Origin of the sequence: Actinomadura sp. NPDC047616, assembly GCF_040642915.1 — a bacterium.
Lineage (GTDB): Bacteria > Actinomycetota > Actinomycetes > Streptosporangiales > Streptosporangiaceae > Spirillospora > Spirillospora miaoliensis.
In genome coordinates this window covers 114,820-220,094 of sequence record NZ_JBEYTB010000015.1, presented here as the reverse complement: position 1 = coordinate 220,094, position 105,275 = coordinate 114,820, and the positions used below count along the sequence as shown (strand labels likewise).

Annotated in this window: 105 protein-coding genes and 1 pseudogene (1 of these 106 running past the window's edge); 74 read left to right on the top strand and 32 right to left on the bottom strand. The window is 72.6% G+C overall.

What is annotated here, in order from left to right; all coding sequences use genetic code 11:
* Both ABZ801_RS31355 and ABZ801_RS31350 read right to left on the bottom strand, forming a co-directional pair.
* A partial coding sequence (locus tag ABZ801_RS31355; RefSeq protein ID WP_360704693.1) for a DUF3618 domain-containing protein occupies window positions 1-901 on the bottom strand: 901 nt, incomplete at its 3' end.
* A complete protein-coding gene (locus ABZ801_RS31350; protein WP_360704690.1) occupies window positions 898-1,344 on the bottom strand; it encodes a phage holin family protein in 447 nt (148 codons plus the stop codon). The genes ABZ801_RS31355 and ABZ801_RS31350, both read right to left, overlap by 4 nt.
* Window positions 1,345-1,513: 169 nt before the next feature.
* On the opposite strand from ABZ801_RS31350, the gene ABZ801_RS31345 reads away from it, so the two are divergent.
* A complete protein-coding gene (locus ABZ801_RS31345; protein ID WP_360704687.1) occupies window positions 1,514-3,598 on the top strand; it encodes an RNA degradosome polyphosphate kinase in 2,085 nt (694 codons plus the stop codon).
* Window positions 3,591-4,640, top strand: a complete 1,050-nt coding sequence (locus ABZ801_RS31340) for an NUDIX hydrolase (RefSeq protein ID WP_360704684.1) — start codon at window positions 3,591-3,593, stop codon at window positions 4,638-4,640. The genes ABZ801_RS31345 and ABZ801_RS31340 overlap by 8 nt, the downstream gene beginning before the upstream one ends.
* Here the strand turns inward: ABZ801_RS31340 and ABZ801_RS31335 are convergent.
* The gene (locus ABZ801_RS31335; RefSeq protein ID WP_360704681.1) at window positions 4,637-6,112 is read right to left on the bottom strand and encodes a CYTH and CHAD domain-containing protein; all 1,476 of its coding nucleotides are present in this window, start codon (window positions 6,110-6,112) and stop codon (window positions 4,637-4,639) included. The genes ABZ801_RS31340 and ABZ801_RS31335 overlap by 4 nt on opposite strands.
* A gap of 163 nt (window positions 6,113-6,275) precedes the next feature.
* On the opposite strand from ABZ801_RS31335, the gene ABZ801_RS31330 reads away from it, so the two are divergent.
* The 9 genes from ABZ801_RS31330 (at window position 6,276) to ABZ801_RS31290 (ending at window position 19,260) form a co-directional block, all read left to right on the top strand.
* Window positions 6,276-7,364: an alpha/beta fold hydrolase gene (locus ABZ801_RS31330; RefSeq protein WP_360704678.1), complete on the top strand. Its 1,089-nt coding sequence runs from the start codon at window positions 6,276-6,278 to the stop codon at window positions 7,362-7,364.
* Between the two features lie 1,226 nt (window positions 7,365-8,590).
* Entirely contained in the window at window positions 8,591-9,271 is a 681-nt protein-coding gene (locus ABZ801_RS31325; RefSeq protein WP_360704676.1) for a carbonic anhydrase, read from the top strand.
* A gap of 490 nt (window positions 9,272-9,761) precedes the next feature.
* A complete protein-coding gene (locus ABZ801_RS31320) occupies window positions 9,762-13,208 on the top strand; it encodes a ThuA domain-containing protein (protein ID WP_360704673.1) in 3,447 nt (1,148 codons plus the stop codon).
* A 54-nt stretch (window positions 13,209-13,262) separates the two neighbouring features.
* Window positions 13,263-14,159, top strand: coding sequence for a sugar phosphate isomerase/epimerase (locus ABZ801_RS31315; protein ID WP_360704670.1), 897 nt, complete (start codon window positions 13,263-13,265; stop codon window positions 14,157-14,159).
* 398 nt (window positions 14,160-14,557) lie between these two features.
* Entirely contained in the window at window positions 14,558-14,857 is a 300-nt protein-coding gene (locus ABZ801_RS31310) for a hypothetical protein (protein ID WP_360704667.1), read from the top strand.
* A gap of 475 nt (window positions 14,858-15,332) precedes the next feature.
* Window positions 15,333-16,412, top strand: a complete 1,080-nt coding sequence (locus tag ABZ801_RS31305; RefSeq protein WP_360704664.1) for a hypothetical protein — start codon at window positions 15,333-15,335, stop codon at window positions 16,410-16,412.
* Window positions 16,413-16,877: 465 nt separating this feature from the next.
* Complete coding sequence (locus tag ABZ801_RS31300; RefSeq protein WP_360704661.1) at window positions 16,878-17,264, top strand: SSI family serine proteinase inhibitor; 387 nt, start codon at window positions 16,878-16,880, stop codon at window positions 17,262-17,264.
* A gap of 112 nt (window positions 17,265-17,376) precedes the next feature.
* Complete coding sequence (locus ABZ801_RS31295; RefSeq protein WP_360704658.1) at window positions 17,377-17,769, top strand: hypothetical protein; 393 nt, start codon at window positions 17,377-17,379, stop codon at window positions 17,767-17,769.
* Window positions 17,770-17,940: 171 nt separating this feature from the next.
* Window positions 17,941-19,260: a tetratricopeptide repeat protein gene (locus ABZ801_RS31290; RefSeq protein ID WP_360704655.1), complete on the top strand. Its 1,320-nt coding sequence runs from the start codon at window positions 17,941-17,943 to the stop codon at window positions 19,258-19,260.
* A gap of 96 nt (window positions 19,261-19,356) precedes the next feature.
* Here the strand turns inward: ABZ801_RS31290 and ABZ801_RS31285 are convergent, their stop codons facing one another.
* Window positions 19,357-19,521, bottom strand: coding sequence for a hypothetical protein (locus ABZ801_RS31285; protein ID WP_360704652.1), 165 nt, complete (start codon window positions 19,519-19,521; stop codon window positions 19,357-19,359).
* 385 nt (window positions 19,522-19,906) lie between these two features.
* On the opposite strand from ABZ801_RS31285, the gene ABZ801_RS31280 reads away from it, so the two are divergent.
* Complete coding sequence (locus tag ABZ801_RS31280; protein ID WP_344949624.1) at window positions 19,907-20,875, top strand: DJ-1/PfpI family protein; 969 nt, start codon at window positions 19,907-19,909, stop codon at window positions 20,873-20,875.
* Window positions 20,872-21,480 (top strand): DJ-1/PfpI family protein, encoded by a 609-nt coding sequence (locus tag ABZ801_RS31275; protein ID WP_344949621.1) that lies wholly within the window; start codon window positions 20,872-20,874, stop codon window positions 21,478-21,480. Before ABZ801_RS31280 ends, ABZ801_RS31275 begins: the two co-directional genes overlap by 4 nt.
* A gap of 25 nt (window positions 21,481-21,505) precedes the next feature.
* Here the strand turns inward: ABZ801_RS31275 and def are convergent, their stop codons facing one another.
* Window positions 21,506-22,024 carry a peptide deformylase gene (def, locus tag ABZ801_RS31270; RefSeq protein ID WP_344949618.1) on the bottom strand — a complete coding sequence of 173 codons (519 nt, stop codon included), beginning with the start codon at window positions 22,022-22,024 and terminating at the stop codon, window positions 21,506-21,508.
* Between the two features lie 139 nt (window positions 22,025-22,163).
* Here def and ABZ801_RS31265 point away from each other — a divergent pair, with 139 nt between their 5' ends.
* Entirely contained in the window at window positions 22,164-22,811 is a 648-nt protein-coding gene (locus ABZ801_RS31265; RefSeq protein ID WP_344949616.1) for a dienelactone hydrolase family protein, read from the top strand.
* Window positions 22,808-24,220 carry an RtcB family protein gene (locus tag ABZ801_RS31260; protein ID WP_344949613.1) on the top strand — a complete coding sequence of 471 codons (1,413 nt, stop codon included), beginning with the start codon at window positions 22,808-22,810 and terminating at the stop codon, window positions 24,218-24,220. Before ABZ801_RS31265 ends, ABZ801_RS31260 begins: the two co-directional genes overlap by 4 nt.
* A 22-nt stretch (window positions 24,221-24,242) precedes the next feature.
* On the opposite strand, the gene ABZ801_RS31255 is transcribed toward ABZ801_RS31260, so the two are convergent.
* On the bottom strand, window positions 24,243-24,677 hold the full coding sequence (locus ABZ801_RS31255) for an archease (RefSeq protein WP_344949610.1): 435 nt from the start codon (window positions 24,675-24,677) through the stop codon (window positions 24,243-24,245).
* Window positions 24,678-24,775: 98 nt separating this feature from the next.
* Here ABZ801_RS31255 and ABZ801_RS31250 point away from each other — a divergent pair, with 98 nt between their 5' ends.
* The 12 genes from ABZ801_RS31250 (at window position 24,776) to ABZ801_RS31195 (ending at window position 37,581) form a co-directional block, all read left to right on the top strand.
* Entirely contained in the window at window positions 24,776-24,964 is a 189-nt protein-coding gene (locus tag ABZ801_RS31250) for a hypothetical protein (protein ID WP_344949607.1), read from the top strand.
* Window positions 24,965-25,027: 63 nt separating this feature from the next.
* On the top strand, window positions 25,028-25,918 hold the full coding sequence (locus ABZ801_RS31245) for an ADP-ribosylglycohydrolase family protein (protein WP_360704645.1): 891 nt from the start codon (window positions 25,028-25,030) through the stop codon (window positions 25,916-25,918).
* A gap of 796 nt (window positions 25,919-26,714) precedes the next feature.
* Complete coding sequence (locus ABZ801_RS31240; protein ID WP_360704642.1) at window positions 26,715-27,383, top strand: hypothetical protein; 669 nt, start codon at window positions 26,715-26,717, stop codon at window positions 27,381-27,383.
* A gap of 684 nt (window positions 27,384-28,067) precedes the next feature.
* Complete coding sequence (locus ABZ801_RS31235; protein WP_344949598.1) at window positions 28,068-28,325, top strand: acyl carrier protein; 258 nt, start codon at window positions 28,068-28,070, stop codon at window positions 28,323-28,325.
* A 69-nt stretch (window positions 28,326-28,394) separates the two neighbouring features.
* A complete protein-coding gene (locus tag ABZ801_RS31230) occupies window positions 28,395-29,180 on the top strand; it encodes a 3-oxoacyl-ACP reductase (RefSeq protein WP_344949595.1) in 786 nt (261 codons plus the stop codon).
* Between the two features lie 86 nt (window positions 29,181-29,266).
* The gene (locus tag ABZ801_RS31225) at window positions 29,267-30,211 is read left to right on the top strand and encodes an aromatase/cyclase (RefSeq protein WP_344949592.1); all 945 of its coding nucleotides are present in this window, start codon (window positions 29,267-29,269) and stop codon (window positions 30,209-30,211) included.
* A gap of 89 nt (window positions 30,212-30,300) precedes the next feature.
* Window positions 30,301-31,704: an FAD-dependent monooxygenase gene (locus tag ABZ801_RS31220; RefSeq protein ID WP_360704637.1), complete on the top strand. Its 1,404-nt coding sequence runs from the start codon at window positions 30,301-30,303 to the stop codon at window positions 31,702-31,704.
* A complete protein-coding gene (locus ABZ801_RS31215) occupies window positions 31,701-33,317 on the top strand; it encodes an ABC transporter substrate-binding protein (protein WP_360704634.1) in 1,617 nt (538 codons plus the stop codon). The genes ABZ801_RS31220 and ABZ801_RS31215 overlap by 4 nt, the downstream gene beginning before the upstream one ends.
* On the top strand, window positions 33,299-34,279 hold the full coding sequence (locus ABZ801_RS31210; protein WP_344949582.1) for an ABC transporter permease: 981 nt from the start codon (window positions 33,299-33,301) through the stop codon (window positions 34,277-34,279). Before ABZ801_RS31215 ends, ABZ801_RS31210 begins: the two co-directional genes overlap by 19 nt.
* Window positions 34,276-35,124 carry an ABC transporter permease gene (locus tag ABZ801_RS31205; protein WP_344949579.1) on the top strand — a complete coding sequence of 283 codons (849 nt, stop codon included), beginning with the start codon at window positions 34,276-34,278 and terminating at the stop codon, window positions 35,122-35,124. The genes ABZ801_RS31210 and ABZ801_RS31205 overlap by 4 nt, the downstream gene beginning before the upstream one ends.
* The gene (locus ABZ801_RS31200; RefSeq protein ID WP_360704629.1) at window positions 35,121-36,752 is read left to right on the top strand and encodes an ABC transporter ATP-binding protein; all 1,632 of its coding nucleotides are present in this window, start codon (window positions 35,121-35,123) and stop codon (window positions 36,750-36,752) included. The genes ABZ801_RS31205 and ABZ801_RS31200 overlap by 4 nt, the downstream gene beginning before the upstream one ends.
* Window positions 36,703-37,581: an alpha/beta fold hydrolase gene (locus tag ABZ801_RS31195; RefSeq protein ID WP_360704626.1), complete on the top strand. Its 879-nt coding sequence runs from the start codon at window positions 36,703-36,705 to the stop codon at window positions 37,579-37,581. Before ABZ801_RS31200 ends, ABZ801_RS31195 begins: the two co-directional genes overlap by 50 nt.
* A 10-nt stretch (window positions 37,582-37,591) precedes the next feature.
* Here ABZ801_RS31195 and ABZ801_RS31190 read toward each other — a convergent pair whose 3' ends face one another.
* A complete protein-coding gene (locus tag ABZ801_RS31190) occupies window positions 37,592-38,458 on the bottom strand; it encodes an NAD(P)H-binding protein (protein WP_360704623.1) in 867 nt (288 codons plus the stop codon).
* A 40-nt stretch (window positions 38,459-38,498) separates the two neighbouring features.
* Window positions 38,499-39,242, bottom strand: a complete 744-nt coding sequence (locus ABZ801_RS31185) for a hypothetical protein (protein ID WP_360704620.1) — start codon at window positions 39,240-39,242, stop codon at window positions 38,499-38,501.
* 145 nt (window positions 39,243-39,387) lie between these two features.
* Here ABZ801_RS31185 and ABZ801_RS31180 point away from each other — a divergent pair, with 145 nt between their 5' ends.
* Window positions 39,388-39,789 (top strand): helix-turn-helix domain-containing protein, encoded by a 402-nt coding sequence (locus tag ABZ801_RS31180; protein ID WP_344949564.1) that lies wholly within the window; start codon window positions 39,388-39,390, stop codon window positions 39,787-39,789.
* A gap of 154 nt (window positions 39,790-39,943) precedes the next feature.
* Here ABZ801_RS31180 and ABZ801_RS31175 read toward each other — a convergent pair whose 3' ends face one another.
* Genes ABZ801_RS31175 through ABZ801_RS31165 form a run of 3 tightly spaced genes read right to left on the bottom strand, consistent with a single transcriptional unit; the run spans window position 39,944 to window position 42,226 of the window.
* A complete protein-coding gene (locus ABZ801_RS31175; protein ID WP_360704616.1) occupies window positions 39,944-40,804 on the bottom strand; it encodes an NAD(P)H-binding protein in 861 nt (286 codons plus the stop codon).
* 38 nt (window positions 40,805-40,842) lie between these two features.
* Entirely contained in the window at window positions 40,843-41,427 is a 585-nt protein-coding gene (locus ABZ801_RS31170) for an NAD(P)H-dependent oxidoreductase (protein WP_344949558.1), read from the bottom strand.
* 31 nt (window positions 41,428-41,458) lie between these two features.
* Entirely contained in the window at window positions 41,459-42,226 is a 768-nt protein-coding gene (locus ABZ801_RS31165; protein ID WP_360704613.1) for an SDR family oxidoreductase, read from the bottom strand.
* Between the two features lie 492 nt (window positions 42,227-42,718).
* Between ABZ801_RS31165 and ABZ801_RS31160 the strand changes: the two genes are divergently transcribed.
* The 9 genes from ABZ801_RS31160 (at window position 42,719) to ABZ801_RS31120 (ending at window position 53,117) form a co-directional block, all read left to right on the top strand.
* Entirely contained in the window at window positions 42,719-43,321 is a 603-nt protein-coding gene (locus ABZ801_RS31160; protein ID WP_360704610.1) for a DsbA family oxidoreductase, read from the top strand.
* A gap of 40 nt (window positions 43,322-43,361) precedes the next feature.
* Window positions 43,362-44,096 (top strand): EthD domain-containing protein, encoded by a 735-nt coding sequence (locus ABZ801_RS31155; RefSeq protein WP_360704607.1) that lies wholly within the window; start codon window positions 43,362-43,364, stop codon window positions 44,094-44,096.
* A 312-nt stretch (window positions 44,097-44,408) separates the two neighbouring features.
* Window positions 44,409-45,884, top strand: a complete 1,476-nt coding sequence (locus tag ABZ801_RS31150; RefSeq protein WP_360704604.1) for an FAD-dependent monooxygenase — start codon at window positions 44,409-44,411, stop codon at window positions 45,882-45,884.
* A 51-nt stretch (window positions 45,885-45,935) separates the two neighbouring features.
* Window positions 45,936-46,262 carry a TcmI family type II polyketide cyclase gene (locus ABZ801_RS31145; RefSeq protein ID WP_344949543.1) on the top strand — a complete coding sequence of 109 codons (327 nt, stop codon included), beginning with the start codon at window positions 45,936-45,938 and terminating at the stop codon, window positions 46,260-46,262.
* Window positions 46,259-47,527 (top strand): beta-ketoacyl-[acyl-carrier-protein] synthase family protein, encoded by a 1,269-nt coding sequence (locus ABZ801_RS31140; protein ID WP_344949540.1) that lies wholly within the window; start codon window positions 46,259-46,261, stop codon window positions 47,525-47,527. Before ABZ801_RS31145 ends, ABZ801_RS31140 begins: the two co-directional genes overlap by 4 nt.
* Entirely contained in the window at window positions 47,524-48,771 is a 1,248-nt protein-coding gene (locus tag ABZ801_RS31135) for a ketosynthase chain-length factor (RefSeq protein WP_360704600.1), read from the top strand. Before ABZ801_RS31140 ends, ABZ801_RS31135 begins: the two co-directional genes overlap by 4 nt.
* Before the next feature lie 146 nt (window positions 48,772-48,917).
* On the top strand, window positions 48,918-50,462 hold the full coding sequence (locus tag ABZ801_RS31130; protein WP_360704728.1) for an acyl-CoA carboxylase subunit beta: 1,545 nt from the start codon (window positions 48,918-48,920) through the stop codon (window positions 50,460-50,462).
* Window positions 50,459-50,653, top strand: a complete 195-nt coding sequence (locus ABZ801_RS31125) for an acyl-CoA carboxylase subunit epsilon (protein WP_360704597.1) — start codon at window positions 50,459-50,461, stop codon at window positions 50,651-50,653. Before ABZ801_RS31130 ends, ABZ801_RS31125 begins: the two co-directional genes overlap by 4 nt.
* A gap of 202 nt (window positions 50,654-50,855) precedes the next feature.
* Window positions 50,856-53,117, top strand: a complete 2,262-nt coding sequence (locus ABZ801_RS31120) for a terpene synthase family protein (RefSeq protein WP_360704594.1) — start codon at window positions 50,856-50,858, stop codon at window positions 53,115-53,117.
* 25 nt (window positions 53,118-53,142) lie between these two features.
* Here ABZ801_RS31120 and ABZ801_RS31115 read toward each other — a convergent pair whose 3' ends face one another.
* The 3 genes from ABZ801_RS31115 to ABZ801_RS31105 all read right to left on the bottom strand — a co-directional run bounded on the left by ABZ801_RS31115 (window position 53,143) and on the right by ABZ801_RS31105 (window position 55,304).
* The gene (locus ABZ801_RS31115; RefSeq protein WP_360704591.1) at window positions 53,143-53,796 is read right to left on the bottom strand and encodes a LysE family translocator; all 654 of its coding nucleotides are present in this window, start codon (window positions 53,794-53,796) and stop codon (window positions 53,143-53,145) included.
* A 111-nt stretch (window positions 53,797-53,907) separates the two neighbouring features.
* Window positions 53,908-54,363, bottom strand: a complete 456-nt coding sequence (locus ABZ801_RS31110; protein WP_360704588.1) for an Lrp/AsnC family transcriptional regulator — start codon at window positions 54,361-54,363, stop codon at window positions 53,908-53,910.
* A 362-nt stretch (window positions 54,364-54,725) separates the two neighbouring features.
* Window positions 54,726-55,304: a G5 domain-containing protein gene (locus ABZ801_RS31105; protein WP_360704585.1), complete on the bottom strand. Its 579-nt coding sequence runs from the start codon at window positions 55,302-55,304 to the stop codon at window positions 54,726-54,728.
* A 197-nt stretch (window positions 55,305-55,501) separates the two neighbouring features.
* Here ABZ801_RS31105 and ABZ801_RS31100 point away from each other — a divergent pair, with 197 nt between their 5' ends.
* The 4 genes from ABZ801_RS31100 (at window position 55,502) to ABZ801_RS31085 (ending at window position 58,682) form a co-directional block, all read left to right on the top strand.
* Entirely contained in the window at window positions 55,502-55,792 is a 291-nt protein-coding gene (locus ABZ801_RS31100) for a helix-turn-helix transcriptional regulator (protein WP_344949518.1), read from the top strand.
* Window positions 55,789-56,391, top strand: a complete 603-nt coding sequence (locus tag ABZ801_RS31095; protein ID WP_360704582.1) for a hypothetical protein — start codon at window positions 55,789-55,791, stop codon at window positions 56,389-56,391. Before ABZ801_RS31100 ends, ABZ801_RS31095 begins: the two co-directional genes overlap by 4 nt.
* 222 nt (window positions 56,392-56,613) lie before the next feature.
* Window positions 56,614-57,864, top strand: coding sequence for a hypothetical protein (locus tag ABZ801_RS31090; RefSeq protein ID WP_360704579.1), 1,251 nt, complete (start codon window positions 56,614-56,616; stop codon window positions 57,862-57,864).
* 242 nt (window positions 57,865-58,106) lie between these two features.
* Complete coding sequence (locus tag ABZ801_RS31085) at window positions 58,107-58,682, top strand: hypothetical protein (protein WP_360704576.1); 576 nt, start codon at window positions 58,107-58,109, stop codon at window positions 58,680-58,682.
* Between the two features lie 103 nt (window positions 58,683-58,785).
* Here the strand turns inward: ABZ801_RS31085 and ABZ801_RS31080 are convergent, their stop codons facing one another.
* Window positions 58,786-59,961 carry an acyl-CoA dehydrogenase family protein gene (locus tag ABZ801_RS31080; protein ID WP_360704573.1) on the bottom strand — a complete coding sequence of 392 codons (1,176 nt, stop codon included), beginning with the start codon at window positions 59,959-59,961 and terminating at the stop codon, window positions 58,786-58,788.
* Between the two features lie 162 nt (window positions 59,962-60,123).
* Here ABZ801_RS31080 and ABZ801_RS31075 point away from each other — a divergent pair, with 162 nt between their 5' ends.
* Both ABZ801_RS31075 and ABZ801_RS31070 read left to right on the top strand, forming a co-directional pair.
* A complete protein-coding gene (locus ABZ801_RS31075; protein ID WP_360704570.1) occupies window positions 60,124-61,239 on the top strand; it encodes a CoA transferase in 1,116 nt (371 codons plus the stop codon).
* Window positions 61,236-61,910 (top strand): GntR family transcriptional regulator, encoded by a 675-nt coding sequence (locus ABZ801_RS31070; protein WP_360704567.1) that lies wholly within the window; start codon window positions 61,236-61,238, stop codon window positions 61,908-61,910. The genes ABZ801_RS31075 and ABZ801_RS31070 overlap by 4 nt, the downstream gene beginning before the upstream one ends.
* A 1-nt stretch (window position 61,911) precedes the next feature.
* On the opposite strand, the gene ABZ801_RS31065 is transcribed toward ABZ801_RS31070, so the two are convergent.
* Window positions 61,912-62,286, bottom strand: coding sequence for a MerR family transcriptional regulator (locus tag ABZ801_RS31065; protein WP_344949490.1), 375 nt, complete (start codon window positions 62,284-62,286; stop codon window positions 61,912-61,914).
* Between the two features lie 113 nt (window positions 62,287-62,399).
* On the opposite strand from ABZ801_RS31065, the gene ABZ801_RS31060 reads away from it, so the two are divergent.
* From ABZ801_RS31060 to ABZ801_RS31030, 7 genes are all read left to right on the top strand, one after another.
* On the top strand, window positions 62,400-63,473 hold the full coding sequence (locus tag ABZ801_RS31060) for an alkene reductase (protein ID WP_344949488.1): 1,074 nt from the start codon (window positions 62,400-62,402) through the stop codon (window positions 63,471-63,473).
* Between the two features lie 519 nt (window positions 63,474-63,992).
* The gene (locus ABZ801_RS31055; protein ID WP_360704564.1) at window positions 63,993-65,570 is read left to right on the top strand and encodes an ABC transporter substrate-binding protein; all 1,578 of its coding nucleotides are present in this window, start codon (window positions 63,993-63,995) and stop codon (window positions 65,568-65,570) included.
* A 3-nt stretch (window positions 65,571-65,573) separates the two neighbouring features.
* A complete protein-coding gene (locus ABZ801_RS31050; RefSeq protein ID WP_360704561.1) occupies window positions 65,574-66,503 on the top strand; it encodes an ABC transporter permease in 930 nt (309 codons plus the stop codon).
* 3 nt (window positions 66,504-66,506) lie between these two features.
* The gene (locus ABZ801_RS31045; RefSeq protein WP_360704558.1) at window positions 66,507-67,439 is read left to right on the top strand and encodes an ABC transporter permease; all 933 of its coding nucleotides are present in this window, start codon (window positions 66,507-66,509) and stop codon (window positions 67,437-67,439) included.
* The gene (locus ABZ801_RS31040) at window positions 67,436-68,263 is read left to right on the top strand and encodes an ABC transporter ATP-binding protein (protein ID WP_344949476.1); all 828 of its coding nucleotides are present in this window, start codon (window positions 67,436-67,438) and stop codon (window positions 68,261-68,263) included. The genes ABZ801_RS31045 and ABZ801_RS31040 overlap by 4 nt, the downstream gene beginning before the upstream one ends.
* On the top strand, window positions 68,260-69,081 hold the full coding sequence (locus tag ABZ801_RS31035; protein ID WP_344949473.1) for an ATP-binding cassette domain-containing protein: 822 nt from the start codon (window positions 68,260-68,262) through the stop codon (window positions 69,079-69,081). Before ABZ801_RS31040 ends, ABZ801_RS31035 begins: the two co-directional genes overlap by 4 nt.
* Window positions 69,082-69,084: 3 nt before the next feature.
* A complete protein-coding gene (locus ABZ801_RS31030; RefSeq protein WP_360704553.1) occupies window positions 69,085-70,197 on the top strand; it encodes an exo-alpha-sialidase in 1,113 nt (370 codons plus the stop codon).
* 65 nt (window positions 70,198-70,262) lie between these two features.
* On the opposite strand, the gene ABZ801_RS31025 is transcribed toward ABZ801_RS31030, so the two are convergent.
* Entirely contained in the window at window positions 70,263-70,652 is a 390-nt protein-coding gene (locus ABZ801_RS31025) for a DUF6463 family protein (RefSeq protein ID WP_360704550.1), read from the bottom strand.
* A 75-nt stretch (window positions 70,653-70,727) separates the two neighbouring features.
* On the opposite strand from ABZ801_RS31025, the gene ABZ801_RS31020 reads away from it, so the two are divergent.
* Window positions 70,728-71,342, top strand: coding sequence for a TetR/AcrR family transcriptional regulator (locus tag ABZ801_RS31020; protein WP_360704547.1), 615 nt, complete (start codon window positions 70,728-70,730; stop codon window positions 71,340-71,342).
* Between the two features lie 43 nt (window positions 71,343-71,385).
* Here ABZ801_RS31020 and ABZ801_RS31015 read toward each other — a convergent pair whose 3' ends face one another.
* The 4 genes from ABZ801_RS31015 to ABZ801_RS31000 all read right to left on the bottom strand — a co-directional run bounded on the left by ABZ801_RS31015 (window position 71,386) and on the right by ABZ801_RS31000 (window position 75,289).
* Window positions 71,386-72,342, bottom strand: coding sequence for a nucleoside hydrolase (locus tag ABZ801_RS31015; RefSeq protein WP_360704544.1), 957 nt, complete (start codon window positions 72,340-72,342; stop codon window positions 71,386-71,388).
* Between the two features lie 166 nt (window positions 72,343-72,508).
* On the bottom strand, window positions 72,509-73,570 hold the full coding sequence (locus tag ABZ801_RS31010) for a LacI family DNA-binding transcriptional regulator (RefSeq protein ID WP_360704541.1): 1,062 nt from the start codon (window positions 73,568-73,570) through the stop codon (window positions 72,509-72,511).
* Window positions 73,567-74,595: an adenosine deaminase gene (gene add, locus ABZ801_RS31005; protein WP_360704538.1), complete on the bottom strand. Its 1,029-nt coding sequence runs from the start codon at window positions 74,593-74,595 to the stop codon at window positions 73,567-73,569. Before add ends, ABZ801_RS31010 begins: the two co-directional genes overlap by 4 nt.
* A 337-nt stretch (window positions 74,596-74,932) precedes the next feature.
* Window positions 74,933-75,289 (bottom strand): hypothetical protein, encoded by a 357-nt coding sequence (locus tag ABZ801_RS31000; RefSeq protein WP_360704535.1) that lies wholly within the window; start codon window positions 75,287-75,289, stop codon window positions 74,933-74,935.
* A gap of 54 nt (window positions 75,290-75,343) precedes the next feature.
* Here ABZ801_RS31000 and ABZ801_RS30995 point away from each other — a divergent pair, with 54 nt between their 5' ends.
* Window positions 75,344-75,847: a hypothetical protein gene (locus ABZ801_RS30995; RefSeq protein ID WP_360704532.1), complete on the top strand. Its 504-nt coding sequence runs from the start codon at window positions 75,344-75,346 to the stop codon at window positions 75,845-75,847.
* A gap of 37 nt (window positions 75,848-75,884) precedes the next feature.
* Complete coding sequence (locus ABZ801_RS30990; protein ID WP_360704529.1) at window positions 75,885-76,538, top strand: hypothetical protein; 654 nt, start codon at window positions 75,885-75,887, stop codon at window positions 76,536-76,538.
* 127 nt (window positions 76,539-76,665) lie between these two features.
* Here ABZ801_RS30990 and ABZ801_RS30985 read toward each other — a convergent pair whose 3' ends face one another.
* Window positions 76,666-77,040, bottom strand: coding sequence for a cellulose binding domain-containing protein (locus ABZ801_RS30985; RefSeq protein ID WP_360704526.1), 375 nt, complete (start codon window positions 77,038-77,040; stop codon window positions 76,666-76,668).
* A 209-nt stretch (window positions 77,041-77,249) separates the two neighbouring features.
* On the opposite strand from ABZ801_RS30985, the gene ABZ801_RS30980 reads away from it, so the two are divergent.
* The 3 genes from ABZ801_RS30980 to ABZ801_RS30970 all read left to right on the top strand — a co-directional run bounded on the left by ABZ801_RS30980 (window position 77,250) and on the right by ABZ801_RS30970 (window position 81,051).
* Window positions 77,250-77,879, top strand: a complete 630-nt coding sequence (locus tag ABZ801_RS30980; protein ID WP_360704523.1) for a LysE family transporter — start codon at window positions 77,250-77,252, stop codon at window positions 77,877-77,879.
* A 79-nt stretch (window positions 77,880-77,958) separates the two neighbouring features.
* Window positions 77,959-80,697 (top strand): AAA family ATPase, encoded by a 2,739-nt coding sequence (locus tag ABZ801_RS30975; RefSeq protein ID WP_360704520.1) that lies wholly within the window; start codon window positions 77,959-77,961, stop codon window positions 80,695-80,697.
* Between the two features lie 12 nt (window positions 80,698-80,709).
* Complete coding sequence (locus tag ABZ801_RS30970) at window positions 80,710-81,051, top strand: cupin domain-containing protein (protein WP_360704517.1); 342 nt, start codon at window positions 80,710-80,712, stop codon at window positions 81,049-81,051.
* Between the two features lie 31 nt (window positions 81,052-81,082).
* On the opposite strand, the gene ABZ801_RS30965 is transcribed toward ABZ801_RS30970, so the two are convergent.
* Entirely contained in the window at window positions 81,083-81,430 is a 348-nt protein-coding gene (locus ABZ801_RS30965; protein WP_360704514.1) for a DUF1330 domain-containing protein, read from the bottom strand.
* Window positions 81,431-81,556: 126 nt separating this feature from the next.
* A complete protein-coding gene (locus tag ABZ801_RS30960) occupies window positions 81,557-81,925 on the bottom strand; it encodes a nuclear transport factor 2 family protein (RefSeq protein WP_344949430.1) in 369 nt (122 codons plus the stop codon).
* A 241-nt stretch (window positions 81,926-82,166) separates the two neighbouring features.
* Between ABZ801_RS30960 and ABZ801_RS30955 the strand changes: the two genes are divergently transcribed.
* Window positions 82,167-82,655 (top strand): YcxB family protein, encoded by a 489-nt coding sequence (locus ABZ801_RS30955; RefSeq protein ID WP_360704511.1) that lies wholly within the window; start codon window positions 82,167-82,169, stop codon window positions 82,653-82,655.
* Between the two features lie 58 nt (window positions 82,656-82,713).
* On the opposite strand, the gene ABZ801_RS30950 is transcribed toward ABZ801_RS30955, so the two are convergent.
* Together ABZ801_RS30950 and ABZ801_RS30945 are read right to left on the bottom strand one after the other, a co-directional pair.
* On the bottom strand, window positions 82,714-83,166 hold the full coding sequence (locus ABZ801_RS30950) for a DUF1801 domain-containing protein (RefSeq protein ID WP_360704509.1): 453 nt from the start codon (window positions 83,164-83,166) through the stop codon (window positions 82,714-82,716).
* 122 nt (window positions 83,167-83,288) lie between these two features.
* A complete protein-coding gene (locus tag ABZ801_RS30945; RefSeq protein WP_360704506.1) occupies window positions 83,289-83,741 on the bottom strand; it encodes a pyridoxamine 5'-phosphate oxidase family protein in 453 nt (150 codons plus the stop codon).
* A 172-nt stretch (window positions 83,742-83,913) separates the two neighbouring features.
* Between ABZ801_RS30945 and ABZ801_RS30940 the strand changes: the two genes are divergently transcribed.
* The 11 genes and pseudogenes from ABZ801_RS30940 to ABZ801_RS30890 all read left to right on the top strand — a co-directional run bounded on the left by ABZ801_RS30940 (window position 83,914) and on the right by ABZ801_RS30890 (window position 93,521).
* Window positions 83,914-86,718, top strand: a complete 2,805-nt coding sequence (locus ABZ801_RS30940; RefSeq protein ID WP_360704503.1) for a LuxR C-terminal-related transcriptional regulator — start codon at window positions 83,914-83,916, stop codon at window positions 86,716-86,718.
* Complete coding sequence (locus ABZ801_RS30935; RefSeq protein WP_360704500.1) at window positions 86,715-87,683, top strand: D-glycerate dehydrogenase; 969 nt, start codon at window positions 86,715-86,717, stop codon at window positions 87,681-87,683. The genes ABZ801_RS30940 and ABZ801_RS30935 overlap by 4 nt, the downstream gene beginning before the upstream one ends.
* 82 nt (window positions 87,684-87,765) lie before the next feature.
* Complete coding sequence (locus tag ABZ801_RS30930) at window positions 87,766-88,458, top strand: GntR family transcriptional regulator (protein WP_344949417.1); 693 nt, start codon at window positions 87,766-87,768, stop codon at window positions 88,456-88,458.
* Window positions 88,455-88,898, top strand: coding sequence for a LamB/YcsF family protein (locus tag ABZ801_RS30925; protein ID WP_360704497.1), 444 nt, complete (start codon window positions 88,455-88,457; stop codon window positions 88,896-88,898). The genes ABZ801_RS30930 and ABZ801_RS30925 overlap by 4 nt, the downstream gene beginning before the upstream one ends.
* Window positions 88,895-89,533, top strand: a complete 639-nt coding sequence (locus ABZ801_RS30920; RefSeq protein ID WP_360704494.1) for an allophanate hydrolase subunit 1 — start codon at window positions 88,895-88,897, stop codon at window positions 89,531-89,533. Before ABZ801_RS30925 ends, ABZ801_RS30920 begins: the two co-directional genes overlap by 4 nt.
* Window positions 89,533-90,417: a biotin-dependent carboxyltransferase family protein gene (locus ABZ801_RS30915; protein ID WP_360704491.1), complete on the top strand. Its 885-nt coding sequence runs from the start codon at window positions 89,533-89,535 to the stop codon at window positions 90,415-90,417. The genes ABZ801_RS30920 and ABZ801_RS30915 overlap by 1 nt, the downstream gene beginning before the upstream one ends.
* 15 nt (window positions 90,418-90,432) lie before the next feature.
* On the top strand, window positions 90,433-90,876 hold the full coding sequence (locus ABZ801_RS30910) for a VOC family protein (RefSeq protein ID WP_360704488.1): 444 nt from the start codon (window positions 90,433-90,435) through the stop codon (window positions 90,874-90,876).
* Between the two features lie 279 nt (window positions 90,877-91,155).
* Window positions 91,156-92,007 (top strand): annotated as a pseudogene (locus tag ABZ801_RS30905) (MFS transporter); the annotation flags it as partial.
* Window positions 92,008-92,032: 25 nt separating this feature from the next.
* On the top strand, window positions 92,033-92,308 hold the full coding sequence (locus ABZ801_RS30900; RefSeq protein ID WP_360704485.1) for a DUF1445 domain-containing protein: 276 nt from the start codon (window positions 92,033-92,035) through the stop codon (window positions 92,306-92,308).
* 36 nt (window positions 92,309-92,344) lie between these two features.
* Window positions 92,345-92,767, top strand: coding sequence for an RNA-binding S4 domain-containing protein (locus tag ABZ801_RS30895; RefSeq protein WP_360704482.1), 423 nt, complete (start codon window positions 92,345-92,347; stop codon window positions 92,765-92,767).
* A 154-nt stretch (window positions 92,768-92,921) separates the two neighbouring features.
* Entirely contained in the window at window positions 92,922-93,521 is a 600-nt protein-coding gene (locus tag ABZ801_RS30890; RefSeq protein ID WP_360704479.1) for a hypothetical protein, read from the top strand.
* Between the two features lie 278 nt (window positions 93,522-93,799).
* Here the strand turns inward: ABZ801_RS30890 and ABZ801_RS30885 are convergent, their stop codons facing one another.
* The 3 genes from ABZ801_RS30885 to ABZ801_RS30875 form a co-directional block, all read right to left on the bottom strand.
* A complete protein-coding gene (locus tag ABZ801_RS30885; protein ID WP_360704476.1) occupies window positions 93,800-94,762 on the bottom strand; it encodes an amidohydrolase family protein in 963 nt (320 codons plus the stop codon).
* Window positions 94,763-94,846: 84 nt separating this feature from the next.
* On the bottom strand, window positions 94,847-95,209 hold the full coding sequence (locus ABZ801_RS30880) for an antibiotic biosynthesis monooxygenase family protein (RefSeq protein ID WP_360704473.1): 363 nt from the start codon (window positions 95,207-95,209) through the stop codon (window positions 94,847-94,849).
* Window positions 95,210-95,602: 393 nt separating this feature from the next.
* On the bottom strand, window positions 95,603-95,989 hold the full coding sequence (locus ABZ801_RS30875; protein ID WP_344949388.1) for a hypothetical protein: 387 nt from the start codon (window positions 95,987-95,989) through the stop codon (window positions 95,603-95,605).
* A gap of 140 nt (window positions 95,990-96,129) precedes the next feature.
* Between ABZ801_RS30875 and ABZ801_RS30870 the strand changes: the two genes are divergently transcribed.
* The 4 genes from ABZ801_RS30870 to ABZ801_RS30855 are packed head-to-tail and all read left to right on the top strand — an operon-like array spanning window position 96,130 to window position 99,701.
* Window positions 96,130-97,389 (top strand): hypothetical protein, encoded by a 1,260-nt coding sequence (locus tag ABZ801_RS30870; protein ID WP_360704469.1) that lies wholly within the window; start codon window positions 96,130-96,132, stop codon window positions 97,387-97,389.
* A 34-nt stretch (window positions 97,390-97,423) separates the two neighbouring features.
* On the top strand, window positions 97,424-97,864 hold the full coding sequence (locus tag ABZ801_RS30865) for a hypothetical protein (RefSeq protein WP_360704466.1): 441 nt from the start codon (window positions 97,424-97,426) through the stop codon (window positions 97,862-97,864).
* Complete coding sequence (locus ABZ801_RS30860) at window positions 97,858-98,589, top strand: response regulator transcription factor (protein ID WP_360704463.1); 732 nt, start codon at window positions 97,858-97,860, stop codon at window positions 98,587-98,589. The genes ABZ801_RS30865 and ABZ801_RS30860 overlap by 7 nt, the downstream gene beginning before the upstream one ends.
* Window positions 98,586-99,701: a HAMP domain-containing sensor histidine kinase gene (locus tag ABZ801_RS30855; protein ID WP_360704460.1), complete on the top strand. Its 1,116-nt coding sequence runs from the start codon at window positions 98,586-98,588 to the stop codon at window positions 99,699-99,701. Before ABZ801_RS30860 ends, ABZ801_RS30855 begins: the two co-directional genes overlap by 4 nt.
* A gap of 81 nt (window positions 99,702-99,782) precedes the next feature.
* On the opposite strand, the gene ABZ801_RS30850 is transcribed toward ABZ801_RS30855, so the two are convergent.
* The gene (locus tag ABZ801_RS30850; RefSeq protein ID WP_360704457.1) at window positions 99,783-100,961 is read right to left on the bottom strand and encodes a zinc-dependent alcohol dehydrogenase; all 1,179 of its coding nucleotides are present in this window, start codon (window positions 100,959-100,961) and stop codon (window positions 99,783-99,785) included.
* A complete protein-coding gene (locus ABZ801_RS30845; RefSeq protein WP_360704454.1) occupies window positions 100,958-101,407 on the bottom strand; it encodes a hypothetical protein in 450 nt (149 codons plus the stop codon). Before ABZ801_RS30845 ends, ABZ801_RS30850 begins: the two co-directional genes overlap by 4 nt.
* A gap of 463 nt (window positions 101,408-101,870) precedes the next feature.
* On the opposite strand from ABZ801_RS30845, the gene ABZ801_RS30840 reads away from it, so the two are divergent.
* Both ABZ801_RS30840 and ABZ801_RS30835 read left to right on the top strand, forming a co-directional pair.
* Entirely contained in the window at window positions 101,871-102,812 is a 942-nt protein-coding gene (locus ABZ801_RS30840; RefSeq protein ID WP_360704451.1) for a TIGR02996 domain-containing protein, read from the top strand.
* Window positions 102,809-104,680 carry a hypothetical protein gene (locus tag ABZ801_RS30835; protein ID WP_360704448.1) on the top strand — a complete coding sequence of 624 codons (1,872 nt, stop codon included), beginning with the start codon at window positions 102,809-102,811 and terminating at the stop codon, window positions 104,678-104,680. The genes ABZ801_RS30840 and ABZ801_RS30835 overlap by 4 nt, the downstream gene beginning before the upstream one ends.
* A 262-nt stretch (window positions 104,681-104,942) precedes the next feature.
* Here ABZ801_RS30835 and ABZ801_RS30830 read toward each other — a convergent pair whose 3' ends face one another.
* A protein-coding gene (locus ABZ801_RS30830) for an ATP-binding protein (protein ID WP_360704445.1) crosses the window boundary here: on the bottom strand, window positions 104,943-105,275 show its 3' portion. Its footprint extends 1,557 nt past the window's final position; the window shows 333 of its 1,890 coding nt (coding positions 1,558-1,890); the start codon falls outside the window, past its right edge; its stop codon occupies window positions 104,943-104,945.

The following is a 105,275-nucleotide window of genomic DNA, read 5'->3' as shown; positions in this document are numbered from 1 at the left end:
AGATGCGGCTTCCGAACGTGCTCCTGCTGGGGGTGATGCCGAGGGCGCGTTGGAGGGCGTTGCCGCGGCGCGGCGAGATGCGGCTTCCGAACGTGCCCCTGCTGGGGGTGATGCCGAGGGCGCGTTGGAGGGCGTTGCCGCGGCGCGGCGAGATGCGGCTTCCGAACGTGCTCCTGCTGGGGGTGATGCCGAGGGCGCGTTGCAGGGTGTTGCCTCGGTGTAGTGAGGTGCGGCGTGGAAGGGTGCCGCGTCGCATGGGTCCTGTGTAGCTGCCGCTCAGCAGTCCGCCCCCAGGGCTGATGCCCAGGGCGCGTTGCAGAGGGGTGCCCCGGCGTAGCGTGGTGCGTCCCCCGAACGTGCCCCTGCTAGGGGTGATGCCGAGCGCGCGTTGCAGAGTGTTGCCCCGGCGTTGCGAAAGGCGGCCTCCCAGTGGGCCGCTCGGGGTGATGCCGAGCGCGCGTTGGAGGGCGTTGCCCCGGCGCGCGGGGATGCGTCGCGGCAGCGTGCCGCCCCGGCCGAGCCCCCCGCCGCCGAGGACGCCGCGTCCCGCGGGCCCCCCGAAGATCCCGGGCGTACGCCGCCGCGTGATGGCGCCGCGTCCGCCGGGCCGCATGGTGCCGCCGCGGATGCCGCGGACCAGGGCGTACGCGGCCACGCCCGCGGCGGTGGCGCCGGCGGCGGTGGTCAGCGGGTGGCGCCGGGCGCCTTCGGCGGCGTGCACGGCCGCCTCCGGGGTCGCCTCGCGGGCCCTGGCCTTGAGCTGGCCGGCCTTCTGCTGGGCGCGGGCCCTGACGTCGGCGCGCGCGGCGAGGGCCTCCACGGTGGCGCCGAGCTCGGCGCGCGTCTCCTCGATGATGTGCTGTTGCTCCGCGACCTGCGGATCACGGTCGTAAGTGGTCATCGCCTGCCCCTGGTGCGTTGCTGGATCTCGTGGACGTCGGCCCGAACGCTGTCGGCGGTGCGGACCGGGGGCGTGGCGAGGCGCAGATGCCACCTGCCCTGGAGGGCCATCAGCCCGGCCACCACGAACAGGACGCCGCCTATGATCAACGCGGCCGCCCAGGCGGGCAGGACGAGGGCCAGGGCGAGCACCGCCGCCGCGACCAGGGCGCCGCCGCCGTACAGCGCGAACGCTCCGGCGCCGCCGAACATCCTGGCGGCCTTGGCGGCGCGGCCGCCCTTGTGCCGCAGCTCCAGCTGGGCCAGCCGCAGCTCCTCGCGCACCAGGCGGGCGCTCTGCTCGCTGAGGTGCCGGATCAGCTCGGCGGTCGAGGCTCCGGCCAGGTCTTCGACATGTCGCCCGGTCACGTCACCGACACGTCGCTCGGTCAGTTGTTCGGACATCGCAACGTCGCCTCCCTTGCACGGGAAGCTGTCGATACCCGCTCACCAGGGGACCTAACGGGGCGACAGCGAGTGATCAGGGGGAACAGCGGGGATCACCTGATTGTCGACAACAAGGTGAAACGCCAGCGTTTCACCAACGTTCACCTTGACCAGGGACCATTGACTCATGACGGTCGAACCAGGACACGCCCGACGGGGTGAGGAAGCGCTGCCCGAAGATCGCTATCTGGACCGCGAGGAGAGCTGGCTGCGGTTCAACCAGCGTGTCCTGGAGCTGGCCGAGGACCCCGGGCTGCCGCTGCTGGAGCGCGTGCGGTTCCTGTCGATCTTCGCCAGCAACCTCGACGAGTTCTTCATGGTGCGGGTCGCCGGGCTGGCCCGCCGGATGGCGACCGGCCTGGCGGTGCAGTCGGCCAGCGGCCGCCAGCCCCGCGAGGTGCTGGAGCGCATCTCCGCCGTCGCGCACGAGCTGATGCTGCGGCACGCGGTGGCCTTCCACGAGGAGATCTGCCCCGCGCTGGCCAAGGAGGGCATCGACATCCTGCGCTGGGACGAGCTGGCGCAGACCGAGCAGGAGCGGCTGCGCCGGCTGTTCCGCGACCGGATCTACCCGGTGCTGACCCCCCTGGTGGTCGACTCGGCGCACCCGTTCCCCTACATCTCCGGCCTGTCGCTCAACCTGGCCGTGATCGTCCGTGATCCGGAACGGGACGGCACGCTGTTCGCCCGGGTGAAGGTGCCGCCGCTGCTGCCGAGGTTCATCGAGGCGTCCCCCAACCGGTTCACCCCGCTGGAGGACGTGATCGCCGCCCATCTCGGGCAGCTGTTCGTCGGCATGGAGATCGTCGAGCACCACGCGTTCCGGGTGACCCGCAACCAGGACCTGGAGATCGACGAGGACATCAGCGAGGGCCTGCTGCAGGCGCTGGAACGCGAGCTGCTGCGCCGCCGTTTCGGCCCGGTGGTCCGGCTGGAGGTGGAGAGCTCGATCTCCCAGGAGGTGCTGGACTTCCTCACCACCGAGCTGGCCATCGACGACAACCAGATCTACCGGGTGGACGGCCCGCTGGACCTGGCCGGGATGGCGGCCATCGCCGACCTGGACCGCCCGGAGCTGAAGTATCCGCCGTTCGTGCCGTCCAAGGAGGCGATCGCGGCCGACGCCGGCATCTTCGCCGCCATCCGCGAACGCGACGTGCTCGTCCACCACCCCTACGACTCGTTCACCACCACCGTGCAGCGGCTGATCGAGGACGCCGCCGCCGACCCCCGCGTGCTGGCGATCAAGCAGACGCTCTACCGCACCAGCGGCGACTCGCCGATCGTGGACGCGCTCATCGAAGCGGCCGAGGAGGGTAAGCAGGTCGTCGTGGTGGTCGAGTTGAAGGCCCGGTTCGACGAGCGGGCCAACATCGCCTGGGCGCGCAAGCTGGAGCAGGCGGGCTGCCACGTGGTGTACGGGTTCGTCGGGCTGAAGACGCACTGCAAGCTGGCCATGGTGGTGCGCCAGGACGCCGACGGCACGCTGCGCCGCTACTGCCACATCGGCACCGGCAACTACCATCCCAAGACCGCGCGGCTGTACGAGGACTTCGGGCTGCTCACCGCCGACCGCGAGGTCGGCGAGGACGTCAGCGCACTGTTCAACCACCTGACCGGCTACTCGCGGCAGACCTCGTTCAAGCGGCTGCTGGTGGCCCCGCACAGCCTGCGGTCGGGGCTGGTGCTGCGCATCGAGCGCGAGATCGAGCACCACCGCGCCGGCCGGCCCGCCCGCATCCGCATCAAGTGCAACGCGCTGGTCGACGAGGTGATCATCGACGCGCTGTACCGGGCGTCGCAGGCGGGCGTGCCGGTCGACATCTGGGTGCGCGGCATCTGCGCGCTGCGCCCGGGTGTGCCGGGGCTGTCGGAGACGATCCGGGTGCGCAGCGTGCTGGGCCGGTTCCTGGAGCACTCCCGGGTGTTCGCCTTCGAGCACGGCGGCGACTCGGAGGTGTGGCTGGGCAGCGCCGACCTGATGCACCGCAACCTGGACCGGCGGGTCGAGGCCCTGGTCCGGGTGACCGATCGGTCGCACCGGGCCGACCTGGTCCGGCTGATCGATCTGGCCATGGACGACGACACCGCGACCTGGTGGCTTGACGGCGACGGCACGTGGACGCGCCGGTCCGCCATGGTGGACGGGGAGCTGCTGGACATCCAGACGCACCTGGTCCGCAGCCGCCGCTGGAGGACCGTCGATGGATGACCCCCGCCCCGACGCACCCGTACTCGGCACCCCCCACTCCCCCGGGGAGCCGAACCTCGCCGGCCCCCGCTCCCCCGGGGAACCGGGTCCCGGCGAACCCGGCCCGGCCGTGACGCGGCCGCCCATCCGCGCGGCGGGCGCCGTGCTGTGGCGCCCGGGTGACGGCCGTGGCCCCGACGGCGCGCCCGTCCCCGAGGTGGCGCTGATCCACCGTCCGCGGCACGACGACTGGTCGTTCCCCAAGGGCAAGCTGGAACGGGACGAGCACGCGCTGCGCGGCGCGGTCCGCGAGGTGGAGGAGGAGACCGGGGTCGTGGCGCGGCTGGGGCGCCGCCTGCCGACCCGCGTCTATCCCAAGGACGGCCGCACCAAGTACGTCGACTACTGGGCGGCGCGGGCCGTGTCGTCGGCGAGGTTCACCCCGAACGACGAGGTCGACGAGCTGGTCTGGCTGCCGGTGGCCGAGGCCGAGCGGCGGCTCACCTACCCGCTGGACGTCGACCTGCTGCGCGAGTTCGCCGCCGGGCCGCTGGTGACGCGTCCGCTGGTGATCCTGCGGCACGCCACGGCGGGCGAGAAGAGCGAGTGGAACGGTCCGGACGAGCTGCGGCACCTGGACGAGCCGGGCCTCGCCCAGGCCGGGACGCTGGCCGACCTGCTGTTCGCCTACGGCCCCGGGCGTCTGGTCAGCTCGGCGACGGCGCGCTGCGTGGAGACGCTGCTGCCGTACGCGCGCCGCACCGGTTCGGAGGTCGTCACCGACCGGGCGTTCACGGTCGGCGTCACCGACGCCGGGCGGGCGTGCGCGCGCCTGCTCGACCTGGCGGTCGCGACCGAGGGGGCGCCCGCGCCGGAGCCGCTGGTGGTGTGCACGCACGGCGAGATCGTGTCCGAGCTGATCACCTTCCTGTGCCGCGAGCTGGGCGAGAAGGAGCCCGACGACCCCGCGCTCGACAAGGGGGCGTTCTGGGCGGTGCACGTGTCGGCGTCAGGCGACGGCACGACGCCGACCCTGGCGGCGCTGGAACGCCACTCCTGCTAGAAGGCGGGCGCGCCGATCCGCTGCCAGGTCCGTTCCAGGCCGTCCAGCGACGTCTGCGCCTCGCAGCGCTCGACCCCGTACAGCACGCCGATGGTGAACGCCTCGGCCGGGGTGCGCACGCCCGCGGCGATCTCCCGCAGGTGCGCCATGGCGATCACGCCGTCCTGGTGGCCGCCGAACACCTCCTGCACGCTCCTGGCGTCCCGGGCGGCCCGCGTCGCGGTCTCCCCGAGCACCGGGACGGCCAGCTCCGCCGCGTAACGGGCCCGTTTGGCGGACTTGCGGGTCTCGTGCCGCGCCACGTCGGCGTCCTCGGCGGTGGTGATCGCGGCGTGCGCCCGTTCCATCCGCCGCCACGCCCGGGCCACCAGCACCGGCAGTTCCTTGGCGGCCCGGCGGGCGGCGCGGTCGGTCAGCGGCGGGTCGGCGACGAGACGCTCCAGCGCGTCCAGCAGGGCGAAGTAGCGCGGCTCCTTGAGCGCGGCGTTGAGCCGCCGGTACGCCGACCTCTCCTTGCGGGCGAGCTCGTCCAGCCACTCCCGTCCGGCGTCGCCGACGCCCAGCTCGTCCAGCCGCGCGGTGAACCGCATGCGCAGCACCTCGAGGTCGCGGACCTCGCCGAGCACCTCGGCCAGCCACTGCAGCTCGGGCCGCAGCGGATCGACGCGCTCGCGCGCCAGCAGCGGCCGGTAGCTGCGCAGGGCGCTGCGCACGCGGCGCACCGCGACCCGCATCCGGTGGACCGCGTCCTCCTCGGCCACCCGCGCCTTCGGGTCGTACCTCAGGATCGCCGCGACCTGGGCCGCCAGATACGCCCGGACGGCCGCGCCCGCCGACCCGTCGTCGGCCGGCTCCCGAGGGGCCCGCGGGACGGCGCCGTTCAGCAGCCGTCCCAGCTTGGACGACGACGCCGACCGCCGCGCCCCGGCCTTGCGCAGCCGCTTGCCCGCCGCCCTGAGCAGCCCGGGCTCCCCGGTGCCCAGCTCGACCTCGATCTCCCGCCAGGACGCGGCGGTGTCGTGGTCGTCCCGCAGGACGCGGCCGGTGACCGCGTCGTCGGCGACCTCGGCGAGCACCGCGCCGTCCTCGTCCAGCAGCGGCAGCACGGTCCGCTCGGTCTCCAGCGTGGCGACCGGCCGCAGCGCCGCGCCGCGCGTGTAGGCGGCCACCAGGTTCGCCAGCCGGGCCGGGACGACCCGCGCCCGCCCGAGCGGCGCGCGGGTCTCGATCTTGCTGTCCGGGCCGACCGGCATCTTCAGGTGCCAGCCCGCGTCATCGCCGCCGCGCCGCCGCCGCAGGGTGATGCCGTGCGCGGAAAGCCGCAGGTCGTCGGTGTCGAAGTAGGTGGCGTGCAGCCGGTGCGACCGCGCCCGCCCCACGGTGGCCACCCCGGGCAGGCCGGACAGTTCCGGCAGCCCGAAGCCGGCGTCCGCGTCGTACTTGCGCTCGACCTCCACATGCTGCGCGGCCACGGCATCACGTCCTTACGTCGCGGTGAATCTCATGTTGCCAGGATGGCACCGGAAAATGAACGGACATACCAGGCAAAACACCAGTAATTCCTTTTAGTCCGGCTTTCGCCGGGAGTTGCTGTCATGGCCGAGTTGATCTCCCCACCAGGAAGGCGGTGCTCCCTTGAGACGCCCGCTCGCGCTCGGCCTGGCGCTCCTGCTCACCGGAGGCCTGGCCCTCGCCGGCTCACCCCCCGCGCCCGCCACCACGTCCGCCGCGTCCACGTCCGCCCCGTCCACGGATGACGACGGTCTCCGCCGCCGCGACCTGCACGCCCGCGGCGGCATCTTCGTCCGCGAGGTGCTGCCGCGCCGCCACACCGGCAAGGTCCCGGTGCTGCTGGTGCACGGCGCCCGGCCCGGCGGCGTCGCCACCTTCGACCTGCCGGTGCCCGGCGGCTCACTGGCCGGCGACATCGCCCGCGCCGGACACCCCGTCTACGTCATGGACGTGCGCGGATACGGCCGCTCGGTCCACCCGCGCTCGTTCGGCCAGGAGCCGTCCGCCAACCCGCCCGCCGTGCGCTCCAACGAGGCCGTTCGGGACGTGGACGCGGCCGTCGACCTCGTCCGCTCGCGAGCCCGAGTCCCCGAGGTGGCGGTGTACGGCTGGGCGACCGGCGGACACTGGGCGGGCATGTACGCCTCGCTCCACCCGGAGAAGGTCTCCGACCTGGTCGTCCACAACTCCCTGTACTCGGGCACGTCCCGCTGGTCGCTGCAGGACGAGTACGAGGACCCGGAGCGTCCCGGCCACCCGCGTCCCATGCCCGCCTGGCGCGCCGTCACCGCCGACAGCCTGACCGCACGCTGGGACCAGGACATCCCCATCCCCGACAAGGACCAGTGGCGCGACCCCCGCGTACGCGCCGCCTACCAGCGCGAGGCCCTCCGCGCCGACCCCACCAGCGACGACCGCGACCCGCCCGGCTTCCGCAACCCCACCGGCCCCCTGGTCGACGCCTTCTACCTCGCCCAGGGACGCCAGTTCTGGGACGCCAGCCTGATCGACGCCCGCACCCTGGTCGTCCGCAGCGAACGCGACTTCTGGTCCCGTCCCGAGGACGTCACCCGCCTGATGGACCACCTCACCGGTGCTCCCCGGACCCGCGCCGTCACCCTGCCGGGCGCCATCCACCACGTCCACCTGGACCGCCCCGCACGCGGCCGCTCCCAGTTGCTGTCCGAAGTCACCACGTTCCTCAGCGGCTGACACTCCCGACCGGATGCCGCGCCCACCACCTCCCAAAGCCGGACCCCCGGCATGCCGGCGCCGAGGGCGCTCTGCACCAGGAGGGTGAGGGTGAACAGAAAACCGCCGAAGTAGATCCGGTAGAGGACGCCGGCGGTGAGCAGCATGGTGTAGCGGCGGTTGCGGAACAGGCCGGGATCGATGATCGGTTCGCCACCACGCCGGGCCAGTGCGCCTTGCCGGCGCAGCGTCGCGGCCGCGGTCGGCACGGCGCCGGCGAGGCACGCCCAGGTCCAGGTCGGCCAGCCCTCCTGGCGGCCGAGCGAGAGCGGGAGCAGCAGCAGCCCGAGCGCGCGGGCAGCGCGGTAGGCGGCGCAGTCGCCGTGGCCGCGAGGTCGTGGATTCTCCGGACCAGTCGAACGCGCCTCACCCACCAGCTGCTGCGCATTCCCCGACCACTGCGACGGATGCTTGTATCCGGCCGAGCCGCCGACGCGGGGCTGCATCCTGGAATCGTCCCGTAGTGTCCTGGAAATCCTGAAGCACCGGCGAGCCGCAAGGTAGGCCCCTGGTGCTCGCTGTTGGGGGCTACCGCCGGTCTACCGTGCCGATGGGACGGGCAGCAGGTCGGCCCGTGCGATACGGACGGTGGACGTGCGAGTGCCGCGATGGAGGCGCCCGGGTCTCGGAATGCCGACCGCACGTCCTCAAGCTGGGCGCCGACCAGCGCGGACTCACGACGGCCTCACCTTCCAGGTGCTGGCCTGGGCTCTCACTGTGCGGCCGCGATCGGCACGGGACTACGCAACGAGGCCTAGGGGGCGCATTCGCCGATTTGGCAAATGTCCGCGTAGTCGCCACTCCCGGCGCTGGAACCGGAAGTGCTCACCACGAGCCGACGGATGCCTTCCGCATACATTTTATCACTGAATGCGATTCTGATCAGCGCTTCGTTGTTCGTTCGCTACCAACGGTGACGAATCAACGCCCAAGTCGGGTGGTGTGGCGCGCGATGAACGGTGTGAGCTGGCAGATCTATACAAAACAAGTAGTAGGTAAGTCGACGGCCAAAAGATCGCTATAAAGTAAGGCGGTCATTTTCGGCCAGGCCGCCCCACCCCGGGCAGGCTTGCTCCGGCCTGCCGAAACTCATCGAACAAGTCGGCCTGTCGAAAGGATGGACGACAGCAATGCGTGAGTACTCGCGCAGAGGAGCACTCTGGACCGGTCTGGCCACGTTAGGAGCGGTGGCGACGGCGGGCACCGGCGCCGCCCACGCGGCGACGAATCCCAGCCCGGCGACCTCTTCCTCGCCCGTCAAGCTCACCCCGGCGCAGGCGTGGGCGAAGCTGTGGCGAGGAAACCGCCACTGGATCGCCGGCAGACTCCAGCACCCCCACCAGACCGTCCATCGGCGTGCGGAGGTGGCGCAGGCCCAGTCCCCCTTCGCCGCGGTCGTGACCTGCATCGACTCCCGCATCTCTCCGGAGATCGTGTTCGACCAGGGAATCGGCGACCTGTTCTGCCTCCGCACCGGGGCGCACACGGTCGACGGCCTGGTCACCGCGTCGATCGAGTACGGCCCGGTGGAGAACGGCACCCCCCTGATCGTCGTGATGGGCCATCAGCGCTGCGGCGCGGTCAAGGCCGCCGTCGAGGCGATCGAGAGCGGCCATCACCTTCCGGGGCACCTGGACGAGATCGTGAGCGCGCTGCGGGGAGCCTACGAAGAAGCCGCCGGACAGGGTGGCGACATCGTCGACAAGACGGTCCGCGCGCACACGCTCCGCACGGTCAACGACCTGGCCGCCGACGACGTCCTCGCGTCGCTCATCGAGAAGGGCGAGCTCGGCATCGCCGGCACGTACTACAGCCTCGACACCGGTCAGGTATCCCTCCTGAAAGCCGTCGGCTTCAACCCCTCCTGACCCCTCGGGAAACCGGACGCACAGCCGCGTCCGATAACCATTTCAATCACTACTAACGGTCAATGCGCGCTGCCCCAAAAAGGGACGCGCAGAGCGCGGGCCGCGCCGCCCGCCGACCTGGAGGCCGCACCGACCGGCGCCCCGACGCACTCGCCGGGCGCGCCGGTCACCCAGCCCCCAACCCCCACTCACCCCGCACGTGGCCTCGGGCGGCCCGCCGGAAACCGCCGTCCCACGCGCGATGCGACGACACGCCCCCGCAGGTGGCTTCGGGGGAGTCGGCCGAGGCCGTCGTGCCACGCGCGACATACGACCCCCACCAGGCGGGGGGCGTTGGCGTGGTCGGGGGGACGTGGGCGGCGAAAGATCCCTATTGACCGTTTTCGGGTCAGAAGCTTTACTTTGGGGCAGAACAGACGGGAAAGCGTTTTCTCAACGAGCGTCCGCACTCCATCCATGAGCGTCCGCCCCCACCCCCTTGAGAGCGCCCATGAGCTCCCTCGTCCGCCGTCCCCTGTCCCCGTTCGCCGTCATCACCGTCCTGCTGGCACTCGTCCTCGGCGTCGGGGTGGCCCCCGCACGAGCCGAGGCTCCGCAGTTCCGCGTGCTCGTCTTCTCCAAGGTCACGAACTACCGGCACGAGTCCATCCCGGCCGGAATCGCCGCCGTGCGTCAGCTCGGCGCCGAGCACGGCTTCGAGGTGGAGGCGACGGACGACGCCGGCGCCTTCACCGACGACAACCTCGCACGGTTCCAGGCGATCGTCTTCAACAACACCAACTCCTCACCCGAGAAGGGCGATCTGCTCAACGCCGACCAGCGGGCCGCGCTGCAGAAGTTCGTCCGCGGCGGCGGTGGCTGGGTCGGCCTGCACTCGGCGGCCGACAGCGAGCGCGACTGGGACTGGTACGAGGGCCTGGTCGGCGCGATCTTCGACAGCCACCCGGCCGTCCAGACCGGCCGGATCAAGGTCCTGGACCAGGCGCACCCCTCCACCAAGGGGCTTCCCGAACTGTGGGAGCGCACCGAGGAGTGGTACAACTGGCGCACCAACCCGACCGGCAAGGTCCACACGCTCGCCCAGATCAAGGTGCGGGACGGGATCGACGGCCTGGACGAGGGCGTCGACCACCCGTACTCCTGGTGCCAGCGCTACGACGGCGGCCGCTCCTGGTACACCGCCGGCGGCCACGCGAGTTCCGCGTTCTCCGAACCGCTGTTCCTGCGTCATCTGCTCGGCGGCATCACCTGGGCGGCCGGAGCCGCCGCCGGTGACTGCGCGGCCACCCAGACCGGGAACTTCCAGCGGGTACCGCTGGTGACCGACGACCTCGCCGACCCGTTCGAACTGGCGGTCGCGCCCGACCGGCGGGTCTTCTACATCCAGCGGACCGGCGAGCTCAAGGTCGTCGACCAGGACTCGCTGAAGGTCACCACCGCCCTGGACTTCGACTACTCGCCGGAGATGACCAGCCAGTCCGACGGGCTGCTCGGGCTCGCCCTCGATCCCGGGTTCGCCGAGAACAACTGGGTCTACCTGCTGCACTCCGACAAGGTCGAGAAACACATCAACCTGTCGCGGTTCACCGTGTCCGGCGACAAGGTCGACCCCGCGTCGCAGAAGGTGCTGCTGACGATCCCCACCTGGCGTGGTGAGGGACGGGCCAACGTGCACATGGCCGGCTCGCTCACCTTTGACACCAAGGGGAACCTCTACGTCGCGACCGGCGACAACACCGATCCGTTCGCCTCCGACGGCTTCGCCCCGATCGACGAGCGCGAGGGCCGCCGCGCCTGGGACGCGCAGGGCACCGCGGGCAACACCAACGACCTGCGCGGCAAGATCCTGCGGATCACGCCGCAGGCGGACGGCACGTACGACATCCCCGAGGGCAACCTCTTCGAGCCCGGCACCGACAGGACCCGGGCCGAGATCTACGCGATGGGGATGCGCAACCCGTTCCGCATCACGGTCGATCCGCTGACCGGCGCGCTCCTCGTCGCCGACTACGGGCCGGACGCCCGCCAGGCCGACCCCGACCGCGGCCCGGAGGGGACGGTCGAGTTCAACCGCATCACCAAGGCGGGGAACTACGGCTGGCCGTACTGCGTGGGGAACAACACCCCCTTCAACGACTACGACTTCGCGACCCAGACCTCGGGCGCGAAGTTCGACTGCGCGGCTCTCGTCAACGACTCGCCCAACAACACCGGCCTGCGCGATCTGCCCCCGGCGCAGCCCGCGCTGGTGTGGTACGCCTACTCGGCCTCGGCGGAGTTCCCCGAACTCGGCACCGGGGGCGGCGGCCCGATGAGCGGCCCGGTGTACGACTACGACCCGGCCAACCCGCGCAAGACCAAGTTCCCCGAGTACTTCGAGGGCAAGTGGCTCACCTTCGAACTCACCCGCAGGTGGTTCAAGACGTTCTCCGTCCAGCAGAACGAGCAGACCTTCACCGATCCGCGTTTCGCCCCCGCGCGCAAGGGCGACCTTCAGTCGATCAACACCGTGTTCCCCGACATGTCCTGGATCCAGCCGTTCGAGGCGCACTTCGGGCCGGACGGCTGGCTCTATGTGATCGACTTCGGTGAGGGCAGCGGGACCGGACGCGGCGGCAGCAACAACGGCGCCGGCATCTACCGCATCGACTACGTCGCGGACGGACGGCCGCCGGTCGCGAAGGTCTCCGCCACTCCGGACTCGGGTCCGGCGCCGCTGACGGTGCGGTTCTCCAGCGAGGGTTCCGCGTCGCCCGACGGCAAACCGATCAGCTACGCGTGGGACTTCGACGGTGACGGCACCACCGACTCCACCGAGGCGAACCCGACGCACACCTACACCACCGAGGGCCAGTTCGCCGCCCGCCTGACGGTCGAGAGCAACGGCCTCAGCGGCGTCGCCGTCCAGGACATCACGGTCGGCAACTCCCGGCCCAAGGTGACCATCGTCAGCCCGCCGAACGGCGGGATGTTCGACTTCGGCGACACCGTCCCGTTCAAGATCAAGGTGACGGATCCCGAGGACCGCACCATCGACTGTGACCGGGTGGTCGTCCAGTCGCAGCTCGGCCACGACAACCACCTGCACCCCCTCGACAACTACACCGGGTGCGCGGGCGAGATCGTCACCGACCCCGGTGACAGCCACGGCCCGGGGCAGAACCTGTACTACGCGATCAGCGCGCAGTACGAGGACAAGGGCGCGCCCGGGGTGCCGAGCCTCATCGGATCGGCGGCGTTGAGCCTGCGGCCCAAGTTCCGGGAGGCCGAGCACTACACCGGCACGGGCGGCGAAGGCGGCGGCGTGCAGATCGGCAGCCGGTCCGACGCGTCCGGCGGCAGGCGGCTCACCGAGATCGAGCACGGGGACTGGATCACCCTCGACCCCGCGCACCTCAAGGGCATCGCGTCCGTCACCGTCGGCGCGGCGTCGGGCGGCCTCGGCGGTGACGTCGAGTTCCGCGCCGACTCGCCCACCGGGCCGCTGCTCGGCAAGGCGACCATCCCGAACACCGGCGGCTGGGGCAACGTGGTGTCCCCGACCGTCAAGCTCACCGACCCCGGACGGACCGTGAAGCTCTACGTGGTCTTCACCAACCCGGACTGGTCGGCCGACAAGCCCGACCTCCTCGCGCTCGACTGGCTGCACTTCAACGGACCCGGCGTCGAGAAGCGTCCCACCGGCAACGTGGCCGTGACGGCGACGCCCGTCGAGGGCACCGCACCCCTCACCGTGTCACTCGCGAGCAACGTGAAACTGCCGCCGGGACGAACCGCCGCGGCCTACCACTGGAGCTTCGGCGACGGCACGTCGGCGGACGGCGGGGCCGGCCTGAGCCACACCTATCCGAGGAAGGGGACCTACACCGTTCACCTGACCGTCACCGACGACAAAGGCGACACGACCACCGGCGCGGTCCAGGTCAGGGTCACCTGACATGCCCCCTCGGCCATCGAAGGATCACACGCTCACACGGAGAGGTGGCGGAGCATGAACGGACGGGACTCCGGCGAGAGGGGTCTGAAGCGGCGCGCGTTCCTCGGAGCGACGCTCGGTGCCGCCGCGGCGGCCACGCTGACCACGGGCGCGACGGCGGCGCACGCCGAGGAACTCGGCGACGCCGACAGGAGCAAGCGGCGCATTCCCCCCAGCGCCATCGGCATGCACCTCTACACGATGCGCACTCCGCTGGCCCAGGACTTCGCGGGCACCCTGGAGAAGCTCGCCGCCATCGGGTACGCCACCGTCGGGGTGAGCGGCCGGCACGGCCACGACGCCGCACAGATCCGGCGCATGCTGGACGCGACCGGGCTCAAGGCCGTCCTCGAACACGTCAGCTTCACCACGATCACCAACGGCGGGTGGGAGCAGGCCCTCGAAGACGTCCGCACGCTGGGCGGCAGGTGGATCGTCATCCCCAGCCTGCCGGGGTCGATGGGCACCCCGGCGGGATACCGGGAGGCCGCCCGGCTCTTCAACGAGGCGGGGCTGGCCGCGCGGCGGGCCGGGCTCAAGCTGCTCTTCCACAACCACGACGCCGACCACAGGACCGTGGAAGGCGAGGTGCTCTACGACATCCTGCTGAAGGAGACCGACCCGGCGCTCGTCGGCTTCGAGCTCGACCTCTACTGGGCGGCGAAGCTCGGCGGGAACCCGGCCGACTACTTCACCGACCATCCGCGCCGTTTCCCGGCCCTGCACGTGAAGGACATGGCGCCCGACGGCGACTTCGCCGACGTCGGCTCCGGGATCCTCGACTTCGCGGCGATGTTCCGGTCGGCCCGGCGCGGCGGCGTCAAGCAGTGGCTGGTCGAACACGACCGGCCGGCTGACCCCTTCGCGAGCGCCCGCAACAGCTACGACTATCTGTCCAGGCTCCGGTTCTGACGTCCACCCCTGCGCCGTCTCTCGCAGCCGATGGTTGCGAGGGACGACGTTCGCGTCCCACGCCCAGGCGCCCTCCGCCGCGTCCAAGCCGTCGGCGCGGCGCCTGGGCCGGGCAGGAGGCCGCCGAACCGCCCGGCGACCTCGTCACGCCGATCCCCACGTCCGCACGCGACGCGTACGGCGCCATGATCTGGCTGCTGAGCCCGCCGCTCAGCGACGACCTCCCTCCTCGATCGCGCCGGCGGAGGGCATGCACGGCGTGGCCACCGCGATCTCACCGGCTGTCCCGTTCTGGGCGCCGTAAGTGAGCTGTTGCCGAGTCGCAAGCGACGATCACTAGGTTCGGCTTCGGCATTGCGCGCGATGTCGCTGTTGTCGCAGCCACCAGAAAGGCGCACATGAAGCTCAAGATCTTCGCTGCCACCCTGCTCACCGGGACGGCCCTGTCGATCGGCTCGTCGGTGATCACGGCGGGAGCGGCGGCGGCCGACACGGGACCGGCCGGCCGTGACTACTCGGCACAGGGCATCTATCCGGCCAGGTCCTACGCGCCGACCGAGGCGGGACGGCAGGCATGTGAGTCCGACGCGGCCACGATCCGCGACGGCTCGACCGGGGCCTGGTGCTCGTACGAGCCCGGTCATCCGGACGCCGGAGGGCCCGCCTGGGTCCTGTGGGTCAACGACGGAACCGGCTGATTGACCGCCCAGGTGCCTGCCGGACCGCGGAGCCGTCGGCGCGCCATACGGCGTGGCCGGTGACGGCGCCGCAGTCCTCCGTGCCTGGGCACCTGCCCGCAGGGCCGCCTTCGCTGATCGCGAGCGCAACGCGGCCTGCGGCGCGGGTTCCGGCCGGCCTGGACGGGGCCGTGACGGCCCTGTCCACGGGGGAAGGCCGACCGGAACCCGCGAAATCGTGGCAGTGAACGGTACGACGTGCGCGGACTTGGCCACCGGTGAGGAGATCGGCAAGACCATGACCGGGCACGGTCTCGGCGTCATCGGTGGCCACGCCCGCGCTCACCGGGGAGGCCGTAGGCCGCTCCGGATCGACGTCCTAGGGGAACGCCCGGAGGGGGCGGCGCTCGGTGGATTCCAAGGCGGACGGATGCGCCATGCGATGGGCTTTCACATTCCGCTGATCATGTCGGTGCCGTGGTCTACGGTCCGGCGCATGGCTGATCATCGAATCCTGCAGACCTTCCCCGACCCGGACGGCGGTGCCGTCCACGCCCTCGTCCCTCTCGTCCTGGACGGCGCCCCGGCGGTGATCGGCAAACACGGCGACGGCTCCCTGTGGACCTGCGACCTGACCACGGGCGAACGCGTCGGACGCCCCATCGATCTCGACGGCGCCGCACCCGATGCCCCGGTCCCCGACGCCGAGGGAACCATCTGGGACGACGAGGATTTCGAAGACGAGAAGGGCGAGGCGGACGCGTACGAGGTCGTCTCCCTGCTGACCGCGACGAGTCTCGACGGCCGCCCGGTGCTGGTGACCGGCGGGGGCCGGTTCGACCTCACTTCCCTGCTGGGCGAGGACTACATGGGCGGCGCGGTCCGCTGCTGGGACCTGGCCACCGGTGAGAAGATCGGCAAGACCATGACCGGGCACGGTCTCGGCGTCACCGCCCTGGCCACCGTCCCCTCCGAGCGCGGACCGCTGGTGCTCAGCAGCAGTGAGGACGGCGTGCTGCTCGTTTCGGTGCTCGCGTCCGGCGAACGCGTCGCGGAGATCCGGGGCAGCTACAACGGCGCGATGGCCGCCGCCGTGGTGGATGGCCGCCCGCTTGCCGTCACCGGCGGCCACGACCCCTACCTCGAAGTTTGGGACGCCCTCACCGGGGAGGCCGTAGGCGGCCCCAGACAGATCGGCGCCCCCGTCCACACCGTCGCCCTGACCGAGGTGGCCGGTCGCGCAGTGATCCTGACCGCCGGCGACGACAACACACTGCGGATGTGGGACCTGCCCACCGGCCGGCCGGCAGGGGGGCCGCTGTCCGGCCATGCCGGCACCATCCAGGGGATCACCCTCACACGGCTAGGCGGGCGTGCGGTCGCTGTCACCGAGGCCGTGGACGACCCGCCCCGGATCTGGGACCTCACCCGTGCCGAACAGCTCGGCGGCACGCCGGCCGTTCCCGGTGAGCAAGCCCCCACGGCCGTGACCGCCATGGATATCAACGGCGAGCCCGTCGTCGTGACAGGTCACGACGACGGCACCATCCGTGTCTGGCGCATCTCCGCCCCGTGACGGGTCCGATCTGTATGACGAGGCGTCCGCTCTCATGTTGCGCTCGGCGAGCGGTCGGCGGTGATGGGGGCTGCGGTGGACGGTGCCCAGAGAAAGCCGACGGCCGGCCGCCGGGCGCGGCCGATCAGACCATCGTAGGGGGCGGACTCGCTCGCCCCGGCCATTGGCGGAAGTGACAAAGGTCCCATTGACAAGTCTCAGTAAGGAAATCCCCAGCTCACTTTGCAGAACTGGTCAACGAAGTTCAAATATCAATCTGATGACCGTATGCGGTCAAAACTCCCGGTTGTGTGGAGGCGATCGGCTTCCTAAGGTCGGGGAGGCGGGCCGATCCGTGGGAAGGAACTGCCACACGGACCGCCGTCGCTCCTTCATGGCGGCGACATCCCGACCACAAATCGGGATGTCGCCGCGTCGGGCGTCGCAGACCGCGGCAGGCGAATTCCAGGGAGTTTCCACATGTGCGTGCGGAAGACGCTGGCCGTCATCGGGGGAATGGTGTCGATTTCGTTGGCGGCGCCGGCCGCCGCCGAGGCGACGGAGCCGGTCGGCGGCTACCGGCTGACCGTCGCCCCGGTGCAGGGCGCGGGCCGGGTCGCGAGCGCCAGCTTGCGGTGCGGACCGGACGGAGGGTCGCACCCCGACCCGGTACGGGCCTGTGACCAGCTACGACGTGTCAACGGAAACGTGGCGCGCCTGCCGGAGCGGCCCGGTCGGTGCACGCTCGAATACGCGCCCGTGCGGGTGCGCGCGCACGGTACCTGGAAGGGCAGGCCGCGGGACTACGCCCGGACCTATTCCAACCGGTGCGCGGCCATCCGCGGCACCGGCGGCGTGTTGTTCAAATTCTGAGGCTTCCCGGGAAGACCCACCGGGGTGGCTGGGTCGGCGAGTCGTCGGCGTGGAAGGTGTGCGGGGTTCCACGCCGACGACTCGCCATGGAATGTGCGAGGTATTTTCATCGATGTTCACATATATTGCCGCCGCGGGTGTCGCGGCGCTTTCCCTGGCGTCGCCGGCGTCGTCCGGAATGCTCGTCTCGTACGCGCGCAGCGGTGGATTCGCCGGTGTCCAGGAAACGGTCGTCGTCCATCGGGACGGAACGGTCACCACCGGCCGTGGACGTACCGCCGAATTCACGCTGGACGATGCGCAGATCCGCGACATCCGCCGGACGCTCGACGGCGTCACCACGCGAACGTCATCGCGCCGCTGGTGCGACATCCCCGACCACTTCGCCTACACGCTCGCCTACCGCGACTGGCGCGCGACCCGCTGCCACCGGCTTCCCGAGGACTGGCGCCCGGTCGTCAGCCGTCTCGACGCCCTGCTCCGCTCCTCGGCGCGCGTCCGATGAGCAGTCGACGGCGGCTCGGCCCCGCTTGAACGGGCACTGGGACGCGTCCCGTCATCGCGCCGCCCGGCCGAGGGCGCAGCGTGGCCTTGGGTGTCCGGATCATGGGGAACCCGGGCACGGGTGCCGGAGTCGTAGACCGGGAGGATCCGGACGGGCGCGAGAAGGGACGGCATGACCAGGACGTGGCATGAGGAGCAGGCGTGCCGGGTGGCCGCGGAGACGGGGGACGCCGAGGCGCAGGCGCAGCTCGGGCTGATGTGCGAGCGGGACGGCCGTGCGGAGGAGGCCGAACGGTGGTACGCCACCGCCGCCGAGGCCGGTCATGTGATGGCCATGAAGTACCTCGGCACGCTGCTCGGCGGCGCGGGACGCACGGGGGAGGCCGAGCGGTGGCTGCGGGCCGCGGCCGACGCGGGCGAGGCGCAGGCCATCGTCAATCTCGGGGCGCTGCTGGTGCGCGATCCGCAGCGCGCGGGCGAGGCCGAGGAGATGTTCCGCCGGGCGGCGGAGATGGGCGTCGTCCACGGGATGGTGAACCTGGCGATCATGTACGCCGAGTCCGGGCGGGACGCCGAGGCGCGCGAGTGGTTCGGGCGGGCGGCCGAGGCCGGGGACACCGAGTCGATGCTGCACCTCGGTGACGCGGCGCAGCGGGCGGGCCAGGCGGAGGAGGCCGAACGCTGGTACACGCGGGCCGCCGAGGCGGGCGATCCCGTGGCCATGACGGAGCTGGCCCGGTGGTGCGCGTCCGGGCGGCGCATGGAGGAGGCCGAGCGCTGGCACCGGGCCGCCGCCGAGACGGGCCGCGCGCTGTCGGTGACGAACCTGGGCGTCTTCCTGGCGCAGTCGGGACGGCTGGACGAGGCGGAGCGGTGGCTCCGGCAGGCCGCCGACGCCGGGGAGCCGCAGGCCATGTTCAACTTGGGGATTCTGCTCGGCGACACGGGACGGGCGGCCGAGAGCCGCGACTGGTACGGGCGGGCCGCCGAGCACGGCCACCGGGACGCCATGTACAACCTCGGAAACGACCTGGTCGAAAGCGACCCGGAGCGGGCCGAGTCGTGGCTGCGGCGGGCGGCCGAGGCCGGGCACGTCCCGGCGATGTTCAATCTGTGCGTGCTGCTGAACGGGCAGGGCCGCTACCGCGAGGGCGTCCCGTACCTGCTGAAGGCGTCCGACGCCGGATACCCGCCCGCGATGAACGCCGCCGCCCGCGACCTGCTCGACCAGCAGCGCTACGACGAGGCCGAGCCGCTGTTGCGCGGCGCCGCGGACGCGGGCGTCCCGGCGGCCTTCCGCAACCTCGGCAGGCTGCTGAAGGAGACCGGCCGTCTCGACGAGGCCGAGACGTGGCTGCGCCGCGCCGCCGACACCGAGGACGTCGAGGCGATCAGCCTGCTGATGGAGATGCTGACCCAGTCGGGCCGCAACGAGGAGGCCACCCGATGGCTCCAGTGGCTCGTCCAGCACGGCTACGCCCGCCCGGCCTGACCCACCCCATCAGCGGTGGGGCGCCGGCCCCCGCGCGGCCTTTCGCCGTGGAACGGCGGGCCGCCCGGGCGGGGAGCCCGGGCGGCCCGGCGGTGGTCAGCGACCGCGCTGGAGCTGGCGGTTCGGCAGCCGGCGGGCGTTGCGGCGCTGCTGCGCGAACGCGGCCGCCTTCGGGTCGCGGTCGTTGTTGCGCTTCTTGCTCTTTTTCCCGGCGTTGGAAAAGAAGTCGCCGGACTCGGGGTTCTGGTGAATGGCGCGCATGAAGAATTACCTCCGGGCAGGCTCGAAAAGCGGCCGGCACAGGCCGACACATGTCGGCGCAGGCCGAGGCGGGTCGGTGCGGACACGCGTCGGACGGCCGTGAAGATGGGTGGAAAAGACGCACCGGGCAGGCGTCAGCGCAGGTGAGGGGCTTGACCTGACGGCCGGTGAGATGAGGGAAGGGGAGCGGGCGGCGTATGCGCCGCGGTCAGCTCAACCCGGAAGGAATCACAGCTCCATGCGCTGAATATTAGCGTGATCGAGGCGTTCGGTGTCAACTCCGTTATTGCGGCATTTTTTCGGGGGCGGGGACGGCGGCCGATGGCGCGATCCGTGGGGTACGTGTCGTTGACGCCATCGACGGCGGGCGACCAGCCTGGAGGGCATGCGCCGCGTCGTCTTCGTCATCTACGAGGGGTTCCAGCCCCTCGACCTGGTCGGGCCGCATGAGGTGTTCCAGTACGCGGGCCGCCTCACCGGTGGCGGCTACGACTGCCGGATCGTGGCGTCCGCCGCCGGGCCCGTCCGGACGCACAGCGGGCTGCCCGTGCACGCCGCGCACGGGGTGGACGACCTGGCGCCGGACGGCGTCGACACGCTCGTCGTGGCCGGCGGCACCGGTGTCGACCAGGCCCGCGACGACGAAGCGCTGGTCGGATGGGTCGGTGCGGCGGCCGCGACGGCGCGGCGGGTGACGTCGGTGTGCAGCGGGGTGTTCCTGCTGGCGGCGGCGGGGCTCGTCGAGGGACGCCGGGTCACCACGCACTGGGGGCGGGAGGCGCAGCTGCGCGCGGAGCACCCGGAGGCGGTCGTCGACTGCGACCCGATCTACATCCGGGACGGGCGGGTGTGGACGTCGGCGGGCGTGACCGCCGGGATGGACCTCGCGCTCGCCCTGGTGGAGGACGACCACGGCCGCGACGTCGCGCACACCGTCGCCCGGGAGCTGGTGCTGTTCCTGCGCCGTCCGGGCAGCCAGTCGCAGTTCAGCGTGCCGCTGTGGGCGGTGCGCCCGGCGACCGACCCGATCCGGGCGGCCGTCGCGGCGGTCAACGCCGACCCCGGGGCCCGGCACGGCATCCCCGACCTGGCCGCCCGCGCCGGACTCAGCCCCCGGCACCTGCAACGCCGGTTCACCGCCGAGCTGGGGATGCCGCCCGCCGCGTACGTGGAGCGGGTCCGGGTGGAGGCCGCCCGGCGGGCCCTGGTCGAGGGGGACGAGCCGCTGGAGGCGCTCGCCCGCCGCCTGGGCTTCGGGACGGCCGAAACGCTGCGTCGTGCGTTCCACCGCCAGGTGGGCGTGGCGCCGTCCGACTACCGCGAACGTTTCCGAGCCACGAGGGAGCCGCTGTGACCACCTACGGACTGCTGATCTTCGACCGGGCCGAGGAGCTCGACTTCGTCGGGCCGTGGGAGATCTTCACCGTGTCCTCGATGCTGCGCGACGACGCCGACACCGTCGTGCTGATCGCCGAGAAGGACGGGCCCGTCCGCTGCAACAAGGGCATGCGCGTGCTGCCCGACCACACGATCCACGACCATCCGCCGCTGGACGTGCTGCTGGTCCCCGGCGGCAACGGCGCCCGCGAGACCCAGATGCACAACCCGGCGGTGACCGGCTGGATCGCCAAGGCCGCCGCCGAGGCCACCTGGGTGACGAGCGTGTGCACGGGAGCCGCCTTGCTGCACGCGTCGGGCGTCGCGCGCGGCCGCCGGGTGGCCACGCACTTCTCGTTCGAGGACACCCTGGAAGCCCTCGGCGACGTCACCGTCGTCCGGGACGCCCGCTACGTCGTCGACGGCGACCTGGTCACCAGCCAGGGCGTCTCCGCGGGGATCGACATGGCGCTGTGGCTGGTGGGGCGTCTGCACGGACGCGACCACGCGCGCCGCGTCCGCCGCTACGTGCAGTACGAGCCCGCCCCGCCCTACCTGGCCGACGAGCCGCTCGGAGCCTGAACCACGGGCAGCCTCTTACCGGCCCTCAGGGGCGGTTGGCCTCGAAGTCCTTGAGGATCTGCTTGCGGACGCGGGTCGGCAGGCGGTCGATGTAGAGCTTGCCGTTCAGGTGGTCGGTCTCGTGTTGCAGGCAGCGGGCCAGCAGGCCGGTGCCCTCCACGGTGACGGGGGCGCCGGTGACGTCGAAGCCGTGGCAGGTGGCCCGGTCGGGGCGGGCCAAGGGGGCGTGGGCGCCGGGGACCGACAGGCAGCCCTCCTCACCGTCGTCCAGGTGCCGGTCGGGGAGCTCGGGCAGGACGAGCGTGGGGTTGACCACGACGCCCTTCTGCGGCCGGTCGTCCTCGTCTGGGCAGTCGTAGACGAACACGCGCAGGTCCACGCCGATCTGGTTGGCGGCCAGGCCGACCCCGTCGGCGGCGTACATGCTGGCGAACATGTCGTCCACCAGGCGCGCCAGCTCGTCGTCGAAGTGCTTGACGGTGCGGCACGGGCGGTGCAGCACGGGCTCGCCCACCAGCGTGATCGGTTTCGCCTGTCCGGCCATCCCAGCCCTCCCTCGGTCCGCTTGCATCGTAGGCGCAACAGGTATGTCCGCCGTCACGGGCGGTTCACCCGCATGAGATGGCCGTGCGCGGGTAGGGCGGTCCGAAACGACAGGCCGTACGAGAGCACGGGGAACGACGATGATCACCACCGGTGTCACGGTCGCGCTCCCGGACGCGTCCCTGGACGGCGACCTCGTGGTGCCCGACCGGGCCGACGGGGTCGTCCTGTTCGCGCACGGCAGCGGAAGCTCGCGGTTCAGCCCGCGCAACCGCGCCGTGGCGTCCGGGCTGAACACCGCCGGGTTCGGCACGCTGCTGCTGGATCTGCTGACCGCCGACGAGGAGCGCGTGGACGCCGAGTCGGCCGCGCTGCGCTTCGACATCGGCCTGCTGACGCGGCGGCTGGTGGGCGCCGTCGACTGGCTGGGGGAGGAACCCCAGACCACGGGGCTGCCCATCGGCCTGTTCGGCGCCAGCACCGGCGCGGCGGGCGCGCTGGCCGCCGCCGCCGAGCGGCCCGGCGCGGTCGGGGCGGTGGTGTCACGGGGTGGCCGTCCCGACCTGGCGGGCGACGCGCTGGGGCGGGTGCGGGCCCCCGTCCTGCTGATCGTGGGCGGCGACGACCCGCGGGTGCTGGAGCTGAACGAGCTGGCCAAGCACCGGTTGCGCGTCACCCACAAGCTGAAGATCGTCGCGGGGGCGACCCATCTGTTCGAGGAGCCCGGTGCGCTGGAGCGGGTCACCGAGCTGGCCACCCGGTGGTTCGCGGCGTATCTGAGGCCATGAGGCTGCTGGAGGACGGGCCGTACCGGTACCGGATCGAGCCCACCGGCCGGATGCGCGTGCCCGGGGTGGTGTTCGCCTCCCGGGCGCTGCTGCACGCGGCGGACCAGGCGCTGGAGCAGGTCGCGAACGTGGCGACGCTGCCGGGCGTGGTCGAGGCGTCGTACGCGATGCCGGACGTCCACTGGGGCTACGGCTTCGCGATCGGCGGGGTGGCCGCCACCGACCCGGCCGAGGGCGGCGTCGTCTCGCCGGGCGGAGTCGGGTTCGACATCTCCTGCGGGGTGCGGCTGCTGGCCGCCGACGTCGACGACGCCGGGCTGCGTCCCGTGCTGCGGGACGTCATGGACGCGCTCGACCACGCCGTGCCGCGCGGCATGGGCAAGGGCGCCGTCTGGAAGATCCGCGACGCCGCGGAATTGGACGGCGTCCTCACCGGCGGGTCGCGGTTCGCGGTCGAACGCGGCCACGGCGTCCAGCGCGACCTGGACCGCTGCGAGGACGGCGGCGCCGTCGCCGACGCCGACCCCGGGCAGGTCGGGACCCGGGCCGTCGAACGCGGCCTCGGGCAGGTCGGCAGCCTCGGCTCCGGCAACCACTTCCTGGAGGTGCAGCGGGTCGCCGAGGTGTACGACGAGGCCGTGGCCGGGGCGTTCGGGCTGCGCCGCGACCAGATCTGCGTGATGGTGCACAGCGGGTCGCGTGGGCTCGGCCACCAGATCTGCACCGACCACGTGCGGGTCATGGAACGGGAGATGCCCGGGCACGGCATCCGCGTGCCGGACCGCCAGCTCGCCTGCGCGCCCGTCGAGTCGCCGGCCGGACGCGCGTACCTCGGCGCGATGGCGGCGGCCGCCAACTACGGGCGCGCCAACCGGCAACTGCTGGCTCAGGCCGCGCGGCGGGTGTTCCAGCGGGTCGCGGGGGTGCGGCTCGACCTGGTGTACGACGTGTCGCACAACCTCGCCAAGCTGGAGGAACACCGCATCGGCGGGCGGCGGCGCCGGGTGTGCGTGCATCGCAAGGGCGCCACGCGGGCGTTTCCGCCGGGCCACCCCGAGCTTCCCCCGGACCTGCGGGACGTCGGTCAGCCCGTCCTGATCCCGGGGACGATGGGCACCGCGTCCTACGTGCTCACCGGCGTTCCGGACGGGCGGGCGTTCCACTCCACCTGCCACGGCGCCGGACGCGTGCAGAGCCGTCACCAGGCCGCGCGCGGCGTCAGCGGCCGTGACCTGCGGGCCCGGCTGGAGGCCGACGGCATCGCGGTGCGCGCCTCGTCCTGGCGCGGCCTCGCCGAGGAGGCGCCCGCCGCCTACAAGGACGTCACGGCCGTCATCGAGGCGAGCGAGGGCGCCGGGCTGTGCCGCAAGGTCGCCAAGCTGGTCCCGGTGGGCGTCGTCAAGGGCTGAACCCGCGAGCGCCCTGCCGGGCTCAGACGTCGACCGTCACCGCGCACGCCCATGTGCCGGAGTCCTCGGCGAAACGCAGGCCGTGCAGGGAGATCGCCTTCGGGACCGCGCCGGTCCCCTCGGCCCGGCTCACGTCCCCGACCGTCAGCCGCAACCGGAGCCGGTCGCCGTCGCGGGCCGTGACGTCGGCGGCGAGGACGAGCTCCCCGGCGACGTCCAGCCGGTAGATGACCTCGTCGAGCGCGGCGACGAGCAGGTCCGCGTCCGCGGCGGGGCCGACCTCGGCCTCGCGCTCGCCCAGCGGGGGGACGCCCGCGCGGTCGGCGAACGCGTCCACCAGCCCGGCCACGGCCTCGGCGACGCAGCCCTCCCGCGTCGGCGCCCACGCCTCGATCCGGAGGTCGGCGGTGTGCGGCACCGTCCGATGACCGGACGCCGCGTTCGTTTCACCGGCCATGCGTCCACCACTACCCCGGCCCCTTTCGTTTAGCCGGACCGCGCGAGGGGACGGGCGGTTTCCGAATCCTTTACACGCGCAGAGTGAGGAGGAACGGCATGACAGCCGTCAGCACGCCCAACCGTCCCCACGGCGCGGTGCATCCTTCCCCGGCGCCGCAGCCCGCACCGCCCGCACCGGCGCCCCCGCCCAAACCCGAGCCGCAGCCCCCTGGCCCGATGCCGCCGCCCAAGCCCATGCCGGAGCCGGTGCCGCCGGGCCCGCAGCCGGAGCCGGAACCGGTCTGAGCCATGCCGCGTCCCCGCCGAAATGCCTTGCAGGGGTCCGACGAGGACGACCACAATCGCGGAATGTCGACATCCGCCATCCCCCGTCACGTCCTCGCGCTGGACTCCCTCACCGGCCTTTCGGTGGGCGACGCCTTCGGCGAGCAGGGCTTCGAGCCCCACCTGCGGGCCAAGCCGCCCGCGTGCCCGGACGACCGGTGGCCCTGGACGGACGACACCCAGATGGCCTGCTCGGTGCTGGACGTCCTGGCGCGCTTCGGCGAGATCGACCAGAACATCCTGGCCCGCGCGTTCGCCGAACGCGCCGAGCCCCACCGCAACTACGGCTACGGCGCCCTCCAGTTCATCGACGGCGTCCGGCGCGGCGGCGAGTGGCGCGTCCTCAGCCGGCGGCTGTTCGACGGCGCCGGGTCGTGGGGCAACGGCGGCGCGATGCGGATCGCCCCGCTCGGCGCGTGGTTCCACGACGACCTGGAGCAGGCCGCCGCCCAGGCCGCCGCCGCGTCCGAGGTCACCCACGCCCACCCGGAGGGCGTCGCCGGCGCGGTCGCCGTCGCCGTGGCCGCCGCCCACGCGGCCGCGACGCGCGGCGGGGCACTGGCCGGGCCCGAGCTGATCGACGCGGCGCTCGCCCACGTCACCGAGGGCTACGTGCACGACGGCCTGCGCCAGGCCAGGGACCTCCTGGACCGTCCCGCCGCCGAGGCCGCCGCCGAACTCGGCAACGGCTCGCAGATCAGCGCCCCCGACACGGTGCCGTTCGCGCTGTGGACGGCCGCCACGCGGCTGGACGACTACGCGTCGGCGCTGCGGACGTGCGTCGAGGTGGGCGGCGACATGGACACCATGGGCGCCATCGTCGGCGGTGTCATCGCCGCCCACCACGGCACGTCCTGCATCCCCGAGGAGTGGCTGGAGACCCGCGAGCCCCTGCCCGGCTGGCTCTGGGGCTGAACCGGCGGCTCGGTCAACCCCCTGTGCACGCCTTCATCAGTGAGAGATCGTTCGACACCGGGCGGCGGGGGCGGCCCGGCGGAAGTGATTGAGGCGTCAACCATTCTCTGCGGGAGATGTGAGCTGTTGCACATCCTCGCCTTGTTCGTCAATCCGTGACGAAGTGCCCGAGATGGCCTCACGTGGCCACGCCGGATCGCCGGGAGCCGGGCTGACCACTGGTTTTATGTGGAGTTTACCCACCCTGCCATGCGGTGTAACAGTTGATCATCTTGACTTGAGATCGCCGGGTGGTTTTAGTGCTATCCATGAGTGTGTGGCAAACTGTTAGTTTGTGTACATAGTTGCGAAGTAAGTCCGCTTCGTATGGTTCCGGGACGCTGGCGGACCGCGGCGTTCGGCGCGTGCATCGCCAGGTGACGAGCACAGCCGCCGGCCGCGGGCCCTCCCCCCACCACCTCCCGGTTCCGCCTCGTGGGACGCCCTACGGTCCCGTCCGGGATCGTTCCAGTCAGCCCTCCGAGCCTCCCAGGGATGCCGTTGACGCTGCTCTTGTTCCGATGTCCGCGGACGCGAACGGGCGATGACCGGCCCGTCGACGGGGTCGCCGACGCGACATATCACTGACCTCTCTCGGCGCGCCGTGCCCGCGTCCCGATGACAACCAGCGCATTTCACTGTGATGAGGCGTGCCCGGCGGACGGCGGCGTCCGGCGGGCCGGTGAAGAGTGCCCGGAATCGTGGGCGGCCCATTCCAGCAGGTCGTGCCCACGCCCATCCGAAAGGGAACGGTCGAATGGCGGGAAGAATGGTGTGCGCCGCGCGGGGATGCGACCGGGCGGCCGATCGGCGGTCGCGGGGGCAGACGCCCCCGGTCGACCCGTGGCTGTGCGTGCGGTGCCGCAGGCGCGTCGAGGTGGACCTGCGGCGGCTGCCCGTGCTGTACGCCGAGTGCGAGCAGGCGCTCGTGCCCTCCTCGTGGATGCTGACCGAGCGGGTCAGCGGCGGCAGGCGGACCGGACCCGCTCTCGACGAGGCCGTGATGGCGGCCCGGTCCGACATGCTCGCGGTCCTGGCCTCCTGGTCGGGACTGGTCGCCGAGCGGCGGCGGGTGGCGCGGCCGGTCCGGCGGGAGGTCGGCGACCTGTGCCGGTACCTGCTGCGGCATCTCGACTGGTTGCTGGGCCACGACGGCGGGGCCGACTTCGCCGCCGAGATCGTGGCCGTGGCCGACCAGGCGCGCCGGGCGCTGCACGGTCCGGCGACGGTCCGCCGCGTCCTCGGCGCGTGCGTGCATGCCGGCTGCGAGGGCGAGATGTACGCGATGAGCGGGAGCGGGGAGGAGGTGCGGCCCACCGACGTCCAGTGCGACAGGGGGCACACGTGGCCACCGAGTCGGTGGCTGGAGCTGTTCGCCCGGATGAACCAGGACCAGGTTTCGCGACGCATCAAGGAGATCCGATGATTGCCAGGTCGCAACCGCGCCGCGCGGTTCCCACCGAGCTCGCCGCCCTCGCCGCGGGAGTCTCCGAAGCGACCATCCGCAAATGGGCGAGCCGGGGGAAGCTGACCCGCTACGGAACCCCCGGCCGCGCGATGTACGACCTTGATGAGCTGGCCACGATAATGGCTTCACCCCGCCGGTCGCCGGCCTCGCCTCCCGTTCGATCCGCCGAATTCTGAGATTTGTTCGGTGCGCCGACCGGTGCGGTCGGCGGACGCTCCGGTCCGTCCCGGGGCGCATGTGCCGAACTGTAGGAGAAGGGGGCACCGCCCGGCCGCGACGCGCGGCCGGGCGGTGCCCCCTTCGGGTTGTGAGCGGCGTCCTCGTGCCGTCACCGTCCGTGTGTCGAAGCGATGATCTCGCAGGTCAGCCGTCCGCCGACGGCGGGGGTTGACAGTCGAGCGGGGCGGATGTCACGCTCTTCCTGCCAGGCGAGGACTGCCCAAATCCTCCCGGCGCGATCACCGGCGGCGCCTTTCCCCGCCGCCCCTCCCGCCGTTACCGCTCCGCTTTCCGCGGGTGAGTGCCGGCACTTCCTCGATCTCACGAACGACTTTTCCCGTCATCGGCCGGGCCGTGTCCACGAACGGCCCGGCCGTCGTCATGTCCGGGCCCTGTCCCGCATCGCACGAAAGGGAACTCACGATGGCGACTGCTATCACCATTGACGACCTCGGGCGCATTCTGCGCGAGGCGGCGGGCATCGAACTGGGAGCCGACGCCGCCGACCAGCCCTTCGCCGACCTCGGCTACGACTCGCTGGCCCTGCTGGAGACCGGCAGCCGCATCGAACGCGAGTACGGCGTCCGGCTGGAGGACGACGCGCTCACCGACGCCGAGACGCCGGCCGCGCTGCTGGACGTGGTGAACCGGCACCTGGCGACGGCGGCCGGCGCCGCCTGAGCCCCGGGCCGACGCCAGGCCGCACGAGATCCACGTATCGATCCGCACCGACACCACCAGGGAGAGAGCATGCCGAACCAAGCAGACCGCGTCGCGATCGTCACCGGCGGCACCAGCGGGATCGGGCTGGCGGTGACCCGGCTGCTGGCCGAGCAGGGGCACCGCGTGTTCGTCTGCGCGCGGTCGTCCGACAGCGTGCGGGACACGGTCAAGCAGCTGCGCGGCGAAGGGCTGGAGGTGGACGGCACCCACTGCGACGTCCGCGACGCCGCCCAGATCCGCGCGTTCGTCCAGGCCGCCGTGGACCGCTACGGCACGATCGACGTGCTGGTCAACAACGCGGGCCGCAGCGGCGGCGGGGTCACCGCCGACATCGCCGACGAGCTGTGGTTCGACGTCATCAACACCAACCTCAACAGCGTCTTCCTCATGACGCGCGAGGTGCTGAACACCGGCGGCATGCGCGAGAAGTCGCGCGGCCGCATCATCAACATCGCCTCGACGGCGGGCAAGCAGGGCGTGGTGCTGGGCGCCCCCTACTCGGCCTCCAAGCACGGCGTCGTCGGCTTCACCAAGGCGCTCGGCAACGAGCTGGCGCCGACCGGGATCACGGTCAACGCGGTCTGCCCCGGCTACGTCGAGACCCCGATGGCCCAGCGCGTCCGGGAGGGCTACGCGGCGGCCTGGGACACCAGCGAGGAGGCCGTCCTGGAGAAGTTCCAGGCCAAGATCCCGCTGGGCCGCTACTCCACTCCCGAGGAGGTCGCCGGGCTGGTCGGCTACCTGGCCTCCGACACCGCGGCGTCGATCACCTCCCAGGCGCTCAACGTCTGCGGCGGCCTGGGCAACTTCTGAGCCCGCGCCCGGCCCGCATCCCCTGCCCGACCACGGCCCCGACCACGGCCCCCGAGCACGGCCCGCCAACCCCGAAGGAGAAGCAGATGGCGACCGACGGCGTCCGCGAGGTGGAGCACGAGATCACCGTGGCCGCCCCCGCGGCCCAGGTGTACGACCTCATCGCCCAGGTGGAGAACTGGCCCCGGCTGTTCCCGCCGACCGTGTACGTCGACCACGTCGACAAGGGCGAGACCGAGGAGCGCATCCGCATCTGGGCCACCGCCAACGGCGAGATCAAGAACTGGACGTCGCGGCGGCGGCTCGACCGCGAACGGCTGCGCATCGAGTTCCGCCAGGAGGTGTCCAGCCCGCCGGTGGCGTCCATGGGCGGCACCTGGATCATCGAGCCGCTGGCGGCGGACACGTCCCGGGTGCGGCTGCTGCACGACTACCGCGCGGTGGACGACGACCCCGAGAAGCTGGCCTGGATCGACCGGGCCGTCGACCGCAACAGCACCTCCGAGCTGGCCGCGCTGAAGGCCAACGCCGAGCTGGTCACCGGCGACCGGGACGTCCTGCTGTCGTTCGAGGACACCGTCGAGATCGACGGGTCCGCCAAGGACGTGTACGACTTCCTCAACGAGGCGGACCTGTGGAAGGAGCGGCTGCCGCACGTCGCCGAGGTCCGGCTGACCGAGGAGACGCCGGGCCTGCAGGTGCTGCGGATGGACACCCGCACCAAGGACGGCTCCACCCACACCACCGAGTCGGTCCGGGTGTGCTTCCCGCACCACAAGATCGTCTACAAGCAGCTGGTGCTGCCCGCGCTGATGAACCTGCACACCGGCTACTGGCTGCTGACCGAGCACGACGGCGGCGTCACCGCGACGTCCCAGCACACGGTGATCATCAACACCGACAACATCACCAAGGTGCTCGGCGAGGACGCCGACCTGGACAGGGCCCGCACCTTCGTGCGCACCGCGCTCAGCGGCAACAGCTCCGCGACCCTCCGCCACGCCAAGGAGTACGCCGAGAGCCGCCGCTGACCCGCCGGCCCCGCCCGTCGAACCCACCCCGTTCACCCGCCCCGCCGTCGCGGCGCCGCCGGGACGGCACCCCATGCAAGAGGAGGACGATGGACACCCAGGTCATCATCGTGGGCGCGGGCCCGGTCGGGCTCATGCTCGCGGGCGAGCTGCGGCTCGGCGGGGCGGAGGCGGTGGTGCTGGAGCGGCTGCCCGCGCCCACCACCGAGTCGCGCGCCTCGACCCTGCACGCCCGCACGATGGAGATCTTCGCCCAGCGCGGGCTGCTGGAGCGGCTCGGCGGGCCGCCGCCGAACGACCTGCGGGGCCACTTCGGCGGCATCCCGCTCGACTTCTCCGGGCTGCGCACGCCGTACCCGGGGCAGTGGAAGGTCCAGCAGACCCGCACCGAGGAACTGCTCGGCGGGTGGGCCGCCGAGCTGGGCGCGGACGTGCGGCGCGGGTACGAGGTGCGGGCGCTGACCCAGGCCGCCGACCACGTCGAGGTCGAGGCCGACGGGCCGGACGGAACCGTCCGGCTGCGCGCGCGGTTCGTCGTCGGCTGCGACGGCGAGGAGAGCACCGTGCGGCGGCTGGGCGGTTTCGCGTTCCCCGGCGAGGACGCGGGCCGGGAGCTGCTGCGGGCCGACGTGGACGGGATCGAGGTGCCGAACCGGCGCTTCGAGCGGCTCCCGGACGGCCTGGCGATCGCGGCGCGGCGGCCGGACGGCGTGACCCGGGTGATGGTGCACGAGTTCGGCCGCCCCGCCGCCGCCCGCGCCGGCGCCCCCGACTTCGCCGAGGTCGTCAAGGTGTGGGAGCGGGTCACCGGCGAGGACATCGGGCACGGCACGCCGATCTGGGTGAACGCCTTCGGCGACGCGGCCCGCCAGGCGAGCGAGTACCGGCGCGGCCGGGTGCTGCTGGCGGGCGACGCCGCGCACCGGCAGCTTCCGGCCGGCGGGCAGGCGCTCAACCTGGGGCTGCAGGACGCGGTGAACCTCGGCTGGAAGCTGGCCGCCGTGGTGACCGGCCGCGCGGCCGACCCGCTGCTGGACACCTACCACGAGGAACGGCACGCGGTCGGCCGCCGGGTGCTCGGCAACATCCGCGCGCAGGCGCGGATCCTGCTCGGCGGGCCCGAGGTCGAGCCGCTGCGCGCGGTGCTCGGCGAGCTGATCGACTACCCCCGGGTGCGGGACCGGCTGGCCTCGACGATCAGCGGCCTGGACGTCCGCTACGCGACGGGACCCGGCGACCACCCGCTGCTGGGCGTCCGCGTCCCGCCCGACGAGCTGGGCGCGGGAAGCGAGGCCCTGCGGGCCGCGCGCGGCCTGCTCCTGCATCCCGAACCGCCGGACGGCCCCGGCCCGCACGACCGCGTGGACGTGGTGCGCGCCATCGGCCGCTCCGAGGCCGTCCTCGTGCGCCCGGACGGCTACGTCGCCTGGGTCGCCGGCACCGGCACCGGCCTGGACGCGGCGGTGCGCCGCTGGTTCGGCGACCCCCGGTGATCCGGCGTCGCCCCACCGCGCTCGCCGCGCTGGCCGCCCTGGCGCTGGTGCTCTCGTCGGCCGGGTGCGGCGCCCGGCAGGCGGCGGCCGACACGCTCGTGTTCGCCGTGGACGACGAACCGCTCGTGCTCGACCCGCACGCCAGCCCGCAGGACTCGGCGGCGCTGTTCACCCGGCCCGTCCTGGACTCCCTGGTCTCGCTCGGCCCGGACGGGCGGGTCGAACCGTGGCTCGCCACCGCCTGGTCGGTGTCCCCCGACCGGCGCACCTACACCTTCACGCTGCGCGAGGACGTGCGGTTCAGCGACGGCACGCGCTTCGACGCGGCGGCGGTGAAGGCCAACCTCGACCACATCGCCGACCCGAAGACGCAGTCGCGGCTCGCCGCCCACTACATGGAGCCGTACACCGGCAGCACGGTGGTGGACGCGCGGACGGTCAAGGTCCACTTCGCCGAGCCGCACGCGCCGTTCCTCGCCGCGCTGTCGGAGGCGTTCTTCGGGATGCAGTCGCCCGCGTCGCTGCGGCGCGGCCCCGACGTGCTGGCGCGCCACGTCGTCGGGTCGGGGCCGTTCGTCATCGAGCGGTTCGTCCCGCACCAGGAGATCGTGTACCGGCGCAACCCCGACTACCGCTGGGGGCCGGCCGCCGCCCGGCACACCGGCCCCGCCCGGCTGGCCAGGTTGAAGTTCACGATCCTGACCGAGGACTCGGTGCGGCTCGGCGCGCTCACCAGCGGCCAGGCCGACGCGATCGCGAGCGTCCCGCCGGTCACCGTCCGCCGCGTGCGCGCGAACCCGCGGCTGCGGGTGGAGACACGTCCCGCGCCCGGCGGCGTGTACATGTACCTCCCGAACGTCGGCCGGGGCGTCTTCACCGACAGGCGCGTCCGCGAGGCGTTCCGCATCGGCATCGACCACCCGACCATCGTGCGGCGGCTGTACTTCGGGCTGTTCAGCCCGGCGTTCAGCCCGCTCGGCACCAGCACGCCCGGGTACGACCCGGGCACCCGGGCCCGGTGGCGGTTCGACCGGGCGGCCGCCGGGCGGCTCCTGGACGAGGCCGGGTGGACCGGACGCGACCGGCAGGGCTACCGCACCAGGAACGGGCGGCGGCTGGTCGTCCGATGGCCGTTCCAGCGCGGCACCGCCCGCGAGCAGCGCGCCGAACTGGCCGAGCTGGTGCAGTCGGAGGCCCGCAAGATCGGCATCGACCTGCGGGTCGGCAACGTGTCGCAGGCGGAGTACTTCCCCCTGTACGGCTCCGGCGACTACGACCTGGTCGACTACGTCGGCCGGCGCATCGACGGGGACATGCTGCGCAACCTCTTCGCCACCTCGTTCATCTCCACGCCCGGAAAGTTCGGCCAGAACGGTGCGCGCTACTCCGACCGGCAGGTGGACGGGTGGCTCGCCGCCGCCCTGGCCACCGACGACCGGGCCGAACGGGCCGACCTCTACGCCAGGGTGCAGCGCAAGGTGATGGACGAGTCCGTGGCCTTCCCGGTGTACGAGCCCGCCTACGTGCTGGGCGCGTCGAAGACGGTGCACGGCATCGGCTGGTCCCCGCTGGCGTATCCGACCTTCTACGAGGCGTGGGTGAGCGAGCGGTGAAGGCGTTGTGGACACACTGGACGAGCCCCCGGTTCCGGGTGGCGCGCGCGGTGCTGGTCCGGCTGGGCACCTCGGTCCTGGTGCTGTGGGGCGCGGTGACGGTCGCGTTCGTCGCGCTGCACCTCACCCCGGGCTCGGTCGAGCAGGCGCTCGTCGGCCCGAACACGATCACCCCGCAGGCGCGTGCCGAGCTGGTCGCCGAGTACGGCCTGGACGAGCCGCTGCTCGTCCAGTACGGCAGGCTCGTCGGCCGGATGGCGCGCGGCGATCTCGGCCAGTCCTACCAGCTGCACGAGCCGGTCGCGGACGCGCTGGGCTCGCAGCTCGGCCCGTCGCTCCAGCTGGCCGGGGCCGCGATGGCGCTGGCCGTCGTCGCCTCGCTGACGCTGGCGCTGCTCACGGCCGGGCGCGGCCGCTGGATCCGCGGGCTGTCGTCCGGAATCGAGCTGGTCGGGGTGTCGATCCCCACGTTCTGGACGGCGATCGTGCTGCTGACGGTGTTCTCGTTCCAGCGCGGCTGGTTCCCGGCGGCGGGCGCGGACGGCGGCGCGGCGCTGGTGCTGCCCGCGGTCGCGGTGGCCGTCCCGCTGACGGCGCTGCTGACGCAGCTGCTGCGCGACAGCCTGGAGCTGGCGCTGGACGAGCCGTTCGTGCTGACCGCGCGGGCGCGCGGGCTGTCGGACCTGGCGGTGCGGATGCGGCACGCGCTGCGGCACGCCCTGCTGCCGGCGCTGACCCTGGCCGGATGGATGTTCGGCGCGCTGGTCGGCGCGCTGGTCGTGGTTGAGGAGATCTTCGCGCGGCCGGGGCTGGGCCGCCTGGTGCTCACCGCCGTCGAAGGGAAGGACCTGCCCGTGGTGATGGGGGCGGTGCTCGTCACCGCGGTGCTGTACGTCGCGGTCAACATCGTGCTCGACCTGCTGTATCTCGTGGTCGACCCGCGGCTGCGAGGTGCCCGGTGACCGCCGCGGTCACCGCCGAGGCCGTCCGGGCGCGGCGGGCGCCGGCGCGGCCCGGCCTGTGGGCGGCGGCGCTGTTCCTGGGGCTGGTCGTGCTGGCGGCGCTCGCGCCGGGGCTGTTCACCGACGGTTCGGCCGTCGACGGGGATCCGGCGGCGGCGCTGATGCCGCCCGGCGCGGACCACGTCTTCGGCACCGACGCCAACGGCCGCGATGTGTTCGTCCGCATCGTGCACGGGGCGCGTCCGTCGCTGCTGGTGGGGCTGGGCGCGACCGCGCTGGCGGTGGCGGGCGGCACGGCACTGGGGCTGGTCGCGGCGCTCGGCGGGCGGTGGCTGGACGAGCTGGTCATGCGGCTGGTCGACGTGGTGCTGTCGCTGCCCAGCCTGCTGCTGGCGCTGGTGGTGCTGGTGATGGCCGGGCCCGGAACGCTCAACTCGGTCTGCGCGGTCGCGGTGGCCACCATGCCGGTGTACGCGCGGCTGGTGCGGGTGCGGGCGATGGTCGTGCGCGGGTCCGGCTACGTCGAGGCCGCCACCGCGCTGGGCCTGCCGCGCGCGGTGGTCGTCGTACGGCACGTGCTGCCGAACGTGCTGGCGCCGCTGCTGGTGCTGGCCACCATCGAGGTCGGGACCGCGCTGGTCGCGGTGGCGTCGCTGGGGTTCCTCGGCTTCGGCCCGCAGCCGCCCGCGCCCGAGTGGGGCGCGATGCTCGCCGCCGGCCGCGACTACACGGCGGTGGCCTGGTGGGTGGCGGTCTTCCCCGGGCTGGCGATCACCCTGACGGTGCTGTCGATCACGGTCGTCGGCCGCGCGCTGCGGCGGCGGGGCGAAGGGAGGGACGCGTGAGCGATCCCCTGGTGGAGGTCGCCGGGCTGTCGGTCGCGTTCGGCGCGACGCGGGCCGTGCGGGACGTGTCGTTCGCCGTCCACCCCGGCGAGTGCGTGGCGATCGTGGGGGAGTCCGGGTCCGGCAAGAGCGTCACCGCCCGCTCCCTCATCGGCCTGGCGGGCGAGGGCGCCGACGTGCGCGCGACCACGCTGCGCGTCGACGGCCGGGACGCGCGGACGTTCGGCGACCGGCAGTGGCGCGCGGTGCGCGGCGCGCGGATCGGCTTCGTCCTGCAGGACGCGCTGGTGTCGCTGGACCCGCTGCGCCCCGTCGGCCGCGAGATCGCCGAGGCGCTGCGGCTGCACCGGACCGTGCCCCGCGCCGAGGTCGGCGCGCGGGTGGTCGAGCTGCTGCGCGACGTCGGCGTGCCCGAGCCCGAGGCGCGGGCCGGGCAGCGTCCGCACGAGCTGTCCGGCGGCCTGCGCCAGCGGGCCCTCATCGCCTCGGCGATCGCGTGCGCGCCCGCCCTGCTCATCGCCGACGAGCCCACCACCGCGCTCGACGTCACCGTCCAGGCGCAGATCCTGGACCTGCTGGCCGCCCGCAAACGGGACGGGATGGCGCTGCTGCTCATCAGCCACGACCTCGGGGTGGTGGCGCGGATCGCCGACCGCGTCCTGGTGATGAAGGACGGCGTGATCGTCGAGGAGGGGCCCGCCGAGCGGGTGCTGACCCGGCCGGAGCATCCCTACACCGCCATGCTGCGCGAGGCGGCCGATCCCCGGCCCGCACGCCCCGCCACGAAGATCGGCGCACCGGTCGTCCAGGCGCGCAACCTGGTGAAGTCGTACGGGGCCCGCCGGGCGGCCGACGACGTCTCGTTCGAGCTGCGCGAGGGCGAGACGCTCGGGCTGGTGGGAGAGTCGGGCTCCGGCAAGACCACCCTCGGCCGCCTGGCGCTCGACCTGCTGCGTCCCGACTCGGGCGAGGTGCTGATCGAGGGGCGGCCGTGGCGGGAGATGTCCGCGCGGGACCGCCGTGCCGTCCGCAGCCGCATCCAGGTCGTCTACCAGGACCCGCTCGGCTCCTTCGACCCGCGGTTCGACGTCCGCCGCATCCTGGACGAGGCGATCGCGGTGAGCGGACTGCCCCGTCCCGCCCGCCGCGACCGCGCCGTGGAACTGCTGGAGCAGGTCGGCCTGGACGCCGGGCTGCTGGACCGCCGTCCGGCGCGGCTGTCGGGCGGGCAGCGCCAGCGGGTGGCGATCGCCCGGGCGCTGGCCACCCGCCCGAAGGTCATCGTGTGCGACGAGCCCGTCTCCGCGCTGGACGTCTCGGTGCAGGCCCAGGTGCTGGACCTGCTGGCCCGGCTGCGCGCGGAGCTGGGCCTGTCCTACCTGTTCATCTCCCACCACCTCGGCGTCATCCGGCAGGTCAGCGACCGGGTGGCGGTGCTGAAGGACGGGCGGATCGTCGAGGTCGGCGAGGTCGAGCGGGTGTTCACCGCGCCCCGCACGGACTACACGAGGCGGTTGCTGGCCGCGATACCGCGCCTGCCGGGGGAACCGGGCGCGCCGGAGGACCAGGGAGGGAACCATGGCACCGACCACGACGGCGGCCGCGTCCGTTCGGCCGATCACGGTTGACGCCGGGGCGGCGCGGCTGTCCGGCCTGCTCGCCGCGCCGCCGGAGGGGCCGCCGCGCGCGGCCCTCGTCGCGCTGCACGGCGGCGGGATGCGCGCCCGGTACTTCCACGGCGAGGTGGAGCCGGGCCAGTCGCTGCTGGAGCACGCCGCCGCACACGGGTACCTGGCGGTCGCGCTGGACCGTCCCGGGTACGGCCTGTCCGCCCGCACGCTGCCCGACGGCACCGGCCTGACCGAACAGGTACGGCTGGTGCGCGCCGCGCTGACCGACCTGGCCGGCCGTCACGACATCGGCGCGGGCATCGTCCTGCTCGGCCACTCGCTCGGCGGGAAGGTCGCGCTCCTGGTCGCGGCCGAGGACGACCGCGTGCGCGCGGTGGACGTGTCAGGGGTCAGCCACCGCTGGGCGGCGGACCCGGAACAGACGAGGGACGCCGGAGGATTCGGCGCGCACCGGCTGCACTGGGGGCCGCTCGGCCTGTACCCGCCGGGCACCTTCCAGTTCGCGCGGAACCTGGCCGGGCCGCTCCCGCCGCGCGAGGCGGCGGACGTGCCGAGCTGGCCCGGCCGGTACGACGCGCTGGCGGGCCGCGTCCGGGTGCCGGTGCGGCTCACCTTCGCCGAACACGAACGCTGGTGGCGGCACGACGAGGACACGCTGCGGGACATGACCGCGCGCCTGTCCTCGCCGGCGGTGCGGGTCGAACGGCTGGCGGACACCGGCCACAACATCAGCCTCAGCCGGGTCGCCCGCACCTACCACGCACGCGCGCTGGCGTTCTTCGACTCCTGCCTGAACGCGTCCGGGACGCCGGCGGAAGGGGGTTAGAACAAAGGGCTCAGCGGAAGTCGGCCTGGTGCTCGCGGGCCCACTCCAGGAACGAGCGCGGCGGACGGCCCGTGACGTCCAGCACCGTGGACCGCGGCTTCCAGATCTCGCGCTGCTCCTCGGGCGTGAAGCTGGGGATCGGCTCGCCCTCGGAGTACGGCGCCAGGCCGAGCAGGAACGGGGCCATCTGCGCGACCCAGCCGCCCTGTTCGGTCAGGATGCGCAGCGTCTCCTCCGGCGGGGTCGGCTCGAACCGGACCGGGGTGCCGATGGCCTCGCCGATCAGCTCCGCCTGCCGCCGCTGGGTGAGGATCTCCGGCCCGGTCACCTCGTGCACGGCCGGGGGCGCGCCGTCGGCGAGCAGCGCGGCGGCGGCCACGGCGGCGATGTCCCGCTCGTGCACCGGGTTGCTGATCTCGTCGGGGTCGGGGAACCGCACCGTCCGGTCCTTGCGGATCATCGGGCCCCACAGGTCGGTCTTGTTGGCGGCGAAGTCGTTGGGCCGGACGAACGCGTGCTCCAGCCCCGACGCCTCGACCGCCTGCTCGACCGGCAGGTGCCGGTCGGTGTCGGTGCCGAGGGACACCGCGCGCGACGACAGCACGACGATCCTGCGCACGCCCGCCTCGCGGGCCAGCTCGACCACCTCGGCCGCGGTCGGGGCGTGCGGATACAGGTAGAGGCGTTCGACCCCGGCGAGGGCCGGGCGCAGCGACTCGGGGGCCGCCAGGTCGCCCTGGAACACCCGCAGGTCGCGCGGCAGGCCCGGGGCCTCGGGGTCGCGGCTGGTCGCCCGCACGTCCTCGCCCGCGGCGCGCAGCTCCGCGACGACGTGCCGGCCGACCTTGCCCGTGGCCCCGGTCACCAACGTGGTCATCAGGTGGTAGTCCCTTCCGCTCTCAGCCGCTCAGCGTTTCTCAACCGCGCCGCAGGCCCGCGTGGTGCACGTACCGCTGGCCCAGCGCGCTCTTGACCTTCGACAGCCCCCCGGCCCGGCGCAGCACGTCCTGCCGCAGGTCGCTCTCCAGGAACTCCTCGTGCGCGGCGGCCGACGCCCACTGGGCGTACTGGAACACCCGCCGCCCCTCCAGGCTGAGGAAATGGTGGCTGGAGATCCAGCCGGGCAGCGCCCCCTTCCGCACGACCGCCTCCTCCATCGCGTCGTACACCGCGTCCGACCACAGCTGGGCCGACTCGGTGTCGGCCATCTCGAACTCGGCGATGAAGATGCAGCCGGGCTCGGCGTCGGCGCCGCCGGCGGGCTCCTGGGTCGGCACCGAGGTCGGCAGGTCGCGTCGGAACGTTCCCCGGTAGAGCCGGTGCACGACGGGCTCGGGACGCGGCACGTCCGCGATGTCGGGCGGTTCGGGCGCGGCGGCCGCGAAGCGCTCGTAGTCCTCGGCGGCCCGCCACTGCGACACGACGACGACCGCGCTGTCCTCGGTGCTCAGCTTCTCCTCGCCCTGGGGCTTCTCGGTGGTGCTGACGAAGGTGTCGGCCGACAGCAGCCCGTCCGGCAGGGGCCCGGCCTCCCACGCCGCGAACACCGTGTCGGCCACCTCACGCTGGCGGGCGGGGTCGGGGACGGCCCAGTGGCTCACCACCGTGACACCCGACGGCGCGAGCGTGACATCGAAGGGACGGGGTGCGGCGAGCCGCATGACGCCTCCAAAATGAATTCACCACGAGTGTGGCCAAAGGGAAATATTTCTCCGACTGGACAAAATAGGGCGTCCTGCTTCGAGAGACAAGGCGCCTACCTGCGGGTAAGCTCCAAACCCAAAAGAAAGAATTGAGGTGGGCGCGATGGAGGCCGAGTTGGAACGTGTGGTGACCCGGAGCCGGCAGGGCCCGTTCGTCGACGACTGTCCGAGCCGCGTGGTGCTCAACCACGTGGCGAACCGGTGGGGGACGCTGATCGTCACCTCACTGCACCAGGGCCCGATGCGCTTCCACCAGCTCCGCGACAACATCGGCGGCATCAGCGAGAAGATGCTGTCGCAGAACCTGCGGCTGCTGATCCGCGACGGCCTGATCGACCGGACCGTGGAGTCCAGCACGCCGCCCCGCGTCTCCTACGCGCTGACCCCGCTCGGCCGGGAGCTGGCCTCGCTGCTGCGCACGCTGATCGACTGGATCACCTGCCGCACCGACGACATCGTCGCCGCCCAGCAGCGCTACGACCGCGCCGCGGGCGACTCCGCCTGAACGCATGCGACGGCCCACCGGTCCGGCCTGGAGCCGGACCGATGGGCCGGTGTCGGATGCGCGGGCGTACGAACCCGCGCGTGCGGCCGCCGCGTGTGCGGCCGTCGTATGCGCGGCCGGACGTGCGGACGAGCCGCGCCGGGAGTGCGGGCGGTCAGCGCTCCGGACGGAACGCGTCGGCGTGGTCGGCGACCCACTCGGCGAACGTCCGGGCGGGCCGTCCGGTGACGCGTTCGATCGTGTCCGCGTGCACCGTCAGCTCGGCGCCGACCGACTCGCGCATGTAGCCGAGCACGCCCTCCAGCAGGTCGGCGGGCACGTGCGGGCTCATCAGCTCGCGCGCCTGCTCGTGCGTGAGCTCGACGAACCCGAGCTCCCGGCCGGTCACCTCGGAGATGATCCGCAACTGCTCGACCTGCGTGAGCACCTGCGGGCCGGTGATCTCGTACGCCTTCCCCGCGTGCCCGCCGTCCAGCAGCGCGGCGACCGCGACCGCGGCGATGTCGTCCTCGTGGACGGGCACCCGCCGCGACTCGCCGTAGGGGGCCCGGGCCACGCCCTCGGCGCGGATCGCCGGCCCCCACCGCCACAGCACGTTGCCCGCGAACTCGCCGGGCCGCACGTGCGTCCACTCGAAGCTCCCGGCCTCCACGGCACGTTCCACCGCGCGGTGGTGGTCCTTGGTGGCGTTGGCCTGGACCTCGTCGCCGGCGGTCAGCGACGAGAGCACCGCCACCCGGCGCACCCCGGCCTTCTCCGCGATCCGCACGACCTCCTCGACGGTGTCGGGCACCGGGAACAGGTAGAGCCCGTCCGCGCCGTCGATGGCCGGGCGCACCGTGTCGGGCCGGGTCAGGTCGCCGGCGAACACCTCGACCGCCTCCGGCAGCCGCGCCCGGGCCGGGTCGCGGGTGAGCGCCCGGACGGCGACGCCGCGCGCCAGCAGGCGGTCGACGACGTGCCGCCCGACCGAGCCGGTGGCGCCGGTCACCAGGACCGTGGTGATGGTCGACATCTCAGTCCTCTTCCGCGTCGGTTTGCTCGGGCGGTCGGTCAGCGGCGGTAGGGACGCCGCTCCTTGGCCTCCCGCAGCGCCAGCGCCCACCACACGAGCTGGTCGAGCAGGACCTTGGCGGCCTGCTCGCAGCCCTCCGGCTCCAGCGGCCGCCCGTCGGCGCCGAACCGCTCGCGGTGGTTGTGGAAGCTGACCGTCTCGCGGACGGTCACCGCGTGCAGCTCGGCGAAGACCAGGCGGAGCGCCTCCACCGCGCGCAGGCCGCCGGCCATTCCGCCGTAGGAGACGAAACCGACCGGCTTGGCCTGCCACTCCTCCATGAACCAGTCGATGAAGTGTTTCAGGGAGGCCGGGAAGCTGTGATTGTACTCAGGCGTAATGATGATGTAACCGTCCGCAGCGGCCAGCCGCTCGGCGATCGCGTCCGCCTCCGGCGGCCGGTCCCGCATGTCGTACTCGGGCAGCCGCGCGGGCAGGGTGACGTCCGCCAGGTCGAGCGGCTCGACGGTGACGTCGGGGCAGGCCTCGGCCTGCTCCGCGAACCAGCGGGCCACGGTGGGGCCGAACCGTCCGGTCCGCACGCTGCCGGTGACGACGACGAGGTGGACGGGGCGTTGCGCCATGTCTGTCACTTCCGTTCCGGACGCGGGCCGGTCAGCCCAGCAGCGTGCCGCCGGACGCGTCGACGAACGCGCCGGTGGTCCAGCCGCCGTCGGGACCGGCGAGGAACGCCACCACGCCCGCGATCTCCTCGGCGGTGCCGACCCGCTTGAACGCCGACAGCTGGGACATCTGCTCGCGCGCCTCGGGGATCGAGAACACCGGGCTGCCGTTGTCGGTGATGCCCGGCGCGACGGTGTTGATGGTGATCCCGCGCGGCGCCAGGTGCCGGGCGTAGTGCAGCGTGATCTGCTCCAGCGCGCCCTTGGTCATCGAGTACGCCAGCTGCTCGGGCACGGCGAACCGGGTCAGGCCCGAGGAGATGTTGATGATCCGGCCGCCCTCCGGCACGATCGTCAGCGCCCGCTGGGTGATGAACAGCGGCGCCCTGGCGTTGACCGCGAACAGCCGGTCGAACGCCTCGGGCGTGATGTCCTCCGGGGCCAGCCCGGCGGCGGTCTGCTCGCCCGCGTTGTTGACCAGGATGTCCAGCTCGTACCGGTCGGTGTGCTCGGCCAGCCCGGCGCGCAGCCGGTCGAACAGCGTGTCCACGTCACCGGGGACGCCCAGCTCCGCCTGCACGGTGAAGGCCGAGCCGCCCGACTCGACGATGCCCGCCACGGTCTTCTCGGCGGCCTCGGAGTTGCTCGCGTAGTGCACGGCGACCAGCGCGCCGTCCCTGGCCAGCCGCTCGGCGATCGCCTTGCCGATGCCGCGGCTCGCCCCGGTGACCAGTGCGATCTTGTTGTCGAGAACTCCCATGTCTTCCTCCTGCCATCGAGTGCCATCGGGTGCCGAAGGGGCCGGCGCGTGCCGGCGAGGGGTCGGCGCGGCGGGTGCCGAGGCGCCGTCGAGCCGCGGCCGGACGTCCGTGCGCACGGCGAGCCGGGCCCCCGGCGATGGCGGGGGCCTGGACGGAAGCTGTGCGTGGCGGACGCGCGAGGACGGTGCGGAGGCGCGCATCCTGGCCTGCCTCGGCCCGCGTGCGAGAGGGGCCGGGGACGTGACGGCGTGGCGGGACGCGACGTGCGCCTGGTGGAACGGCGGGCGGACCACCGCCGGGTCGTCACCGGCGGTGTCGTGGGCATACCTCACCCGCGCCTCGAAAGCGTGACATGTCCGCGCGGGCGGCGTCAACAGCGGTCGGCACAAGATCGTCTGAACGTCCACGGAAGGGCAAAGCTTACTGCTCGAAAGGCGCTAACTAAAAGGTATGTTCTTTCATTGAGTGCGCTCGTTTCCTACAGTGGGGGCATGAGAATCGAAGTCTTCTCGGACATGGTCTGCCCCTGGTGCTACATCGGAAAGCGCCGGTTGTCGATCGCGCTCGACCAGGTCGGCGCCAAGCCCGAGCTGGTCTGGCGCGCGTTCCAGCTCGACCCGTCCTACCCGTCCAACGTCACCTGGACGCTCTCCGAGGCGCACGCCAACCGCTACGGCATCCACGGGGAGGAGGACAAGCGCCGGCAGAAGCTCGTCACCGACCTGGCGGCCCAGGTCGGCATCGGCTACCGGCTGGACCGCGCCATCATGGCCAACACCGTCGACGCGCACCGGCTGGTCAAGCACGGCCACGCGCACGGGAAGGGCACCGAGACGGCCGAGGCGCTGATGCGCGCGTTCGCCGTCGAGGGCCGTGACATCGGCGACCTCGACACGCTCAACGAGATCGCCGGCGAGCAGGGGCTGCCCCCGCTGGAGCCCGGCGCCTACACCGACGAGGTCAACGCCGACCTCGCCCTCGCGGCCCGGTACGGCGTCGTCGGGGTGCCCACCCTCATCGTCGACGAGAAGTACATGCTGGTCTCGCCCGAGATCCAGGACCTGTCCCGCTTCCTGCAGCAGCACGCCGGGTGAGGCCGGTCCGACCGCAGTTCCGCACGGAGAGGAACGCCTCGTGACCTTCAAGGACATCCTCGTCACCCGCGGCCCCCGTCCCGGGGTCGGCCGCCGGGACGGCCAGGACTACGTCATCGAGAAGCACTCGGCGCTGGCCATGACGGTGCCCGCCATCCGCGACCTGTTCACCGGATACGTGATGTACCGGGTGCTCACGGCCGCGGACGGCGTGGACGCCGACGCGCTCCACCGGCGCGCCGACGACCTGCTCGTGGTGGTCGAGCACAGCTGCGACGACCGGGCGGGGTTCGAGGCGACCCTGGAGGACGCCGAGTACCTCGCCACGGTGCGGCCCGACGAGATCTACATGAGCACCGAGATCTTCTCCGTGCCGCCCACGGTGTACGAGGTCGCCGAGGAGACCGTGCTCGACGACGCCGGGGACGGCGCGTCCGGCGACGACGGCGACCTGGTGGTCATCGACTTCCTGCGCCGCCGTCCCGACGTGGACGCCGCCGGGTTCCGCGCCGCGCTCGCCGCGGAGGCCGAGTGGCTGGGCGCCGACGCGGACTACCGCGCGGTCGCCCGGCGGCGGGTGCACAACCTCGTCCAGGGCGGGGAGGGCTCGCTCAACCCGGGCGCGGCCGACCTGCACGACGCCATCGTCGCGACCACCGTGACCGACTTCACCGGACTGGCCGCGCTGTACGACCGGCTGCGGGCCAGGCAGGCCGAATACGTGGACGCCGACTCCAGCTTCTCCGCGCTCACCCGGCGCAAGGTCGTCGTGTGACCGCCTGACCTGCGTCGACGGCCGGGGCCCGGAAACGGGGCCCCGGCCTTTGACATGCCGGGGCGTTCACTGGCGCCTTGACTCCCGTGCGGCTGCGATGTCACACTTTTGCCCGCGGTTGAGCCATGCCCGAAAACGGGCGCTCCCGCTGATATCGCAGGTCTCTCGCTTACCGCAACCAGGGCGTCGCGTCGCCACCGCGCGTTCCGCCGCCCATCCGGCCTCCCGAGCCCTCCACCGGACGCCCCCGGGGCGCTCCGGCCTCCGGCGTGCCTCGGGCCGGCCTCCGCCCGCTCCTGGAAGGAACAACAGGTGACCGAGCAGAAGGAAACCGTTCCCGTCGTCGTGGTCGGCGCAGGCCCCGCGGGGCTCATGCTCGCCGGCGAACTGCGGCTGGCGGGCGTGGACGTCGTCGTCCTGGAACGCCTGGCCGAGCCCACCGGCGAGTCCCGGGGCCTGGGGTTCACCGCCCGCACCATGGAATCGTTCGACCAGCGCGGCCTGCTGCCCCGGCTCGGCGAGGTCGAGACCAGCAATGTCGGGCACTTCGCCGGCGTCCCGCTGGACTTCGGCGTACTGGAGGGCGCGCACTTCGGCGGCAAGAGCATTCCGCAGAGCCGCACCGAGGCGATGCTCGCCGGGTGGGTGGACGACCTCGGCGGCGACGTGCGCCGCGGCCACGAGGTGGTCGGCCTGTCCGACGACGGCGACGGCGTGGACGTCGAGGTCCGGGGGCCGGACGGTCCCCGGCGGCTGCGCGCCTCGTACCTGGTGGGCTGCGACGGCGGCCGCAGCACGGTGCGCAAGCTCGCCGGGTTCGACTTCCCCGGCACCGCCGCGACCGTGGAGATGTTCATCGCCGACGTCAAGGACGCCGACATCAAGCCGCGCTGGGCGGGCGAGCCCGTCCCCGGCGGCATGGTCCTGGCCGGCCCGCTCGGCGACGGCGTCACCCGCATCGTGGTGTGCGAGCGGGGACGGGCGCCGCGCAAGCGCACCGAGCCGCCGCCGTTCGCGGAGGTGGCCGCCGGCTGGCAGCGCCTGACCGGCGAGGACATCAGCGGCGGCACCGCCGTGTGGACCACCGCGTTCGGCGACGCCGCCCGGCAGGCCGCCCAGTACCGGCGCGGCCGGGTGCTGCTGGCGGGCGACGCCGCGCACATCCACCTGCCCGCCGGCGGGCAGGGCATGAACGTCAGCATCCAGGACTCGGTCAACCTCGGCTGGAAGCTGGCCGCGGTGGTGCGCGGCCAGGCCCCCGACGAGCTGCTGGACACCTACCACTCCGAACGGCACCCGGTGGGCGCGCGGCTGCTGATGAACACCCAGGCGCAGGGCCTGCTGTTCCTCACCGGCGAGAACACCGGCCCGCTGCGCGAGCTGCTCACCGAGCTGGCCGAGTACCCCGAGGTCGCGCGTCACCTGGTCGGCATGGTCAGCGGGCTGGAGATCCGCTACGACGTCGGCCCCGGCGACCATCCGCTGCTCGGCCGCCGCATGCCGCCGCAGGAGCTGGCCACCGAGTCCGGCAAGACCAGCACGACCGCGCTGCTGCACGCGGGACGCGGCGTGCTGCTCGACCTGGCCGACGACGCCGGTCTGCGGCGCGCCGCCGCGGGCTGGTCCGACCGGGTGGACGTGGTCACCGCCGAGCCCGCCGGCACCGACCTCGACCCGCCCGCCGACGCGGTCCTGATCCGCCCCGACGGCTACGTCGCCTGGACCTCCCCCGGCGCCGGCGACCTGCCCGACGCCCTCACCCGCTGGTTCGGCCCGGCCACCCCCTGACCCACTTCACACAAGCCCCGCCGCCCGTCCTCTACCGACAAGGAGCACAGGATGCACAGCACGTTGATCGTCGCGCGTATTCGTCCCGGCACGAGCGACGACGTCGCCAAGTTGTTCGCCGAGTTCGACGGGACGGAGATGCCGCACCGGATGGGCACCCGGCGGCGGCAGCTGTTCACCTTCCACGACCTGTACTTCCACCTGCAGGACTTCGACGACGAGCACGGCGGCGAGGCCATCGAGGAGGCCAAGACCCACCCGCTGTTCGTGAACATCAGCGAGAACCTCAAGCCCTTCATCCAGGCGTACGACCCGGAGACGTGGCGGTCGCCGAAGGACGCGATGGCGCAGCGCTTCTACCACTGGGAGGCACGATGACGAGGCGGGTCGCGATCACCGGGGTCGGTGTCACCGCCCCCGGCGGAATCGGTGTCAAGAACTTCTGGAACCTGCTCAGCGAGGGCCGCACCGCGACCCGGGGGATCACCTTCTTCGACCCGTCGCAGTTCCGGTCGCGGGTCGCGGCGGAGATCGACTTCGATCCGGAGGCGCACGGCCTCGGCCCGCAGGAGATCCGCCGCATGGACCGGGCCGCGCAGCTCGCCGTGGTGACCGCGCGGGAGGCGGTGACCGACAGCGGGCTGGAACCGGCCGAGCTGGACCCGTACCGCACCGGTGTCACCATCGGCAGCGCGGTCGGCGCCACCATGGGCCTGGACCGCGAGTACAACGTCGTCAGCGACGGCGGCCGCCTGGACCTGGTGGACCACCGGTACGCGGTGCCGCACCTGTACGACTACTTCGTGCCCAGCTCGTTCGCCGCCGAGGTCGCCTGGGCGGTGGGCGCCGAGGGCCCGACCACGGTGGTGTCCACCGGCTGCACGTCCGGGCTGGACTCGGTGGGCTACGCCACCGAGCTGATCCGGGAGGGCGCCGCCGACGTGATGATCGCGGGTGCGACCGACGCGCCGATCTCGCCGATCACGGTGGCCTGCTTCGACGCGATCAAGGCGACCACGCCGCGCAACGACGACGCCGAGCACGCGTCCCGGCCGTTCGACGGCACCCGCAACGGCTTCGTCCTCGGCGAGGGCTCGGCGGTGTTCGTGCTTGAGGAGCTGGAGCACGCGAAGGCCCGGCGGGCGCACGTGTACGCCGAGATCGCCGGGTTCGCCACCCGCTGCAACGCCTTCCACATGACCGGGCTGCGGCCCGACGGCCGGGAGATGGCCGAGGCCATCCGCATGGCGCTGCACGAGGCGCGGATGAACCCCGAGGACGTGGACTACATCAACGCGCACGGCTCGGGCACCAAGCAGAACGACCGCCACGAGACCGCCGCGTTCAAGCGCAGCCTGGGCGACCACGCCTACGCGACCCCGGTCAGCTCCATCAAGTCGATGATCGGTCACTCGCTGGGCGCCATCGGCTCGATCGAGATCGCCGCCTCCGTGCTGGCGATCGAGAACGACGTCGTCCCGCCGACGGCCAACCTGCGCACCCCCGACCCCGAATGCGACCTGGACTACGTGCCGATCACCGCCCGCGAGTGGAGGACGGACACGGTGCTCACCGTGGGCAGCGGATTCGGTGGCTTCCAGAGCGCGATGGTGCTGACCGCGAAGGAGAGGGAGGCGGCGTGAGCAGCGCTTCCGTGGTGGTGACCGGCCTCGGGGTCACGGCCCCCAACGGACTGGGCACCGAGGCTTTCTGGGACGCGACGCGCGCGGGACGCGGCGGCATCGGCCGGGTCCGCCGGTTCGACCCGGAGCGGTATCCGGCGCGGCTGGCGGGGGAGGTGCCCGGCTTCGTCGCCGAGGACCTGCTGCCCGCGCGGCTGCTGCCGCAGACCGACCACATGACCCGGCTCGCCCTGGTCGCGGCGGACTGGGCGCTGGAGGACGCCGGGGTGCGCCCCGGCGACGTTCCCGAGTTCGACATGGGCGTGACCACGGCCAGCTCCGCGGGCGGGTTCGAGTTCGGGCAGCGTGAGCTGCAGAACCTGTGGAGCAAGGGCGGTCAGTACGTCAGCGCGTTCCAGTCGTTCGCCTGGTTCTACGCGGTCAACACCGGCCAGATCTCCATCCGGCACGGGATGCGCGGCCCCAGCGGCGTGGTCGTCAGCGACCAGGCCGGCGGGCTGGACGCGATCGCGCAGGCGCGGCGGCAGATCCGCAAGGGCAGCAGGCTCATCATGTCCGGCGGGGTCGACGGGTCGATCTGCCCGTGGGGCTGGGTGGCCCAGCTCGCCGGCGGGCGGCTCAGCCTCCGCGACGACCCCGACCGTGCCTACCTGCCGTTCGACCCCGACGCGTGCGGGCACGTCGCGGGGGAGGGCGGGGCGCTGCTCGTCCTGGAGGACGCCGACGCGGCGCGCGAACGCGGCGCCGCGACGATCTACGGGGAGATCGCCGGGTACGGTGCCACGTTCGACCCGGCGCCGGGCAGCGGGCGTCCGCCCGGTCTGGAGCGCGCCATCCGGCTCGCGCTGGCCGACGCCGGCGCGGACCCGGAAGAGGTCGACGTGGTGTTCGCCGACGCCGCGGCCGTCCCCGAACTCGACCGGATCGAGGCGGACGCGATCAACGCGGTCTTCGGTCCGGGCGGGGTGCCGGTCACCGCGCCCAAGACGATGACCGGACGGCTCTACTCCGGGGCCGCCTCGCTGGACGTGGCGGCCGCACTGCTGTCCATCCGGGACGGCCTGATCCCGCCCACCACCAACGTCTCTCCGGCCGCCGAGTACGAACTCGACCTGGTGACGGGGCGGTCGCGCGCCGCCGCGGTGCGGGTGGCGCTGGTGCTCGCCCGGGGCCAGGGCGGGTTCAACTCGGCCGCGGTGGTGCGCGCGCCCTCGGCCGCCGCCCGGACGGCGGCCGCCGCCTGACGACTCGACCAGAGCACTCGAAAGGTGTGAGCCAGGTGACCATCTCAGTGACCGACGGCACCGCGACACAGACCCTTCCGGAGACCACCTCCCCGCAGCCCGCCCCGCCGCCCGCGCCGGCGGCGCCGGCATCGGCCGAGCCGCAGATGCGCAACCGGGTGGCCGAACTCGCCCGGCTGAAGGCCGAGGCGGCCAAGGGGCCGAGCGAGCGGGCCACCGAGGCGCAGCGCGCCAAGGGAAAGCTCACCGTCCGCGAGCGGATCGCACTGCTGCTGGACGAGGGGTCGTTCAACGAGGTCGAGCCGTTGCGGCGGCACCAGGCCACCGGCTTCGGGCTGGAGGACAAGAAGCCCTTCACCGACGGGGTGGTCACCGGCTGGGGCACCGTGCACGGCCGGCAGGTGTTCGTCTACGCGCACGACTTCCGCATCTTCGGCGGGGCGCTCGGCGAGGCGCACGCCCGCAAGATCCACAAGATCATGGACATGGCGATCGCCGCCGGGGCGCCGCTGGTGTCGCTGAACGACGGCGCCGGGGCGCGCATCCAGGAGGGCGTCACGGCGCTGGCCGGGTACGGCGGCATCTTCCAGCGCAACACCCGGGCGTCCGGGGTGATCCCGCAGATCAGCGTGATGCTCGGACCGTGCGCCGGCGGCGCCGCCTACTCCCCGGCGCTGACCGACTTCGTGTTCATGGTGCGGGGCACCGCGCAGATGTTCATCACCGGCCCGGACGTCGTCCAGGCGGTGACCGGGGAGGAGATCACCCACAACGGCCTCGGCGGGGCGGACGTGCACGCCGAGACCTCCGGGGTGTGCCACTTCGTCTACGAGGACGAGGAGACCTGCCTGGAGGAGGTGCGGTACCTGCTGTCGCTGCTGCCGAGCAACAACCGGCAGAGCCCGCCGGTCCGCCCCACGTCCGACCCGGCGGACCGGGACGGCACGCCGCTGCTGGACCTGGTGCCGGTGGACGGCAACCGCCCGTACGACATGCGCGCGGTCATCGAGGAGATCGTCGACGACGGCGAGCACCTGGAGGTGCACGAACGCTGGGCGACCAACGTCATCTGCACGCTGGCGCACCTGGGCGGCCGTCTCGTCGGCGTCATCGCCAACCAGCCGATGACGCTGGCGGGCGTGCTGGACATCCACGCCTCGGAGAAGGCCGCGCGGTTCGTCCAGATGTGCGACGCGTTCAACATCCCGCTGGTGACGCTGCTGGACGTGCCGGGGTTCCTGCCCGGCGTGGACCAGGAGCACGGCGGCATCATCCGGCACGGGGCCAAGCTGCTGTACGCGTACTGCAACGCCACCGTGCCGCGCGTCTCGGTCGTGCTGCGCAAGGCGTACGGCGGCGCGTACATCGTGATGGACTCGCAGTCCATCGGCGCCGACCTCACCTACGCCTGGCCGACCAACGAGATCGCGGTGATGGGGGCGGAGGGCGCGGCGGGCGTCATCTTCCGCAAGCAGATCGCCGCCGCCGACGACCCCGACGCCATGCGCGCCCGGATGGTCAAGGAGTACAAGGCCGCGCTGATGCATCCCTACTACGCCGCCGAGCGCGGCCTGGTGGACGACGTCATCGACCCGGCCGACACCCGCAGGACCCTGATCCGGGCGCTGGACATGCTGAGCGCCAAGTACGCGCAGCTGCCCAGCCGCAAGCACGGGAACCAGCCGCAGTGACCGCCCTGAAGGTGGTGCGCGGCCACCCGGACGAGGAGGAGCTGGCGGCCGTCGTCGCCGTGCTGTTCGCCCTGGCGGGCCGTACCGCCCCCGGCCCGCCGCCGCGTCCCGAGCCCGCCGCGTGGTGCCAGGGCCGGGACGCGGTGACGTGGACGGGCCGGCCCCAGGTCGCCTGGCGGCCCCAGCTGTAGGCCCGGCTCCCCGTCACCGCTGTAACAGCGGCCTCACCTGCACCGTTCGGGCACGCAATCACTTCGGCGTGACACGTCCGTTAGCGGGCGGCAGCGCATTGTTACCGTCACCCTCCCTCCCGCGTCTGGTCACAGAGTGCGCACGTGCCAATACTTGAGGCGAATCACTCGTCCGGCGGCCCGATTCGGCAGGGATGTGGCAATGAGCGTGTTCCAGACGACCTCAGGTGAGGAGACGGCGGTCCGGAACGGCTGGTCGGCGGGGCCGACCGGGTTGGGCACCTCCGCCGCGCGCCTCACCACGCGGGGGCGGGAGGCGGGGACGAGCGAGCCCGGCGGCGGCAAGCCGTTCGAACTGCCGGACTTCTACATGCCGTACCCGGCCCGGCTGAACCCGCATGTCGACTCCGCGCGCGTCCACACCCGCCGGTGGGCCCGCGACATGGAGATGCTGGAGGGCTCGGGCGTCTGGAGCAGCCAGGACCTGGAGAACCACGACTACGCGCTGCTGTGCGCCTACACCCACCCCGACTGCGACGCCGACGAGCTCGGCCTCATCACCGACTGGTACGTGTGGGTGTTCTTCTTCGACGACCACTTCCTGGAGAAGTACAAGCGCACCCGCGACCGCGAGGGCGGCAAGGCCCACCTCGAACGGCTGCCGCTGTTCATGCCGCCGGACGGCGGCCCGACGCCCGAGCCGCGCAACCCCGTCGAGGCGGGTCTCGCCGACCTGTGGGCGCGCACCATCCCCGCCATGTCCCGCGACTGGCGGGTGCGGTTCCGCGAGCACACCGACCACCTGCTCAACGAGTCGCTGTGGGAACTGGCCAACATCGACCAGAACCGCGTCCCGAACCCGGTCGAGTACATCGAGATGCGCCGCCGTGTCGGCGGGGCGCCCTGGTCGGCGTGCCTGGTGGAGCACGCCGTGAACGCCGAGGTCCCCGCGCTGGTGGCGTACTCGCGGCCGCTGCGGGTGCTGCGCGACACCTTCTCCGACGGCGTGCACCTGCGCAACGACCTGTTCTCCTACCAGCGCGAGACCGAGCAGGAGGGCGAGCTCAACAACGGCGTGCTGGTGCTGGAGACCTTCTTCGAATGCTCCACGCAGGAGGCCGCCGACGCCGTCAACGACGTGCTGACGTCGCGGCTGCAGCAGTTCGAGCACACCGCCGCCACCGAGCTGATGCCGCTGTTCGCCGACACGGGCCTCGACCCGGAGGGCTGCGCGCGCGTCCTGGCCTACGCCAAGGGCCTGCAGGACTGGCAGGCGGGCGGGCACGAGTGGCACATGCGCTCCAGCCGCTACATGAACAAGGATCTGGACGTCGGCCGTCCCGGGGCGCTGCGCGGCCTCGGCACGTCGGGGCTGGACCTCAGGACGCTGCTGCGCCGCGTCAACTCGTACACCCATGTCCCGCAGAAGGTGGGGCCGTCGCTGGTCCCCGACATCGACATCCCGTTCCCCCTCTCGCTGAGCCCCCACCTGGAGCGGGCGCGCGAAGACGTCATGGAGTGGGCGGGCCGGATGGGCATGCTGCACGCCCAGCCGGGCGTCCCGTTCTCCGGCGTCTGGAACGAGGGCGACCTGCGCGACTTCGACTTCCCGTTGTGCGCGGCCGGGCTGCAGCCCCAGGCCGCCCCCGACGAGCTGACCCTGGCGTCCTGCTGGCTGACCTGGGGCACCTACGGCGACGACTACTACCCCGTCGTGTTCGGCCGGTTCCGCGACCTGGCCGGGGCCAAGGCCTGCAACGAGCGCCTGCGCCTGTTCATGCCGGTGGAGGACCCGCAGGCCACGCCACCGGCGGTGAACGCGCTGGAACGGTCGCTGGCCGACCTGTGGGCGCGCACCGCGGGCCCGATGGCCGTCGAGGCCCGCCACCAGTTCCGCGCCACCGTCGACACCATGATCGACAGCTGGCTGTGGGAGCTGGACAACCAGGCGCAGAACCACATCCCCGACCCGGTCGACTACGTCGAGATGCGGCGCCGCACCTTCGGCTCCGAGCTGACCATCTCGCTCAGCAGGCTGGCCCGCTGGTACCACGTGCCCCCGGAGATCTACGACACCAGCCCCATGCGGTCCCTGGAGAACGCCGCCATGGACGTCGCGTGCCTGCTCAACGACCTGTTCTCCTACCAGAAGGAGATCGAGTTCGAGGGCGACCTGCACAACGCCAACCTGGTGGTGGGGAACTTCTTCGGCTGCGACTACCCGACCGCGGTGCGCATCGTCCACGACCTGCTGAACGCGCGCCTGCGGCAGTTCCAGCGCGCCGCCAACCTCGAACTTCCGGTGCTGTACGACGACTTCGACCTCGACGGCGAGGCCCGCGCCCTCCTCGACGGCTACGTCCTGGACCTGCAGAACTGGCTCGCCGGAATCCTCAACTGGCACCGCAACTGCCGCCGCTACACCGAATCCGACCTGCGCCGCCGCTACCCCGACCACCCGTAGCCGAAGTCCTCCCCGACACCACGCTTCACTGGGCGCCGAGGGAGAACGCGGCCACCAGCAGCAGAAGCGTCGCCGAGACGGCGGTCATGCGCCGGGACGCCTTGGCGTCGGCGGTGAGCGAGGCGCCGGCGCGTCCCGCCGTGACGGCGACCGCCCCGTAGACGCAGGCGCACTGCGCGACGTGCAAACAGCCGAGCACGGCGAACTGCACGCCGATCGGGACGGCCGCGTCCGGCGAGACGAACTGCGGCATGAGCGACAGGTACAGCAGCAGCCCCTTCGGGTTGAGCAGGGCGATGACCAGGCTCTGCCGCAGGACGACGCGCGTCGGCTCCGCCGGCGGGTGCCGTGGGTCCGGGGCCGCGGAGCCGTCCGCTCCGCCGGGGCCGTGCCGGCGCAGTGCCAGCAACGTGCGCACGGCGAGCACGACCAGGTAGGCGGCGCCCGCGTAGCGCAGCACCGGCAGGGCGGCCGGCACGCTACGCAGCGCGGAGGCCAGCCCGGCGGCGGCGACCGCGGTGTGGACGGCGTAGCCCGCGCAGATGCCCGCGACGGCGGCCAGACCCGTCCGGTACCCCTGCCTGAGGCTCCGGGCGATGACGTAGAGCCAGTCGGGGCCCGGCGTGCAGACCAGCAGCAGGTCCACGCCGAGGAACAGCAGCAGCTCGTGCGTGTCCATGGCCCCCGAAGCTAACCGGGAACGCTTGGCATGCGATGACCGGTTATGCCGCCTTCCAGCGCTGGCTTGGCAGGAAGTTGCGCGAAAAGGCGCCAACCGTCGCAGATGCCGTCACGTGATCGGCAGGCCGTGGTCGGGCTTGACCACCTTCATCGCCAGGTGCGAGGTCAGCTGGGCGATGCCGGGCAGGCCCGAGAGCACGTCGGTGTAGAAGCGTTCGTAGGCGGTGATGTCGGCCACGGCGACGCGCAGCAGGTAGTCCGGGTCGCCGAACAGCCGGTGCGCCTCCACCACCTCGGGCAGCTCGGCGACCCTGCGTTCGAACTCGGCCACCGTGCTCTGGTCCTCCTGCCGCATCACGATGGTGACGAACGACTGGAAGCCGCGTCCCAGCGCCGCGCCGTCCACGAGCGCCCGGTAACCGCGGATCACCCCGTCGCGTTCGAGCTGCCGCACGCGGCGCAGGCACGGCGACGGAGTCAGCCCCACCTTGTCGGCCAGTTCGGTGTTGCTGAGCCGCCCGTCCTTCTGCAGCTCACGGAGGATCCTGCGATCGATCCGGTCCATGTGGCCATGCTGCCAGGCCCCGGCCGTCCCGCACCGGACGGGACGGCGACGTCCTGTTCGCGCTGCCCCTGTTCGCGCTGACCACCGACAAGTTAGATCTGGTGGGGGCGAACCGGCGGGCTTCGGGACGCCGACACCGATCCCGCCCTGGCCGACCTCATGCGCCGGGTCGACCCCAGAGCGAGTGACCGCCGATGACCTTCCCCGTTCTGCCCGGCCGGTGGCCGCCGGCCTCCGCCTGGCCACCCGCCAGCGGTTCCTTCAACCGGACGAGGCGCACCTACCGGCACAACACCCTCGTCCACGGGCAGTCCAGACGGCGGTGCGGTAGCACCGGGTAGACATGTCGTCGGCGGACAGGATCAGTCGTCGCAGCCGACGCCGTCGCCGTCGCGGTCCAGGTCGTAGATGTCCGTGTCGATGACGCGGACGGGGCCCTGCACGTAGGCGGGGCCGTTGCCGCTGCCGCCCGCGCAGTCGACATCACTGGCGATCGGCACGCAGGGACTGTAGTTGGGGTCGCACCGTGAGGACTGCTTGGTGCCGACGGCGACGATCCGGGTGACCGCCGCCTTGGTGACCACCTGACGGATCAACTTCTTGCGCGTCTTCCTGCCGTTGGTGAAGGTGACCTCGTAGGTGAGGGTCTTGATGCCTGTGCGGCCACGGGTTCTGACCTTGGTGGTGCCCTTCGCCAGGCCGGGGTCCGTCACCCTCCGGGTCCTGAAGGGAATCACCTTGGTCTCGGTGACGGTGCGCTTCTCGACCTTCGGCGACGCCGTGCTCGCGGTCGCGGAAGGCTCGGCGCCCGCCGCCTCTGCCGACGCCGTCGCCGACGTGGTGGCCGACGCGGTGGGCGACGGTTCCGCGGCCGGCTCGCACTTGGCGCCGAGGCTGAGCAGGGCACCGAACGCCACTACGGCTGTAACGGTACGTCTCATTGATTTCCCTCCGTAGAGCGAGATCACGCTACGTGGGCGTTCTGAAGGGGCGACAGGGACATCGGTCCCGATGTCCGCCGGGACAGGCCCGGAACAGGTCGTGGTCGCGGGTGGGGCGACCGAGACCGTAGCGGCCGACTCGCGGACGTGTCGTTATGGGGGTTGTCTGTTCGTTGTGTATACGCAACACTGCATGTGTGACAGGTAAGGGATCCAGGAAGGGACGCAAGGGCACGGCCCTCCACAACCGGCTCGCGGTGCTGCGTGCCGAACGCGGGGTCTCCCGTGCCGAGCTGGCGACGGCCGTCGGTGTGAATCCGCAGACCATCGGGTTTCTGGAGCGCGGCGACTACGGACCGTCCGCCGAACTCGCGCTGAAGATCTGCGAGTTCTTCGAACTGCCCTTCGAAGCCGTCTTCTCGCTTCGTCCCTTCACCCCGATGTCCCAGCAGCTCTACCGTTCCGCCGACTCCGGAGGACCGACATGACTTCCTCGACCGGCAGTACCCCCCGAAGCAGCATCAGACGGCACCTCGACAACCTCGCGGCCGCCAAGGACGCCACCCCCGAAGAGCGTCAGCGGATCCTGGAGACCGTCCGCCAGGAGGCGCAGGACCGGCGACGGACCAGGCCCGTGCCCCGATGGCTCGCGAACGGCACGAACCGCCGCGCGCTCGCCCTGCTCGCCGCCGTTCCCTTCGCGGCCGGAGCGGCCAGTGCCTTCATGACCCCCGACTCCGGCGCCGCCCTCGCCGTCCAGACGGCCGGTGCGGTGGGCCTGCTGACCGGGATCCTCCTCCTCAGGAGGGCGACCAGGGAACTGACCGAACTCGCCGCGGCCGAACTCGACGAACGCGAACTGCAGGAGCGCAACCGGGCGCTCGGCGCCGCCTACGGGACGCTGCTGGTCTGCATGTTCGTCGTCGCCCTGCTCGCCGTCGCCGACGGGCCGCTGCTCGACGTCGCCGGCTGGAAACCGCTGATCTTCGGTCTGGTCGGCACCGCCATCCTGCTCCCTTCGGCCGCCGCCGCATGGACGTGGGACGACGTCGACGAAGAGCACTGGCCGGAAAGCGGCGTCCAGTAGGAGACGCCTGTCCGATCCGCTGAGCCGGTGGTGCGTGACGGGCATCGCGGAGCAGTGCTCTCCAAGGGCGGGTGGGCCGCCGGTGGTGGTCGGGACCCAGGGGCGAGTCCGGCCGTGGTGAGGCCCTCTGAGGTATCAGCCGCAGTCGACCTGCGAGGCCGATGCGCGAGCGGTCGCCGTTCGCGGAGAGTGGGTGCCCTCCCCAGCAGACAGGAGTGCCCCATGGCGTCCATCAGAGCGGTTGCGGTGTTCGGGGTCGCTGTGACGACCGCGTGTGCGGCGGCGCTCGCCGCGGTTCCGGCGAGCGCCGCCGGCGCGGCGACGGCCGGGACGGGGCGGGATTCGGGGCGTGGTGCGCTGGTCGGCGAGCCGCAGCGGCTGCGCGCGATGACGGCCGGCGAGGTCAGGACGTGGCTGGCGTCCGACGAGTTCGACGTCGACGGCGTTCGTCACGGTGTGGACCTCTACCGTTTGGTCTACCGAACCGTGGACGTCCGGCAGCGTCCCACCGTGGCGAGCGGCCTGCTGGTGCTGCCCCGCGACGGGAAGCGCCGGCTTCGGACGGTCTCCTACACCCACGGCACCATGAGCTACAAGAAGGACGCCCCGTCCACGACCGACGGTGTGTGGGGTCCCGGTCCTGCCGTCACCTACGCGTCGGCAGGGTTCGCCGCCGTCGCCCCCGACTACCTGGGGTTGGGCGAGGGGCCGGGCGTGCATCCGTGGAAGGACGTGCCCTCGGAGACGACGGCGTCGCTGGACATGCTCCGCGCCGCCCGACACGCAGCCGCGGACAAGGGCCGAATGCTGGAGCGGGACGTGCTCGTCACGGGCTTCTCCCAGGGGGCGTCGGCGGCGCTGGGCCTTGCGCGTGCCTTGCAGGAGGGCGGCGACCGGTGGTTCCGCCTGCGTGCCGTCGCCCCCATCAGCGGCGCCTACCACTTCGAGAACGCCGAGCTGCCCGCGCTGCGCGACGGCGAACTGCCGCCCAAGCTCAGCGTCGCCTACACCGCGTACCTGCTGACCTCCTGGGGGCGGTTGCACGGGCTCTACCGCACCCCGGCCGAGGTCTTCCGGCAGCCGTACGCCGACCGCGTGGAGGAGTTGTTCGACGGCACCACCCCCGGCCCCCAGATGCTGGAGGCGCTGCCCGGTTCACTGGACGAGCTGCTCACCACGCGGGGCTGGGCGATGCTGCGCAGGCCGAGCGGCGTGTTCGCCCGCGCGCTGGACGTGGACGCCGAGGTCTGCACGGCCTGGACTCCGCACGTCCCCATCCGCCTCTACAAGATGGACGGCGACGAGCAGGCCGTCACCGCCAACACCGACCGGTGCCGCACGTCCCTGCGCGCCCGCGGGGTGGACGCCCCGGTCGTGGACGTGGGCGAGCGCACCTACGAAGGCTCCCGGCACCTCGGCTCCAATCTCGCCGGGACGACGATGATCGTGCGGTGGTTCCGCGGCCTGAGCTGACGCCCTCCGGAGGCCAACGAACCGAATTCGGTTCGCGGGGGGAAGTCGGTGAGATGCAGATGATCTTCTTTGCCCCAAACTTTTGATATGTCCGGATCGGGCCAAAAAAAGTTCCACCGGTGGGGAACCGGCCGTCCGCCACGTGCATCAGACAAGGCGAAAAACGAGTGAAGCGGTACCGATAACGCTCTACGGTGGTACCTCGCACTCTTCCCCCCTATCTCCGAGCATGGAGGAAACGCATGCGGCGTGTCGCCACGCTGACGATCGTCTCCGGCGCCCTGACCGCCGGGCTGCTGGCCGCGGGTCCGGCCGCGCAGGCACAGACCACGCCGAAGGCCAAGCCGGCCGCGGCTCAGGACGACCTCGGCAAGGAGGTGACCGTCACGCGTCAGGGGTCGATCTCCAAGGAGCGGCTCCTCGCCGACGCCAAGCGCGCCGGGCAGCCGTACAGCGCCAAGGAGACCGCGGCCATCAAGGCCGCCGAGCGGTGCGGGTGGTACGAGCGCACCCAGGGCTACAAGAACTCCGCGAAAACCCGTTGGCTGTTCTACGTCAAGAACCGTCTGAACTGGTGCTGGGACGGTCGTTACGTCCGCTCCTACCGGGCGAACTTCACCGCCTACACCTACAACAAGAACAGGTGGGTGTGGCGCGGCTGGGCCCAGAAGAAGGTGACCCACCCCAGTGACTGGAGCTACGCGACGTCCACGGCGCAGGGCAAGTTCTACTACACGGGGAACCGTAAGACCTACAAGCCGTACGTCATCATCCGGGGCTACAAGAACGGCGGCTACAGGTGGAAGGCCGGCGGCTGATCCTTCCTGACGTCAGCGTGACTTGACCAATGCGAGTCCGGGGATTTCAGTCCCCGGACTCGCGCATGTCGAGCGCTCCCGTGCACGGGCCCGCCGGGAGCCGTCAGGCGAAGGCGTTCTCGCCGGTCAGGGCGCGGCCGACGACCAGGGAGTGGATTTCGGACGTGCCCTCGTAGGTGAGCACCGACTCCAGGTTGACCGCGTGCCGGATCACCGGGTACTCGAGCGTCACGCCGTTGGCGCCCAGCACGGTACGGCAGGTACGGGCGATCTCCAGGGCCTCGCGGACGTTGTTGAGCTTGCCGACGCTGACCTGCTCGGGCGTCAGCGCGCCCGCCTCCTTGAGCCGTCCGAGGTGGATCGCCAGCAGCAGGCCCTTGCCCAGCTCCAGCGCCATGTCCGCCAGCTTCTGCTGGGTGAGCTGGAAGGACGACAGCGGTCGGGCGAACACCTCGCGGTCGGCCGCGTAGGAGATCGTGGTCTCCAGGCAGTCCAGCGCGGCGCCCATCGCGCCGAAGACGATGCCGAAGCGGGCCTCGTTCAGGCAGCCCAGCGGGCCCGACAGGCCGCGCGCGCCGGGCAGCAGCGCGCTCGCGGGCAGCCGTACTCCGTCCAGCACCAGTTCGCTGGTGACGCTGGCCCGCAGGGACAGCTTGCGCTTGATGTCCCGGGCGGAGAACCCGGGCGTCCCGGCCGGGACGAGGAAGCCGCGGACGCCCTCGTCGGTCTGCGCCCACACCACGGCGACGTCGGCGACGGTCCCGTTGGTGATCCACATCTTGGTGCCGTCGAGCACCCAGTCGGAGCCGTCGCGGCGGGCGCGGGTGCGCATCCGCGCCGGATCGGAGCCGAAGTCGGGCTCGGTCAGGCCGAAGCAGCCGATGCGCTCGCCCGCCGCCATCGCGGGCAGCCACTCGTTCTTCTGCTCCTCGGAGCCGTACTTCCAGATCGCGTACATGGCCAGTGAGCCCTGCACCGACACCAGGCTGCGCAGGCCCGAGTCGGCGGCCTCCAGCTCCAGGCAGGCCAGCCCGTAGGACACGGCGCCGAGCCCCGCGCAGCCGTACCCCTTCAGGTGCATGCCGAGGACGCCGAGCGATCCGAACCGCCGGGCCAGCTCGCGCGCGGGGATCCGGCCGTCCTCGAACCAGTCGGCCAGGTGCGGGCGCAGCTCCTTGTCGCACAGCTTCCGCACGGTCGACCTGATCTCGCGTTCCTCGTCGGTCAGCAGACCGTCGACGGCGAACAGCGCCTCGGGGTGGATCGGTGTCTTCGTCACGGCGTCCCACTTCACCACAGGTTGGATTTTGGATCCAGTATTGATTGTCCGATCTCCGCTGGCTAGCGTGCCCCGGGTGGACACCCTGAACCTGGTGGACGGCGCCATGAGCTCGGGCGCGTGCTTCACCCGCACCGCCAACGACTGCCCGGGGGCGCCGGCGTGAGCGCGTTGTCCGGCCTGCTGATCGCCGACTTCAGCCGGGTCCTGGCCGGGCCGTACGCGACGATGCTGCTCGCCGACCTGGGCGCCGACGTCGTCAAGGTCGAACGCCCGGACGTCGGCGACGACACCCGCTCGTGGGGCCCGCCGTACGCCGACGGCGAGGCCACCTACTTCCTGGCCGTCAACCGCAACAAGCGCTCCATCGCCCTGGACCTCCAGGACCCCGGCGACCGGGAGACGGCCCGCGCCCTGGTGGCCCGCGCGGACGTCCTGGTGGAGAACTTCCGTCCCGGCACCATGGACCGCCTCGGCCTCGGCTACGACGCGGCCCGCGAGCTCAACCCCGGCCTGGTGTACTGCTCCATCACCGGATTCGGCGCGGGCGAGGGCGCCGACCTGCCCGGCTACGACCTCATCGCGCAGGCCGTCGGCGGCCTGATGAGCGTCACCGGCGACGGCGCCACCAAGGCCGGCGTCGCGCTCGTCGACGTCGTCACCGGCCTGCACGCGGCCCTCGGCGTCCTCGCCGCGCTGCGTCACCGCGAGACCTCGGGCGAGGGCCAGCGCGTCGAGGTCACGCTGCTCGGCTCGCTGCTGTCCGCGCTGGTCAACCAGTCCTCGGCGTACGTGGCGGCCGGTGTGGTGCCGAAGGCCATGGGCAACCGGCACCCCAGCATCGTCCCGTACGAGGTGTTCGGCACCGCCGACCGCCCGATGGTGATCGCCGCCGGGAACGACCGCCAGTTCCGCACGCTGTGCGCCGTCCTGGGCCGGCCCGACCTCGCCGACGACGACCGCTACGCCACCAACGCCGGCCGCGTCGCCGCCCGCGAGACGCTCGTCGCCGAACTGTCGGACGCGCTGGCCCGCCGGACGGCCGACGAGTGGTTCACCGCCCTCACCGAGGCGGGGGTGCCCTGCGGCCCCATCAACGACCTCGCCGCCGCCTTCGACCTCGCCGCCGCCCTGGGGCTGTCCCCGGCCGTCGACGTGGACGGCGTCGGCCAGGTCGCCCACCCCGTCCGCCTCGACGCGACCCCCGCCGAATACCGGCTGCGGCCGCCCGCGCTCGGACAGGACGACGCCTGGGTCCGTGAGATATTGGGGCGGTGAGCACGGTGGACACGGGGCGGGGCAGGCCGCCGACGGCCCAGCAGTTCGTTCTGGGGGAGCTCCGCCGCGCCATCACCACCGGCCGCCTGCGCCCGGGCGCCCCCATCCGGCAGGACGCCCTCGCCGAGGAACTGGGCGTCAGCCGCGTCCCGCTGCGCGAGGCGCTCAAGACGCTCCAGGGCGAGGGCCTGGTCAGCTACCGCGCCCACCGCGGCTACTTCGTCGAGGAACTGTCGCTGGACGACCTGCGCGAGGTCTACCGCATCCGCGAACTCCTCGAAGCCGAGGCCGTGCGCCAGGCCGTCGCCCACCTCACCGACGACGACCTCGACGTGCTGGAGAAGGCCCAGCGGGAGGTCGAACGCGCCAGTGCCGCCGCCGACGTCCTCGACATGGCCGCGGCCAACCGCACGTTCCACATGACCCTCTACGAGTGCGCCCGCATGCCCCGCCTCACCCGCATGATCGCCTCCCTGTGGGACGCCACCGACGCGTACCGCTCGATCTACTACGGCGACGACCACAACCGGCGCCGCGTCATCGACGAGCACCGCGCCGCCCTCGACGCCCTGCGCGCCCGCGACCCCGACCGCGCCATCGACATCCTCGACGTCCACCGCGCCCACGCCGTCACCACCCTCGAATCCCTCATGCCGCACCGCGACCTGTGACTCAGCGGGCGGCCGCCCGCATGCTCTCCCGGTACGCCCGCGTCAGGTCGATCAGCCCGTCGAGCGCGTCCCGGGTGCCGATCAGGTCGGCGATGTGCCGGGAGAGCCGGTCGCGTTCCTGCGTCATCCGCTCCAGCGCTGCGTCGGAGTGCTCCGCGCTGGGCGAGTCGACGCATGGCAGCAGATCCGCGATGACGCGGCTGGACAGACCGGCGGCGTACAAGCGCTGGAGGAACTCGACCCGCTCGACGTCCTGGTCCGTGTAATGCCGCTGGCCGCTGGCACTGCGTGTGCTCCTGAGCAGTCCCTGCTCCTCGTAGTAGCGCAGGGACCGGACGCTGACCCCCGTGCGTGCCGAAAGCTCTCCGATGCGCATGCCGTCCCCCTGCTGTGATCCGCGGCACAACTCTTGCCTCTGACATGGATGTGAGGTTTTAGCGTAACCGCGTATCCGAGATCCGGGTACCACGGGACCGCGAAGGACCTGACATGACACCCCTTTTCGACAGCTACCGGCTCGGCGACCTGACACTGCCCAACCGGGTGGTGATGGCCCCGATGACACGGGTCCGGGCGGCCGCCGGCGGCCTGGCCACACCGTCGATGGCGACCTACTATGCCCAGCGCGCGACCGCCGGCCTGATCATTTCCGAAGGCGTGCAGCCCAGCCTGATCGGACAGTCCAACCCGGGCACGCCGGGACTGCACACCGACGAGCAGGTCGCCGCGTGGCGGCCCGTCACCGCCGCCGTGCACACCAACGGCGGACGCATCTTCGCCCAGATCATGCACGGCGGCCGCGTCTCGCATCCCGACACCACCGGCATGCAGCCGGTCGGCCCCTCCGCCGTCCCCGCAGTCGGTGACGTGTTCACCCCGACCGGCCCCAAGCCCGCCCCGACGCCCCGCGCGCTGGACACCGCCGAAGTCCCCGAGCACGCCGAGTCGTACGCCGCCGCCGCGCGCCGTGCCATCGACGCGGGCTTCGACGGCGTGGAGCTGCACGGCGCGAACGGCTACCTGATCTCGCAGTTCCTCTCGTCCAACGCCAACCTGCGCACGGACCGCTACGGCGGCTCGCTGACCAACCGCATCCGGTTCGCCGTCGAAGCGGCCTCCGCGACCGTGGAGGCCATCGGTGCCTCCCGTACCGGCATCCGCCTGTCTCCCGGCGGCACCTTCTGGGGTGTGGAGGAGACCGACGTCCTCGCGCTGTACACCGCCCTGCTGACCGAGCTGTCCCGTCTGGGCCTGGCCTATGTGCACCTGGAGGCCACCGCACCCGAAGAGGTGCTGATCGCCCTGCGCCGCGCATGGCCGGGCACCCTCATCATGAACCCGACGCTCCCCATGGGCCCGAAGCAGACGGACCGCGCCGAGGCCGACCGCTGGCTCGCCCTGGGCGCCGACCTCATCAGCTTCGGCCGCGCCTTCATCGCCAACCCCGACCTGGTCGAACGCCTGCGCATCGGCCTCCCGCTCGCCCCCGTCGACGAAACCACCTACTACCAGGGCGGCGACACCGGCTACCTCACCTACCCCACCTACCAGCACGCCGCCTGACGACCCAGAGGTCGGCACGGGCGACTGGGGGGGTGCCCAACGGCTCAGCGCATGACGCGGGTCGGGCCGTGCGGCGGCGGGCGGCACAGCAAGGTGGCGGGGTCGCCCGCCAGACGCCGCACGCGACGGAAGATCAGCACGCCGGGACACGGTGCGTTGAGCGGGGCTCACCGAGGTCGGCGGGCCGTCGGCGTGAGGGGCGGCGGGATCTCCCGGGTGCGTGGTTTGGGCGGCGGGGTTGCGTGTTGCGCGCGCAGGGAGGAGCGGTCGGCCGGTGGGGTGGGCCGGGGTGGAGGGGGCCTGGGATGGGGGCTCCGAGGTGAGCTGCGGGGGAAGGGCGCAGCGCTCGTCGGGTGGGATCCGGGCTGCGCGAAACGCGCGAGGGGTATTGCGTGAATCACGCAATCGTGCCATCGTGACCGACACCACAGCCACATCCCACTCCCCAGGGCGTTAAACGCCTGGTGGCAGAGCCGGGGCCCCGTCGACCGGTCTGCCCTCAACGTCGCGAGGTCTTCGATGAGCCGACTTCCTCCCAGCCCGGTGCTCAGCCGTCGCGCACTGCTTCGTCTCGGAGCCGGCGCGGGCGCGGGCCTTGCCCTCGGTCCGCTCACGGCCGCCTGCGCGGGGCCGACCGGGGCCCCCGGGCCCGGCACCGTCTCGCTCGGGCTGAACCGGTCGCTGGTCAGCCTGGACAACAAGCTCAACCAGTTCGACGCGGCGGTCACCGTGCAGCGGGCCGTCCGGCAGGCGCTGACCAGCATCGGCACCGACCTCAAGCCGCGGCTGGTGCTGGCCGACCGGTTCGAGCTGACCGGGCCCACCGAGTGGACGGTGCGGCTGCGGCAGGGCGTGCGCTACTCGGACGGCACGCCGGTCACGGTCGCGGACGTCGCGACGGCACTGACGATGTACGAGCAGGTCAACGGCTCGTACATCATGGGGCTCTTCCCCGAGGTGCCGTCGGTGGAGAAGATCGACGACCGGACGTTCCGGCTGCACACCGAGCGGCCCGTGTCCACGCTGGACTACCTGATGGCCAACATCCTGATCAGCCCGGCGGCGGCCAACCGTCCGCAGGAGCTGAGCGGCGGGGTCGGGTCGGGGCCGTACGTGGTCACCGAGGCGGACGGCGGGTCCGGTGAGTACTCGCTGGCCGCCAACCGCGCGTACTGGGGGCCGCGGCCGCGGATCGACCGGGTGCGGGTGCGGTTCGTGCCCGAGGAGGCCGGCCGGGTGGTGGCGATCCGGTCGGGCGAGCTGGACGTCATCGACTCGATCACCCCCGACTCGGCCGAGCAGCTCGCGGGCCTGCCCGGCGTGCGCATCGAGCGGATCACCGGCACCCGCATCAACCAGCTCTTCTACAACTTCCGCAAGCCGCGCGGGCACCCGCTGGCCGACGCGCGGGTGCGCGAGGCCCTCACCTACGCCATCGACGGGAAGGCGCTGGTCGACGACGTGATGACGGGGTCGGCCGAGCAGGCCGAGGGCGTCGTCCCGCCCGCGCTGCGGGGGGCGGTCCGGGTCGGCCGGTACGTCCATGACCCGGCGCGGGCCCGGCGGATGCTGGACGAGCTGGGCGTCCGCGACCTGCCCGTCAAGATCATCTGGGAGTCGGGGGAGTTCGCCGCCGACACCTCGGTGATGGAGGCGGTCGTGGAGATGCTGCGCGACGTCGGCGTCCGCCCGAGTCTGCGGCAGTTCGAGCCCGGCGGCGACATCCTGCAGTGGCGGCAGGGCAGGCGGGGCGACTGGGACGTGCTCGGCAACGGCTTCGGCAACCAGACCGGGCTCGCGCTGACGTCGCTGCAGGGCATGTTCGGCGGGACGCCCGACAAGGAGCGCACCCGCGACACCTACCAGGGCTACGTCTTCCCCGAGATCGCGGCGAAGCTGGCCGACGCGTCCGGCGAGACCGATCCGGAGAAGCGCGACCAGAAGCTCGCCGACGCGCAGAAGGCCATCTGGGCGACCTGGCCGTGCCTGTGGGCGTTCGTGCCGAACGCGGTGCTGGCCCGGCGGGTCCGGGTGCGTGACCTGGCCCTGGCGCCGACCAACTCCTACGACCTCGCCTCCGTGCGGCTGGAGGGCTGAGCGATGGTGCGATATCTGGCGCGCCGCGCCGGGCAGAGCGTTCTGACGATCTTCCTGACGGTCTCCACGGTGTTCGTGCTGATCCGGCTGGCGCCCGGCGACCCGGCGGCGGCGATGGCCGGGCCCAACCCGTCCACGGACGACCTCGAGAGGATCCGCGAGCAGCTCGGGCTGACCGAGTCGCTGCCCGCCCAGTACTGGATCTTCATCAGGGACCTGTTCGGCGGGGACCTCGGTACCAGCTACGCCTTCCGGGCGCCGGCGCTGGACGTGGTGCTCGACCGGGTCCCGTACACGATCACCCTGGCGGTCTCGGCGATCGCGGTGACGACGGTGCTGGCGGTGCCGCTCGGCGTGTGGATGGCCCGCCGCGCCGACACCAAGCGGGAACTGGGCGCCAACATCATGACGATCGCCGGGCAGTCCATGCCGGACTTCTGGATCGGCGTGATGCTGCTGACGATGTTCGCCGTGGTGGTGCCGGTGCTGCCCGCGTCCGGCTTCACCACCTGGGGCGGGCTGGTGCTGCCGACGGTGACGGTCGCGACGCTGCAGCTGGCGCTCATCTCCCGGCTGGTGCGGCGCGAGATGGCGGCGGCGCTGGCGTCCCCCTACGTCACCGTGGCGCGGTCGCGCGGCGTGTCCGAGCGGGCGCTGACCTGGCGGTACGCGATGCGCAACTCGGCCATCCCGGTGCTGACGGCGCTCGGCACGCGGTTCGCCGCGCTGCTGAACGGCGTGGTCGTCGTCGAGGTGGTGTTCGGCTGGCCCGGGGTCGGGTCGCTGGTCGTGCGGGCCCTGGAGACCCGCGACTACCCCCTCATCCAGGCGACCGTGCTGGTCACCGCCAGCCTGGCGATCCTCGTCCAGCTCCTGATCGACCTGTGCTACCCGCTGCTCGATCCGCGGGTGCGACTCGGAAAGGCGGCCTGAGCCATGAGCATCGCTGCTGAAGGCGCCCAGGGCGCCGCGTCCAGACCGGAGCCGCGGCCCAGCGCCGTCACGCCCAGGCTGCTGGCGGCGGCCACCGCGACCCGGCGGCGCCGCGCCGCGCGGCTCAAGCTGTGGATCGGCTCGGTCTGCACGCTGGTCGTGGTGGTGCCGATCGCGCTGGCCGGCGTCCTGCCGCTGCCCGGCCCGGACGAGCAGGACCTGTCGCGGCGGCGGCTCGCCCCGCTGACCGACGGCCACCTGTTCGGCACCGACCAGCTCGGCCGGGACCTGCTGTCGCGGGTGCTGCACGGCGGGCAGGTGTCGCTGTCGATCGGGCTGCTGGCCGTGCTGGTGTCCGGGATCATCGGGGTCGTCGCGGGCGCCGCGGCCGGATACTACGGGCGCTGGGTCGACACGGTCGTCTCCCGGCTGCTGGAGGCGCAGCTGTCGCTGCCGCTGCTGATGATGCTGCTGCTCGTGGTCGCGCTGTTCGGGCCGTCCGTCACCGTCATCACCTGCGTGATCGCGGTCGCGCAGTGGCCCGAGGTGGCCCGGCTGACGCGCTCTCTGGTGCTCGTCGAACGGGAGAAACCGTACGTGGCGGCCGCGCAGGTGCTCGGCCTGCACAAGTTCGCCATCCTGATCCGGCACGTCATCCCCAACATCGTCCGGCAGGCCACGCTCGTGGTGCTGCTGCTGCTCGCGCAGGCGGTGCTGCTGGAGAGCGCGCTCAGCTACCTGGGCGCCGGGCCGCAGCGCCCGTTCGCCACCTGGGGACGGATCATCTCCGACGGCCAGGACTACATCACCACCTCGTGGTGGCTGGTCACGCTGCCCGGCCTGGTGATCGCGCTGCTGGTCATCGGCGTCAACCTGGTGGGCGACGGCCTGCGCGACCGGACCCGCCGCCGCACCCGGACGGAGGCCGCCCGATGAGCCGCGCCAAGCTGCTGGAGGTCGAGGACCTGCGGATCGAGCTGATCACCGACCACGGCGTCGTGCGGGCGGTGGACGGCGTCTCCTTCACCATCGACCGCGGCGAGACCGTGACGATCATCGGGGAGTCCGGGTCGGGCAAGTCCACCACCGCGATGGGCATCCTGCGGCTGCTGCCCGACGGCCTGGCCGTGCTGTCCGGAAGCGCCCGGATCTCCGGCGTGGACGTGGTGGCCGACCCGAAGGCGGCGGCGAAGGTGCGCGGCCGCAGCGTCTCGCTGATCCCGCAGGACCCGATGACCGCGCTCAGCCCCGTCCACACCGTCGCCGACCAGCTCGGCGAGGCGATCCGGCTGCGCCACCCCGGGCTGTCCAAGGCCGAGGTGCGCGAACGCGGCGTCGGGCTGCTGCGGCAGGTGCGGATCCGCGACCCCGAGAAGCGGTGGAAGGCCTACCCGCACCAGATGTCGGGCGGCATGCTGCAACGCGTCCTCATCGCGATCGCGCTGGCCGCCGAACCGGGCCTGCTGGTGGCCGACGAGCCCACCTCGGCGCTGGACGTCACCGTCCAGGCGGGCATCCTCGACCTGCTGCTGGAGCTGCAGGAACGGACCGGCGTCGGCATCCTGATGATCACGCACGACCTGGGTGTGGCCCGCCTGGTGTCCGACCGCATCCACGTGATGCGCGGCGGCCGGTTCGTCGAGTCCGGGCCGGTGGAGCGGATCGTGGACGCGCCGTCCGAGCAGTACACCCGGGACCTGCTGGCCGCCGTGCCCGCGCTGGGTCCGTGGGACGAGACCGTCACCGAGGAGAGCGCATGAGCGGGGAGCCGCTGCTGTCCGTCCAGGACCTGGTCGTCGAGTACCCGGTGCGCGGCGGGACGTTCCGCGCGGTCGACGGGATCGGCTTCGACGTGCCGCGCGGCGGGTCGCTGGCGATCGTGGGCGAGTCCGGCTGCGGCAAGTCGACGACGGCCCGCGCGATCGTCCGGCTGCTCAGGCCGACGTCCGGGCGGATCCTGCTGGACGGCGTCGACCTGGCAGCGCTGCCGGAGAAGCGGCTGCGCCCGCTGCGCCGCCGCGTCCAGATGATCTTCCAGGACCCGTACGGGTCGCTCGACCCGCACCTGACCGCCGAGCAGATCGTCGCCGAGCCGCTGCGGCTGGCCGGGGTGCGCGCCAGGGCCGAACGGTCGCGGCGGGCCGCCGAGCTGCTCGACCGGGTGGGGCTGCCGTCCAGCGCGCTGCACCGGCGTCCCGCCGAGTTCTCCGGCGGGCAGCGCCAGCGCATCGGCATCGCCCGCGCCCTGGCCGGCGGCCCCGAGCTGCTGGTGTGCGACGAGGCCACCTCCGCGCTGGACGTCTCGGTGCAGGCACAGGTGCTGGACCTGCTGCGCGGCCTGCAGGCGGAGACCGGCCTGACCTTCATCGTCATCTCCCACAACCTCGGCGTCGTCCGCGAGATCAGCTCGCGGGTCGTGGTGATGAAGGAAGGAAGGATCGTGGAGGCGGGCCCGACCGACGCCGTGCTGTCCGCCCCGTCCGACCCGTACACGCGCGCGCTGCGCCGGGCCGCCCTCGACCCGGCGACGATGAAGGGCCGCAAGCCACGCGCGATCGTCTCGTCCCTGGGGAGCTGAGCCATGCCTGTCGACGAGCGGTGGGAGACGTTCCTGCCCGTCCCGGCCGTGCAGAACCATGCCGCCAACCTGACCGTCCTGCCGTCCGGCGAGGTGGGGTGCGTGTGGTTCGGCGGCACCCAGGAGGGCATGTCGGACATCTCCGTCTGGTTCTCCCTGCTGTCCGGCTCCTCCTGGAGCGAGCCCGTCCGGCTCTCCGACGACCCGGCGCGCTCGGAGCAGAACCCGCTGCTGTTCCCCACGCCGTCCGGCGACCTGTGGCTGCTCTACACGGCGCAGCACTTCGGCAACCAGGACACCGCCGAGGTGCGCCTGCGCGTCTCCGCGGACGGCGGCGTCACCTGGTCGCCCCCGCGCACGCTGTTCCCGTCGAGCGACGCCGGCGGCGTGTTCATCCGGCAGCCCGTCGAGGTGCTGCCGTCCGGCCGCTGGCTGCTGCCGATCTTCCGCTGCCCCCGCACGCCGGGCGCCAGGTGGGTCGGCGACCACGACACCAGCGCCGTGATGATCAGCGACGACGAGGGCGGTTCGTGGCGCGAGCGGCCCGTGCCGTCCAGCACCGGGCTCGTCCACATGAACGTCCACCGGTTGCCGGACGGCCGCCTGCTGGCCCTTTTCCGCAGCCGCCGGGCCGACTGGATCCACTCGTCCTGTTCCCTGGACGAAGGCGAGACGTGGAGCGCGCCCGTCCCCACGGAACTGCCGAACAACAACTCGTCCATCCAGTACGTCCCGCTGCGGGACGGCCGCCTCGCCCTCGTCTACAACCACAGCAGCGCGGCGGACGCGACCGACCGCCGCGACTCCCTCTACGACGAGATCGACGACGGCGGCGACACGGCCGCGCAGCCGCCCGGCCGCGCCTTCTGGGGCGCCCCCCGCGCCCCCATGACCCTGGCCTTCTCCTCGGACGGCGGCCGCACCTGGCCGGACCGGCGCGACCTGGAGGTGGGCGACGGCTACTGCCTGACCAACAACTCCCGCGACGGCCTGAACCGCGAACTGTCCTACCCGTCCATCCAGCAGACCCCCGACGGCAGGCTCCACATCGCCTACACCCACCACCGCAAGGCCATCAAATACCTCCAGCTGCCGCCGGACGATGCACGCGGGTGAGCGGGCGGCGTCCCGGGGCCGCCCGAACGGGCAGGCCAGCGATCAGCCAGCATCGACTCCGATGGTCAGGACGTGGTCTCGGCTCGTGCTCGGCGGCGCGCGGCGATCAGGAGCATCGCCGCCGGAACCCAGGCGAGCAGGAAGGGCGAGGGCATGAGGAGGAGCCCGCCCAGGGTGCACCAGGCGCCGATCGTCCAGGCGAGGAAGGCGGGGGGGACGATGCGGTGCCGGTCCATCCAGATGATCAGGAGCCCGAGCAGCAGGAGAGGGAGCCCGAAGCTGCCCACGGTGAGCCAGAAGGCCCCGGCCGAGGGGGAGAGGTCCTCCGGTCCCTTGCCCGGGAACCACAGGTCTCCCGTGGCCCAGCCCGGGACGTGCTCGCGGCTGTAGAAGGCGCTGGTCAGCAGGTGCAGCGTGCCCAGGAGCGCGATGACGCGTCCCGCCCATGTGATCACGGCGATCCCCCCAGTGTGGAACCATCAGTTCCGAAACTAATCGTTCCGGAACTCTCGGTTTCGTATCATGGCCCCATGACGACGCGGAGGCAAGTGGGGCGGCGACGGGACGAACGGGTGGACGCAGCGATCGTGGCGGCCTGCCGGCAGTTGCTGGCCGAGGCGGGCTACGGCGGCATCACCATGGACGCGGTCGCCGCCCGGGCGGGCGTGGGGAAGGCGGCCATCTACCGCCGTTACGCCGGCAAGCAGGAGATGGTCTTCGCCGCCGCCGTGCACGATCTGACGATCATCGCCCCCGCCGACTCCGGTTCGCTGCGCGCCGACCTCACCGCGCTGTGCGCCGACATCGCCGCCAGCCTGACCACCATCCCCGCGCCCAGCCTGCTGGGTCTGCTCGCGGACATCACCGCCGATCCGGCGTCGGCGGCCCGAATCCAGGAGGCGTTCGTGGAGACCGAGCGCGCCTGCGTGACGGAGGTGCTCGAACGGGCGGTGCGGCGCGGCGAGTTGCCCGCCGTCCCCGACCTGACGGCCGTCCACGCCCTGCTGACCGGCTCGATGCTCAGCTGGATCCTCATGCTGCACCGCACCGACCGGCGAACCCTGGACGAGTTCGCCGCCACCATCGCCGACCTGGTCACCACCACCCTCACCGCGCGCCCGCCCCAACCGTCCCCGGCCGAGTGATGGACGGCGACCGTCATCCGTGGCGCCGGATCGGCGGAGTGCGTCACGCAGGGGAGGGGACGGGGTTGGCGAGGGTGTCGAACAGCAGCTTCTTGAACCCGGCCTCGTTCACGCGGCGGACCAGCGTCAGGTTGGGGGCCGGAGCCGCCTTCCGCCGGTCGATGATCATCTGCCCGCGGGTCTGGTCGCCCACGGCGATGTCGACGTGCGCCTGCTCCCGTTCGGTGATCAGGCCCGGGTCGAGGGCGACGGCCATGGCGACCGGATCGGGCAGGTCGTAGCCGGCCAGGCCGGTGACGTCGCGGGCCCATTCGTCGAGGGTGCGGTTGATGCGATGGGCGAAGTCCGCCATCGGCGTGCCGATCTGCTCCAGGCGCCGCTGGTCCGCCGGGGACATCACCGCGTCCTTGCGGGAGACGTCCCAGCCGATCCACGTCACCTTGTCCGGTGTGGCGGCCTGCGTGACGATGCGGGCGGCCTCAGGGTCCGCCCAGACGTTGAACTCGGCGGTGGGCGAGATGTTGCCCGCGAGATCGGCGGCACCGGCCATGCAGTAGACGTGCCGGAACCGCGTCAGCAGCAGCGGGTCGCTCAGCAGCGCGGCGGCGATGTTGGTCAGCGGGGCGAGTGTGACCAGCGTCAGTTCCCCCGGGTACCGGCGCGGCAGGGACAGCAGGACCTCCACCGCGTGCGTGTCCTGGGGGGCCGCCACGGGGTCGGGCAGGTCGATGTCGCCCATGCCGTCCTGGCCGTGCACGTGCTGGGCGCTGGACAGGACGCGCGTCATGGGACGCTGACAGCCGGGATGCACCGGGACGTCGGTGCGTCCCGCGGTCTGCAACGAGATCAGCGCGTTGCGGGTGCCGGCCTCCACCGGCACGTTGCCCGCCACGGTGGTCACCGCGCGGATGTCCCCCAGGCCACTGGCGGCGGCCAGCAGGAGGGCGACCGCATCGTCGGAGCCGGTGTCGGTGTCGATGATCAAAGGCAGGGCGGGCATGGCGGCGTTCCTTCCGTGGTGATGGCACGCGGGTAGCGGATCGTCGGAGGGCAGGCCCGGCCTTCGCCCAGCGTTCCGGGGTGGCTCCGGCGGGTGTCGTACCGACGCGGACAGCCGGCCCGACCTGGAAGCGCGGGCTCTGAGGTCCGCGTGCGGGGTCGGTGGTTCACCGATCGGGCGGCAGGGGTGGCGCGGTTGACGCGCGAGGGACCAGGGTCATGGGAAGGGGCTGGGGGGAGGTGGCGTGGCCGTCCATTGCCTGGAGCAGCGTCCGGAGGCCGAGGGCGCCGAGTTCTTCGGCGGGCGCGAGGACGGTGGAGAGCTGGGGCGTGGCGGCCTCGGAGAGCAGCGTGCCGGCGAAACCCATGATCGAAAGCTGGTCGGGTACCGGGATGCGAAGGTCGTGGGCGGCCATGAGCGCCCCGGCGGCGAGCAGGTCGTCGTCGCAGAACAGGGCGGTCGGTCTGGGTGTCATGGACAGGAGCTGGAGGGCGGCGCCACGGGCGGCGTGCAGGTCGAACGCCGCCAGTACCTCGGGGGCCTCGGTGGCGTCGACGCCGGCTCGGCGGAGGAGGCGCCGCCACTGGGAGGCCCGGGCCTTGAAGGTCGTCGGCGGGAGATCGGCTCCCAGGTGAGCGATCCGGCGGTGGCCGAGTTCGAGCAGGTACCCGACCGCCGCCGCGGTGCCCTGGCGAACGTCGAGCAGCACACTCGGGAACCCCTCGGCGACGGCCTCGACGAGGACCGTCGGCCCGAGGTCGGTGGGGGCGGCCGACGGCGGCGGTTCGATCGCGAACAGCATCATCCCGTCGATGGCGGCGGCATTGAGCGCGTTCATGGCGGTGAGCTGCCAGTTCCTTTCGGAGCCGGGCTCGATGAGCGCGACCGTCACCCCGTGTTCGCGTCCGGCCCGCTGCGCGCCGCGCAGCACATGGCCGAGGAAGGGGTTGGTGATGTCGGGTACCAGCAGCCCGACCGTGCGGGCGCGTCCGGCGCGCAGGGTGCTGGCGGAGGCGTGCGGCCGGTAGCCGAGTTGCGCGGCGGCGTGCCGCACGCGTTCCTCCACCTCGGCCGAGACCCGGCCCGACGTCTTGCCCGAGAAGACCAGGGACACCGTCGCCTGGGACACGCCGGCCAGTTCGGCGACGTCGCGCCCGGTCGAACGGCGGTGACCGGCGCCCGCGCGGGACGGGCGGCGGGGCGATCGGTCGGCCGCGCCGTCGGTCATGACAGGCAACCCTGGGCGGGCGCGGTACCGACGGCCGCCGCGAACAAGGGCATCAGCTCGCGCCGGACCGCCGCGTCGGCGAAGCCGGCCTCGACGGCGGCGAGGTTGCAGCGGGCCAGGTCCGCGGTGGACCAGCCGAAGAAGTGCCGCAGGCGTTCGTACTCCCGGTCCAGGGTCACGTTGGCGACGGTACGCGCGTCGGTGCTGATGGACAGGGAGACTCCGGCCCGTCTGAGCCTGTCGACCGGATGGTCGGCGTAGGAGGCCACGAGGCTTCCCATGGTCTGGACGTTGGAGGTCGGGCAGACCTCCAGGTGGACGCCTTCGGCGACGAGGCGTTCGAGGGTGCGCTCGTCCTCGATGCTGCGCACGCCATGCCCGATCCGCTCCGGGCGCAGGCGGTCAAGGACCTCGTTGACGCCGTCGGCGCCGCGCGCCTCGCCGGCGTGCGCCGTGATCCGCACACCGTGCTCGCGCGCGAAATCGAAGGCCGCGACGTGGGCGTCCAGCCCGAACCCCGCCTCATCACCGGCGATGTCGAACCCGGTGACCACGCCGCCCCCGACCCGCGCGGCGGCCAGCCGGGCGGTCGCCATGCTCGCGTCGGCGTCGAAGTGCCGCAGCGTGCACAGGATGACACTCGCCCGCACTCCCGTCGCGGCGCCGGCCTCGGCGACCGCGGTCTCGACCACTTCGACCACCTGTTCGGGCCGCATCCCGTCCGCCGTGTGCAGCAGAGGCGCGAACCGGACCTCGGCGTAGGCCACGTTGTCGGCGGCCAGTTGCGCGAACAGGTCATCGGTGACCAGCCGCAGCGCCGAGGGTGTCTGCATGAGCCGGACGATCCTGGTGGGCCGCTTGAGGAAGTCGACCAGATCCGCGCACTTGGCGGGGGCGACGTAGTCACGCAGGTACTCGGCCAGGGTCGTCCCCGGACACAGCTTCGCGACGCAGGCGTAGCTGACGCAGCAGTCCAGATGCAGATGCAACTCGGCCTTCGGTTGCAGACGGGGCGTGCCCTCCACCGGCTACGGCTCCTTCCGGGCATCGGGAGATGCTCACGCCAAACGTAAGACGTTCATGGCCGAAGCACCTGATCAAGCGGCATCATACGATTAACTTCCACACTCCCGTCAACTGTCCCGCACCGGCAGTCTTCACATCATCGCGACGAGCGGGCGGCGCGCTATCCCGCGCAGCAGGCCCGGACGAGCCCGATGCCCCAGTCCGTCGCCCAGTCTGTGTGAGAGACACGCCCCCGCCGCCCCCTCCGGCAAGCAAGGGGCCGCTCGCCGACGCGTCGCTCGTCCACCCGCGCGACACGCTCCGCCGAGTCGGCGGCCGTGCGGCGGGAGACGCTGGTCAGCTCGGCTCGGCTCTCCTCGTGGCGATGCCGGTGACGAGCAGGGGGATCGCGAGAAGAAGGAACGGCAGCCCGATCGAGGCGAGGCCGACGATGCCGAGTGCCGCGTGTCCGACGCCCGCGGCGATGAAGGCGGTCGCGGAGAGGCGCCGGTTCGTCCTGGCGGTGGACGCGGCGACCGCTGACAGGACGGCCAGGAGCGCCATGAAGGAGGCGAAGAGCCACACGATTCCCGGCGTCGCCTCGGGCCCCTCCGAGCCGATCACGGCGAGGTACCCGGCGATGAGCAGCACGTCGACGGTCGCGGCCAGGAACCCCCAGGCGGGGCGTGTCGCCATGGTGCGCACGGCTGCCATGCCGGCCACGCTAACCGGACGCCCTGCCGCCGTCCAGGCAGGTCCCATCCGTTCATGGCGGCCATGCCACAGTTCCACTTCGACCCCGACGCCTGGCCTCCCGGGAAGGAACTGCCACGTGAGCTGCCCCTCGGGCCGATCGCGCTGCGGCAGGCCGACCCGTCGGCGGCCGAGCCCACCTGCCTGGTGACGATCGCCCGGGACGGCCGGGTGTGCGCCCACATGGTGCAAGGCTCGGCGTGGACGGTCCTTGAGCACGGTGCCGCACTCCAGGAACGCCTCCGGACGTGGGAGCCGGTCACCTCGTGGCCGCGCCCGGCGACGTCCGGCGTGCATCTGGACGTGGCCGCGCGCATGGGCGAGGTGTGGGCGGCGACCGACACCCTGGACCAGATCCTGGACAGATCCCAGTGGCCGGGCTGGCGCTGGCAGGTCTGGCACGACCGATATGACAAGCAGCTCCAGGAGGCCGGCGGTGCGATCGTCATGCCCGCGCGTCCCGTCCCTGCGGGAGACGACCGGGCTCGTCACGGCTGGCTTCGCGACCCGGGCCCGTAAGGCCGCCGAGGGCCCCGTACCGTGGTGGGCCGACGGCGTGCACCTCGGTCTCCTGACGCTGGCCCTTGCGAACCTGGCGTACGGCATAGCCGACCAGGCGTCCCCCTGGTGGCTGGCCGTTTCCGCGATGCTGGTGATCGCGCTCATGCGCGGGTGGGGCCTGGCGACACTGCCGTTGGCCTTGGTCGTGGCGTTCTCGACGAGCCGGGCCATGGTCTTCGGGTTCGAGGCGACGTACTGGGCGCCGTTCTTCGGCCCGGCGTACTACAACTGGATCTCGCTGGCGCCGTACGGGCTGCTGGCGGCCGGAGCCGTGATCCTCGCGGCCCGCCGGTCGTGGAACCTGCGCACCCGGCCGTGGTGGTGGCTGGCGATCCCGGCGGCCGCCCTTGTTCTTGCCTACACGCCCGATGTCCGGGAGTACGGCCCGATCTGGCAGCTGGTCAGGGCGGGCACGGAGGGCGTCCTCCTGCTGGCCGGGGTGTGGGCCACGGCCGTCGCGCGCAGTCCCCGTTGGGCGCTGGCGGCGGCGATCTACGTCCTGCCAGGCGTGGCCTCCGCGCTGACCAACCCGCCGACGAGCGCGCAGGACACCGGTTACTGGCTGACCCTCGCCGGTCTCCTGCTGGTCATGGCGGCGACGGCGACGAGATCCGCGAGCAGAACCCTGGACTCGTCTCCCGGCCGCTGAGCTTCGCCGGGCTTCAGGCCGGGGACCTCCAGGGACGCCCGCCCCTGCCGTGCGCGGGGAGGGGAGGGCCCGGTGTTGAGGCTTGGCGCCCTCACACCGGGCCCTGGATACGCGCCGACTCGGGAAACTACCTGGCAGAGCAGGTGGGGGTCATTCCCGTGCCGGTGCCGGTGCCCTGGAAGCCGAACTCCGTCGACTGGCCCGGGGCGATGGAGCCGTTGAAACTGACGTTGGTGAACTGGACCGTGCCGGTGTTGCCGCTCCGGTTGGCGTTCCAGGCGCTGGTGACGCCGGCGCCCGACGGCAGGGGCACGGTGACCGTCCAGCCGTTGACCGGCGACGAACCGGCGGTGACCCTTACCGTGGCGACGAATCCGCCCGTCCACTGGTTGACCGACACCGACGCCGAGCAGCCATCGCACCATGCGCTCGGCCGCCCCCACCCGGAGGCTGCCAGCCGTACGTGCGCCGAGGTTGTGCTCAGGGTAGGCGTGATGGGCATGATCGCCGCGGAGCTCGACGCAGCGCCCGGCCGACGGCCACGGTGCAGTGACGATCAGCTCTACAAATCGAGTTGCATGGGCGACCTCGCCGCCCTCAGTATCTGCCCGTGATCGAAATCATTGCCTCTCTGCCGTTGACCCACGCCGTCCGATCGGTGCGGGGCCGGCAGCAGTCCGGGCGACCGTGGAGGCCGACGCTCCCGCGAGCGTGATCGCCGCCCTGGTCGCGGGGCTCATCGCCGGCTATGGCATCGCCATGCCGGTGGGAGCGGTCGCGACATACCTGGTGGCCCTGACGGCTCGCACGACCCTGCGGACCGGTGCCTGCGCCGCACTCGGCGTCGCGACCGCCGACGGTCTCTACGCGCTGATCGCCGTGGTGGCGGGCTCAGCGGTCGCCTCCCTGATCCAACCGATCATGGCACCCCTGCGCTGGGTTTCGGCCCCGGTGCTGATCGCACTGGCGGTCCGAGCCGCCGCCCGGGCGATCCGCCGGTACCGCACGCCCCAGACGACGACCGGGGCCGGTGAGACACCGATCAGTCCCGTCCGGGCCTACCTGGCGCTCCTGGGACTGACCATGCTGAATCCCGTCACCGTGATCTACTTCGCGGCGCTGGTGCTCGGCGGCCAGGGCACGGCCGCACCCGATCACCTGGAGCAGGCGGTGTTCGTTCTTGCCGCCTTCGCCGCCTCCGCCAGCTGGCAACTGCTCCTGGCCGGCGGTGGCGCATTCCTCGGCCGGGCGTTGACCGGCGGCCGCGGGCGGCTGGTCACGGCCGTGGCCTCCAGCACCGTGATCTGCGCGCTCGCCCTGCGTCTGCTCCTCACAGACTGAGCGGCGGGGACACGTTCACACCCCAACGGGGCAACCTCCCTTGCTCCGTCCGTTTCCGGACGAATGTCAGGATGGGGGCATGGGCGCGGGGGAGCTGCACGGGCGGAAGGCTGAACAGGACGCGATCGCCGAGCTGCTGGCGGGAGCCCGGGCCGGGACCAGTTCGTCGCTGGTGCTGCGCGGCGACCCGGGCATCGGCAAGACGGCGCTGCTCGACCACGCCGCCGCCGCGGCCGGGGACATGCGGCTCCTCCGCGGTACGGGGGGCGAGTACGAGGCGGAGCTGCCGTTCTCGGGGCTGCAGCTGCTGCTGCGTCCGGCGCTCGGATCCCGCGCCGCGCTGCCCGTCCCGCAGCGCGAGGCCCTTGAGGCGGCGTTCGGGCTCGGGCCCGCGACCGGCTCCGAGCCGATGCTGGTCGGGCTGGCGGTGCTGTCCCTGCTCGCGGAGCACGCGGCGGAGACGGGGCTGCTGTGCCTGGTCGACGACGCGCAGTGGCTGGACCGGGCGTCGCGGGACGCGCTGCTGTTCGCCGCCCGGCGGCTGCACGCCGAGGGGGTGGTCATCATCTTCGCCGCCCGCGACGGCGAGGGGTCCTTTCCCTCCCCGGGCCTCGCGGAGCTGCGGCTGTCCGGGCTGGCTCCGGAGGCGGCCGCGGCCCTGCTCGACCGGCATCCGCTCGCGCCCGCCGTCCGCTATCGCCTGCTCGCCGAGGCCGGCGGCAACCCGCTGGCCCTGCTGGAGCTGCCGGTCGCCCTGGCCGCCGAAGGCGGCAGCGCGTTCGCTCCGGGGGCGCTCCCCCTCACCGGCCGCCTGCAACTGGCCTTCCACGGGCAGGTCAGCCGGTTGCCGGAGCCGTGCCAGAGCCTGCTCCTGGTGGCGGCGGCCGACGAGACCGGCGAGCTCGTCGTGATCCTGCGTGCCGCCGCCGCGCTGGGCGCGGGCGTCGAGGACCTCATTCCCGCCGAGCGGGCCGGCCTGGTGGTCCGCGGCGACGCGGACGGCACCACGATCCGCTTCCGCCATCCGCTGGTCCGCGCCTCCGTCTACCAGCGGGCGCCGCTCGCGCAACGCCTCGCCGTCCACCGCGCGCTCGCCGCCGCCCTCGGCGCCCCCGAGCACGCCGACCGCCGGGCCTGGCACCTGGCGGCCGCCGCCACCGGGGTCGACGAGGAGGCCGCCGCCGCGCTGGAGCGCACCGCCGCCCGCGCCCGCGAACGCAGCGGTCACGACGCGGCGGCGGCGGCGTACGAACGGGCCGCGCGGCTGAGCGCCGAACCCGCCGCCAAGGCGCACCGCGAGGCCCTCGCGGCGGAGGCGGCGCTGGAGGCGGGCGATCTGGAGCGTGCCAGAGCCTTGGGGGCCCGCGCGGCCGGACGGCTGGAGGGCGCCCCGGCGGTGCAGGCGCGGATCGCCCAGGTGCGGGCGCTCGCGGACTTCTGGCAGGGCTCCTACCCCGCCGCCCACCGGACGCTGCTCGACGGCGCCGACCTCGTCCGCGACACCGATCCGGGCCAGGCCGCCGTGCTGCTGATCCAGGCCGTTCACACCTCCTGGTACCTCGGTGAGCGGCAGCTCGCGGCGACGCTGGACCGGCTGTCCGCGCTCCCGCTGGACGATGCGGACCCGCTCGCGCCGGTGGGCCCCTACCTCGGTCGCCTCGTCCGGGACCGGGCCGAGCCGCCACCGCCGCTGGGCGACGTCCTGGCGGCGGTGCGGCGGCGGGGCCGGGCCCCCGACCAGGTGCTGATGATCCTCTGCGGGAGCGCACTCGCGCTGGGCCAGGACGCCGACGCCTACGAGCTGGCGACCGCGCTCGCCGCCGGGCACCGCGCCCGGGGCGGCGCCGGACGGCTGCCGACGGCGCTGTTCTTCGTGGCCGAGGCCGAGGTGTTCACCGGACGTCATCTGGACGCGCTCGCCACGGCCACCGAGGCGCTGGGGCTCGTCCGCGACACCGGGCAGCGGCAGTGGGCCAGCCAGTTCGCCAGCGTCCTCGCCTATCTCGACGCGGCCAAGGGGGACGAGGCGGCGTGCCGCCGCAACGCCGAGGAGGGGCTGGCGGGCGCCACCGCCGGGGCCGCGTCCCCCGGCGCGCCGTGGGCGCACTGGTCGCTCGGGCTGCTGGGCCTCGGCCTCGGCCGCGCCGAGGCGGCGCTCGCCCGCTTCGAGCGCCTGACCCGCGAACCGATGCGCCATCACATCTGCGCCACCCGTTCCACCCCCGACCTGGTGGAGTCGGCCGTGCGGGTGGGGGCGCCGGAACGCGCCGCCGAGCCTCTGGCGCGCTTCGAGCGGTGGGCCGGGTCCGTCCGGCAACGCTGGGCCGACGCGCTCGTGCTGCGCTGCCGCGGGCTGCTGGCGGCGGACGACCGGGCCGAGGCGTTCTACACCGCCGCCCTCGAACTGCACGACCGGGACGGCCGCGCCCTGGAGTACGCCAGGACCGCGCTGCTCTACGGCGAGTGGCTGCGCAGGGCCCGGCGGAAGGCCGAGGCGCGCGGGTCGCTGCAGGACGCGCTGGAGGTCTTCGAACGGCTCGGCATGCGGCCGTGGGCCGAGCGCGCCCGCGGAGAACTCACCGCGACGGGCGCCCCGGACCGGGCCCCGAGGCCCGCGGGGGGCGCGGCCGCCGCTCTCACCCCGCAGGAACTGCAGATCGTCCGGCTCGCCGCGCAAGGGCTGTCCAACCGCGACATCGCCGCGCAGCTCTTCCTCAGCCACCGGACGGTCGGCTACCACCTCTACAAGGCCTACCCCAAGCTCGGCATCGCCTCCCGGGGCGAGCTCAAGGACTTCGCCGACCGACTCGGATTGTGAGGTTTTCTCCCGTTGACCGCTCCAGCACAGGTACTGCCCGGCCAGGTACTCCCCGTGGACGTCGACGAGGTCCCGCCCGTGGAGGTGGGGCCCGGCGTGCACGCACGGACGCTCCCGGGGATGCCTGGAATCAGGACCTGGGTGATCGACCTCGCGCCCGGCGCCGAATGGCCGGACCTCGACGTCCACGAGACCTACGGCGAGGCGTACTTCGTCGTGAGCGGCGAGATCATCGAGGGCGACCGCACCCACGGCCCGGGGACGTACGTCGCCTTCGGCCCGAAGACCAGCCACCGGCCCCGTACCGAGACCGGGGCGCGGGCCTTCGGCTTCAACTACGACGTCCCCGCTTGACGGCCGCCGGGCGGCGGCGTCGACCGGGGGTCTAGCCGGCGACCAGCGCCCTGCGCACCGCTCGCGCGGCGGGCGTCGGGTCGTAGTCCTCGGGGACGCCCTCGACCAGGATGATGTCGCCCTCGATGTGCCGCGAGCGCAGCGGCGCGATCTCCCGGTAGGCGGGCGAGTCCCACCAGGCCCGCGCCTGCGCGATCCCGGGGAAGCCGATCATCACGACCGACCCGGGCCAGTCGCCCTCCTTCACCTCGTGCCGCTTGGCGTGCACGAGGTACCGGCCGCCGTACGGCCCGAACGTGCCGGGGAGGCGCTCGATGTACTCGGCGATCTCCGGGTGCGGCGCGGCATCCCGCAGGTGCGCTATGACGTAGGCGTTCATGGCTCTCCTCAATTCGCGTGGCCGACCGGGACGGGCCGGGGCAGACCTGAACGGACCGGGGGCTCGGGCGGCGGGCCGGGGCGGACCGGCCGGGCGATTCGTCCCTGCCGTCCGCCCCGAACGGGTTCAGGCTCCGGCCGGCACCTTGTCGAGGAAGCCGAGGACCTGGGTGATCCGCCCGTCCTCCCCGATCACCGCGACGTCGAAGCCGATGACGACCGGTTCGGCGCCCTCGGGGCCCAGGTGCCAGGTGAACCGCGCGATGTCGTGGTGCGCGTCGACCGCGCCGCCGAGGCTGAAGACCAGCCCGCCGAACTGCGCCTGGACCGCCGCGATGGTGGCGTCGAGGCCGTCCCTGCCCTGGACGGAGACCAGCGGGTCGGTGTACACCGCGTCCTCGGCGAAGACCTCCGCCAGAATCGCCCGCCGCGCGGCGACGTCGGTCTCGTTCCATGCGGCGAGGTAGCGCTGGACCAGCTCGTTCACGTCGCTCATGTGCCCTCTCCTCAGTGCTCGTGCTCTCTTGTGACACCAAAACTAGGGAGCCGGGGAGGGCGGGGAATCTGACGTGCTTAGGTACTTCCGCCGACGCTTTAGGTACGCGTCGTACGGGGCCGCGCGTGTACGATCGCGGTCACGCCCCCGAGTGTCACGATCGTCCGGTTGTGCTGGGTTGATGGCCCGCCCCCGGGTGGCATTTTCGGCGGGGCCCTCCCAGGACGACGAAGGCGGCACGGTGGACTTCACTGTCGACTACCAGCCCAGCCCCGATGAAGTGACGCGGGCGCTCGGTCTCGGAGTCAATCGGCAGCTCAGGGCCTTCCGTCTGGGGCTGCCGGCGGTGCTGGTCCTGTTGGGGGGCGCCTGCCTGCTGGGGGACGGCGCCAGCCTGGGCATCGGCATGTTCGCCGGGGCGGTCGTGGCTCCTTTCGCGTTGGGCTGGGCGATCCGCCGGATGGCCCGGCGGCAGGTCGCCTACCTGTGCCTGCCCGCGACGGTCCACGTGACGAGCGACGGATACGAGGTCCGGACCGACCAGTCCACCACCTCGATGCGCTGGTCCCTGTTCGGCCGGATCGACTCCACGCCGGAGTTCTGGCTGCTCTTCATCAACCGCCAGTTCGCGGCCTTCCTCCCCAAGCGGGCCTTCGACGACGACCAACGACGCGAGCTGGAGAGCCTCTTCGCCGCACGGCAGGAGACCACCGCCGGCCGAGCGCGCTGACGAGCAGCCCGGTTTCGCGTGGCCCCGCCCCGCGTAGTGCCCGTTCACCGGGCGGGCGTCAGTTCACCGCGCGCTTGATGAGAGCGGCGATCCGCTCCTCCACCTCGGGGGTCACCTCGGTCAGGGCGAACGCGGTCGCCCACATCGGCCCGTCGTCCAGCTTCGCCGGGTCGTTGAACCCGAGCGTGGCGTACCGCGCCTTGAACTTCGCCGCGCTCTGGAAGAAGCAGACGACCTTGCCGTCCAGCGCGTAGGCGGGCATCCCGTACCAGAGCCGGGGCGCGAGGGCGGGGGCGTTGGCCGTGATGACGGCGTGGACGCGCTCGGCCATGATCCGGTCCGAGTCCTGCATCTCGGAGATCTTCGTGAGCACGTCCCGCAGCGCCTCCGCCGCCTTCTCCTCGCGCGAGGCGCGGCGCGCCGCCTTCTTCTGCTCCTGGGCGTGCTCCTTCATCGCGGCCCGCTCCTCGGCGGTGAAACCCTCGTACGTGCCGCTTTCGGTGCTGCTCATGGAATGTCTCCCTCTTGGGTGTTTTTGGGCGTTGATAAGGGACCTTACGGTCCTGCGTTCGGGCTGGTCACACCGGCCCGTGGGGGTTTCGGTCGTGTCGGGCTGCGCGCCCGGCAGGGGCGTCAGCCCAGCCAGTGGCCGCCGCGCATCAGCTCGCGGCCGGACAGTTCGTTCTCCTCGCGCCACGCCTGGACGCGGCGCGGCGAGACGCGGAACCACCGGTACGGCGTGACCCGCCCACGCGGATCGAAGCCGGTGCGCGCGGCGAACCGGTCGCCCCGTTCCTGCGGCAGCGCGCCGATCTCGAGAACCTCGACACGGCCGTCGATCATCGACACGTCGCGGGTGTGGCCCAGCCCCAGCCGGACGGCCCGGGACGCGGCGAGGTTCCTGCCGGTCGGGCTGTCGGCCGGCGTGGCCATCAGCAGGGCCTCGCCGTCCCAGTCGAAGGACAGCGGCACCAGGTACGGCGCACCGTCCGGTGAGGCGCTGGCCACCCAGAGGTCCGTGTCGTGGGTGAGCCGGTGCTCGGTGTCGCGACGGCGCTGGGGGCGGGGGCGGGGGTCGGCGCTCATCGGGCCTGGCGGATTCCGAGGGCGGCGGTCGTCATGTTCACTCCTGGGGTCGTCGGGTCGCGATCGCCCCGGTCCGTCCCGCCGGGCCCGATCGCCGTGGTCACAGCCTCTCCCGCCCGGGGTGCGGGCCGCCTCCGTGCCGACCACGGAAAGCACCACGGATAATGAGTCGGTGTCCAGCCCAGTGATCTCGGCTCGGGAAGGCGAAGTGCTCGCGCTGCTCGGGGAGCACCTCAGCAACGCGGAGATCTCCGCGCGGTTGGTCATCTCAGTACGCACCGTCGAGTCGCACGTCTCCTCGCTGCTGCGCAAGCTCCAGCTGCCGGATCGGCGGGCGCTCGCCCGGCACGCGGCCGAGTTCTCGCGAGCCGGGCGGTCGCGTCCGGCGCCCGCCCTGCCGGCACCGCTGACGGCGTTCATCGGCCGGGTGCGGGAGCGCGGCGAACTGGCCGACGCGGTGAAGGCCCACCGGCAGGTGACCGTCGTGGGGCCGGGCGGGGTGGGCAAGACGCGCCTGGCGTTGGCGGTGGCGGCGGACGTGGCCGGCGACTTCGCCGACGGGGTGTGGTTCGTCGACCTGGTGCCGGTCACCGAGCCGGGCCGGGTGGGGGCGGCGGTCGCGGCGGCCGTGGGCGTGGGCGAGCAGCCCGGGCGCGACATCGACGACGCGGTGCTGGCCGCGCTGGCGGATCGCCGGGCGCTCCTGGTGCTGGACAACTGCGAGCACGTGCGCGACGGGGTGGCGCCGTTCCTGGAACGGCTTCTCGCGGCCTGTCCGCGGTTGCGGGTGCTCGTGACGAGCCGCGCCCGGCTGATGGTGCCGTTCGAGCGGGCCTTCCCGCTCCCGCCGCTGTCGCGGGACGGCGGCGACGAGTCCGAGGCGGTGGCCCTGTTCATGGACCGCGCGACGGCGGTCGGCTCACCGCCGGGGCCGGCGGTGAGCGAGGGCGTCGTGGCCATCTGCGAACGGCTCGGCGGCATGGCGCTGGCGATCGAGCTGGCGGCGGCGCGGTGGGCCACGCTCGGACTGGACGGTCTCATGACCGGCCTCGCCGACCAGCTGCGGATCCTCACCGGCGGCCCCCGCGCCGACGACCGGCACCGGTCGGTGCGGACGGTGCTGGACTGGAGCCATGACCTGCTGGAGCCGCGGGACCAGGCGCTGCTGCGCCGCGTGTCGGTGTTCGTCGCGCCGTTCACCCCCGACGCGGCCGCCGCTGTCGCCGGGTTCGCCCCGCTGGATCCGGCCGCGGTCGTCGACGGGCTCGGCAGGCTCGCCGAGCAGAGCCTGCTCGCGGTGACACCGTCCGAGACCGGCACCCGCTACCACGCGCTGGAGACCGTCCGCCAGTACGGGACGGAGCGGCTCACCGACGTCGGCGAGCTGACGGACGTCCGATCGCGGCATCTGGGCTGGTGCCTGGCCAGTGCCGCCGCGCTCATGGGGGCCGGGGGCGCGGACTGGCGCGTCCGGTTCGACGCCGTGGCGGAGGACATGCGCGCCGCCCTCACCTGGGCCGCCGACCAGCCGGAGCAGCGCGCGGACGCCCACCGGCTCGCCCTGTCCATGGCCGAGCTGGCCTTCGCCCGCAACCTGCTCGGCGAGGCCCAGCAGCGGTTCGAGCAGGCGGCCCGGCTCGCCGACGCGGCCGCCGGCGCCGAGGCGCTGCGGCACGCCGCCGCGGTGGCCGGGTGCCGCAGCCTCGACGGCGACTCGTATCGCCTGCACCGTGCCGCCGCCGAGGCCGCCCGCCGGGCCGGCGACCCCGCCGGCGCCGGCCGTGACCTGGCGGCCGCCGCGACCGTCGCCTACCGTTTCTCCAGCTCGTTCGCGCGGACTCCACGCGTGGACGAGGTGACCGCCATGCTCGCGGAGGCGCGGAAACTGTGCGGCGACGACCCGGCCGCCGAGGCGGCCGTCGCGCTGGCCGAGGCGGCGGTGGAGGCCGACGCGTTCGGCGCGGTCCAGGGAGACCCGGACAACACCGCGCAGGAGACGGTCGCGCGCGCCGAACAGGCCGTCGAGCTGGCCCGGCGCGCGGGCGACCCGGTGGCGGAGTCCGCCGCGCTCGACGCGCTGTCCGGAGCCCAGAGCTGGGCCGGTGATCCCTTCGCCGCCGCGGCCGCCGCCCGGCGCCGCATCGACATCCTGGTCTCCGCACCGTCCACGCCCGCCGGCACGCACGAGCGGATGGACGCCCTCGCCATGGCCGCCGGAACCGCCGTCGGCGTCGGTGAACTGCAGCAGGCCCGCCGGTGGGGCAGGCGGCTCGCCGACCATCCGCTGCTGGCCGAGGCGGGCCACCACGCCACGTCCTGGCTCCTGGTCGCGGACGCGTTCACCGGCGACGTCGACGAGATGCTCACCGTCAGCATGAGATTCCTCGACGCGTGGGAGCAGAGCGGCCGCCTGCGGTCGCGCTCCCTCGGCCCCGCCGCCGCGTCGGTCGCGATGATCCACGGCCTGCGCGGCGACCACGACGCACGCGCGGACTGGCTCGCGATCGTCGACGAGGCCGGCCCCGCAGCGGACCACCGCCTGGGCTACGGCGCGGTCTTCGACACCATGGTCCTGCTCCACCACGGGGACGCGAAGGCGGCGCTGGAACGAGTCGCGCCGGAGCCGGATCAGGTGTGGAAGTGGGTGTGCTGGGTCTGGCTGCACTGGTACGTGGCGCTCCGCGCGGAGGCGGCGGTGCTCACCGGGCACCCGGACGCCCGCGGCCGGATCGACGCCGCCCGTGCCGTGCTCGCCGGCAACCCGGTCGCGTCCGCCCAGGTGGACCGGGCGGAGGCGCTCCTCGACGGCGACCTGCCGCGCCTGCTCGCCGCCGCCAAGGAGTTCGACGCGGCCGGCTGCCGCTACCAGTCGGCGCGCACGCTGCTGCTCGCCGGGGGCGAGCACGCCGCCGCCGGCGCCGCCGCGCTCGCCGACCTCGGCCTCGCGCCCATGGCCGTCCGACAGCCGCGCCCGTGAGAAAGGTGAGTATGGAGCCGCACGTCTACGTCGCCCGGCTGCTGACCGACACGGCGATGCGCGAGGTGCGCCAGATCGGGCACCCCGTCGTCGCGGGGGAGGAGGACCCGCCGGACCGGGACACGCTGCTGCGGGACGCGGCGGGCGCCGTCGCCGTCGTGTGCACGCTGACCGAGCGGATCGACGCCGAGTTCCTGGACGCGGCCGGTCCGCGGCTCAAGGTCGTGGCGAACACGGCGGTCGGCTACGACAACATCGACGTGGCCGCCGCCACCGAACGCGGCGTCCGGGTCACCAACACGCCGGGCGTGCTGGACGGCGCGACCGCCGACCTCACCATGGGGCTCATCCTGGCCACGGCCCGGCGCGTGCTCGACGGCGACCGGCTGCTGCGCGACCGCACGCCGTGGGTGTGGGGGCCGCGCATGCTGCTCGGCCTGGACCTCAGCGCGGGCGCCACCCTCGGCATCGTCGGCTACGGCCGGATCGGGCGCGCCGTGGCCAGACGCGCCCGCGCGTTCGACATGAAGATCGTGGCGACGCCCTCGCGGTCGGCGCCGCCCGACGACGACGTGGAGTTCCTCGAACTGCCGGAACTGCTCGAACGCAGCGACGTCGTCACCCTGCACTGCCCGCTGACCGAGCGGACCCGGCACCTGATCGACGCGGACGCGCTGCGCCGGATGAAGCCGTCGGCGATCCTCGTCAACACCGCGCGCGGCGGGATCGTGGACGAGGACGCGCTGGTCGAGGCGCTGCGCTCGGGGACGATCGCCGCGGCCGGGCTCGACGTCTTCGAGGACGAGCCCAACGTCGACCCCCGGCTGACCGAACTGCCCAACACCGTGCTCACTCCCCATCTGGGCAGCGCGGGCGTGACGACCCGGGAACGCATGTGCCGCCTGTCGGTGGCGAACGCGGCCGCCGTGCTGGCCGGGAAGGAGCCCCCCACCCCGGTGAACTGACGTCCGGGCGGCGGGTGTTTCCCGTTGTACAAACTTGTCCGGCTTCTTCTGTATGCACTGTATCTGCTGTATACAGTTGGCCATGACCGGATCCACCCGCGGCCCGCGCGGCGCCGACGCGATCACCGCCGAACTGCGTCAGGCCGTCGTCGACGGCGTCTACCCGCCGGGGCACCGCCTGGTCCAGGAGGAACTCGCCGACCGGTTCGGGGTCAGCCGGATCCCGCTGCGGGAGGCCATCCGCACGCTGGTCGGCGAGGGCCTGCTGCGCTCGGAGCCCGGCCGCGGCACCTTCGTCACCGTGCTGGACCTGGCCGAGATCGACGAGATCTACGACCTGCGCCGGCTGATCGAGCCCAGCTTCGCCGAGCACGTCACCGAACGCGTCTCCCGCCGCGACATCGCCCGCTTCGCCGCCATGGCCGACGACATGGACCGCGTCGCCGAGACCGGCGCGGTCGCCTGGTCGCGCACCAACCTGGCGTTCCACCTGGACATGTACCGGCTGTCGCGGCTGCCGCTGCGCTACGAGACCATCTCGCGGCTGTACCACCGGCTGGAGCCGTACTCGCGCTACTACGTGCACGGCACCGGCGCCTACGAGCGCGTGCAGTGCGAGCACCGCGCCATGGTGCAGGCCCTGGCCGACGGCGACGTCGAGGAACTGGCCCGCCAGATCGTCCTGCACATCGACGGCGGGCAGCGGGGGCTGCACGCGGCCTGGGAGAACAGCAGCCCGTCGTTCCAGTCGTACTGGGCGGAGCCCGCGCGATGACGTCGGTCGCGATCAACACCGACGTCGGCGAGGGCTTCGGCGTGTGGGGGCCGTCCGACGAGGGAGAGCTCCTCGACCAGGTCACGGCCGCCAACGTCGCCTGCGGCTTCCACGCCGGCGACCCCGACATCCTCCGCCGCACCTGCGCGGACTGCGTCGCCCGCGGCGTGGCGATCGGCGCGCAGGTCTCCTACCGGGACCTGGCCGGTTTCGGGGTCACCGACCCGGCGGTGGCGGCGGAACGCGCCGTGTGGATGGCCGAGACGGGGACGGTGGTCTCGGTGTCGGGAGGCGTCGTGCGCATCGCCCCCGACCCGGGCCGCATCACGGCACTGTGCGTCCACAGCGACACGCCCGGCGCCGTCGCGCTGGCCGCCGCCACCCGCGAGGCCCTGACCGCCGCCGGGATCGCGACCGCCGTCCCCGGGGCGGTTTCGTGATCGACGGGAGGCTGCTGCGGGCGGGCGACCGGGGCTGGCTCATCGAGTGCGCCGGACGCCGACCCGCCGACGTCGCCGCCTCCATCTGGCGGAGCCCCTGGGCGAGCGGGCTGCGCGAGGTGGTGCCCGCCGCGACGACCGTGCTGGTGGTGGCGGACGACGCGGCGCAGATGGAACGGCTCGCCGTCCGGCTGCGCGGCGTGCTCGACCAGACCGGCGTGCACGCCGGGGCGGAGGCCGCGGGCGAGGCGCCGCGGACGATCGTCATCCCCGTCCGCTACGGCGGCGCCGACCTGGAGGCGGTCGCCGAACGCGCCGGGATCGAACCGGAGGACGTGGCGCGCCTGCACTCCGGCGGCGAGCACTCGGTGGCGTTCTTCGGCTTCGCCCCGGGGTTCGCCTACATGGACGGCCTGCCCGAACCGCTGCGCCTGCCACGGCTGCCGAGCCCGCGTCCGCGCGTCCCCGCCGGGGTCGTCGCGATCGCGGGCAACCAGACCGTCGTGTACCCGGGCGGGACGCCGGGCGGCTGGCACCAGATCGGCGTCACCGCCGAACGGCTGTGGAACGCGGACGCCCACCCGCCCAACCGCCTGTCCGTCGGCGACCGCGTCGTCTTCCAGGCGGTGACGTGATGGACGGCGGTGTGCGCGTGGCGCCGGCGACGCTCACGGTCGTCGCGGCGGGCCCGGCCACCACCGTCCAGGACCTCGGCCGGCACGGCACCGCCCACCTCGGCGTTCCCTCGGCGGGCCCCGCCGACCGGCGCAGCTTCACCCTCGCCAACCGGCTGGCCGGGAACCCGGAGAACACCCCCGCCCTGGAGACCACGTTCGGCGGGCTGGCCCTGACGCTGTCGCACCCCCGGCACGTCGCGATCACCGGGGCGCCCGTCGAGGTACGGGTGGACGGCGCGCCCGCCCGGGACGCGACCCGCCTCTACCTGCGGGCCGGGTCGGTCCTGACGCTCGGACGCCCGTCCGCCGGGTGCCGCACCTACGTGGCCGTGTCGGGCGGCTTCGAGGTCGACCGGGTGCTGGGCTCGGCGTCCCGCGACTCGCTGACCGGGCTCGGCCCCGAACCGGTGCGCGCCGGTACGGTCCTGCGCCTCGGCCCGGCGCGTCCCGTCCCGGACGTGCCGCTGGAACTGGCGTTCAGCGTCGTCCCGTCCGGCGGCGTGACGACCGTCCGGTTCCGCTGGGGGCCGCGGGACGGGCTGTTCGGCGCCGCCGACCGCCGCCGCCTGACCCGCACCGTCTGGCAGGTGTCCGCGCAGGCTGACCGCGTGGGCGTCCGCCTGACCGGCCCGCCGCTGTCCATCGGCACCGTCGACCTGCCCAGCGAGGGCACCGTGCTCGGCGCCGTCCAGGTGCCGCCGTCCGGGGAACCCATCGTGTTCCTCGCCGACCATCCGGTGACGGGCGGATACCCCGTCATCGGCGTGGTCACCGACGCCGACGTCGACCTGCTCGGCCAGGCCGTCCCCGGCGACCGGATCCGATTCGCACCCGTCCACTGAGAAGGAGAAAACCGCGTGAGCACGCAACTGCCGCCGTTCCACCTCGCCATTCCCGTCGACGACATCGACGCCGCCCGCGAGTTCTACGGAAAGGTGCTCGGATTCAGCCAGGGCCGGTCCGACACCAAGTGGATCGACTGGAACTTCATGGGCCACCAGGTGGTCACCCACCAGGTCGGCGACGGGCCCTCGGACAAGCCGCGCGACGGCATCGCCGGGACCAATCCCGTCGACGGCCACCAGGTGCCCGTCCCGCATTTCGGGCTGGTGCTGTCGATCGAGGAGTTCCACAGGCTCGCCGACCGGCTGCGCGCCGTCGACACGCAGTTCGTGATCGAGCCGTACGTCCGTTTCGAGGGCGAGCCGGGCGAGCAGTGGACGATGTTCTTCCTCGACCCCGCGGGCAACGCCCTTGAGTTCAAGGCGTTCGCCGACCTCGACCAGTTGTTCGCCACCTGAGCCATTCGGCGGAAAAGGTCACCGGCAGGAGGACGAGTCCTGCCGATGACCGTTCGAAGGGCCCCTTCCGCACGGTCCGCTCGCCACGCGGCCCGTCCACGACCAGTCCCGCCACAGGACATGTGCCTTATCCGGAGGAACCCGTGACGAGCGTACCAATCGTTACCTGAGTCAGAGCGCCGGCCGCCGGCCGGCGGCCCCGCAAGGCCGCCGTCGCGGCGGCCGCGGGCACCGCCATCGAGTACTACGAGTACCTCGCCGAGTCCGCCCCGCCCGGAAAACGCGGCCTGTACGGGGCGTTCACCGGTCGGCGTGGCCGTCGGCGGCGGGACGGCGGCGCTGGTCGCGGGCGTCACCGCCACCGCGCTGACCGACGCCCAGCTGGAGTCGTTCGGCTGGCGCGTCCCGTTCCTGCTGGCCCTGCCGCTGATCGTGGTCGCGCTGCTGGCCCGCCGCGGCCTGGAGGACTCGCACGCCTTCACCGCCTCCGCCGAGCCGCCCGCCAAGGCGCCGCTGACCGAGGTGTTCACCCGGCACCGCGACTCGGTGCTGAAGGTCACGCTGCTGGCCGTCGGCTCCAACTGCGGCTACTGGGTGGGGCTGATCTACATGAACATCTACCTCACCTCCGACCTCGGCTACGCCACGTCCTCCACCTTCTGGATCATGGGCGGGATCAGCCTGTTCGTGGCGTTCCTGATGCCGGTCGCCGGGGCGCTGTCCGACCGCTTCGGCCGCAAGAAGATGATCACGATCGTCCTGGACGGCCACCAGCAGGCCAACCTGGTGATCGTCCCGCGTTCGCTGGCCTTCGAATTCCTGCTGTACTGCACCCGCAACCCCAAGCCGTGCCCGGTCATCGCCGTCACCGACCCCGGCGACCCCGTGCTGCGTTTCGGCACGACCGAAGCGGACCTGCGCACGACCCTGCCCCGTTACCGCGTCTGGCGGAACGGCGAACTGGTCGCCGAACCCACCGACATCACCGCCTACTGGCAGGACGACGCCGTCGCCTTCCTCCTCGGCTGCAGCCACCCTTTCGAAGGGCCCCTCCGGGCAGCCGGGATCCCCGTCGCCCACACGGCCCCGCCCGTCTACATAACGAACATCGAGACGACCCCCGCGGGCCCCTTCTCCGGCCCCCCTGCTCGTCTCCATGCGCGCCGTCCCCGGCCATTTGGCGGCCACCGCCGTGGAAATAACGTCCCGCTATCCCACGGGCCACGGAACACCCGTCCACATAGGCGACCCGTCCGTCATAGGAATCGGGTCGCTGTCCACCCCGGACTTCGGCCCGCCACCCGCGACCCCCCCGGACAGCAAGCCCATGTTCTGGGCCTGCGGAGTGACACCCCAACTCGCCATCTCCAACACCCCGTACGCGATAACGCACTACCCGGGCCACATGTTCGTCTTCGACCACACGCCCTAGTCCTGGTGGCCCAAACCGTGCGTTAGTGTCGTTGCCATGGCGGACGACGGTTCTGTGCGGATCGACGTGTGGATCTGGGCGGTGCGGCTGCTCAAGACCCGCTCGATGGCCACCACCGCCTGCCGCGCCGGGCACGTCCGCCTCAACGACAAGCGCGCCAAGCCGTCGTCCCTGGTCAAGCCTGGTGACGAGGTACGCCTGCGGCACGACGGCCGGGAACGCGTCGTGGTGGTCCAGCGCGTCATCCGCCGCCGCGTCGGCGCGTCCGTCGCGCAGGAATGCCTCATCGACAACAGCCCGCCCCCGCCGCCGCGCGAACTCCTCGCGCCCATCGCCCGCCGCGAACCCGGCACCGGCCGTCCCACCAAACGCGACCGCCGCGAGCTGGAACGCCTCCGCGCCCAGATGATGGCCCCCCACGTCAACCGTCACCTCCCCCGCCCGCCCCGCCACGACTGACGCGTCGGCGGCTTCCGCGATTCCGCCACCGGCCCCGTGGGGGCGTGTGGCGTGCGGCTCAACGTCCTGGACGGCCCGGTTCCTGGCAGCCCATCGGGTGATGCTACAAATAGTAGCGATGTAGTTACTATATGTGCTGATCGTGGGGGGAGCCATGTCTGTTCTGTCCGGACGTCTCATGCGGTGCGGTCTCGCCGGGCCGCTCGTCTTCGTCGGCATCACCGTCCCGGCCCCTGCGGCCGACTCCGCCCTCGCGTCCCCGCCGTCGCCCGCCGAACGTCGAGCACCCGCCCGGTACGGCGCGCTGACCTGCACGGTCACCACCACGCCCGACGGCCCGATGACGTTCAGCCCGCCGATCCGGCTGCGGCGCCAGTACGTCAACACCCGCGCCAGGCTGGTCCTGCGCGACTGCTCCTCGGCCGACCCCCGCCGGTCCCGCATCGCCTCGGGCGTCATGACGCTGACCGGCAACGCCCTGGCCAACTGCACCGGCGTCAGCGACCTGCGCGGCCGCGCCACCGTCACCTGGTACGACGCCTACGACCGTCCGCTCGCACGGTCGAGCCTGCGCACCGGCACCCAGGGCAACCGCGCCCGCGCCGACGCCCAGCTGAACGGCCGCGTCACCTCCGGCTACCTGGCCGGCCGCACGTTCTACGGCAGCGTCCGGCCCAGGGGCCGGCTGACCCGCTGCTTCACCCGCCAGGGCATCCCTTCGATCCACGGCACCGGCCGCCTGACCATCGAGTGACCACGACCACCGGCCCACCGGCGCGCCGCGTTCGCGGGAAGAAACCCGGACGACCGCGGCACCCGGAATCCTTGCCGCGGCGCGTGGGCCCGAGCGGCGGCGTCGATGCGTCGGGCACCGGACACCGTGGTGGACGACGTCTCGACTCATGAAGGAGAGAGGTGCGGGGGCACCGGCGTTCCCTGCTTCTGCTGACACGCTTCCTCAGGTGCGGCGGCCCGTCCGCGGCGAGGCCGCACGGACCGCGGCACCGAGGAGGCGTGGCGGGTCGGCGGGGGTCACATCGTGGTGTGCACCGGCAGGCCGAAGAGCCTGGCCGCGTTCTCGTGGCACATGGCCCGCAGCTGCTCGGCGCTGGGGGACACCTCCTCCAGGGCGCGCAGGCCGTCGGCGACGACGTTCTGGAGCGGTGGGGAGTCGGTGCCGAAGAGGATGCGGTCGGAGCCGAAGACGGCCAGGGCGGCGCGCAGCGCGAGGCGGCTGGGGGTGGCCGTGTCGACCCAGATCTGGCGCAGGTAGGAGCTCGGCGGGCGGCTGATCGGCCAGCCGCCTTCGCCGCCCGGACGGCCGCCGCCCCAGTGCGGCGCGTGGTAGGCGCGGTCCAGCCGCTCCACCAGCAGGGCCAGCGCGCCGCCACCGGCCGTGGCGATCAGCCGCAGGCCGGGGTACTTCTCCAGCCAGCCGCCGAAGATGACGCAGGCGGTGCCCGTGGACACGTCGTCGAACCGGCCGATCCCCTCCAGCAGGAGCGGGTCCGTCAGCCCGGCGCCGGCGGCGGGCCAGGCCGGGGCGTGCAGCATCACGGGGACGTCGTGTTCGGCGGCCAGGGCGAAGAAGCCGTCGCAGCGCGGATCGTCCAGATACCGTCCGGCGACGCTGGTGTTGACGATGAACCCGACGAACTCCGGGTTCGCGAGCGTGCGGGCGGCGGCCGTCAGGTGCGCGTCGTCCCCGAACGGGTTGGCGTAGACCAGCGCGCGCAGGTGCCCGGGGTGGTCGGCGACGGTGCCGCCGAGCCAGTCGTGGAAGGCCTTCAGCTGGTCGACGGTCTGCGCGTAGTTGTCGACGCCCGGAATCGGCGCCATCACACCCGCGCCGACCGGGCTGCCGACGAGCGACATCCGCACGCCCAGCGCCAGCTTGTCCTCGATCATGCCTTCGACGTCGCCGAGGCTCGGCGGCATCGGAAAGCGGCGGACCATGTCCGGCGGGCTGATGTGCGCGTGGCAGTCAATGGTCATCGCATGCCTCCCGAGACGAGACGTTCCGGACGATCCCCGCGGTGCCTCCGCGGCCGGCGCGGCGGGCGCGGCGGCGGGCGACGGTCAGTGCGGCGTCTCGGTGGTGGCGCGCACCGCGAAGCGCAGCGACTCGCGTTCGGCGGTGTGCCTGATCATGGGCGCGACCATCCGCCGGTGCGCGGGGTCGCCCTCCCAGGTGAGGAAGTGCTCCTCGCTGGCCCACTCGCTGGTGATCAGCCACTCCGCCGGGTCCCGGGTGGACTGGCAGAGCTGGTCGCGCACGTGCCCCGGCACCTCGGCGACCTTCCACCGGATCTGTTCGTAGGCGCGGCGGAACGCCTCCTGCTCACCGGGTTCGACCCGCATGAAGAACAGGACGCGATAACGGGTGCCGGAATCGTCGCGGTGGCCGGAAGGAGCCAGATCGGCCTGCTCGCTCGTGCTCATATGCCCTTCTCCTTGTTGCTCGTGCGAACACCGTCAGAGAATCGGGCGACCGGCCACGGAAAATGACCGCGAGGCGCTTGACACGTCCGCTCGCGGAACCGGTCTCCCGGCGGCTCACTACCCCACTGACCTGCACCTAATCACGATCAGTCACCATCGACGGCGACGTGTCACCGGGAACGGGAACTGACCGGCGAATACCGGGCCGGAGGGGATGGTCCGCCGCCGGGTATTGCGCGTCCGGCAGGTCAAAGAATGTGGAGATCGTGGCGACTCGCGCGGTCGGTGAAAACGTTCAGCGCAATGTCCGTGCCAGTGGGCGCGCAGGCATCGGAAAAGAGACCCGCGGAAGTCGCGCGGGTCCTGTGGCGTCGGCCGTCCGAGGGGGCCGGGTCAGCCGATGGCCGGGGGAGCGGAGGCCGCCAGGGCGCGGGCCTGCGAGACCACGTGCGCCGCCCACGCGCCGGACTCCGGGCCGGGCGGCAACTGGACGGTGTGGTACAGCCCCTGGCCGGTGACCGAGATCGACACGAAACCGGTGTAACGGCGTTGCTTCATCAGCAGGAACAGCAGCCCCAGCAGGCAGAACCACACGAAGATGATGGTCAGGACGATCGCGACCGGTGGAATTCCCTCGTGCACCTGGGTGGAGTCCTGCACGGCCCAGGCCGTTCCCTGCAACGGAAAACGACCATGCGGAACGATCACATGGGTCTGGGTGACCGACATATCGCCGATGGTCAGCAGTACCTGTTCGTTGCCGGGCGGGTAATAGCCCACAGACCACCGTCCCTTGACCGGGGTGCCACCTTGAGGAGGAAGCAAGCATAGCCAGCCCGCGACGAGCGCGACCAGCGACCCGGGAAGTGGCCACGAAAATCGGATGTCCCGATTGTGGGCGACCTGTACGGTGCCGCACCATGAGCGACGAGGCACGGGAACTCCTGCGGGCCGGTGACATCCCGGGGCTGCTGCGGCACCTGCGGTTCAACGCCGACGACATGGAGCAGGCCGAGATGGCGCGGCTCATGGAGGAGGCCGCCGCCCGGTCCGGTTTCGACGACCTCAGGCAGGCGGCCGCCGCCGTCGCCGCCGATCCGGACGACCCCGGGAAGCTGTACGACTACGGGTACGCGTGCGTCGAGCGAGGGGTCTCCTACCTCGCCATTCCGGCGCTGCGCAGGGCGCTCGTCCTGGCGCCCGGGGCGCAGCCGCTGCTGAACGAACTGGTCTCCGCGCTGGAGGACGAGATCCGGCACGCCGAGGCCGTCGCCGTGCTGGACGAGAACGCCGCCACCCTGCGGCCCTGGCCCGACCGCTACCTGCTGGCGTTCAACGCGCTCATGGCCGGTGACCTCGCCCGCGCCACTGCGGAGGCCCGGCGGCTGCCCGAGCCCGAGGACCACCGGTGGCTGCCCGCCCGCGACCGGCTCGCCCGGATGCTCGACCGCGCCGACGCCGTCCGCGCCGTGAGCCCGCTCGACCGGCGCGACCTGCGCGGCTGGCACTTCGCGCTGACCGGCGGCGTGCTGGCCACCATCTCCCCGTTCGGGTTCGACGACGGCATGACGGGCCGGTACGCCTACACGGGCGACGCGTTCGGCGGTTGCCGCCGCACCCTGGACCGGCTCCGCCAGATCCTGGACGCGGCCGGGCGCCGGCCCACGGTGGTCGGCCTGCTCCCCGACCGTTCCAGCCACATCCTCGGCCTCGCGGCCGCGGGGCTCTTCGGGCTGCCCGCCGAGCCGTTCGACCCGGCCCGTCCCGACGCCCTGGTCGTGGCCTACGACCTCAACGAGTTCGACACCGGCGGGCTGTGGGAACGCGCGCCGGGCCAGGTGCTGTTCGAGCACGCGACCTGCTGGACCGACCCGCCGCAGGTCAGCGCGGACGTCAGCGGCTTCCTGCACCAGACGGTGACGCACCCGTGGGGCGAACGGCTGCACGTGGAGCCGGACGGCTCCGTGCAGCGGCTGCCGCCCGACGACCGGCCGGTGGAGGAACTGGCCGCGGAGATCGTCCACGCCGCCCCGACCTCGTACGAGGGCGAGGACGGCGCGCCCCCGGACTCCGACGAGGCGCTCGCCCACCTCGTCGCCTCCGTCCGCAACCACTGGCTGACCGGCCCCCGCCACCGCGTCCGCTCCCCCGGCCCCGTCCCCAGCTCCCGCTTCCTCTGACACACGGGATCGCCGGGCCATCTGCGGACCCAGCATGGACGCCGTCTTCCTCGGCGTGGGCGCGTGGGGGACGGCGCTGCCGGGCACGGCCTGCACCGGCGCCCGCCGGGCGGTGCTGAACGCCCTGCTGGCGGGACCGCTGCCGGGCATGCTTCCATACCTCAGCTATGGCCTTCTGCCTCTGTTCGCGGTGCCCGCGGGCGTGATGATCCTGCGCAGGCCGAGCCGTGCCGTGCTGCTCGCCCCGGCGGTCGGGCCGGTGGTCGTCCCGGTCGCGGTGCTCGCATGCGCCGCGCTGCTGGGCGTCGCGGCCCTCGGCCTCGCGGGAGTCACGCGGGGCGAGGTCGAACGCATCTGGCTGCCCTGCGCCGCATGGGTGACCGTCGCGGCGGCGCATCGCCCGCCCTGTGGAACGCTGTTCGCACAGGTGGCCACCGCCGTGGCCCTTCAGGCACTGGTGAGGTCGCCATGGTGAGTCCGGCGTCGGAGACCGGGCGGATCCTGGTCGTGGACGACCCGACGGTCGCCGATGTCGTCGCGCGGTACCTGATGCGGGACGGTCATCGGGTGGAATGCGTGGCCGACGGGGCGCGGGCGTTGCAGCGGGCCCGCGACGACCCACCCGACCTGGTCGTCCTGGATCTGATGCTGCCCGGGGTGGACGGCCTGGAGGTGTGCCGCAGGCTGCGCGCGGAATCGGCGGTGCCGATCGTCATGCTGACCGCGCTGGGCGAGGAGACCGACAGGCTCGCCGGGTTGGAGATGGGCGCCGACGACTATGTCACCAAGCCGTTCAGCCCGCGCGAGCTGGCGTTGCGGGTGCGGTCGGTGCTGCGCCGCGCCCGCGGCCTGGTCGCCCCCGCCGGTGCCGGCGGCGTGCTGCGGGACGGCGACCTGGCCGTGGACGTCGACGCCCACCAGGTCGAACGCGGCGGCGTCCGGTTGGGCCTGACCACCCGCGAGTTCGACCTGCTGGCGTTCCTGATGCGCCACCCCCGGCGCGCCTTCACCCGGCAGGAGCTGCTCGACCGGGTGTGGGGCTGGTCGTTCGGCGACTCCTCCACGGTGACCGTCCACGTCCGGCGGCTGCGGGAGAAGATCGAGGACGAACCCACCGCGCCGTCCCGCATCGTCACGGTGTGGGGTGTCGGCTACCGGTACGAACCGGCCGACTCGCCCGTCTCACGGGAGCAGCGATGATCCCTCTGGCCGACCTGTCGTGGGTGTGCTGGTACGCCGCCGTCGCCGCGCTGGGCGTCGCCGCGACCGCGCTCGCGCTGCTGCACCTGCTGCGCGGCCGGTCGATCGCCACGCAGCTCACCGTCGTCGGCGTCGCGACCGTGCTGGCCACCGTCTCCGGCATCGTCGTCATCACGTTCATGATGCTGCTGAACGACCACGACCAGTCGGTGGTGCTCGCGGTCGTCACCGCCTCCGGCGTCATCGCCATGGGCGTGTCGGTGATGCTGGGCCGCCGCCTGGTCGCGGCCAACCGCGTCATGGTCGCGGCCGTCCGCGCCGACCCCTTCCAGGCGCCCCGGGTGCGGCTGCCGGCCGAGCTGGCCGAGCTGGCGGGCGAGCTGGACGACGCCTACCGGCGGCTGGGTGAGGCGCACGCCCGTGAGCAGGCCCTGGAGTCCAGCCGCCGCGAGCTGGTCGCCTGGGTCAGCCACGACCTGCGCACTCCACTCGCCGGGCTGCGCGCCATGGCCGAGGCGCTGGAGGACGAGGTGGTGACCGACACCGGCACCGTCCGCCGCTACCACAACCGCATCCGCGTCGAAGCCGACCGGCTCTCGGAGATGGTGGACGACCTGTTCGAGCTGTCGCGCATCCACGCGGGGGCGCTGCGGCTGACGCGCCACCGGGTCGGGCTGGACGACCTGGTCGCCGAAGCGGTCGCGGGCGCGGAGGCGTTGGCGCGGGCCAAGGGCGTCCGGCTGCACGGCGACGTCCGGCACGGCCTGCCCGTCGAGGTGGACGTGGGCGAGATGCAGCGGGCGCTGCGCAACCTCGTGGTCAACGCGATCCGGCACACCCCCGGTGACGGCACCATCGAGATCACCGGTGACGTCCGTGAGGGGATGGCCTGCGTGACCGTCGCCGACGCCTGCGGCGGCATCCCCGAGGCCGACCTGCCCCGCGTGTTCGACGTGGCGTTCCGCGGGGAGACGGCCCGCACCCCCGGCGGCGGCGCCGGCCTCGGCCTGGCCATCGCGCGCGGCATCGTCGAGGCCCACGCGGGCGACATCGGAGTGAGCAACGCCGGCCCCGGCTGCCGCTTCGTCGTCCGGCTGCCCCTGACGACCTGATCCGCGCGAACTCCGCCATGCCGTCGGCGAACGGCACCTCGGTCTCGAAGCCCGGCACGGCCCCGGCCCGTGCGGGGGAGGCTAGCCGCCGTCGGGGTGGAAGACCGCCCGCACGCACCCGTTCTTTTTGTTCTTGAACATGTCGTAGCCCCGCGGGGCCTCGTCCAGAGACATCTCGTGCGTGGCCAGGTGGCGGGTGCTCAGCTCTCCGGCGGCGATGCGGTCAAGGAGCATGGGGATGTAGCGCTGCCCGTGCTGCTGCGCGCCGCGCAGGGTGAGCCCCTTGTTCATCACGGCGCCCAGCGGGAACTTGTCGACCAGCCCGCCGAACACCCCCAGGACGAACACCGAACCGCCCTTGCGGCAGGCGTGGATGGCCTCCCGCACGGCCGAGGCGCGGTCGGTCTCCAGCCGCAGCGCCTGCTTGGTCTTGTCGTACCAGTGCTGCGGGCCGGGGGAGTGCGCCTCCATGCCGACCGCCTCGATGCACACGTCGGGCCCCCGGCCGCCGGTGCGCTCCCGCAGTTCGGCGCCGACGTCGGTCGCGGTGTAGTCGACGACCTCCGATCCGATGTGCTCGCGCGTCATGGCGAGCCGTTCGGGGATCCGGTCGATCGAGATGACCTGTTCGGCGCCCAGCAGCATCGCGGCGCGGGCCGCCATCTGGCCGACCGCGCCGCAGCCCCACACGGCCACCACGTCCCCCGGGCCCACTCCGCCGAGGTCCGCGCCCATCCAGCCGGTCGGCGCCGCGTCGGAGGCGAACGTGGCGGACACGTCGTCCACCTCGTCCGGTACGGGAAAGGCCCCGTAGTCGGCGAACGGGACCCGTACGTATTCGGCGTGGGCTCCCCTGAAGCCGCCCATGGCATGGGAGTAGCCGAACACGGCTCCGGTCTCGTACCCGTAGGCCGCCTGGGCCAGGCCCGGGTTGGTGTTGCTGTTGTCGCACAACGACCACTGGTCGTTGGCGCAGTGCCAGCAGCGGCCGCAGCCGATGAACGAGCAGACCACGACCCGGTCGCCCACCTTGTGCCGTCGGACGGCCGGGCCCGTTTCGACGACCTCGCCGAGGAACTCGTGGCCGATCACGTCACCGGCGCGCATCGCGGGAATGTAGCCGCCGATCAGGTGCAGGTCCGACCCGCAGGTGGTGCTGGACCGCACCCTGACGAGCATGTCCTGGTCGTTGCGCAAGACCGGTTCGGGCACGTTCTCCACGGCCAGCTTGTTGACGCCCTCCCAGCACAGTGCTTTCACAGCCGTCCCTCCCCTCCGGCACGTCGGATCGCGACATCGAGCACCTTGCCCGCGGGCGACGGGGGATGCGTGGTCGGCGGTGCGTCCGGCAGCAGCACCTCGCCCGTCTCGACCAGCGACTTGGCGTCCCGCAGGGCGGTGCGCACGCGCAGCCGGGGATCGGTGCCCGTGAGGCGGCGGATCTTCCCGGCCGACCGGGGGTCGAGCAGCCGGGCCGCCAGCTCCGTACCGCGTCCACCGGGTGCCGGACGCGTCGTGACCTCGGCGATGTCGCGGATCCGGGCCAGCGGCTCGGGTTCGGGGCTCAGCCGCTCGGGCGCGCAGTTCACCGTGACGGCCAGCCACCGGCTCCCGGCGTCCCGCGCACGCTTTCGCCGCGCCAGCCTCCGCCATGCCATGCCCGCACCGACGACGGCCAGCCCCCCGACGGCGACGTTACCTTTCATGATTTCTCCTCTTGGGAGCGGCAGGTGGACCCGCACGCGGACCTTGCCCTCCAGGCGGTCGCACAGCCCCGCGTGCTCCTGTCCGCGAAGACGGAACCGTCTACCCGCTGACCCCTTCCCCATCGCCCCCTCACAAACATCGCGCCGCCCCCGCGCGGCCACGGCGCGCACGACCGATGCCGGGCCCGCCGAGAGCGGTGGACCCGGCATCGGCTTCACGGGTAACCGGACCTGGGGGCGCACCGGACGGTCGGCACGCCGGTGGCGGGTCATTGCCTTCCGTGCACTCGGACGCATCGGTGGCGGAAGGCGAAGGCTCGGCGAACGTCGTCACCCCATTCGCCGCATTGCGTTAGAAAATGCTTAAGTCACCGCATTCATCACCACACCGTGATAAATCGCGTCAGAGGGCGGTGGAGCGACCCTTCCCGAAACTGTCCGAGGCCGGTGTTAGCTTCCTCCGATGATGTTTGCGGCCATTGAACAGAAGCTGCGGGATCAGCCCGACGATCCCGCCTTGTGGCTGGCCTACGGGGACCGGCTTCTGGAGCGAGGCGACCCCAGAGGCACGCTGATCCGGCTCGAACAGCGCCGCGCCCGCGTCGGCCCCGCCGATCGCGATGCCGTGGAGCGCGAGATCGCCGCGCTGGTGCAGGAGCACCGGCGGAGCTGGGACGCGGAGACGCCGCCGGGAGTCACCGTCCTGGCACGCCGGTACGGATTCGCCACGAAGGTCGCCGTCGAATGGTCCGACACCGCGCCCGTGCTGATCGAGCAGGCCCTGCGGGGGACGTTCGTGACCGCGCTGCGCATCGCACCGCCCGCCCACGCCGAGGACGAACATCTCTACTGGGACGAGCACCTCGACGAGGACGGGCAGCCGGCGCCGTCCGTCGAGGTCGGCGCCCTGGCGACGCTCGACCTCGGCCGGCTCGTCGAACTCGATCTCTCCTACCTCCGCATCGGCGCGCTCGGCGCCAAGGCCCTCGCCGTTTCGACGTACTTCCGCAGCGAGGCGTCCGCCGACAACGCCCTCACGGTGTCGCCGGCGACGGGGCGGATCGAGGTGCTCGACCTGCGGTACTGCCATGTCGGTGACACCGGCCTGGCGGCCCTCGCCGCGTCCCCGAGCTTCGGCGGTGTCCGCCGCCTGCGCCTCCAACGGAACGCGCTCACCGCCGAAGGTGTGCGTTCGCTGCACCGTTTCGAGGGGCTCACCGAACTCGACCTGCGATACAACCAGATCGGCGAGGAAGGGGCGCAGGCCCTGCTCGCGGCGCCGTTCACCGGATCACTCAGACGGCTGCTGCTGTACCCCGCCGACGTCGGGGACGTCGGCGTGAAGATGCTCGCCTCCGCCCCCCGGCTTTCACCCGCGCTGCGCAGCTATTGGAGGAGTGTGTGAGCGTCGAGCTCCGCGATCGTTTCTTCGCCCTGTCGACCGGCCGGGCTCCCGACGACGAGATCGCCCGGTACCGCGCCCAGGTCGACCAGACCGACACCGAGCCCACCACGACGCTCGACGGGCTGGCGATCTGCTGGCACCCGACGGCGCGGTTCAAGGCGGTGCGCTTCGTCGACGCCGAGCGCATCGACGCCGGCGTGCGCGAGCTGTTCGCCCGGCCCAGCGAGACCGCGCCGTACCTGGCCGCCGTCTTCGTCGACCCGCGCGAGCTGTCGTTCCGGACGTTCGAGAACATCCTCCCGCTCGACCACCTGTTCGCGGACGCCGGGCTGGAGTTCGAGCTCACCCGGCGCGAGGAGTTCGCTAAGGGCGCCTACTCGTTCTCCGTGCGGCTTCCGGCCTCCGCCCGCGCCCGCCTGGAGGGCCTTGACGCGCTGAACCTCTATGTCCCGCCGCTCAACGCCGCCTCACGCGGCGGTGACCGCTTCATCTTCCACTCGGCACTGCTCGCCGAGGCGCTCACCGCGGCGGTGGCCGAGGCGATGCCGCGCTCGCTGCTCGACGGCTTTTCGCACGTCAACCCCGTGTTCCGGTGCAACCGTTTCGAGCCGGACGACGCCAACTTCCATCGCCACCGCGACACTCCCTACTACGACGCCGCGCGCGGGCACGTCTCCCGCTACACGATCCTGCTGTACCTCACCGGCGGCTCGGGCGCGCCCGTCCTCGACCTCACCGACGGCGGCGCGCTCACGGAGATCGAGCCCTTCACCTGTGTCATCTTCGACCAGCGGTACGAGCACGAGGGCGCGCCCTACCGTGACGGCCGCAAGGTCTTCCTGCGCACCGAACTCGTCTTCGCCGATCCGGACGTCGAGCACGATCCCGAGATCGCCGCGTTGTTCAGCAAGGCGTGCTACCTGACCGGCGAAAGCGTCTTCGCACCCGAACTCGCCCGCCACGCCGACGTCTACTACAACCAGGTCGCCGCGGCGCACTGGAACGGAGGCCTCGCCCCCGGCGCCGGCCGCGTCCCCTTCGTCCACAAGCGGTTCCGCGGCGTGCACTTCGTCGCCAACGGCTATGACTTCTGGTTCGCCAAGAGCGACGAGCTGTCGCTCGCCGAGTGCGCCGCGATCACGCTTCTGGACTACTTCAACTGCAGGCTGGGCGACACCGCGTTCCGCGCCCTGTGCGACTCCGAGGTGATCGAGGCGGACGACACCGCCTGGATCCCGGCGTTCCTCAAGGACAGGCGCGGTGAGTCGCCGGTGGTGCCGTTCGACAAGTCCATGCTGTTCCCCGAGCCGGAGGAGCCCGCCACCGGCGAGCTGCCCGACTGTGCCTGCGGGCTGTGCGACGGCGGCATGCTCGGCCCCCATTTCGACACCACGCGCAACGCCGACATCATCAAGCACTACACGCGCGCACAGGACGCCGCGAAGGCGGAGATCCTGCCCGCGCCCATCCTCATGCTCGGCGAGGACGTACTTCTTGATCCGGACATGTTCGTCGTCGAGGGAAACCGCATCCACGTACTCGGCAAGAAATCGCTGACGCCGGTGAACTTCGCCTCCTGCCAGGGCGGTCCCCCCTTTCCCTCGGCCGAGACCTTCATCGACACAGCCGGCACCGTCGGCGTGGCGCACTTCCTCGTCCCGCCGATCCTGTTCACCGAGTCCGCCGGCTGCTACCACCTGAAGTTCGACTTCTTCCGCAACTCCTGGATGGTGAGCCACGAGCAGTCCACCGTGTCCGTCCCGGTGATCCGCCCGTTCGACTCCGACGACATCGACTGGGACTGGGAGGACTACGACGACGAAGACGAGGATGAGGACGACGACTACGACGACGAGGACGACGACTAGAGGCGACCACCCGATCGGGGCCGTCGGCGCCCACCGGTGACCCGGACGGTGTGGCAGGGGGGGACCTCCACACACCGTCCGGCAGAAAGCGGAGCGGGGCCGTCGGCGTGCATGGGTCACCTGGACGGTGTGGCACGGGGTCGCCCTATGCCACACCGTCCGGCACCAAAACGTCGAGCCGGCGACGTCGGCGATACCGGTTCGAGGCCGTTGAGGGCTCGCCTGCCGCTGTGGCACGGACGTACGGTCACGCCCAGGTGTCTCACCCGCGGCCGGACGCGGACAGTTCCGCCATCCGGGCCAGGGCGGCTATCCAGAAGCGCTGCCGTTCCGGGGTCTGCCCCACCAGATAGGTGGCCCGCAGCTTCGGCGGCAGGTACGGCAGCAGCCGCGCCACCACATCGAGATGCCTCTCCAGTTGCGACACCTCGGCGTTGGAGAACACCTGGTGGACCAGGTCGGTGTCGTTGGTGCCCTCCTCGGCCGTCTCCGCGGCGGCCGACAGCCGGGCCTCCCAGCTCGGGCAGTCGTCGGCGAGTTCGGCCAGGCCGATCCGCGGGCGGTCGGCCAGGCGGGCCTCCAGCGCGGACAGCGG

Coding starts and splice junctions, on each gene's coding strand:
- ABZ801_RS31320 (WP_360704673.1), top strand. CDS start 9,762: ATGAGCTCCCTCGTCCGCCGTCCCCTGTCCCCGTTCGCCGTCATCACC.
- ABZ801_RS31030 (WP_360704553.1), top strand. CDS start 69,085: ATGCCTGTCGACGAGCGGTGGGAGACGTTCCTGCCCGTCCCGGCCGTG.
- ABZ801_RS31035 (WP_344949473.1), top strand. CDS start 68,260: ATGAGCGGGGAGCCGCTGCTGTCCGTCCAGGACCTGGTCGTCGAGTAC.
- ABZ801_RS31015 (WP_360704544.1), bottom strand. CDS start 72,342: ATGCCCGCCCTGCCTTTGATCATCGACACCGACACCGGCTCCGACGAT.
- ABZ801_RS31165 (WP_360704613.1), bottom strand. CDS start 42,226: ATGGGAGTTCTCGACAACAAGATCGCACTGGTCACCGGGGCGAGCCGC.
- ABZ801_RS31170 (WP_344949558.1), bottom strand. CDS start 41,427: ATGGCGCAACGCCCCGTCCACCTCGTCGTCGTCACCGGCAGCGTGCGG.
- ABZ801_RS30885 (WP_360704476.1), bottom strand. CDS start 94,762: ATGACCATTGACTGCCACGCGCACATCAGCCCGCCGGACATGGTCCGC.
- ABZ801_RS31305 (WP_360704664.1), top strand. CDS start 15,333: ATGGCTGATCATCGAATCCTGCAGACCTTCCCCGACCCGGACGGCGGT.
- ABZ801_RS31310 (WP_360704667.1), top strand. CDS start 14,558: ATGAAGCTCAAGATCTTCGCTGCCACCCTGCTCACCGGGACGGCCCTG.
- ABZ801_RS30925 (WP_360704497.1), top strand. CDS start 88,455: ATGACGTCGGTCGCGATCAACACCGACGTCGGCGAGGGCTTCGGCGTG.
- ABZ801_RS31020 (WP_360704547.1), top strand. CDS start 70,728: ATGACGACGCGGAGGCAAGTGGGGCGGCGACGGGACGAACGGGTGGAC.
- ABZ801_RS31090 (WP_360704579.1), top strand. CDS start 56,614: ATGGCGTCCATCAGAGCGGTTGCGGTGTTCGGGGTCGCTGTGACGACC.
- ABZ801_RS30975 (WP_360704520.1), top strand. CDS start 77,959: ATGGGCGCGGGGGAGCTGCACGGGCGGAAGGCTGAACAGGACGCGATC.
- ABZ801_RS30950 (WP_360704509.1), bottom strand. CDS start 83,166: ATGAGCAGCACCGAAAGCGGCACGTACGAGGGTTTCACCGCCGAGGAG.
- ABZ801_RS31000 (WP_360704535.1), bottom strand. CDS start 75,289: ATGGCAGCCGTGCGCACCATGGCGACACGCCCCGCCTGGGGGTTCCTG.
- ABZ801_RS30890 (WP_360704479.1), top strand. CDS start 92,922: ATGTCTGTTCTGTCCGGACGTCTCATGCGGTGCGGTCTCGCCGGGCCG.
- ABZ801_RS31145 (WP_344949543.1), top strand. CDS start 45,936: ATGCACAGCACGTTGATCGTCGCGCGTATTCGTCCCGGCACGAGCGAC.
- ABZ801_RS30840 (WP_360704451.1), top strand. CDS start 101,871: ATGATGTTTGCGGCCATTGAACAGAAGCTGCGGGATCAGCCCGACGAT.
- ABZ801_RS31140 (WP_344949540.1), top strand. CDS start 46,259: ATGACGAGGCGGGTCGCGATCACCGGGGTCGGTGTCACCGCCCCCGGC.
- ABZ801_RS30995 (WP_360704532.1), top strand. CDS start 75,344: ATGGCGGCCATGCCACAGTTCCACTTCGACCCCGACGCCTGGCCTCCC.
- ABZ801_RS30895 (WP_360704482.1), top strand. CDS start 92,345: ATGGCGGACGACGGTTCTGTGCGGATCGACGTGTGGATCTGGGCGGTG.
- ABZ801_RS31130 (WP_360704728.1), top strand. CDS start 48,918: ATGCGCAACCGGGTGGCCGAACTCGCCCGGCTGAAGGCCGAGGCGGCC.
- ABZ801_RS31265 (WP_344949616.1), top strand. CDS start 22,164: ATGATCACCACCGGTGTCACGGTCGCGCTCCCGGACGCGTCCCTGGAC.
- ABZ801_RS30930 (WP_344949417.1), top strand. CDS start 87,766: ATGACCGGATCCACCCGCGGCCCGCGCGGCGCCGACGCGATCACCGCC.
- ABZ801_RS31045 (WP_360704558.1), top strand. CDS start 66,507: ATGAGCATCGCTGCTGAAGGCGCCCAGGGCGCCGCGTCCAGACCGGAG.
- ABZ801_RS31040 (WP_344949476.1), top strand. CDS start 67,436: ATGAGCCGCGCCAAGCTGCTGGAGGTCGAGGACCTGCGGATCGAGCTG.
- ABZ801_RS31180 (WP_344949564.1), top strand. CDS start 39,388: ATGGAGGCCGAGTTGGAACGTGTGGTGACCCGGAGCCGGCAGGGCCCG.
- ABZ801_RS31010 (WP_360704541.1), bottom strand. CDS start 73,570: ATGACCGACGGCGCGGCCGACCGATCGCCCCGCCGCCCGTCCCGCGCG.
- ABZ801_RS31095 (WP_360704582.1), top strand. CDS start 55,789: ATGACTTCCTCGACCGGCAGTACCCCCCGAAGCAGCATCAGACGGCAC.
- ABZ801_RS30855 (WP_360704460.1), top strand. CDS start 98,586: ATGATCCCTCTGGCCGACCTGTCGTGGGTGTGCTGGTACGCCGCCGTC.
- ABZ801_RS31160 (WP_360704610.1), top strand. CDS start 42,719: ATGAGAATCGAAGTCTTCTCGGACATGGTCTGCCCCTGGTGCTACATC.
- ABZ801_RS31240 (WP_360704642.1), top strand. CDS start 26,715: ATGGCGGGAAGAATGGTGTGCGCCGCGCGGGGATGCGACCGGGCGGCC.
- ABZ801_RS31280 (WP_344949624.1), top strand. CDS start 19,907: ATGCGCCGCGTCGTCTTCGTCATCTACGAGGGGTTCCAGCCCCTCGAC.
- ABZ801_RS31195 (WP_360704626.1), top strand. CDS start 36,703: ATGGCACCGACCACGACGGCGGCCGCGTCCGTTCGGCCGATCACGGTT.
- ABZ801_RS30985 (WP_360704526.1), bottom strand. CDS start 77,040: ATGCCCATCACGCCTACCCTGAGCACAACCTCGGCGCACGTACGGCTG.
- ABZ801_RS31260 (WP_344949613.1), top strand. CDS start 22,808: ATGAGGCTGCTGGAGGACGGGCCGTACCGGTACCGGATCGAGCCCACC.
- ABZ801_RS31050 (WP_360704561.1), top strand. CDS start 65,574: ATGGTGCGATATCTGGCGCGCCGCGCCGGGCAGAGCGTTCTGACGATC.
- ABZ801_RS30880 (WP_360704473.1), bottom strand. CDS start 95,209: ATGAGCACGAGCGAGCAGGCCGATCTGGCTCCTTCCGGCCACCGCGAC.
- ABZ801_RS31285 (WP_360704652.1), bottom strand. CDS start 19,521: ATGCGCGCCATTCACCAGAACCCCGAGTCCGGCGACTTCTTTTCCAAC.
- ABZ801_RS31115 (WP_360704591.1), bottom strand. CDS start 53,796: ATGGACACGCACGAGCTGCTGCTGTTCCTCGGCGTGGACCTGCTGCTG.
- ABZ801_RS31245 (WP_360704645.1), top strand. CDS start 25,028: ATGTCGACATCCGCCATCCCCCGTCACGTCCTCGCGCTGGACTCCCTC.
- ABZ801_RS31175 (WP_360704616.1), bottom strand. CDS start 40,804: ATGTCGACCATCACCACGGTCCTGGTGACCGGCGCCACCGGCTCGGTC.
- ABZ801_RS30965 (WP_360704514.1), bottom strand. CDS start 81,430: ATGAACGCCTACGTCATAGCGCACCTGCGGGATGCCGCGCCGCACCCG.
- def (WP_344949618.1), bottom strand. CDS start 22,024: ATGGCCGGACAGGCGAAACCGATCACGCTGGTGGGCGAGCCCGTGCTG.
- ABZ801_RS31345 (WP_360704687.1), top strand. CDS start 1,514: ATGACGGTCGAACCAGGACACGCCCGACGGGGTGAGGAAGCGCTGCCC.
- ABZ801_RS31250 (WP_344949607.1), top strand. CDS start 24,776: ATGACAGCCGTCAGCACGCCCAACCGTCCCCACGGCGCGGTGCATCCT.
- ABZ801_RS30845 (WP_360704454.1), bottom strand. CDS start 101,407: ATGAAAGGTAACGTCGCCGTCGGGGGGCTGGCCGTCGTCGGTGCGGGC.
- ABZ801_RS31295 (WP_360704658.1), top strand. CDS start 17,377: ATGTTCACATATATTGCCGCCGCGGGTGTCGCGGCGCTTTCCCTGGCG.
- ABZ801_RS31120 (WP_360704594.1), top strand. CDS start 50,856: ATGAGCGTGTTCCAGACGACCTCAGGTGAGGAGACGGCGGTCCGGAAC.
- ABZ801_RS31340 (WP_360704684.1), top strand. CDS start 3,591: ATGGATGACCCCCGCCCCGACGCACCCGTACTCGGCACCCCCCACTCC.
- ABZ801_RS31085 (WP_360704576.1), top strand. CDS start 58,107: ATGCGGCGTGTCGCCACGCTGACGATCGTCTCCGGCGCCCTGACCGCC.
- ABZ801_RS31185 (WP_360704620.1), bottom strand. CDS start 39,242: ATGCGGCTCGCCGCACCCCGTCCCTTCGATGTCACGCTCGCGCCGTCG.
- ABZ801_RS30915 (WP_360704491.1), top strand. CDS start 89,533: ATGGACGGCGGTGTGCGCGTGGCGCCGGCGACGCTCACGGTCGTCGCG.
- ABZ801_RS30900 (WP_360704485.1), top strand. CDS start 92,033: ATGCGCGCCGTCCCCGGCCATTTGGCGGCCACCGCCGTGGAAATAACG.
- ABZ801_RS31255 (WP_344949610.1), bottom strand. CDS start 24,677: ATGGCCGGTGAAACGAACGCGGCGTCCGGTCATCGGACGGTGCCGCAC.
- ABZ801_RS31055 (WP_360704564.1), top strand. CDS start 63,993: ATGAGCCGACTTCCTCCCAGCCCGGTGCTCAGCCGTCGCGCACTGCTT.
- ABZ801_RS31225 (WP_344949592.1), top strand. CDS start 29,267: ATGGCGACCGACGGCGTCCGCGAGGTGGAGCACGAGATCACCGTGGCC.
- ABZ801_RS31190 (WP_360704623.1), bottom strand. CDS start 38,458: ATGACCACGTTGGTGACCGGGGCCACGGGCAAGGTCGGCCGGCACGTC.
- ABZ801_RS31105 (WP_360704585.1), bottom strand. CDS start 55,304: ATGAGACGTACCGTTACAGCCGTAGTGGCGTTCGGTGCCCTGCTCAGC.
- ABZ801_RS31230 (WP_344949595.1), top strand. CDS start 28,395: ATGCCGAACCAAGCAGACCGCGTCGCGATCGTCACCGGCGGCACCAGC.
- ABZ801_RS30945 (WP_360704506.1), bottom strand. CDS start 83,741: ATGAGCGCCGACCCCCGCCCCCGCCCCCAGCGCCGTCGCGACACCGAG.
- ABZ801_RS31110 (WP_360704588.1), bottom strand. CDS start 54,363: ATGGACCGGATCGATCGCAGGATCCTCCGTGAGCTGCAGAAGGACGGG.
- ABZ801_RS31350 (WP_360704690.1), bottom strand. CDS start 1,344: ATGTCCGAACAACTGACCGAGCGACGTGTCGGTGACGTGACCGGGCGA.
- ABZ801_RS30860 (WP_360704463.1), top strand. CDS start 97,858: ATGGTGAGTCCGGCGTCGGAGACCGGGCGGATCCTGGTCGTGGACGAC.
- ABZ801_RS31065 (WP_344949490.1), bottom strand. CDS start 62,286: ATGCGCATCGGAGAGCTTTCGGCACGCACGGGGGTCAGCGTCCGGTCC.
- ABZ801_RS31315 (WP_360704670.1), top strand. CDS start 13,263: ATGAACGGACGGGACTCCGGCGAGAGGGGTCTGAAGCGGCGCGCGTTC.
- ABZ801_RS31060 (WP_344949488.1), top strand. CDS start 62,400: ATGACACCCCTTTTCGACAGCTACCGGCTCGGCGACCTGACACTGCCC.
- ABZ801_RS30870 (WP_360704469.1), top strand. CDS start 96,130: ATGAGCGACGAGGCACGGGAACTCCTGCGGGCCGGTGACATCCCGGGG.
- ABZ801_RS31220 (WP_360704637.1), top strand. CDS start 30,301: ATGGACACCCAGGTCATCATCGTGGGCGCGGGCCCGGTCGGGCTCATG.
- ABZ801_RS30960 (WP_344949430.1), bottom strand. CDS start 81,925: ATGAGCGACGTGAACGAGCTGGTCCAGCGCTACCTCGCCGCATGGAAC.
- ABZ801_RS30865 (WP_360704466.1), top strand. CDS start 97,424: ATGGACGCCGTCTTCCTCGGCGTGGGCGCGTGGGGGACGGCGCTGCCG.
- ABZ801_RS31290 (WP_360704655.1), top strand. CDS start 17,941: ATGACCAGGACGTGGCATGAGGAGCAGGCGTGCCGGGTGGCCGCGGAG.
- ABZ801_RS31235 (WP_344949598.1), top strand. CDS start 28,068: ATGGCGACTGCTATCACCATTGACGACCTCGGGCGCATTCTGCGCGAG.